The following is a 115,343-nucleotide window of genomic DNA, read 5'->3' as shown; positions in this document are numbered from 1 at the left end:
CACCACCACGTATCCGGCCTTGGGTGAGGAACAATTGAGGGCGGTGTTGGCGGCATGGCCGCCGCGCATCATGTTCGCGACGACCGGGTTGTCGAATCCACTCACACACTGACCGACCTCGACGTCGTCCCAGTGCTCGCCGTTGTCACGGGTCTTGAGCCAGTAGCCACCGCCCACGACCGCAACGATCAGGATCAACGATCCCACCAACCGGCCTCTGGCGCCCCACCGATCGCACCGTCCCGACATGACCCAGATCCTACGTGTGGGTGACTCGCGGCTCAGTCGACCGGATGAGTGAAATAACCTGCGGCGCACGGCCGGTAGACCCCCCCTGGAATCGCTGCCCGACTGTCCGCTTCGAGGCAGCCCGGGCGGTCACCACCCGGCGCAGGTCAGGTAGCGGGTCCGCCGACGCGCCGGCGCCGGTAGCCGTCGCGTAGGCTTGACGGGCAAATTCGGTCGGGCGGTAGCGAAGCGGGGAAAATGTCGGCCTGGAAGCGGTTGCGTCTGTGGGGCCGCCAGCGGCGTTACATCATCCGTCGCAACCCGAAACTGCACCGCGTGTATCGCCTCGCAGTGGGTGTGGTGGGCACGTTGGTGCTCGCGTGCGGCATCGTCGCCATCCCGTATCCGGGTCCCGGCTGGCTGATCGTGTTCCTCGGGCTCGGCATCCTGGCCTCGGAGTTCGCCTGGGCGCACCGCGTGCTGACCTTCGCCCGGGGTAAGTACGACGCATTCATGGACTGGATGCAGCGTCAGCACTGGTCGGTGCAGGCCGTCGCGTGGCTGGGGACCGCCGCGATCGTCGTCGTCACCTTGTGGCTGCTGGGCGCGATCGGGATGGTCGCCGGTTGGGTGAACATCGACGCCGACTGGCTCGCGAGCCCCATCCTGTCCTGACGACGCGGGTGCGCCGCGCCGAACGGGTCGGCGGATGCGGGTCGTCGAACAGGCGCAGATACGATCAGAGGCGCAACCAACCCGCCTCGACACGTCCATCGTGTTCTGACTGCTGAGGAGCGTCCTCGTGCCCGACGATCTCCAGGTGACCACCCCCGCCACCATCCGTGTGCCGGCCGGGACCACCGCGGGTACGGCGCTTCGCGATCACGACCTGCCCAACAAGGGGCCGGACGCGATCGTCGTGGTCCGCGACGCGGCCGGGCAACTGCGCGACCTCTCGTGGACCCCGGATCTCGACACCGACGTCGAGCCCGTCGCCGCGAACACCGAGGCCGGGCGCAGCGTGATCCGGCATTCGTGCGCGCACGTCCTGGCACAGGCCGTGCAGGAACTGTTCCCGAACGCAAAGCTGGGGATCGGGCCGCCGATCAAAGACGGCTTCTACTACGACTTCGACGTCGCTGAGCCGTTCACCCCCGAGGACATCACCGCCCTCGAGAAGAAGATGAAGCAGATCATCAAGGCGGGACAGCGGTTCTCGCGGCGGGTCTACTCGTCGAAGGACCAGGCGCGGATGGAGCTGTCCGCCGAGCCGTACAAGCTCGAACTGATCGACGACAAGGGCGCCGCCGCCGACAGCGAGGTCATGGAGGTCGGCGGGGCGGAACTGACCGCCTACGACAACCTGAATCCGCGCACCGGCGAACTCATCTGGTGCGACCTGTGTCGGGGTCCGCATGTGCCGACGACCAAGTACATCTCCGCTTTCAAGCTGACCCGTAGCTCCGCGGCCTATTGGCGAGGTGATCAGGACAACGCCGATCTGCAGCGGATCTACGGCACGGCCTGGGAGTCCGCGGAAGCCCAGGACGCCTATCTCGAACTGCTCGCCGAAGCCGAACGACGGGACCACCGCAGACTCGGCGCGGAGCTCGACCTGTTCAGCTTCCCGGACGAACTGGGTTCCGGTCTGCCCGTCTTCCATCCCAAGGGCGGCATCATCCGCACCGAGATGGAGGACTACTCGCGTCGGCGCCACATCGATGCCGGTTACGAGTTCGTCAACACCCCACACATCACCAAGGGTCATCTCTACGAGGTCTCCGGCCACCTGGATTGGTACGCCGACGGCATGTTCCCGCCGATGCAGCTCGACGCCGAGCTCAACGACGACGGCACCGTGCGCAAACCGGCGCAGGACTACTACCTCAAGCCGATGAACTGCCCGATGCACAACCTGATCTTCCGGTCGCGCGGTCGGTCGTATCGGGAACTGCCGTTGCGGCTCTTCGAGTTCGGGTCGGTCTACCGATACGAGAAGTCGGGCGTCATCCACGGTCTGACCCGGGTGCGCGGCATGACCCAGGACGACGCGCACATCTACTGCACCCGCGACCAGATGCGCGACGAGTTGCGGTCACTGCTGACGTTCGTGCTCGATGTGCTCAAGGACTACGGCCTCGACGACTACTACCTCGAGCTGTCCACCAAGGACCCGAAGAAGTTCGTCGGCGACGACGAGTCGTGGGAGATCGCCACCGAGACGCTCGCCGAGGTGGCCCGCGAATCGGGCCTCGACCTGGTGCCGGATCCCGGCGGCGCGGCGTTCTACGGCCCGAAGATCTCGGTTCAGGTGAAAGATGCGCTCGGGCGCAACTGGCAGATGTCGACCATCCAGCTCGACTTCAACCAGCCCGAACGATTCGAACTCGAGTACACCGGTTCCGACGGCGCCAAGCATCGGCCGGTGATGATCCACCGCGCACTGTTCGGCTCCATCGAGCGCTTCTTCGGAGTCCTCACCGAGCACTACGCGGGCGCCTTCCCGGCGTGGCTGGCGCCTGTCCAGGTGGTCGGTATCCCGGTCGCCGAGGCCTTCGCGGATCACCTGCAGGCCGTCGTCGACGAGCTCAAGAAGCGGGGCATCCGCGCCGAGGTCGACCATTCCGACGACCGGATGCAGAAGAAGATCCGCAACCACACCACGGGCAAGGTGCCGTTCATGCTCCTCGCGGGCGAACGCGACGTGAACGCCGACGCGGTGAGTTTCCGGTTCCGCGACGGCTCCCAGGTCAACGGGGTGCCGGTGGCCAGTGCCGTCGAACTCATCGCGGGCTGGGTGACCGAGCGCCGCAACGACTCACCCACGTCGGACAGCCTCGACCACGGGGTCGACGGATCGAATGCCGCCGATGGCTGAGCAGGCCGACGCCGCCGGCGATCGGGAGATCCGTGACTGCGGAACTGGGGACCCGGATCGGCTGCAGCGTCTCTGGAGCCCGCACCGGATGACCTACATCACGTCCGATCCGCCGCCCTCGGCGAAATCGACGGGACATCCGTTCCTCGACATCCCGCTGATGTCCGACGAGGACGGGCTGGTGGTGGCACGGGGGGCCGCGGTCTACGCGGTGCTCAATCTCTACCCGTACAACCCGGGCCACACCATGATCGTCCCGTATCGCCAGGTGGCCGACCTCGAAAACCTGACGGCCGAAGAGTCCGACGAACTGATGTCGTTCACGCAGCGGATGATCCGCACTATCAAGTCGGTGTCGAATCCCAACGCGTTCAACGTCGGTCTGAACCTCGGTTACGCCGCAGGCGGCTCACTCGCCGAACACCTCCATCAGCACATCGTGCCGCGCTGGATCGGCGACGCGAACTTCATCACGGTTGTCGGGGAGACGAAAGTCATGCCACAGTTGCTGCGCGACACCCGTTCGTTGCTCGCCGACGCGTGGCTGGACCAGCCGTGACACCGACAGCGTCGATTCCGGCCGGGCGGGGGAGGAAAGGAGCGGTCAGATGCTGAGCATCCGGGGCCGGTCCTCGGTATCCAAGGTGACATTGCCCCTCGGACGCGCACTGCTTCGTACCGGCCTCAGTCCGGACATCATGACCCTGATCGGCACCGCGGCCACCATCGCGGCGGCGCTGACATTGTTCCCGATGGGGTATCTCTTCGCCGGCACCCTGGTGATCTGGCTCTTCGTGATGTTCGACATGCTCGACGGCGCGATGGCCCGTGCCCGCGGTGGCGGCACCAGGTTCGGTGCGGTGCTGGACAGCACCTGTGATCGTGTCGCCGACGGAGCGATCTTCGCCGGACTGGCATGGTGGTGCGCGGTGACCGAGCCGCATCGACTGCTGCTGATCGCCACCCTGATCTGTCTGGTCACCTCCCAGGTCATCTCGTACGCGAAGGCGCGGGCGGAGGCGAGCGGGCTCAACGGCGACGGTGGGTGGATCGAGCGTCCCGACCGGCTGATCATCGTCCTGGTCGGCACCGGCCTCACCGGGCTGGGGCTGGATTGGGCTGTGCACGTGGCGGTCTGGGCGCTCGCCGGGTTGTCGGTCATCACCGTCGGCCAGCGGATGTGGTCGATCTACTCCTCGCCGGGCGCGCGGGATCTGATCCCGCTCGCCACCCAGAACGCCGACGACGACGAACCGCCGACGACGGGCACTCAGCCGCAGGCCGGAGCACACTGACACACATGGTGACGGGGGAGAGGGCCCGATGAGCTCGGTCACGGGCACGATGGCAGGCCTGGGGTACGCGGCCGGCTGGGCAGCGGTGCGCTATGCGCCGGAATCGGTGGCACGGGGGCTGTTCGACCGCTTCGGCGATCTCGCCGGACGTCGCAAGGGCGGGCCCGCGCAACTGCGCCGGAATCTCGCCCGGGTGGTGGGCACCACGCCGGAGGAAGTGCCCGACGACCTCGTCGCCGCCGCGGTGCGTTCCTATGCCCGGTACTGGTGCGAGGCATTCCGGCTGCCGGTCCAGGATCTCGCCGCGACAGCGGCGACGGTGACGGTCCCCGGACCCGACCAGGTCGTCCTCGATGCCGCCATCTCGGCCGGGCAGGGGGTGATCCTGGCCCTCCCGCACACTGGGAACTGGGACATGGCCGGGGTCTGGCTCGTGCAGAACCGCGGAGACTTCGCGACGGTCGCCGAGCGCCTCGAACCGGAGTCGCTGTTCAGACGGTTCGTCGAATACCGGGAATCCCTGGGATTCGAGATCTTCCCGCTCAGCGGCGGCGAGGAGCCACCGTTCGCGCGCCTCGCCGAGAGGTTGCGGGCGGGTGGCGTCATCTGCCTGCTGGGCGAACGGGATCTCGCGCGGCACGGGGTGCCGGTGACCTTCTTCGGTGAGAAGACTCGGATGCCCGCGGGGTCGGCGAAGCTGGCCATCGAGACGGGCGCGGCGCTGTTACCGGTGCACCACTGGTTCACCGACGCACCGAACTCGATGATCTCCGTCGGGACCCCGATCGACGTGTCGGGCGGTGTGGGACCGGCGACGCAGGCGTTGGCGAACGTGTTCGAGAAGAACATCGCCGCACATCCGCAGGACTGGCACATGCTCCAGCCGCTGTGGGAGGCCGACTGGTCGTCGGAACGACGGGCGCGTATCGAGGGCGACTCCGCGACCGAGGAGTCGGGCCGGTGAGAATAGGGATGGTCTGCCCGTACTCCTTCGACGTCCCCGGTGGCGTGCAGGCGCATGTCGTCGAACTCGCGCAGGTGTTCATCGGACGCGGACACGAGGTCAGCGTGCTGGCGCCGTCAGCGGACGAGGGGCGCCTGCCCGACTACGTGGTCTCGGCGGGTCCCGCGCTCGCGATCCCGTACAACGGGTCCGTCTCCCGGGTGAGCTTCAGCCCGACGGGCTATCTGCGCCTGCGTAAGTGGGTCGACGAGAGCGGCTTCGACGTTTTGCACGTGCACGAACCGAACGCACCGAGCATCTCGATGTTGTCGTTGATGGTCGCGTCCGGCCCGATCGTGACGACCTTCCACACATCGACGACGCGTTCGATGTGGCTGACCGTCTTCCAGGGCATCCTTCGGCCGTACCACGAGCGGATCTCGGGAAAGATCGCCGTTTCCGAACTCGCGCGCCGCTGGCAGATGGAGTCGCTGGGGTCCGACGCGGTGGAGATCCCCAACGGCATCGACGTGGGCGGGTTCGCCGATGCCGAACCGCTGGACGGCTATCCGTGGCCAGGGCACACGATCCTGTTCCTCGGGCGCTACGACGAGCCGCGCAAGGGGATCGACATCCTGATGCGCGCGCTGCCGTCGATCGTGGTGGAGTTCCCCGACGTGCGGGTGCTGATTGTCGGTGGCGGCAGCGAGCGCGCACTGCGGCGCCGTGCCGGATCACTGGCGTCACATCTCGTCTTCCTCGGCCAGGTCGACGATGCGACCAAGGCGCGTGCGCTGCGTTCGGCGGATGTCTACTGCGCCCCCAACCTCGGCGGGGAGAGCTTCGGCATTGTGCTCGTGGAAGCCATGGCCGCGGGGGCGGCCGTGGTGGCCAGCGACCTGAATGCGTTCCGGCGCGTCCTCGACGACGGTCGGGCCGGACGACTGGTGTCGACCGGATCACCGGATGCACTGGGCGCCGCGGTCATCGAACTGCTCGGCGACGACGAGGCCCGGGAAGAGTTGGTGAGAGCCGGCCGACGACGTGCCGACCGGTACGACTGGTCGCGGGTGGCCGACCAGATCCTACGTGTCTACGACACGGTGACGGTCGGCACCGGGCCGGTCGTCGTGTCCGATTGAAGGAGGTGGGCAGATGACGATATCGGGCCTCACGATCCTCGTGATCGGGGTGATCATCTTGCTTGCCGTCCTGGCCGGCGGGTGGGCGTTCCAGACCGCGAATCGTCTCGACCGGCTCAACGTCCGGGTGGATCTCGCACGTCAGGCGCTCGATGCGGCGCTGGCGAGGCGGGCGGTGGTGGCGCGGGCGATCGCGTCGGGAATGGTCGTCAGCTACGACGAGGAGACACGGTCGGCAGGACAAGCGCTGGCCGCGGCGGCCGACCATGCCGAGCATGCGCCGGCGCACGCCCGTGAACAGTCGGAGAACCGGGTGTCGGCGCTCCTCGCGCAGACCGACACACAGACCAGGCCGCAGGGCCTGGTCGTGGAGCTGGCCGATTCCGAGACCCGCGTGATGATGGCTCGACGGTTCTACAACGACGCCGTGCGTGACACCCGCAACCTGGCCGAACGTCGGCTGGTCCGGTGGTTGCGCCTCGGTGGTACCGCCGAGCTGCCGCAGTACTTCGAGATCATCGAACGCGTCACCCCCAGCGGCCACGGCTGAGAGGCGGCGCAGGAGGTGTGCGGCCGTACCAGGTCGGATGGGTGACCGACGATGACCGCTGTCCTGTGGCTCGCCTAGACTTGTGGGGCAACCGCGTCATGCGGACCCGGCACCCGGTGCCGGAATGACGACATCAGGAGACATCACAGTGAGTCAATTCCAGTCAGGGAACACTCCCGGACCGGACGCCCCGAACACCCTCAACGGCACGGACGGGAACGGACATCGCGATCCGGCACCGACCGTTGGGCAGGGAACGGCCCGGGTGAAGCGCGGCATGGCGGAGATGCTCAAGGGTGGCGTCATCATGGACGTCGTCACCCCGGAGCAGGCGAAGATCGCCGAGGACGCCGGAGCGGTCGCGGTCATGGCCCTCGAGCGCGTGCCCGCCGACATCCGGGCGCAGGGCGGCGTGTCGCGGATGAGCGACCCGGACATGATCGACGGGATCATCTCGAAGGTCTCCATCCCGGTGATGGCCAAGGCCCGGATCGGTCACTTCGTGGAGGCGCAGATCCTGCAGAGTCTCGGCGTGGACTACGTCGACGAGTCCGAGGTGCTGACTCCCGCCGACTACGCGAACCACATCGACAAGTGGCAGTTCACGGTGCCTTTCGTGTGTGGTGCCACCAATCTCGGTGAGGCGTTGCGACGGATCACCGAGGGCGCGGCGATGATCCGCAGCAAGGGCGAGGCCGGTACCGGCGACGTATCGAATGCGACGACGCACATGCGCAAGATCCGCGACGAGATCCGGCGGCTCACGTCGCTGCCGAAGGACGAATTGTTCGTCGCGGCAAAGGAACTGCAAGCGCCCTACGATCTCGTCGTCGAGGTCGCCGAGGCAGGCAAGCTGCCGGTCACGCTGTTCACCGCGGGCGGTATCGCCACCCCGGCCGACGCCGCGATGATGATGCAGCTCGGCGCCGAGGGCGTGTTCGTCGGTTCGGGCATCTTCAAGTCGGGCAATCCGGAGCAGCGGGCGGCCGCGATCGTGCAGGCGACCACGTTCCACGACGATCCGGATGTGCTGGCCAAGGTCTCGCGCGGCCTGGGAGAGGCGATGGTCGGGATCAACGTCGACGACATCCCGCAGCCACACCGACTCGCAGAGCGGGGCTGGTAAGTCCGATCTGCCGTAGGATCTGCTGATCATGGACGCGGCGACGATCGTTCGGGACGCATCCCGTTGCGGCACCGACACACTGGCGGGCCTGCAGCTCGAGTGGGCGGCGGTGTGCAACGTCGGCCGAGTACGCGAGGCCAACGAGGATGCCGCGCTGGTGGAACCGGGGCGCTACCTGCTGGCCGACGGCATGGGCGGTCACGACAGCGGTGAACTCGCCAGCGAGGCCGCCCTCGAGACGCTGGCCGCGGTCGAGGCACTGGGAGACCAGACCGAGACCCAGCTGGCACTCATCGAGTTGCTGTCGGACGCCCAGATCCGGATAGGGGAGATCGACACCGAGTCCGAGCGCCGCGCCGGTACCACCGCGACCGGAGCCGTGCTGGTGACCCACGACGGTGAGCCACACTGGCTGGTCCTCAACATCGGCGACTCACGGACCTATCGCCTCCAGAGCGGCGAGTTCGAGCAACTCACGGTCGATCACTCGCAGGTCCAGGAGTTCGTGGACGCGGGCTTCCTCACCCCCGAACAGGCCCGGGTCGACCCGCGGCGCAACGTGATCACACGTGCGCTCGGGGCCGGCATGGCAGAGCCGGAGGCGGACTTCTTCTCGCTACGCGCGTTGCCCGGCGACACGCTCCTGATCTGTTCGGACGGCCTCACCGGCGAATTGCCCGACGAGGAGATCGCAGACCTCCTCCGGAGTGCGGCAACCGCGCAGGACGGTGCCGAGGCGCTGGTGGAGGCGACCCTCGCGCTCGGTGCACACGACAATGTCACGGTCATCGTCATCGTCGTCCACGAGGCGGCGACCGACGCCGGTGACGTCGACGGGACCGGTCGGGACGGCGCAGCGGTCGACGGGAGCCGAGTCGATGGCGGTCTTGTCGATGGCCGTGACGTCGAGGACAGCGAGGTCGGCGACACCGACACCGACGCCGACGTCACCGACTGACCCGCCGCCTCGACGCGTCGATATTTCCCTGTCAGAATCGCGGAACCTTGCGGCGACTCGTCGCGTCTAACTCACGACAGCAGGGCACACACCGGATGCCCCTCGAATGAGTGAGGACAACCATGACGGTCACCGCACAGCACGCTTCGCAGCGTCACTCGTCTGTCGCTGCCGACGATCGGCCCGTGCACGATGCGGGCCGACACACCGAGGCGACACGTCGTCGGCAGGAGGCGCTCGCGCGCCTCGCACAACGACGGATGCCGCTCCCCGGTCAGCCGCTCGATGGAACCGTGGTCACTCCGCGCCGCACCCGGCCCGCCCGTGCGCACATGACGCTGGTGACGTCGGAGGTACGCGCGGATTCGAATCGTCCGCACTGCTCGTGCGGCACCGACTCCGCGGACACCGAACATCCGGCGCTCACCATCCGCGAGATCGAGGTGCTGCGCACCTGGTTGATGCTCGACTCCAAAACCGCAGTGGCAGAAGCGCTGTTCATCTCGCTCGGCACGGTGAACACGCACCTGACAAGAATTCGGGCGAAGTACTCGGAGGCCGGGCGGACCGCGTCCACCAAGGCCGCGCTGGTGGCACGCGCCGTTCAGGACGGGCTGATCTTGCTCGACGAACTCTGACGAATCACCTGCGCCGCGGGACGTGAGGTCGGCAACACGGCCGATCAGACCGCGCGGGCAGCACGCTCGCAGACCGCCTGGTGCGCGATACTGGGGCCGTGGCAACCATCGAAGAGATCCTCCAGGTCGAGCCCATCGAGACCGACATCTATCGAGGGCTGGCGTTTCCCACGCTCATGCAGCGGACCTTCGGTGGTCAGGTGGCCGGGCAGGCACTGATGTCGGCCACCCGCACGGTGGCTGCCGAGTACGCGGTGCATTCGTTGCACGGCTACTTCGTGCGGCCGGGGAACCCGGAGAAGCCGACGCTGTTCCTCGTCGACCGGATCCGGGACGGCCGGTCGTTCGTCACGCGGCGCGTGACCGGGGTCCAGAACGGCGTCGCGATCTTCACGATGTCGGCGTCGTTCCACGTGCGCACCGATCACGGCATCGAACATCAGGACCGGATGCCACCCGCGCCGGCTCCCGAGGAGTTGCCCGATGAGGCGAACGAACTCCCGGAGGATGCCAAGGCGATCTTCCGAGAGTGGAAGAACTTCGACATCCGGCTGGTGCCACCGGACCGCCTCGCCACCTCCGATTACTTCGCGGCGCAGCAGCGGGTGTGGTTCCGCTACCGTCACCGGCTCCCGGACGACCAGGTCTTCCACGTGGGCACCCTCGCGTACATGAGCGACATGACCCTGCTCGGCTCCTCGAAGGTGCCGCATCCCGATGCCGATCTGCAGGCGGCCTCCCTGGACCATGCGATGTGGTTCATGCGTCCCTTCCGGGCGGATCAGTGGCTCCTCTATGACCAGACCTCACCGTCGGCCTTCGGTGGGCGAGCGCTCACCCAGGGCCGGATCTTCGACCACGCCGGGCGGATGGTCGCCGCGGTCACCCAGGAGGGACTGACCCGCGTCGGGCGGGAAGCGCCCGCGGATCGGTACGACGGGCAGGCGCGGTGAGCGGCGTCGACACTCCGCGGATCGGGGTCCTGGCACTCCAGGGTGACGTCCGGGAGCATCTCGCCGCCCTGACCGAGGCGGGCGCGCAGGCCGAGGCCGTTCGCCGCCCGGCCGAACTCGCGGCCGTCGACGCGGTGGTCATCCCAGGAGGGGAGTCGACCACGATGAGTCATCTGCTGAACGTGTTCGATCTGTTCGACCCACTGCGGGAGCGGCTGGCCGCGGGCATGCCCGCCTACGGTTCCTGCGCCGGCATGATCATGCTGGCGAGCACGATCCTGGACACGCGCGCCGACGCCCGCCACCTCGACGCCCTCGACATCACGGTGCGGCGCAATGCCTTCGGTCGGCAGGTGGAGAGCTTCGAGACAGACCTGGAGTTCACCGGTATCACCGACCGGCCGGGGGATGCCCCGATGCGGGCGGTGTTCATCCGGGCGCCGTGGGTGGAGTCCATAGCCCCGGAGGTCGAGGTACTTGCACAGGTGCCGGACGGTCCCGCCGAGGGACGGATCGTCGCGGTGCGGCAAGGTGACGTCCTCGCGACGTCGTTCCATCCGGAGGTGACCGGCGACCGGCGGGTGCACCAGTACTTCGTCGACATGGTGCGGGCCTGATCATCACGGCGCCGGGAGCGTAGCGGCAGTTGAGTCGGCACGCACCGGTAAGATCTTGACGTTGGGCCGATCGTCATCGGATGGTCGCGCCACGTGGTACTGACGTCGAGAAGGATGTGGGAGTCTCATGAGCGGCCATTCCAAATGGGCCACCACCAAGCACAAGAAGGCGGTCGTCGACGCCAAGCGCGGCAAGATGTTCGCCAAGCTGATCAAGAACATCGAGGTGGCGGCGCGCACCGGAGGTGGTGATCCGGCCGGCAATCCCACTCTCTATGACGCCATCCAGAAGGCCAAGAAGTCGTCGGTGCCCAACGACAACATCGAGCGGGCCCGCAAGCGTGGTGGCGGTGAAGAGGCGGGCGGCGCCGACTGGCAGACCATCATGTACGAGGGGTACGGCCCGAACGGCGTCGCGATCCTCATCGAATGCCTCACCGACAACCGGAACCGCGCCGCAGGCGAGGTGCGGACCGCGATGACCCGCAACGGCGGCAACATGGCCGATCCCGGTTCGGTGGCATACCTTTTCACCCGTCGGGGTGTGGTCACGCTGGAGAAGAACGGCCAGTCCGAGGATGACCTGCTGATGGCCGTCCTCGATGCCGGTGCCGAGGAGGTCAACGACCTCGGAGAGTCCTTCGAGGTGGTGAGCGAACCGACGGATCTGGTCGCGGTCCGGACGGCGTTGCAAGAGGCCGGCATCGATTACGACTCCGCCGAGGCGGACTTTCGGGCGTCGGTCGAGGTGCCGGTGGACGCCGACGGCGCGCGCAAGGTGTTCAAGCTCATCGATGCGCTCGAGGACTCCGACGACGTGCAGAACGTGTTCAGCAACGTCGACGTGAGTGACGAGGTGCTCGCCGAACTCGACGAGTAGGACAGTCGCGAATCGTTCGGCGGACGTCAGGACATCCGGTCCCGGTGGCGTGTCGTGCGTGGATGGTCGACGGCGACGGCCGGGCGGTCCGGGTGGTCGTAACGGACCTCGATGTCGGCGTCGCCCGATGCCTCCGCGTATCGCAGGATCGGCTCGACGGTCCACTGCGCGTCCGGCGACGAGATCCGGCGGAGGGTGGCCCCGCTCATCCGGAGCCGGATCGCCAGATCCACGTCGAGATCCCTGCCGACGAGCATCGGCCCGGCCAGGATCAGCACCTGGTCGGACGCCGCGTCCTGTCGTCGGTCGCGGAAGGAACGATCCTGTTCGGCATCCCACAGACGCGGCAGCCATCGGCCTGCGACGCGGAGCGCGGAGACGACCTCCCGATCGAGCGCCGGGTAGTCGAACCACGTGGATCGAAAGCTCTCCGGGTCGGTATGCCCGTACTCGAACCGCAGCGACGCCGCCCGCAGATAGTCGGCCATCCGGACGACGGCCGCGGCACGTCCGACGACCCGGAGCCGGGCAGCGAGACGGTCGGCGAGGTCGTCGGGCCGGGCGGCGGCGGCACCGTCGATCACCACCACCACACGGCCGTCGCGGGCGGCGACGTGGGAGAGGCAGAGTTCGACGAGCCCGTCGGGCGTGGTCGGCGTGTACGTGGGCATGGCACCTTCGATTGTCGCGTGTTGTTGTCCGTCGTCGTCGGCGCCTGCCGATAGAATCTCGAACAACTGTTCGGAAATGCTTGCACGGTGGAGGTGTACGTGCGTGTGATGGGAGTCGATCCCGGCCTGACGCGCTGTGGGATCGCCCTGGTCGAGTCGGGTCGGGGACGGAACGTGACCGCGCTCGACGTCGACGTGGTCAGGACGCCCACCGACATGGAACTCGCGAACCGGTTGCTGGCCATCTACACGGCTGCGAGTCACTGGCTCGATGTGCACCAGCCGGACGTGGTCGCGATCGAGCGGGTGTTCGCACAGAATCAGGTGTCCACGGCGATGGGGACCGCACAGGCGGGCGGGGTCATCGCGTTGGCTGCCGGTCAACGCGATGTGCCCGTGCGATTCCATACCCCGTCCGAGGTCAAGGCGGCCGTCACGGGGAGTGGCCGGGCCGACAAGGCGCAGGTCACGATGATGGTCACCCGCATCCTCGGGATGCAGACGAAGCCGAAACCGGCAGACGCCGCCGATGCCCTGGCGCTGGCGATCTGCCACTGCTGGCGAGGAGCCACCACGGAGAAGATGATCGAGGCACAACGCAAGGCCGAGGAACTGGCACGGCGCCATCGTGAGCGCGTGGCGCAGGCGTCCGCCGATCGTGCGTCGTCGTCGCAACGACGGTCGCGGGCCGGGGGAGCGGCATGATCGCCTCGGTGCGGGGTCCCGTCGTCGACGTCGCCCTCGACCACGTGGTGATCGATTGCGCGGGCGTCGGCTACCGCGTCCTCGTGACGCCCGGAACCGTCGGGTCGCTGCGGCGCGGCGAGGAGGCGACGTTGCTCACCTCGATGATCGTGCGCGAGGACTCGATGACGCTCTACGGTTTCACCGATGCCGATGCGCGGTCGTTGTTCACCCTTCTGCAGACGGTGACCGGGGTCGGCCCGCGCCTGGCGATGGCGACCCTGGCGGTCCTGGAGCCAGACGCGCTTCGCCGCGCATTGGCCGAGTCCGATGTGAAGGCGCTGACCACCGTTCCGGGGATCGGGAAACGCGTGGCCGAACGACTTGTCGTGGAACTTCGGGACAAGGTCGAGGCGCCTGCGGCACGAGACGGTGTGGCGTCGACCACCGCGATCGGCGGCACGGTGCGGGACCAGGTGGCCGAAGCGTTGCTGGGTCTCGGGTTCACGGCCGCACCCGCCGACCGGGCCCTGGCCGCGGTACTCGCCGACGCGCCCGATGTGGATGCCTCCACCCTTCTCCGGAAGTCGTTGGCGCTCTTGGGGAAGACCGCATGACCGACGATCAGGCGCCCGGGCCCGAGGAGCGCGACATGAGCGCCGCGGAGTTGCACTCGGACGGCGAATTCGATGCCGGGCTGCGTCCACGGTCATTGGCCGACTTCATCGGCCAGCCCAGGGTCCGCGAGCAACTCGAGCTCGTGCTGCGCGGTGCCAAGGGGCGCGGCGGCACCCCGGATCACATCCTGCTGTCCGGACCACCAGGGCTCGGCAAGACGTCACTGGCGATGATCATCGCCGGCGAGATGGGCGCCGCGATCCGCGTGACGTCCGGTCCGGCGCTCGAGCGTGCCGGCGATCTCGCGGCGATGCTGTCAAACCTGGTCGACGGCGATGTGCTCTTCATCGACGAGATCCACCGGATCGCCCGCCCGGCCGAGGAGATGCTCTACCTCGCGATGGAGGATTTCCGGGTCGACGTGGTGGTGGGGAAGGGGCCCGGTGCCACCTCCATCCCGCTCGACGTGGCACCGTTCACCCTCGTTGGCGCCACCACCCGATCCGGGTCGCTGACGGGTCCGTTGCGTGACCGGTTCGGGTTCACCGCGCACATGGAGTTCTACGAGAACGACGAGCTGGTGCATGTGCTGCGCAGGTCGGCGGGGATTCTGGGTATCCGGCTGCTCGAGGACGCCGGGGTCGAGATCGCCGGTCGGTCACGCGGCACCCCCCGCATCGCCAACCGGCTGCTGCGCCGGGTCCGCGACTACGCCGAGGTGCGCAGCGATGGTGTCATCACCCTGGACATCGCACGGGCAGCGCTCACCGTCTATGACGTCGATCAGCTGGGTTTCGACCGCCTCGACCGCGCCGTCCTCAACGCTCTCGTCCGAGGGTTCGGTGGCGGACCGGTCGGGGTGTCCACACTGGCGGTCGCGGTGGGTGAGGAGCCCACCACCGTCGAGGAGGTGTGTGAACCGTTCCTGGTGCGCGCCGGGATGATGGCGCGGACCCCGCGTGGCCGCGTCGCGACGGCCGCGGCCTGGCATCACCTCGGTCTCACACCGCCGGCCGGCGCGATGAACGCAAGCTTCGGCGTCCGCACCCGCGACACCCTGACCGAGAGCCTGTTCGACGATCTCTAGACCTGCCGCGAACCCGAGGATCGCGGCGACTTTCCCGGGCATGGCACACTGGGGAGAGCCCGCCGGAGGACTTGGTGCGATCACGCGCGCCTGCGAGCGGCACTCGGCTGACCGGCCGAACCCGACATAACGCCCACAACACGACCGAACCGACAAGGATTGTTGCTGTAATCATGGAGTCCCTCTTCTTCCCCCTTCTGCTGGCCCTGCTGGCCGGTTTCATGTTCCTGAGCATCCGCAAGCAGAAGAAGCGCGTGTCCGAGATGCAGGACATGCAGAACTCCGTGGCCACCGGTGCACGTGTGCAGCTGACCTCGGGAATGTTCGCCACCGTCGTCGAGGCAGGAACCGGCGATTTCGTCGACCTCGAGATCGCGACCGGTGTCGTGGCCCGCTTCAATCGCGCCGCTGTGGTGCGGGTGGTGCCGACCGAGGACGCCGCCGAGACCTATCCGGGCGCTCTGATCGGGCGGCCCGAGGAGATCGTCGACGATCCGTCGCCGTCGCTCGGTGCAGATTCCAGCACCGACGACAGCGTGTGGACCGAACGTCCGGGCGACACCCCCTCCGACGAGAAGTGATCAACCTGCGGGCGCGTGAACGCGCCCGCAGGCCACCGAGCGCGGTGGCACCGGAGGACGGTTGCTACCGCGCAGTCAGTAGAGTGGGCGACCGACCGCCACGACCGCGCGGCGGGGCCGCATGGTGCCCGGCGCGCATTCCCTAGGAGACCAGAACAGCAGTGACCACACCTCGCCGGGCGTCGACGAAGCGGTCGGGACCTCCACGTGAGATTCCGCCGTGGAGACCCCTGACCGCTTTCTTCGTGTTGTTGGCCGTCGTCTGGGGGCTGGTTTTCTTCACCGGAGGCGGATCGCCGACACCCAAGCTGGGTATCGATCTGCAGGGCGGCACCCGCGTGACGCTGACCGCCCGTACCCCGGACGGTCAACCGCCGTCGCGTGACCAGCTCAATCAGGCGAAGCAGATCATCGAGCAGCGCGTGAACGGGCTCGGTGTGTCCGGCTCGGAGGTCGTGGTCAACGGCAACAACCTGGTCATCACGGTGCCGGGCGACGACGGCAAGCAGGCGCGCTCGCTGGGCCAGACCGCCCGACTGTTCGTGCGGCCGGTCGAGAAGGTGCAACCCGCGACCCCGCAGCCGAAGACCGATGAGCAGAAGCAGCAGGAAGACAAGCAGTCCGGCGACACCTCGGCCGCCGCGATCGCCGAGCAGCGCAAGCTTCGGCAGGCGCCCGCCGGGGCCAATCTCGACGCGCTGACGGCGCAGATGACCAAGATGGACTGCTCGCCGGGCGCCAACGATCCGTTGCTGGGCAACGATCTGCCCGACCAGAACCTGGTGGCGTGCTCCCAGGACGGCAAGGAGGTCTACCTCCTCGGGCCGGAGATCATCGACGGCCGGGACATCAAGAACGCGACGGCGGGCACCACGCAGCAGGCCGGATCGTGGATCGTGCAGGTCGAGTTCAAGGGCGCGGCGCAGAAATTCTGGCCGACCTACACCGCCCAGAACACCGGCAAACAGACCGCGTTCACCCTCGACACCAAGGTGGTCTCCGCACCTCAGATCCAGGGCGCGATCACCACTCCGTCCACCGAGATCAGCGGCAACTTCAGCCAGCAGGAATCGAAGGATCTCGCCAACGTCCTCAAGTACGGTTCGTTGCCGCTTTCCTTCGAGGCCTCCGACGCCGAGACGGTCTCGGCCACACTGGGTCTCGCGTCACTGCAGGCCGGACTCATCGCCGGCCTCGTCGGACTGATCGCAGTCCTTCTGTACGCACTGTTCTACTACCGGATGCTCGGCATCCTGACGATGTTGTCGCTGGTGCTGTCGGGACTGATGGTGTACGGCATCATCATCCTGCTGGGCCGGTGGATCGGCTTCACCCTGGATCTCTCCGGCATCGCGGGTCTGATCATCGGTATCGGCATGACGGCCGACTCCTTCGTCGTCTACTTCGAGCGAATAAAGGACGAGATGCGGGAGGGCCGAAGTTTCCGGTCCGCGGTGCCGCGCGGCTGGGCGAGCGCGCGGCGCACCATCTGGTCGGGTAACGCGGTCAGCTTCATCGCCGCGGTCGTCATCTATGTCCTGGCCATCGGTGAGGTACGCGGATTCGCATTCACGCTGGGTCTCACCACGATCCTCGACGTCGTGGTGGTCTTCCTGGTGACCCATCCCTTGGTCGTCCTCGCGAGCCGGTCCGAGTTCCTGTCCAGACCGAAGGTCAACGGGCTCGGCGCCGTGAGTGAGGTGGCGCGGCAGCGGAGACTGTCGGCCCGTACGGCCAAGGTCGAGGCGTCGGAAGGAACGGCGAAATGAGCAGTACGCAACGCCCCAATTCCGGTCGATCGGACGGCTCCCGCGGCGCGGCGCAGCCCGACGTGGCGGTCGACGACACCGATGTGACGAGAGAGATGAGCCCGACGTCGGAGGCGAATTTCGTCGCGGAATCCGACCGGTCGTTCCTGTCCCGGCTCTACACGGGTACGGGCGCATTCGAGTTCGCCGGTCACCGTCGCGCGTGGTACATCGTCACCGCCGTGATCCTGGCCATCTGCATCGCCTCGATCGCCATCCGCGGTTTCACCCTGGGCATCGACTTCGAGGGCGGCACGCAGGTCTCCATCCCGGTCTCGGCCGGTGTGACGAGCGATTCCGTGGAGGAGGTCTTCGCAGACACATTGGGCAGCGAGCCCGAGTCCGTCCAGACCGCGGGCTCCGGCAGCTCCGAGACCGTCCAGGTGCGCACCGAGACCCTCACCATTCAGCAGACCCAGCAGGTGACGAGTGCCCTCGCGGACAAATTCGCACCCGAGCTGACCGCGGCCGAGGTGAGCTCATCCGATGTCAGTTCCACCTGGGGCGGCGAGATCACCAAGAAGATGCTGATCGCGCTGGCGGTGTTCCTGATCATCGTGTTCGTCTACATCGCGGTGCGCTTCGACCGGGAGATGTCGCTGGCCGCATTGGCGTCGCTGTTCTTCGACATCATCGTGACGGCAGGCATCTATTCGCTGGTCGGATGGGAAGTGACCCCGGCCACCGTCATCGGCCTCCTGACCATCCTCGGCTTCTCGGTGTACGACACAGTCGTCGTGTTCGACAAGGTGGCCGAGAACACCAGATCGGTGCTGCAGACGACGCGACGAACCTACGCCGAGCAGACCAACCTGGCGATCAACCAGACCCTCATGCGCTCGATCAACACCACGATCATCTCGGTGCTGCCGATCATCGCGCTGATGGTGATCGCCGTGTGGTTGCTGGGCGTCGGCACGCTCAAGGACCTGGCGCTCATCCAGCTCGTGGGCGTGGTCGTCGGCGCCTACTCGTCGATCTTCTTGGCGGCGCCGCTACTCGTCACACTCAAGGAGCGCCGTTCCGAGATCGCGCGCCACACCAAGCGGGTCCTCGACCGGCGTGCGCGGGTGGCGGCCGGGCAGGATGTCTCGGAGGATCGACCGGTCCGCGGCCGCTCGGCGGGGAGCCGGTCGGCGAAACGGTCCGACGAGGACGCACCGACGAGCCCGACCGGAAAACGTCGACGGTCGCGCTAGTCTACGGGTCGTGACTGTGCGCACCGGGTCGGATGCCCGGCGACGAATCGGCCTGCCCCTGACAACGATCGCCCTGGTGGGCGTGGTGGTGGTCCTCGCCGGACTGCTCGCCGGCTGCGGTGAGGACGGCCCGCCCACGATCGACTACGCGGTCGACGCGCGGATAGACAGCTACAACGCCAACACCGTCGAGGGCAACGCCAACGGCGTGCTGATGGCCACCACCCGGATGTTGCCCGGCTTCAGTTACCTGGGGGCACACGGCCAGGTCACCCCGGACCGCGACATCGGAACCGTCACACCGGTTCCCGGGTCGTCGCTGACCCTGCGTTACGACTTCAACCGGGCAGCCCGCTACTCGGACGGCCAGGCCGTCGACTGTGACGATCTGGTTCTCGCGTGGGCGGCGATGAGTGGTCGGTTCCCCGGGTTCCGTCCGGCGACGACCGCGGGCTACCGCGACATCGAACGGGTGGATTGCGCTCCGGGGGAGGCAACCGCGACCGTTGCATTCGCCCGCGGGCGCGACTACCGGGACTGGCTGTCGTTGTTCGGCGCGGGCACGATGCTGCCTGCGCATGTGGTGGCGCGCATGGCCGGCGTCGCAGACATCGTCGATCCGATCCGCACCGGCGATCAGGCCGTCGTGGGAAAGCTCGCCCGGGCTTGGAACACCGGGTTCGCGCTGACCCCCGGATCGGTCGATGAACAGCGTTTTCCGTCGTCGGGACCGTATCGGATAGACCGATATTCGCAATCCGGTGGGCTCGTGCTGGTGGCCAACGACAAGTGGTGGGGCGACGCGCCGAAGACCTCTCGGATCGCGATCTGGGGTCGCGGAACCGACGCTGAGAAGCGCATCTCCGACGGATCCTTCGATGTCGCCGATCTGACCGGGGGGATGACGACCGACGAGGTGGCGCCGTCGGGATCGACAGACGAGACGATCCAGCCGCTGCCGCAACCGAATCGGGCGCTGGCCGTCGAGGAACTGGTGCTTGCTCAACGCGGGGTGTTCGGCGATGTCCGGACCCGGCAGGCCTTTGCCTCCTGTGTGCCCCGAGATGTGTTGGCACGCCAGTTCGGTCAGGGTGCGCAACTGTGGAATCTGCGTGTCCTCGCCCCGGCCGACAACCTCGCAGGCCAACTCAACGGTGCATTCGGCCGTGCCTACGCGAGGCCGGATGTGGGCCGCGCCCGCGCGCTGGCCGAGACCACCGCATCGACCCGTTCGGGTCCGTTGCGCGTGCGGGTCGGATATCTCGCGCCGGCGGCGCGGCGGCAGCAGATGGTCGCGACGATCGCCGAGTCGTGTCGTCGGGCCGGCGTCGACGTGGTGGACGCTGGTTCGCCCGATCTCGCTCCGTCCGCGCTGGGCAAGGATGTCGATGCGCTGCTGGTCGCCGCCGGCGCCTCGTTCGCCGCGGCCGGAGCGGCCAATCCGTCCCGGGACGCGTATCAGCTGCACGGCGGGGACCCGTTGAACCTCGGTGGATTTCAGGATCCGGATGTGAGTGCCGCGATCGACCGGCTGGCGGCGGCGGACCTGGCCGCCGACCGGCTCGAATTCGTCCGCACCATCGAGAACGCTGCCTGGGCGGCGGTGCCGTCGATCCCGCTGTTCGCGGCCCCGCGCGTGCAGCGGTGGGGCGGCCGGGTCGATAATGTGGTGGCCGGGCTGGGCCGTAACGGAACCGGCTGGAACATGGATCGGTGGACAGTACGTGACTGACGACGCGCAGCAGCCGGGGTCCGCTCCCGACGACGACATCACCACGCGGGCGCTCGACCGGGCCCGTCGGGCCATCGACGAACACGCCCGGATGGTGGCCGACTTCCCCGCGCCCGGTATCGACTTCAAAGATCTGACGCCGGTGCTGGCGGACCCGGTGGGACTGTCGTCCGTCGTCACCGCGCTCACCCACGGCTGCCGCGGCATCGATCTGGTGGCCGGCATCGATGCACGGGGTTTCCTCCTCGGCGGCGCGGTCGCCCGTGAACTCGAGGTAGGGGTGCTGGCTGTCCGCAAGGGTGGCAAGCTGCCGCCGCCGGTGCACAGCACCAGCTACACGCTCGAATACGGGACCGCGGTCCTCGAGATCCCGGCGAGCGGCATCGACATCAGCGGTATGCGGGTGTTGCTGGTCGACGATGTGCTCGCGACCGGTGGCACCGCCGTGGCGGCCGCGCAGTTGCTGGATCGGGCCGGCGCCGAGGTGGTCGGCGTCGCGGTGATCATGGAGCTCGACGGTCTGGGCGGACGGGCGACCATCGCCGAGGGCCTCGGCGCGGATCTGCCGGTCCATGCCGTCGTCAGCGGCTGAGCGAACCGCGGTCCGTATCGGGCGGACTAGACTCGCCCTCATCCGGCGTTGTCCAGAGTGGTCGAGGACACCGATGGTTGACAACCCGCCGCTGAGATGCGGCGACGCCCGGACGAGGAGAGGAGGTCACGATGCACGACGAGGTCGATACCGATGCCCGGCGGGAATCCGCTGAGACGACGGGACCGGCTGTGCCCGATGTACGGAACGCGTCGGACCAGCCGCTCCCCGGCGCCGATGCGGTCGGGACCCCGTCGTCGTCGGCGTCCCGACGTGTGCGCGCGCGGCTGGCGCGCCGGATGACCGCCACCCGCAGCACGGTCCGTCCGGTCCTGGAACCCCTGGTGACGCTGCACCGGGAGATCTACCCGAAGGCCGACGTGGCGTTGCTGCAACACGCCTATGACGTCGCCGATGAAAAGCACGAGGGGCAGCAGCGCAAGTCCGGCGACCCCTACATCACACATCCACTGGCGGTGGCGACGATCCTCGCCGACCTCGGTATGGACACCACGACCCTGGTGGCGGCGCTGCTGCACGACACGGTCGAGGACACCGGGTACACCCTCGAACAACTCGAGAAGGATTTCGGCGCCGAGGTGGCGCACCTCGTCGACGGCGTCACGAAGCTGGACAAGGTGGCACTCGGCAGCGCCGCCGAGGCCGAGACGATCCGCAAGATGATCATCGCCATGGCCCGGGATCCGCGGGTGCTGGTGATCAAGGTGGCCGACCGGCTGCACAACATGCGGACCATGCGCTTCCTCCCGCCCGAGAAGCAGGCCCGAAAAGCCCGGGAAACCCTGGAAGTCATTGCGCCACTGGCACATCGACTCGGCATGGCGACGGTCAAGTGGGAACTCGAGGATCTCTCGTTCGCGATCCTGCACCCCAAACGGTACGAGGAGATCGTCCGGCTGGTGGCCGACCGCGCGCCCTCGCGTGACACCTATCTCGCCCGCGTGCGCGCCGATGTGAACAATGCGCTGGGGGGCTCGCGGATCGCGGCGACCGTCGAGGGCAGGCCCAAGCACTACTGGTCGATCTACCAGAAGATGATCGTCAAGGGTCGCGACTTCGACGACATCCATGACCTGGTCGGCATCCGGATTCTGTGCGACGAGGTCCGCGACTGCTATGCCGCTGTCGGCGTGGTGCATTCGTTGTGGCAGCCGATGGCCGGTCGGTTCAAGGACTACATCGCCCAGCCCCGGTTCGGGGTCTACCAGTCCCTGCACACCACGGTGATCGGCCCGGAGGGTAAGCCGCTCGAGGTGCAGATCCGCACGCACGAGATGCACCGGACCGCGGAGTTCGGCATCGCCGCGCACTGGCGCTACAAGGAACGCAAGGGCAAGAATCCACGCAGGTCCACCGACGCCGCCGAGATCGACGACATGGCCTGGATGCGCCAGCTGCTCGACTGGCAACGTGAGGCGGCCGATCCGGGCGAGTTCCTCGAGTCGCTGCGCTACGACCTGGCGGTCCAGGAGATCTTCGTGTTCACCCCCAAGGGGGACGTGATCACCCTGCCCGCCGGGTCGACCCCGGTCGACTTCGCCTATGCGGTGCACACCGAGGTCGGACACCGCTGTATCGGTGCCCGGGTGAACGGCCGGCTGGTGGCGCTGGAACGAAAGCTGGAGAACGGCGAGGTCATCGAGGTCTTCACCTCCAAGGCGCCGAACGCCGGACCGTCGAAGGACTGGCAGAACTTCGTCGTGTCGCCTCGAGCCAAGGCGAAGATTCGCCAGTGGTTCGCCAAAGAACGCCGGGAAGAAGCGCTCGAGACGGGCAAGGACGCCATCGCCAAGGAGGTGCGGCGGGGCGGACTACCGTTGCAGCGCTTGATGAGTGCCGAATCCATGGCGGCCGTCGCCAAGGAGTTGCGGTACACCGATCTGACCGCCCTGTACACCGCGGTCGGGGAGAGCCACGTCTCGGCCCGGCATGTGGTGAACCGCCTCGTCGCATCGCTCGGTGGCATCGACGATGCGGTCGACGAGATCGCCGAGCGGTCGACGCCGTCGACCCTGCCCACCCGCAGCCGACAAGGCGGCGACGCCGGCGTCGTCGTCGAGGGTCTCGACAACGTGATGGCGAAGCTCGCCAAGTGCTGCACACCGGTGCCTGGCGACGAGATCCTGGGATTCGTGACGCGTGGCGGCGGGATCAGCGTGCACCGCACCGACTGCACGAACGCCACGTCCCTGCAGGAACAGTCCGAACGCATCATCGAGGTGTCGTGGGCACCCTCACCGTCATCGGTCTTCCTCGTCGCCATCCAGGTGGAGGCGCTCGACCGTCACCGGTTGCTCTCCGACGTCACCAAGGTGCTCGCCGACGAGCGGGTGAACATCCTGTCCGCGTCGGTGACCACCAGCCGTGATCGGGTGGCGGTCAGCAAGTTCACCTTCGAGATGGGTGACCCGAAGCATCTCGGGCACGTGCTGAACGTGGTGCGCAACGTCGAGGGGGTCTACGACGTGTACCGGGTGACCTCGGCCGCCTGACCCCCTCGCGTCCACGTCAGGCGGCGGAGCCGCTGTCGACGGTGGCGGTGGTGATGTCCACCGGCTGCTTCGGCTTGCCGTCCTCTGCGCTGCCATTGGGGCCGGGGGTAAGGCCGTTCTTGGCGATCTTGTCCAGCACCGTCAGGCCGTCCGGGTCGACCTTGCCGACGACCGAGTAGTTCGCTGCCAGCTGGCTGTCCTGCATGACCAGGAAGAACTGACTGGAGCCGGTGTTCGACTGACCCGTCTGGGGATTGTTGCTGTTGGCGATGGCCACGGTCCCGCGCGGATAGATCACCGGTGCCTCACCGGAACTCGGATCCGGCTGCCCGGCGGGCTTGAGGTCGGTGGGCAGTTCGTCGGGGCTCGACCACCCCGGGCCGCCGGCTCCGGTCCCGGTCGGGTCGCCGCATTGCAGAACCTTCAGGGTCTGGCTGTTGGTGAGTCGGTGGCACGGCGTGGCGTCGTAGAACTTCTTCTCGGCCAACGAGATCACTGCGCCGGCGTTGCATGGTGCCCCGGTGCGCTGCAACGTGATCGGGATGGCGCCCTGACTCGTGTCGAGCACCATGTCGGCGGTGCCCTCCTTCAGCTGCTTCGAGTCGGGTTTGGGGGAGGTCCGTTGTTTCGCCTCGCCCGCCTTCATCTCGTCGAGGTAGGCCTGCGCCTGTGCGCGCTGATTCGCCGGGACCTCGGCCGGAACCTCCTTGGGGAGCTGCTCGAAACGACTCGGCTGGTCTTGGTACGAACATGCCGTCCAGCGAGCGGCCTCACGGTCGTCGAGGACCTTCTTCACGATGAGGGTCGTCGCGGTCGCCACGATGGCCACGACCACCACGGTCGAGACCGAGGCGATGATGATCTTGCGACGGCGTGTTTGCTGCCGTTCCCGTTCGAGGCGTTCTTCGAGCTTGCGCTTGGCGGCTTCGCGGCGTTCCTCGTTGGTGGACACGCGGTTAGACCCTCCTGAACTCGTGTGCCGTGACTCCCCCCGGGAGATGGCACGCCGGACGTGGTGTCGAGGCATGCGGTCGTCGCTGATGCTACGTCGACAGGCCAGTGTGCCAGCCGAACCTGAGAGATCCATGGCCGGGGCGCGCGACCGTACGGGCGGGCCGCACACCCTGGACGGGCCGTTTGTCACAATGGACGGATGCTGATCACCGGATTCGCAGCGGGGATGTTCCAGACCAACTGCTACCTGCTCGCCACCGAGGCGGGCTCGGAGGCAGTGATCGTCGACCCCGGGCAGGACGCCGCCGTGCGGGTACGTGAACTGCTGGCCGAACACGACCTGACGCCCGTTGCCGTGCTGCTCACCCACGGCCACCTCGACCACACCTGGAATGCGGCCGAGCTGTGCGACGAGTACTCCATCCCGGCCTACATCCATCCGGCCGACCGCCCGATGCTGGCCGACCCGGGCCGCGGCCTGGGACGGGCCCTCGAATCGGTGATCGGCACCCTCGAATTCCGTGAACCGGAGAAGGTCGTCGATTTCGTCGATGGTGAGGATGTCGATCTGGCCGGAATCCGGATCTCGGTCGACCTCGCACCCGGACACACGCAGGGGTCGGTGCTGCTCGGCATCGAGGTCCCCGTCGACGCGGAGCCCGACCATCAGGGCGAGGCGTTGCCGGAGGTGGTGCCGGTGTGCTTCTCGGGTGACGTACTGTTTGCCGGGTCCATCGGGCGGACCGATCTGCCCGGTGGTGATCATCAGCAGTTGCTCGACTCGATTGCGGCCAGACTCCTCCCGTTGCCCGACCAGACCCAGGTGCTGCCGGGCCACGGACCGCAGACCTCGATCGGTGCGGAGCGGGCGGGCAATCCGTTCCTGGCCGACATCTCGGGCACAGTGAAGAAGGGACGATACGGACTGTGAGCGCCGACTTCGCCGCGCCGCGGGGCATCCCCGACTATTTCCCGCCGAACTCGGCGGATTTCCGGCTGGTCCGGGACACCCTGACCGATGCGGCGCGCCGCGCGGGTTACGGCCACATCGAGCTGCCCGTCTTCGAGGACACCGCGCTCTTCGCCCGCGGCGTCGGTGAATCCACCGACGTCGTCAGCAAGGAGATGTACACCTTCGCCGATCGTGGCGACCGTTCGGTGACCCTGCGACCCGAGGGGACCGCGGGGGTGGTCCGGGCGGTCATCCAGCACGGACTGGACCGGGGTCAGCTGCCGGTCAAGCTCTGCTATGCCGGTCCGTTCTTCCGGTACGAGAAGCCGCAGGCCGGCCGCTACCGGCAGTTGCAACAGGTGGGCATCGAGGCCATCGGCGTCGACGACCCGGCTCTCGACGCCGAGGTCATCGCCGTCGCCGACGAGGGGTACCGGCGTCTCGGTCTCTCCGGCTTCCGCCTCGAGGTCACCTCACTCGGCGACGACGCGAGCCGAGGGCCGTATCGGGAAGCCTTGCAGCAGTTCCTGTTCGGGCTCGATCTCGACGAGGCGACGCGCAAACGCGCCGAACTCAACCCACTGCGGGTGCTCGACGACAAGCGCCCCGAGATCAAGGCGGCCACCGCGGACGCACCGCTGCTCATCGACCATCTCTCCGATGATGCGCGCGCACATTTCGATGCCGTGCTGACACACCTCAAACGGCTCGGCGTCCAGTACGAACCGAATCCGCGGCTGGTGCGCGGACTCGACTACTACACCAAGACCACCTTCGAGTTCGTCCACGACGGACTCGGCGCGCAGTCGGGGATCGGCGGCGGTGGTCGGTACGACGGGCTGATGTCACTGCTCGGCGCCAAGCAGGACCTGTCCGGTATCGGATTCGGTCTCGGCGTCGACCGCACCATGCTGGCGATGGAAGCGGAGGGTGTCGCCCATGCCGACACCGCCCGCTGTCAGGTGTACGGCGTACCGCTCGGTGGTGACGCCAAAGCCGAACTGGTCGGTGTCGCCGGGCAACTGCGCGCCGCCGGGATCAGTGTCGACCTGGCCTATGGCGATCGCGGTCTGAAGGGCGCGATGAAGGCCGCGGACCGTTCCGGCGCCCGTCTCGCGCTCGTGCTGGGCGACCGTGAGCTCGCCGAACGCCGGATCGAGGTCAAGGATCTGAGCAATGGCGAGCAGCACCAGGTCTCACTCGACGACATCACCGGCGAGGTGCTGCGCCTCCTGCGCTGATCGCATCCGGCGAGCGAACCGGCGGCGCGGCAGAGGGCGGGTCAGATGCGGGTGAGTTCGTCGGCCAGCACATCGAGCGACACACCGCCCAGCGCGAGGGCAGCCCCGTGGAAGTCTCTCAGGGTCCAGTCCGGGTGGGCGGATCGCGCCGCGGCGCGGGTCTGCTCCCACACCCGTTGTCCGAGTGCGTACGACGGCGCCTGACCGGGCCAGCCGAGGTAGCGGTTGAGTTCGAACCGCAACACCGCACGGTCCATCGCGACCGAGTCGGTGAGGAACCGCCACGCCTTGTCGGCGTCCCAGGTGCCGCCGCCGAGGCCGGCGGGCGCGGGTAGCCCGCAGTGCACACCGATGTCGACGATGACGCGGGCGGCCCGCAGTCGTTGCGAGTCGAGCATGCCCATCCGATCGCCGGGGTCGTCGAGCCAGCCGAGTTCGCCCATCAGGCGCTCGGCGTAGAGCGCCCACCCCTCACCGTGACCCGACGTGAATGAGGCCAGTTTGCGCCACGTATTGAGATCGCCGACGACGGCCGAACCGAGCTGCAGGTGATGGCCGGGCACGCCCTCGTGGAAGACCGTCGTCGTCTCCTGCCAGGTGTGAAAGACGGTCTGCTCCGGCGGTACCGACCACCACATCCGGCCCGGGCGTGACAGATCCGCGCTCGGCTGGGTGTAGTAGATGATCCCCGTCGACGACGGGGCGAGACGGCACTCGAGGCGGGTGAGCCGGGCGGGGATGTTGAAATGCGTGCCGGCCAGTCCCTCGACGGCCCGGTCCGAGAGGTCCTGCATCCACCGGACGAACGCGTGACGGTCGTGGATGGCGTACTGCGGGAAGGTGTCCAGATGTGCCAGCGCCTCGCGTACGTCACCACTCGGAACGAGACCGCGGGCGATGGCGGATTGCTCGTCGACGATGGCGGCGAGATGGTCCAGTCCCCACGCGTAGGCCTCGTCGGGGTCGACGTCGGCACCGAGATGGGCGGGCAGGAACCGCAGATACCGTTCGCGCCCGACGGCATCGGCGGATGTCGCGGCGGCCATCACCTCGCTGCGGAGAACCGCTGCCAGGGTCGCAAACGCCGCGGCGGCGTCGTCGAGAGCCGTTCGGAGCGGACCGGCGAGAGCCGGGTCGTCGGCGAGGGCCGCGGTGTCGGCTCCGATGGCGGCGGCCGCGCCCTGGGCCTGGTCGGCGACGAGTCCCACCTGTCGTCGTGTCGCAGGCGGGCCGTGTTCGATGCGGTGGCGCATACCGTCGATCACGGTGTCGACGCATCCGGGGACCGCCTGCAATCGTGCGACGAAGATCTCCCGCGATTCCGGCGAGTCCGTCGGCATCAGGTCGAAGACGTCGCGGATCGCCTGCAGTGGCGACGCGATCACGTTGCACTCGCCGACACGTTCACCGGCGTCCGCCAGGGTGATCTCCCGGCGCAACGATGCCGTCATGGTCGCCACGGTGACCCGGTCGACGTCGTCGGTCACGGGTGCATCGGCCAACGCGTGCATCGTGCTGCGTGCCTGGGCGGCGCGGGCCGCACAGGCGTCGGGGGAGAAGTCGGTCAGGAGGTGATCGTGTCCGTCGATACCGATCTCGGTCGCGAAGAGCGGGTCGAGCCGGGCCTGGTCGGCGAGGTGGGCCTCGGCCAGACGGTCGACAGGGGTCGGGAGGCGCTCGGCGCCGGATGCCTGGGCGCTCACAGATCGTTGGTCGCGAACGTGTCGCAGTGACGGGGGTCGCCGGACCGGTAACCGATCGTGAACCAGCGCGAGCGCTGCTGGGCCGAGCCGTGGGTCCAGCCCTCGGGGTTCGAGTTCGCGCCCTGGATGGTGTCGTCGCCGATCGCCTTCGCGGTCTGGATGACGCCGGCGATCTGTTGCTGGGTGAGCGGTTCGAGCATCGCGTCCGGTCCCTTGTCGGCGTGATAGGCCCACACGCCGGCGAGGCAGTCGGCCTGCAGTTCGACGCGCACGGAACCCGACAACGGGCCCTGCGAGCCCATCCGATTGCCCTTCTGCAGCGCGCCGGTCAGGTTCTGGACGTGATGGCCGTACTCGTGGGCGACCACGTACTCCTGTGCGAGAGGTCCGTCGCTGCCGCCCATCTGCTCGAGCTGGGCGAAGAACGACGGGTCGATGTACACCGTCTGGTCGGCGGGGCAGTAGAACGGGCCGGTTGCCGACGTGGCCGCGCCGCACCCGGTGCTCGTCGAACCGGTGAAGATCCTGGTCTTGGGTGGGGTATAGCCGCGCATTTCTGCCGACCACACCGTGTTGAGGCTGTTGGTGGTCGCCACGATGCGGCAGATGGCGTCGGTGTTGGCCTTCTCGATGGTGCAGGACTGGATGTGGTCGTCGAGCTCGGAGGCGTTCTGGCTGCTGACGGTTTCATTGCCGAGGCCGGAGCCCCCGGTGATCGAGCCGGGGTCGATGCCGAAGAACAACGCGACCAGCGTGATGATCAGCCCGGCGCCTCCGCCGAGAGCGATACGACCGACCCCGCCACCTCCGCCGCCGGAGACGCCGCTCGTGTCGAGTGGACCGTCGCCCTGAAAAACCATGTCGCTCCTTGCCCGCCTCCGCACCGTCCCACGCCCACAGCCGGTGTGAGTCGGAGATCGGCACGGTCGAGCTTATTCGCCGACGCGCCGGTGGTGACCTGATCGGACCCGATGCCGGGTTCGTGTCGACGGTGCCGATCCCCCGTGGGAGGCCGGGATGGCCGGGTGCAGGTCGGCCGAGGTCACGAAAGTAGGATTGGCGCAGATTCACCACGTATCCGCTTGGGAAGGACACTGAGTGCTCCGCACGCATCTCGCCGGTTCGCTTCGCCGCGCCGACGCCTCGCAGACCGTCACCGTCGCCGGTTGGGTCGCCCGTCGTCGCGATCACGGAGGCGTGGTCTTCATCGATCTGCGCGACAGCTCCGGACTGGTCCAGGTCGTCTTCCGTGACGAGGCCGTCGCCGAGGCGGCCCACCGACTCCGCGCCGAGTTCTGCGTGGCCGTCACCGGCGTCGTCGAGGAACGGCCCGCCGGTAGCGAGAACCCGAACCTGTCGTCGGGCGAGATCGAGATCAACGCGGTCGGCCTCGAGGTGCTGAACGCGTCGGCACCGCTGCCATTCCAGCTCGACGAGGCCCCCGGCGAAGAGGCCCGTCTGCACTACCGGTACCTCGACCTGCGTCGCGAGGGGCCTGCCCGCGCGCTGCGATTGCGTTCGCAGGTGAACGCGGCGGCCCGCGGCGTGCTCGCCGACCATGACTTCGTCGAGATCGAGACGCCGACGCTGACGCGCTCGACCCCGGAGGGCGCCCGCGACTTCCTGGTCCCGGCGCGCCTGCAGCCGGGCACCTTCTATGCCCTGCCGCAGAGCCCCCAGCTGTTCAAACAGCTGCTGATGGTCGCCGGGATGGAGCGCTACTACCAGATCGCGCGCTGTTACCGCGACGAGGATTTCCGTGCCGACCGGCAGCCGGAGTTCACTCAGCTCGACCTCGAGATGAGCTTTGTCGATCAGGACGACGTGATCGCGCTCGCCGAGGAGGTGCTGACGGCTCTGTGGAAATTGATCGGTGTGGAGATCACCACCCCGATCCCGCGAATCACCTACGCCGACTCGATGCGGCGGTACGGGACCGACAAGCCGGATCTCCGGTTCGGGCTCGAACTGGTCGAATGCACCGACTATTTCGCCGACACCCCGTTCCGGGTGTTCCAGGCGCCCTATGTGGGTGCGGTCGTGATGCCGGGTGGGGCGTCGCAGCCCCGACGCCAGCTCGACGCGTGGCAGGAGTGGGCCAAGCAGCGTGGGGCGAAGGGGCTGGCCTACGTGCTCGTGGGTGAGGACGGGGAACTCGGCGGACCGGTCGCCAAGAATCTCTCCGACGCCGAGCGCGCCGGACTCGTCGCCCACGTCGGTGCGAATCCGGGTGACTGTGTCTTCTTCGCCGCCGGTCCGGCCAAGGCGCAGCGCGCGCTGCTGGGTGCCGCCCGCGGTGAGATCGCCGATCGTCTGGGCTTGATCAAGCAGGGGGACTGGGCGTTCACCTGGGTCGTCGACGCGCCGCTGTTCGAGCCGGCCGACGACGCGACCGCGAGTGGTGACGTCGCCGTCGGTTCGGGCGCCTGGACCGCGGTGCACCACGCGTTCACCGCGCCCAAGCCGGAGTCGCTGGACGTGCTGGAGACCGATCCGGGGTCGGCGCTGGCCTACGCATACGACATCGTCTGCAACGGCAACGAGATCGGCGGCGGGTCGATCCGTATCCACCGGCGCGACGTGCAGGAGCGCGTGTTCGAGATCATGGGCATCGGCCACGACGAGGCTCAGGAGAAGTTCGGCTTCCTGCTCGACGCCTTCGCCTACGGTGCGCCACCGCACGGCGGGATCGCCTTCGGCTGGGATCGGATCACCGCGCTGCTGGCGGGGGAGAACTCGATCCGAGAGGTGATCGCGTTCCCGAAGTCGGGTGGCGGAGTCGATCCGCTCACCGACGCACCGGCTGCGATCACACCTCAGCAGCGCAAGGAATCGGGGATCGACGCCAAGCCGGTGATCCGGAAGCAGGCGGAGGCCGACGGAGACGGTGCGGCGGCGGAAGCAGGCGTCGGCGGCGCCTGATCCCAGCGGCGCCTGATCCCAGCGGCGCCTGAACCCGGGCGGCGGCTCGCCCGGAATCCATGGGCGGCATGGCCGTCCGGGCGTGACGCTGCCCGCATATCCGGCAGCGGGTCGGCATGTGTGATGTGATTTCACACCATGACGATTAAGGTGGCCCTCGAGCATCGCACGAGTTACGCATTCGATCGCCCGGTCAAGATCTTCCCGCATGTGGTCCGTCTGCGACCGGCTCCGCACTCACGTACGCCGATCGAGGCGTACTCACTGAAAGTCGAACCGGCCGAACACTTCCTGAACTGGCAGCAGGATGCCTTCAGCAACTACATGGCGCGGCTGGTGTTCTCGGAGCCGGCCAAGATGCTCTCGATCTCGGTGAGCCTGGTCGCGGACCTGACCGCGGTCAACCCGTTCGACTTCTTCATCGAGGACTGGGCGGAGGACTTCGGTTTCTCCTATCCCGACGATCTCCGCACCGACCTGGAGATCTTCCTCCGTTCGGTCGGGGTGACCGCGGGTGAGTTCGCCGGCGCGTCGGTCCATCCGTCCGTGGTGGAGTTCGCCGCCGACCATCGCCCCGCCGGCAAGGTCCGGATCATCGACTTCCTGGTCGGATTGAACCAGGCGGTGCGCGACGCGGTCGGCTACACCGTCCGTCTGGAGTCGGGCGTGCAGACTCCCGAGTACACGTTGTCCAGTGGGATCGGGTCCTGCCGCGACTCCGCCTGGCTGCTCGTCGCGTTGTTGCGGGAACTGGGGCTGGCCGCGCGGTTCGTCTCCGGGTATCTGGTGCAGTTGACGTCGGACGTGAAGTCGATCGACGGACCCTCCGGGCCGGACGCCGACTTCACGGATCTGCATGCCTGGACCGAGGTCTATCTGCCCGGCGCCGGGTGGGTGGGCATGGACCCGACATCCGGTCTGTTCGCCGGCGAGGGACACATCCCGCTCGCCGCGACGCCGAGCCCCGGTGGCGCCGCACCGATCACCGGCGCGACCGGACCCTGCCACGCCACGCTGGACTTCGCGAACACGGTGACCCGATACCACGAGGACCCGCGGGTGACGTTGCCGTACACCCCCGAACAATGGGATCGGGTGGTCGATCTCGGCGCTGCCGTCGACGCCAGGATGGCCCACAACGACGTCCGACTCACGATGGGTGGTGAACCGACCTTCGTCTCGATCGACAACCAGACCGACCCGGAGTGGACCACCGCCGCCGATGGTCCGCATAAACGCCTGCTGGCGTCGCGGCTCGCCGAGCGGCTGCGCGGGACCTACGCGCCTGCCGGCCTGGTGCAGCGCAGCCAGGGTAAGTGGTACCCGGGTGAACCGTTGCCGCGCTGGCAGATCGCACTGATGTGGCGGACCGACGGCCTGCCGATCTGGCGTCGCCCGGAACTCCTCGCCGATCCGTGGGCGACGCAGGAACAGGCCACGGCGAGCATCGAGGTGGAGAGCACCGGTGCGAGCGAACGTGCGACGAACGGCGCCACCGACTCGTCGAAGGCCGAGACGCTGTTGACCGCGGTGGCCAAGGCGATCGGGCTGCCGACCACACAGGTGATGCCCGCCTACGAGGATCCCCTGGTCCGGATGGGCGAGCTGGCGGCGTTACCACCCGGTGATCCCGGTGCGGACCCGACCGTGCTGACGGCGCGCGGTGCCGTGCTGGCGGCCGCGGCAGCCGAGGCCGACAACGAGACCGATCTCACGCCGCCGGCGGATTCGAGTGACACCCGCCGGGCCCTGCTGGAGCGTCTGGACGGCGCGATCACCGACCCGACCGCTTTCGTCCTGCCGCTCAGTCGTTCCGAGGACGAGACGGCGTGGCAGAGCGCCCGGTGGACCACGCGCCGTGGCCGTCTGGTGCTGACCCCGGGTACGTCGCCCGCGGGCCTGCGGCTGCCGCTGAACTCCCTGTCGTGGGGGCCGGCCCCGACCATGTTCGAGGTCGATCCGTCCGTCCGGGCGGGCGTGTTGCCCGCGGACCCGGCCGACACCCTCGGGCTCATCGTCCGTGACGTCGATCCGGCGGCCTTCGTGCCGCGATCCGCTGTGGTCGCCGAGGTCCGTGGCGGCGTGCTCGCCGTCTTCATGCCACCACTGGCCGCGCTGGAGGAGTTCCTGGCGATCATCGAGTTCGTCGAGGACGCGGCGACGGCCATTTCGACCCCGGTGGTGATCGAAGGCTATGGGCCGCCCTCGGATGCCCGGCTCACCACGCTCACCGTCACACCAGATCCCGGTGTGATCGAGGTGAACATCCAGCCGACCGCCGGTTTCGTCGAACAATCCGAGTTGCTCGACGACCTCTACGATCACGCGCGGCACACCCGGCTCGGTACCGAGACCTTCGACCTCGACGGCAGTCACGGGGGTACCGGCGGCGGCAACCACATCACGCTCGGCGGTACGACCCCGGCCGACTCACCGATGCTGCGCCGTCCGGATCTGCTGGTGTCGATGCTGACCTACTGGCAGCGGCACCCGTCGCTGTCGTATCTCTTCTCCGGGCGGTTCATCGGGACCACGTCGCAGGCACCGCGCGTGGACGAAGGCCGCGAGTCGGCTCTGTACGAACTGGAGATCGCGTTCTCCGAGATCGACCGGCTGGGTGTGAAGGGAGACGGTGCCGGTGGTGTCGACGCCCCACCGAATCCGTGGGTCACCGACCGTGCTCTGCGGCACCTGCTGACCGACATCACCGGCAACACCCATCGCTCCGAGTTCTGCATCGACAAGCTCTACAGTCCCGACTCGGCTCGGGGACGTCTCGGTCTGCTCGAACTCCGGGCGTTCGAGATGCCGCCGCACCACCGGATGGCGATGGTGCAGTCACTGCTGGTGCGGTCGCTGGTGTCGTGGTTCTGGGAGCACCCGCATCGCGGAAGGCTCATCCGGCACGGTGCGGATCTGCACGGCAAATATCTTCTGCCGCACTACATCATCGGTGACATCGCAGCCGTCGCCAAGGACCTCCGGGAGGCAGGCTATCCGTTCGACACGGCATGGCTCGACCCGTTCACCGAGTTCCGGTTCCCCCGGCTCGGTACGGTCTCGATCCGCGACCACGAGGTCGAGCTCCGCGGCGCGATCGAGCCGTGGAACACCCTCGGCGAGGAGTCGACCGGCACCGGGACAGCGCGGTACGTCGACTCGTCGATCGAACGTGTGCAGGTGCGGGTCCAGGGCGGTGAGGATGACCGTTTCCTGTTGACGTGCAACGGTTTCCCCATTCCGTTGAGTCCCACCGGCCGCACCGGTGAGCGGGTCGCGGGGATCCGGTTCCGGGCCTGGCAGCCGCCGAGCGCGCTGCATCCGTCGATCACCATCGACACCCCGCTCACGTTCGACCTGATCGACACGGTCGCCGGCCGGTCGGTGGGCGGTGCGACCTACCACGTCGTCCATCCGGGCGGCCGGTCATATGACCGGCCCCCGGTGAACGCGGTCGAGGCGGAATCGCGGCGCAACGGACGCTTCGAGGCCAGCGGTCACACCAGCGGCTCGGTCGACATCGGGCTCCTCCGGGAGCGGCAGGCCCGGCAGGCCACCGATACCGGGGTGCCGGCGATCCTGGATCTGCGCCGGGCACGTACAGTTCTTCGGTGATCGTTTCGTCGGGCAGCCCGGGCGGGAACCGACTGCCCGGGGTCTTCGACGGGTACCGGCCCGAGGGCTCTGCACTGTTCGATGTCGAGGGGTTGTCCCACGGCACAGCAGCGCCGGCGCCGTACGACGAGATGCTCGACAGCAGCGGCGGGACCAGGCAGGCCTGGACGGAACTGGTGTCCGGGTACGCGGCGCGTGGCGATGAACGCCTGCGGGGTGCCGCGGCGCGCCTGGCCACCGCGGTCAGCGACGAAGGCGTCATCTACAACGAGTTCGACGGCGCCGATACCGTCGCACGGGACTGGCAGGTCGACCCCGTTCCGCTCGTCGTCGACGGGGTGGAGTGGGCGGAACTGGAGAAGGCCGTCATCCAGCGGTCGATGCTGCTCGATCAGCTCCTGCGGGACATCTACCGCGATCAGAAGACGATCCGCCGTGGCCTCGTCCCGCCGGAGATGGTGTTCGGGCATCCCGGCTACATCCGGAAGGCGGCACGGCTGGAGGTCGCCGGACCGCACGCGTTGTTCCTGCATGCCCTGGATCTCGGTCGGACCTCCGACGGCAGGTTCGAGGTGTACGCCGACCGCACGCAGGCGCCGTCGGGCATCGGTTTCGCGATGGTCGACCGCAGACTGCTCTCGCGGACCTTTCCGCAGCTGTTCCAAACCATCGCGCCGAGATCCATCGCGACCTTCGCCGGCACTCTGCGGCTGGCCCTCTTCGACTACGCCCCACCGGGCGTCGACGATCCGACGGTCGCGGTGCTGAGTCCCGGGAGCATGTCGGAAACAGCTTTCGACCAGGCGTATCTGGCGTCGGTGCTGGGGTTCCCCCTGGTCGAGGGAGACGACCTGACGGTGCGCGACGGCGCCGTCTACATGCGGTCGCTGGGCAAGTACAAGCGGGTCGACGTCCTGCTGCGGCGGATCGACGCCGGTTATGCGGACCCGCTCGACCTGCGCACCGACTCCCGGCTCGGGGTCGCCGGCCTGGTGGAGGCCATCTCGCGCGGCACCGTCACGGTCGTGAACACCCTCGGCAGCGGCGTGCTCGAGAACCCCGCGCTGCACACGGTGTTGGACAAGCTCGCACCGGTCCTGCTCGACGAGGATCTCGCGCTGCCGTCGGTGTCGACGTTGTGGGCGGGCGACGATCTGCAGCGCACCAAGATCCGCGCCGATCTCGGCGAACTGGTGCTGTCGAACTTCGCCACCGACGAAGAGGTGATCGGCCCGATGCTCGATACCGCGCGGCGTGCCGATCTCGTCGCCCGGATCGAGGCACACCCGTGGCAGTGGGTGGCCCGGACGCTGCGACCCGTCTCGATCGCGCCGACGATGACGCCCGGGCGGACCACCTCGGATCGTCGGGGGGTGCTCCGCGCCGCCCAGGTCGGGGTCCGTGCGTTCAGCGTGGCGCAGGGGCCGACCTACGCGGTGATGCCGGGCGGACTGGGGATGGTGCTCGCCGACGGTGTTGCCGGTGCGGCCCAGCGGACCGTGTCGGCCAAGGACGTCTGGGTGACCAGCGCCGACGTCGGCGGTCACGTCTCGCGGAAATCGGGTACCCGGTCGGCGGCCACCGAGGAGCTGGTGGCGACGCCGCGTCCCGGCCGGACTCCGCGCACCGCGGCCTACTACGACGTCGCCGCGGCCGCGAGTCCCCGCGTCCTTGCCGACCTCTTCTGGTTCGGGCGCTACGGCGAACGTACGGAGTCGACGACGCGCCTGGCGAAGGTGGCTCGGGAGCGGTATCAGGAGGTGCAGTACCGCCCGTGGATGAGTGGATCGGCTGCGGTGCCGTTGGTGCTTCATGCGGTCGCGCGGGTGACCGGCACCGCCCTCTACCTCGGTACCGCCGACCTCGCCGCGGAACACGACGACCGGCCGATCGAGCCTCAGCGGGTCAATGAGGCCATCGCGAAGATCACGGATCTCACCATCGCGCGATCCGTGGCCGGGACCATCGCCCACTCCGCCGATCGACTCGCCGCGACGGCACGGGCGGTCCGTGATCAGATGTCGACGAGTACGTGGATGGTGCTGGCACCGGTCGAACGCGCGATCGACCAGCTCGGCACGCAGGTCCGCGGCGCCCGCGCCTCAGCAGGTCCCGGCTCCGCCGCCGGTGACTCGACCCTGGACCTGGGTTCCGATCTCGGCCACGCCCACGACGAGGTGCTGCACGGGGTGCTCGCGCTCGCCGGTCTGCAGGCCGACTCGATGGTGCACGATCCCGGCTGGTTGTTCATGGACATCGGCCGGCGCATCGAACGGACCATCACCCTCGCCGACCTCACCGCGGCACTGTTCGTCGTGGCGCAGGACCGCGAGGTCGAGCAGGCGTTGCTGGAGTCCTTCCTGGTCGCCAACGAGTCGTCGGTGATCTACCGCAGGCGCAATCGCGGGCTCTACCAATTCGACGCCGTCGGTGGTCTGCTGTTCTTCGACGAGACCAACCCCCGGGCGATGATCTACCAGCTGACGCGGATGCACGACGACCTGTCCGCGCTGCCCGACGAACTGCGTTCCGCGAGCTCCGAGCGGATCGTCGAGGAGCTGATCGCCGAACTGCGTCGGTCCGATCCGGAAGATCTCGCTGCCGTCGACGCGGCGGGCCGCCGCGCACAGCTCGGTGAGTTGATGACCGCGCTGGGCGCCGGAGCACGAGACCTCTCCGACGTCCTGACCAGCACCCGGTTCGCCTTGCCGCGGCAGGCGCAGCCGATCTGGGGCGGGGGAGGTGACGGCGCATGACCAGCGCACCGGAACCGGATACGGAACCGGCCGCGATGATCGCCGATCACCGGCGTCGCTACCGGGTGATGCATCGCACGTCCTACACCTACGACGACGTGGTCTCGTCGTCGTACGGCCGCTGCTACCTCACCCCTCGCGAGCTGCCGCATCAGCGGGTGTTGTCAGCGGGGGTGACCATCGAGCCCGAGCCCGACGACTGGTCCACAGGGGTGGATGTCTACGGCAACGGTGATTCGTACTTCCACGTCCGGTCCAATCACGACGAGCTGGTCGTCACCTCGACCTCGGTCGTCGAGGTCGATCCACCCGACGCGGGGCTGCTCCTCTCGCCGGCGGCACTCGGTCCGTGGGAACAGGCCCGTCCGTCGGCGGTCGGTACCGCGGGTGCCGGTGCGGTCGAGTTCGTCCTCGATCTCCGGCCCCCCGAGATCACCCCCGCGGTGGCCTACTACGCGGCGGAGGTTTTCCGGCCCGGCCGCCCGCTGATCGAGGCCGTCACCGACCTGACCTCGCGGATCTTCCGGGAGTTCACCTACAAGTCGGGATCGACGGCGATCAGCACCCGCGTGGACACCGTCCTGGAACGGCGCATGGGTGTCTGTCAGGACTTCGCCCGCGTCGCGATCGCCTGTCTGCGCTCGGTCGGGCTCGCCGCGCGCTATGAGTCGGGCTATCTGGCCACCGATCCGCCGCCTGGTCGGGAACGGATCTTCGGCGCCGACGCGAGCCACGCATGGGCGGCCGTGTGGCTGCCCGGTGACCGTTGGCTGGCCTTCGACCCGACCAACGACAAGCTCGTCGACGAACGACACGTCACGGTGGCGTGGGGTCGCGACTACGACGACGTCCCGCCGCTGCGCGGGGTCATCTACACCGAGTCGAAGAAGAGCCGGATCGATGTGTCGGTGGACGTCAGCCCGATCGGTCCCGGCGATGTGTCCGAGATCACCGAGGGGTCGTCGGGAACGAACGCGGACTAGCGTCACCGGCCCATTCGGGTCGGGTCACCCGAACGGATGACACCCACCGGCGTCGGGCTGGACCTCGACCTGACCCTTGTTGTGCGAGACGGGATCTGACATCTGCCGAGGTGGGCGTGGTTTACCAGTGGCAAATGCATTGCAGATGGATGAAGAGTCGTGACGCCGTGATCGGCGATTGGGTAGGTTGGTGGGTGACATGACGGTAATCACTGAGAGTCGCATCGCCGGTGTGGTGCGCGCGGCCGAGGCGGTTCTCTCGCATCGGGCCGGTTCCCCCGTCACCCTCGCAGACCCCGAAGACCTCGGGGGTAGTGGCCGTACCGTCGTGGTGCGGGCCAGGGTGGCGGTCAATCCTCTGTCGATGGATCGCACCCTGGTGATCAAGGCACTGCCTGCCGACGAGGACCCCCGTGCCTTCCATCGCGAACTCGCCTCGTACAAATACGCCACCGCGCTGCCCACCGAATCCCGACCGGGACCACAGCTCATCGCATCCGACCCCGACATGCGGGTACTCGTCCTCACCGACCTCGGACACGGACGCTCGCTGACCTCGCTGTTGTCCGGTACCGACGTCGTCGAGACGTCGCACGCGGTCAGTGCCTGGGGCCAGGCCCTCGGCCGGATGCACACGGCGACGGTCGGCGGTGAGATCGACTTCCTGGCCATCCTGCGACGCGGGGCGAACGGCACCGACGACGTCGACGTCCTCGGCGAGGCCGCCGCGCGGGCGGTCGAGGACGCCCCGGGGTTGACCGAGCGCCTGGGTGTCGAGCTGCCGGATGACGTCGCGAAGCGACTGACGATCGCCTGCGGGCTGTTCGCCGACGGTGAGCACCGGGCCTTCAGCCCGTCGGACGTCGGTGCGGAGAACATCGTGCTCAACGACGAGGGCGTGCAGTTCATGGACTACGAGTGGGGCGGCTTCCGCGACGCCACTCTCGACATCGCGTATGCCCTGGTCACCTTCGGTGCGCAGTTGTCGCACGTCAACGTCGATCACCGCGCCGACCTCGAGATCGCGATGGTCGACGCGTGGCGATCCGAGGTCTATCCCATCTGGCCGGGGCTCGGTCACGACGGTGAGGCGACCCGCAAGATCACCACCGCCCGGTTGTTGTGGACGTGGCTGTCGACCGTGTGGATGCTGCCCGACGACGGCGCCGCATCGGTCGCGGAGCCACGTTCGGCCCACGCAGGCCAGACCCACGACTGGGCGCTGCACACCAACGACCCCCGCGTCGTCGTCGCGCGCTGGGCGGATCTGTCGGCTGCGGCGGTTCGGGCCGGTGAAGCGGAGATCGCCGAGTTCGCGTCCCGGCTCGGTGCCGCGCTGCAGCGCACCTGGCTCACCTGACGGCGCGCCGTGGAAGGGCTGTTCGACACACCGACGGCCGCCCCGGGTCCCGGCTCGGGCGGCCTCGCGTCACCTCCCGGCGCGCACGCCCCCCTGGCGGTGCGGATGCGTCCGGAATCGCTCGACGAGATCGTCGGCCAGCAGCATCTGCTGGGTGCCGGGTCGCCGTTGCGACGCCTCATCAACGGTTCCGGCGCGGCATCGGTGATGCTCTACGGCCCGCCCGGCACCGGTAAGACGACGATGGCCGCCCTGATCTCCCGCGCCACGGGCGGGCGGTTCGAGGCGCTCTCGGCCCTGTCGGCGGGCGTCAAGGAGGTGCGCGCCGTCATCGACGTCGCCCGGCGGCGGCTGATCGAGGGACAGCAGACCGTGCTGTTCATCGACGAGGTCCATCGGTTCTCCAAGACGCAACAGGACGCGTTGCTGGACGCGGTGGAGAACCGCATCGTGCTGCTGGTGGCCGCGACCACGGAGAACCCGTCGTTCTCGGTGGTCGCGCCGTTGCTGTCCCGGTCACTGGTGCTGCAGCTGCGTTCCCTCTCCGACGACGACATCCGCGAGGTACTGCGCCGGGCCGTGGCCGACCCGCGCGGGCTGGACGGGCGCGTCGAGGTCAGCGACGAGGCGATCGACCATCTCGTGGCGGTGGCCGGTGGGGACGCGCGTCGCGCCCTCACCGGACTGGAGGCCAGCGCGGACGCGGCGCTGCGCGGCGACGACGAGGACTCGGCGGGGGGCGACGGTCACCGGCCCGTCCTCGACGTCACCGAGGTGGAGGCGGCGATCGACCGCGCCGCGGTGCGCTATGACCGCGACGGTGATCAGCACTACGACGTGACCAGCGCATTCATCAAGTCCATCCGCGGCTCCGATGTCGATGCCGCGTTGCATTACCTGGCTCGGATGATCGTCGCGGGCGAGGACCCGCGATTCATCGCCCGTCGGCTGATGATCCATGCCAGCGAGGACATCGGCATGGCCGATCCGACCGCCCTGCAGACGGCCGTGGCCGCCGCGCAGGTGGTGGCATTGGTCGGTATGCCGGAGGCGAAGCTGGCCCTCACGCAGGCCACCATCCATCTGGCGACCGCGCCGAAATCCGGGGGAGTGGTCTCCGCGATCGGTGCTGCGATCGCCGATGTGGAGGCCGGGAAGTCGGGGGCGGTGCCCGCACATCTACGGGACGGCCACTATGCCGGCGCCAAGGGCCTGGGCAGCGGCATCGGCTATCGATACCCGCACGACGACCCGGACGGGGTGGTCGCCCAGCAGTACGCGCCCGATGAGTTGGTCGGGGTCGACTACTACCAGCCGACCGATCACGGATACGAACGCGAGATCGGCGCCCGGCTGGGCAAGTTGCGGTCCATCGTGCGGGCCGCGGTCGCCCGTTCGCGTCGCCGATAGGCCTCGCGGTCGGGTCAGCCGACCTCGACGACCGCCTCGTGGCGGACCGGGAAGTTCACCGGGTTCGAGTCTGCCACCGGGCTCCGACACGATGCCGGACACGGGCTCGTTCCCACCGCGGCGGTAGTCTGGAGTGTCGCTGACCGGTCTCGACCGCCGGTCCGGACCACCAGACGTCAGACCGACCACTCACCAAGGACGAACTCAGTTGCAGACGCATGACATCCGGCAGCGCTTCCTGGATCACTTCATCAAGGCGGGCCACACCGAGGTCCCGAGCGCCTCGCTGATCCTCGATGACCCCAACCTGCTGTTCGTCAACGCGGGCATGGTGCCGTTCAAGCCCTACTTCCTGGGTGAGCAGACCCCGCCCTTCGACCGGGCGACGAGCGTGCAGAAATGCGTGCGCACCCTCGACATCGAGGAGGTCGGGATCACCACGCGTCACAACACGTTCTTCCAGATGGCCGGCAACTTCTCGTTCGGCGACTACTTCAAACGCGAGGCGATCACCTTCGCCTGGACGCTGCTGACCAACAACGTCTCCGACGGTGGCTACGGGATCGCGGGCGACAAACTGTGGCCGACGGTCTACCTCGACGACGACGAGGCCGAGGCCATCTGGCGCGACGAGATCGGTGTACCGGCCGAGCGCATCCAGCGGCGCGGTCTGAAGGACAACTACTGGTCGATGGGTGTTCCCGGACCCTGCGGCCCGTGCTCGGAGATCTTCTACGACCGCGGGCCCGCCTACGGCAAGGAAGGCGGACCCGAGGCCGACGAGGACCGCTACATCGAGATCTGGAACCTCGTGTTCATGCAGAACGTGCGCGGTCCGGGTGGTGGCAAGGAGGGCTACGAGATCCTCGGCCCGCTGCCGAAGAAGAATATCGACACCGGTATGGGAATCGAGCGCGTCGCCTGCATCCTGCAGGGCGTCGACAATGTCTACGAGACCGACCTGTGCAAGCCGATCATCGACCTCGCCGCGCGACTCACCGGCCGGGCCTACGGCGCCGGCAATCACGATGACGACGTGAAGTTCCGGGTGATCGCCGACCACGCCCGCACCGCCACCCTGCTCATCGGCGACGGCGTCCTGCCCGGCAACGACGGTCGCGGCTACGTCCTGCGCCGCCTGCTGCGACGTGTGGTTCGGTCGGTCCGCCTTCTCGGCGCCGATCAGCCGACGATGGGCGACTTCATCAACCTCGTCGTCGACACCATGTCGCCCTCGTATCCGAACCTGGCAGAGCAGCGCAGGCACATCGTCGATGTGGCGATCGGCGAGGAGGCGTCGTTCAGCAAGACGCTGGCCGCCGGTTCCAAGCTCTTCGCCGACGCGGCGCAGGCCACCAAGGCCGCCGAGAAAACCACGATCAGCGGTGACGATGCCTTCACCTTGCACGACACGTACGGCTTCCCGATCGACCTGACACTGGAGATGGCCGCCGAGGCCGGGCTGTCGGTCGACCAGCAGGGGTTCACCGCGCTGATGGCCGAACAGAAGCAGCGCGCCAAGGCCGACGCGACCGCCCGCAAGACCGGTCATGCCGACATGTCGGTGTACCGCGAGTTCCTCGACCGCGGGCCTACCACTTTCACCGGATTCGACGAACTCGTCTCGGAGGCAAAGGTTCTCGGACTTGTGTCCGACGGCGCCCGAGTGCGCAGCGCGTCGCCGGGACAGGAACTCGTCGTGGTCCTCGACCGCAGTCCGCTCTACGCCGAATCCGGCGGTCAGATGGCGGATGTCGGGACCATCACAACCGGAGACGGTGTGCGCCTGCGTATCAACGACGTCCAGAAGGCCGGCAAGTCGGTGTGGCTGCACAAGGTGACCGTCGACGAGGGTGAGATCGCCGAAGGCGACGAGGTCATCGCATCGGTCGACCAGACGTGGCGGCACGGTGCGACACAAGGACATTCGGGCACCCACATGGTGCACGCCGCACTGCGCGAGGTACTCGGACCCACCGCGACACAGGCGGGATCCCTGAACCGGCCGGGCTATCTCAGGTTCGACTTCCACTCCGGGAAGCCGTTGTCGGAGAGCCAGCGTCGTGAGATCGAGGAGATCAGCAACGCGGCGGTCGAGGCCAATTATCCGGTGCACACCTTCGAGACCGGACTGACCGAGGCGAAGCAGATGGGGGCGCTGGCGCTGTTCGGTGAGAACTACGGCGACGTGGTCCGCGTCGTCGAGATCGGCGGGCCGTTCTCCATGGAACTGTGCGGCGGAACGCATGTCGCGTCGTCGTCACAGATCGGTCCGGTCACCGTGATCGGCGAATCGTCGGTGGGATCGGGTGTCCGGCGTGTGGAGGCCTATGTCGGCATGGATTCCTTCCGGTTCCTGTCCAAGGAGCGGGCGCTGCTGGCCGGCCTGGCGTCGTCGCTCAAGGTGCCCTCAGAGGAAGTGCCGGGTCGGGTCGAGCAACTGGTGAACCGACTGCGCGATGCGGAGAAGCAGGTCGAACGGATGCGCGCGGATTCGGCTCGTGCGGCGGCCGGGGGGCTGATCGATTCCGCCGTCACGGTGGGTTCGACACTGATCGTTGGTGGGCGTCTGCCCGACGAGCTCGACGCCGACGGGCTGCGTTCGCTCGCAACCGATCTGCGCGGCAAGGTCGCCGACCGGCCCGCGGTGATCGCGCTCTTCTCATCGACCACCGACGGTGCGACCACCAAGGTGCCGTTCGTCGTGGCCACCACCGATGCCGCTCGTGGACTCGGCGTCAAGGCCGGTGACATCGTCAAGGAGGTCGCCGGACTGGTCGGCGGCCGTGGCGGCGGAAAGCCCGATCTCGCTCAGGGATCCGGTTCCGATCCCACCGGCGTCGACGCTGCGATGACCCGCCTGCGCGAACTCGTCCGGGACCGATGACGGCGTCCCGCGGACGTCGCATCGGCGTCGACGTCGGATCGGTTCGCATCGGTGTCGCGGTATGTGATCCGGACGGGATCCTCGCGACGCCCGTGGAGACCGTTCGGCGGACACCGGCCGGCAAGGCGGACATCGAACGGATCGCCACCATCGTGGCCGAGTACGACGCCGTCGGCGTGGTGGTCGGTCTGCCCAAGACATTGCGCAACGAGGACGGGACGGCGGCCGGGCTGGCACGTGAGTTCGGTGATGAGCTCGCGGACCGGATCAGCCCGATCGGTGTCGAATATCACGACGAACGCCTGACCACGGTGACTGCGACCCAGGCCCTGCGTGCGAGCGGGGTGAAAGCGAAATCCTCGCGCGCCGTGATTGATCAAGCGGCCGCGGTCGCTATTCTGCAGGGGTGGCTGGATACGCGACGATGAGTTCTAGATCCGTCCGGCCCCACAGCCCAGCGCAATTCGCGATCGCGAATCGGCGCTGCAGTGCAGCCGACTTTCGCCGGAACCGGAGAGGAACCACTCGGTGACCGACGAGCACCAGCATCGGCCGCGATCGCGGCGACATGACATCTCCGAACAGCCCACTGAGCAGCTCGATCTCGATCGACTGCGCTACTTCACCCAGCCCGCCGACGGCAAGCCGTCGACCCGTCATCGTCGCCGCCGCGAGATGGAGTCGGTCGAGCCGGAGGTCGGGCGACCTGCGCAGGCGGCGGCCCCGCCGAACCCGCCCGCGGGTTCTCAACCACCCCCTCCCAGCGGTCCGATGCCCAGTGCTCCGATGCCCAGTGCTCCGATGCCCAGTGCTCCGCCGGTGCCGAGCCCTCCGCCGCCGCCCGCCCCGCCGCGGACCGCTCCGCAGCGCGTGGCACCCGAAGCCCGCCGACGGGCGCCGAGCGCACCGCCGCCACGGAGCCGACCCGAGCGGATCCCCCCCGAGCGGATCCCCCCAGCGGACGACGCCGATCCGGACCGGCCCCTGACGCTCTCGTCGGGCGAGTACAGCGACCCGCTGCGCAGCGCGGTGCCGCACCGGGTACGTCCACAGACGATCGAGCCGCAACCGCCGCGCACGCACTTCCTCGACAACGACGAGGACGTCGCGGGCGAGACCGCCGACGACCTCCCGGATCGTGGTCGTCGTCGTCCGCGACGGGAGAGCGGCGCCGGGCGTTCCAGGGAAAAGCGTCCCCGCCGTGAGAGAGGCGGCTCGCCGAATCGCACGCGACGTCGCGTCATCCTCGCGCTGGTGATGGCCTGCATGCTGGTCCTGGTCGCCGGGGTCGGATTCGTCGGTCTGCGCTCGCTCGGGGTCTTCGAGAACCACAAGGACTACTCCGATGCGGCAGGCACGGCCGATGTGATCGTCGACATCCCGCAGAACTCGACGCTGATGGACTTCGGCCGGATCCTGGAGAAGGACGATGTGGTCGGCAGTGTCAACGCGTTCCTCGACGCCGCAGGCGGACAGGCCATGTCGGGCGGTTACTACAAGCTCCGAACCCAGATCCCCGCGTCCACCGCGGTCGCCATGATGACCGACGACAACGAACACCGCGTCGGTCGCGTGGTGGTGCCGGAAGGGCTGCAGCTCGACAACAAGAAGGGCGTCGACGGCAAGACCACTCCGGGAATTTTCCAGATGATCTCCGACGCCACGGCGGTGACCGTGAACGGTCAGCGGGTCGGTGCGGACGTCGGACAACTCGAGAAAGCGGCCGCCGAGTCGACACCGGACCAGCTCGGGGTGCCCGCGTGGGCTCGCCCCACTGTCGAGCAGCTCACGGGTGATCATCGTCGGATCGAGGGATTGATCGCGCCCGGGACCTGGGAGACGATCGATCCGAACCACTCGGCGACCCAGATCCTGCACGATCTGATCGTCGCGAGCTCGATCCGCTTCCAGCAGTGGGGACTGCTCGAAACGCAGGACTCCGGACTGACCCCGTACGAGACGCTGGTGGCGGCGTCGGTCGTCGAACGTGAGGTGACCGACCCCGAGGATTTCCCGAAGGTGGCCAGGGTGATCCTCAACCGCCTGGCCAAAGACCAACGGCTGGAGATGGATTCGACTACCAATTACACGGCGAACGTGACGAACATCGACGTCTACGGCGACGCCTACAAGGCCGACAACAAGTGGAACACCTACCGCAACACGGGACTGCCGGTGACGCCGATCGGGGCGGTTGGTGAGCGTGCGCTGAGTGCGGTCGAACATCCGAGCGCAGGTGACTGGCTCTACTTCGTCACCGTGGACCGGCAGGGCACCACGCTGTTCGCGAACACTTTTGAGGAGCATCAGCAGAACCGCGAAAAGGCTTGTGAGAACAAGCTCCTGAGCACCGGGTGCAGCTGATCGGATGGACCTGACAGCTCGCCGGGCCGCGGTACTCGGATCACCGGTCGGTCATTCGCGTTCGCCGGACCTGCACCTGGCCGCCTATCGTGCGCTGGGTCTGACCGACTGGACCTATGACCGGATCGAGTGCACTGCCGACGAGCTGCCGGAGCTGGTGGGTGGCCTGGGCCCCGACTTCGTCGGCCTGTCGGTGACCATGCCGGCCAAACTCGCGGCCCTCGCGTTCGCCGACGAGCGCACGACGCGGGCAGAACTCGTCGGGTCGGCCAACACGCTGGTACGCACCGAACATGGCTGGCGCGCCGACTGCACCGACATCGACGGCATGGCAGGCGCACTGCTCGAGGTGGGCGCCGACGCCGCGGCGAACTCGTCCGCCGTCGTCGTGGGTGCCGGAGGTACCGCGCTGCCCACGGTGGCCGCACTCTCGGACGCCGGCTTCACCGATCTGGTGGTCGTGGCGCGGGATGCGGGCCGGGCCGCACCTGTGATCGAGCTCGGACGGACCGTCGGCATGACCACCGCGGTGCTGCCCTTCGAGCCCGGCGCCGATCTCGAGGAGCGCGCCGCTGCGTCCGGCGTGGTGATCTCCACGGTCCCCGCCGGCGCGACCACACCACTCGTCGGTTCGCTGGCGTCCGCGGCGAAAGTCGTCGACGTGATCTATCACCCGTGGCCGACGCCGTTGGCGGCCGCGGTGTCGACCGCGGGCGGCCGCGTGGTCGGGGGACTGGTGATGCTGCTCAATCAGGCATTCAGCCAGGTCGAACAATTCACGGGTCGCCCGGCGCCTCGGGAGGCAATGGCCGCCGCGCTCGGCGGCGCCGGATGATCGACCCGCGGTAGCACGGTTCCGATACCGGAGCGATCGACCCTCCACAGGGGAACAGCGATCCACAGCGCCGTCGAGCGAGTGATGCCCCGGGTCCGCGCGACCGGCACTCTCGGCGGATGAGCTCATTCCTGGTGCTGATCTGGCTGGCGGTCGTGGCGGTGGGCGATCTGCGCACGGGACGGATCGCGACGGCCCTCGTCTGGCCGGGAATCGCGGCGACGATCGGCATGTCGGTCGGACACCCGGGAGTACTGGCCGCTGCCGTCGTCACGGCGACCCCCTACCTGGTGGCGGTGCTCGCCCGCGCGTGCGGGGGCGGCGATCTCAAGCTCGCCTTCGTCATCGGCGGAATGGTCGGCGACGTCGGTGCGGGGCTGGTCGTCGTCGTCCTCGCCGCGATGGTCACGCTCGGCCCACATCTGCGAGCACATGCGGGCGAGCCCGGTCGACCGCACGGTCCGGCGCTGGTCACCGCCGCGCTCTTCACTCTCGGCATCGCATGACGGGGTCTACGAGGTGGGGTCGTCGGGTGACGACGAGGTCATGGAACAATTGACCACTGTGTTGCGCTGGATAACTGCCGGAGAATCCCATGGCCCGGCCCTGGTCGCCCTCGTCGAGGGGATGGTGGCCGGAGTGGAGATCACCTCGTCCGACATCGCCGAACAATTGGCGCGTCGTCGCCTCGGCTACGGGCGAGGGGCGCGGATGAAGTTCGAGGCGGACAAGATCACCCTGGTCGGCGGGCTGCGGCACGGCGCGACGATGGGCGGCCCCGTTGCCATCGAGATCGCCAACTCCGAGTGGCCGAAATGGGAGACGGTGATGTCTGCCGACCCGGTCGACCCCGCCGAGTTGGCGGGCAGCGCGCGCAACGCGCCGCTCACTCGGCCGCGGCCCGGGCACGCCGACTACTCGGGCATGCTGAAATACGGCTTCGACGATGCGCGTCCGGTCCTCGAACGTGCCAGCGCGCGCGAGACTGCGGCACGGGTGGCCGCCGGTACCGTCGCCCGCAACTTCCTGCGCCAAGTGTTCGGGATCGACGTCCTGTCGCACGTGATCTCGATCGGCGCGAGTGAGCCCTATGACGGCCCGGCCCCCCGCATCACCGATCTGCCGGCGATCGACGAGAGCCCGGTCCGCGCGTTCGACGCGGATGCCGGGCAGCGGATGATCGACGAGATCGAGGCGGCGAAGAAGGACGGCGACACCCTCGGCGGCGTCGTCGAGGTCGTCGCGACCGGTGTGCCGGTCGGTCTGGGGTCCCACGTGAGTGGCGAGACCCGCTTGGACGCCAGGCTGGCGGGGGCCCTGATGGGCATCCAGGCGATCAAAGGTGTCGAGGTCGGCGACGGCTTCACCACGGCACGACGCCGCGGCAGCCAGGCCCACGACGAGATGGTGCCGGGCCCCGACGGTGTGCTGCGATCCACCAACCGCGCCGGCGGTCTGGAAGGCGGCATGACGAACGGCGAGGACGTGCGCGTGCGCGCGGCGATGAAGCCGATCTCGACCGTGCCGAGGGCGCTGTCCACCGTCGACATGGCAACCGGCGAAGAGGCCGTGGCGATCCATCAGCGCTCCGACGTGTGCGCCGTACCCGCGGCCGGCGTGGTCGCGGAGGCGATGGTCGCCCTGGTGCTCGCCCAGGCCGCCCTGGACAAGTTCGGTGGCGACTCGGTGACCGAGACCGCGGAGAACCTGGCCGGCTACCGCAAGCTCATCGACGCGCGGCCGCCGCAGCGATGAGTGCGCCCCGTCCCGAGCGTCGTCCGGTGGTGGTGTTGATCGGCTTCATGGGCGCGGGCAAGTCCACGGTCGGCCGCATCCTGGCCGACCGCCTCGGTGTGGACTTCCTCGACACCGACGCCGAACTCGTCCGCAGCACCGGACGGACCATCCCGGACATCTTTGCCACCGACGGTCCGGAACGATTCCGCGAGATCGAACGTGACGTCGTCCTCGAGATCCTGCGCTCACACGGCGGTGTGCTGGCGCTCGGTGGCGGTGCGGTGATGACGCCTGCGGTCGCCGCGGGACTGGCCGGCCACCGGGTCGTCTACCTGAAGATCGACGCGGAGCAGGGTTTCGCGCGGGTGCGCGACAGCGACCGCCCGCTCATCGCCGGTGACGATCCGCACCGGCGATACGGCGAACTGCTCGCCGAACGAGACGAGACATACCTCCGCACGGCCAAGTTCACCGTCGACGCGGCAGCGGGCGAGCCCGGGGACGTGGCGGATGCCATTCTCGCCGAACTCGCCCGTGCACTCGTACCAGAAAGGGCGGCCACCACATGACCGAGCCGATATCCATCACCGTCAACGCCGGTGCCCCTTACGACGTGGTCATCGGACGAGGTCTGCTCGACGATGTCGCGACCGCGGCCACCGGGGCGGACCGGATCGCGATCCTCTACCAGCCGACGCTGGCGAAGACCGCCGAGGAGATCCGGGAGTTCCTGTCGGACAAGGGTTTCGATGCCCACCGGGTCGAGATCCCGGACGCCGAGGCGGGCAAGGATCTCTCGGTCGCGGCGTTCTGCTGGGACGTATTCGGCCGGATCGGACTCAAGCGCAACGACAAGGTGATCGGTCTCGGCGGCGGTGCCGCCACTGATCTCGCGGGTTTCGTCGCCGCCACCTGGATGCGCGGCATCGGTGTCATCCACATCCCGACGACACTGTTGGCGATGGTCGATGCCGCGGTTGGCGGGAAGACCGGGATCAACACCGACGCGGGGAAGAATCTCGTCGGATCCTTCCACGAGCCCGACGCCGTCCTGATCGACACGGCGACGCTCGCGACGGTCCCGCGTAACGAGGTCGTCGCCGGTCTGGCGGAGGTGATCAAGACCGGATTCATCGCGGACCCGGTGATCCTCGACATCATCGAGGCCGACCCCGCCGCCGCGATCGACGCGGCGGGCGATGTGCTGCCCGAACTGATCAGGCGGTCCGTCCAGGTGAAAGCCGACGTGGTGTCGGCGGATCTCAAGGAATCGTCACTGCGTGAGATCCTGAACTACGGGCATACCCTCGGGCACGCCATCGAGCGGCGCGAGCGCTACCGCTGGCGCCACGGTGCGGCGGTCTCGGTGGGTCTGGTGTTCGCCGCGGAGCTGGCCAGACTGGCCGGCCGGCTCGACGATGCCACCGCTGACCGTCACCGTACGGTGCTGGAGCTGGTCGGCCTGCCGACGAGTTACGACGCCGATGCCCTGCCGGACCTCCTGGAGGCGATGTCGGGGGACAAGAAGAACCGCTCCGGCGTGCTCCGCTTCGTCGTCCTCGACGGTCTGGCCAAGCCCGGTCGGCTGGAAGGTCCAGACCCGGGTCTCGTCGCCGCCGCCTACTCGGCGATCGCGGGGGATGCCGCACCGTCGGGCGGCGTGCTTCTCTGACCCGGGCCACAGAAAACTCCCACCGGCACGAGATCTCGTGTGCTGGTGGGAGTTTTTTCGTGACCTGAGTTCAGCCGGCGACGTGTTCGCCGTCGCGGTCGGGGTGCACCGACCAGTCGTCCTCGGTCTCCTGACCCTTGCGCTGATCCCGGCGGACCAGGAATCGACCGACGGCCGCACCGACGAACGCGGGTGCGAACACCAGCAGTGCGGTGAAGGAGCCACCCGCGATCAGTTCGACGAAGAGGCTTGCCTCGCCGATGCCGGCGAACACGAACCGGCCGAGGATCCAGCAGATCAGTCCGGCGACGACGCCGGCGAGCAGACCCGCCTGCAACCAGCGGACGGTGAGGTCCCGGTAGTCGTCGGGATCCGGATTCGCACGGGCATCCGCAGTGCCGTCGATGCCGCCCCACAGGAGCGCCACGAGCACGACCGCGGCGATGGCGATCGTCTTCCAGACGGTGGAATGGAGCGGGGCGTTGACCACGGCCACACCGAGCAACACACGGGCGATGACGTGTACGGCGGTCATGACCACACCGCGCAGCAACCACGAAGACATAGGCGACAGGGTACGCAACGACGAACGTGTTCCAAAACACATCCCCCGCGGAAACGTCCGCGAGGACATGCCCGCGGACCCCAGACGTGCCGCGCGGTAGCGTGAAGAGATGTCTGCCAGTGCCATGACCAGCGACTACCGAGCCCGCCGCGATCGTGTCCGCACCGCTCTCACTCGGTTGGACGAGCCCGCCGATGCCGTGGTCGTCACCGATCTCGTCAACGTCCGTTACCTCACGGGGTTCACCGGCTCCAACGGCGCGGTGCTCATCCGCGCAAACGACGCGACGGCCGACCGCATCTGCACCGACGGTCGCTACCTCACCCAGGTCGCCGAGCAGGCCGGGGATCTCCAGGCGGTGATCGCCCGCGACTGTCTGACCGAACTCGCGACGCAGGCGCGCCGAGTGGGCGCCCGGTCGATCGGTTTCGAGGCCGACGCGGTGACGGTGGCGGCCCATCGAGCCCTCGTCGGTCGGATGGCGGAGCAGGACGGTCCGGCCGCGCAGTTGATCGGCTGCAGCGGGCTGGTCCAGGAGTTCCGGAAGATCAAGGACGCCGCCGAGGTGGAACTGCTGCGCCGGGCGTGCGCGATCGGCGATCAGGGCCTTGCGGCCATCATCGATCGCGGAGTGATCCGCGCCGGCGCGACCGAACGGGAGGTCGCCCGCGCGCTCGAATGGGAGATGTATGCCCTCGGCGCCGACGACATCGCCTTCGAGACCATCGTCGCGGCCGGCGCGAACTCCGCGGTTCCACATCACCGGCCCACGGATGCGATCCTGGCTGACGGCGATTTCGTCAAGATCGATTTCGGGGCGGTGGTCGGCGGCTATCACTCGGACATGACCCGCACCTATGTGCTGTCCCATGCCGCCGACTGGCAGCGCGAGATCTACGAACTGGTGGCCACCGCCCAGGCCGCGGGCCGCGCGGCCCTGCGCCCGGGCGCGGACCTGCGCGACATCGATGCGGCCGCTCGGACGGTGATCGCCGACGCGGGCCACGGCGATCACTACGTCCACGGTCTGGGCCACGGCGTCGGACTGGAGATACACGAAGCGCCGGGAATCGGGTCCCTGGCGACGGGTACACTGCCTTGCGGCGCAGCGGTGACCGTGGAGCCCGGCGTCTACCTCCCTGGGCGAGGTGGCGTCAGGATCGAGGACACGCTCGTCGTCACCAGTATGGGGACGGCTGGGGACACGCCGGACCTGCTGACCGCCACCGACAAGACATTCACCGTCATCTGACGGTCGTTGACCCCGAGAAGACAGGGAAGAGAACCACATGGCGACCACCGCCGATTTCAAGAACGGCCTCGTGCTGCGCATGGACGACCAGCTCTGGCAGATCCAGGAATTCCAGCATGTGAAGCCCGGCAAGGGGCCGGCCTTCGTCCGCACCAAGATCAAGAACGTGCTGTCCGGGAAGACGGTCGACAAGACCTTCAACGCCGGGGTGAAGGTGGAGACCGCGACCGTGGACCGGCGCGACATGACCTACCTCTACAACGACGGCACCGATTATGTGTTCATGGATGGCGAGACCTTCGACCAGATCTCCATCCAGCCTGGCACCGTCGGTGACGGCGCCCGCTTCCTGCTGGAGAACATGACCGTGCAGGTCGCCATGCACGAGGGCAATCCGCTCTACGTCGAGCTCCCGGTCACCGTTGAACTCGTCGTCTCCCAGACCGACCCCGGTCTGCAGGGCGACCGATCGACCGGCGGTACCAAGCCGGCGACCCTGGAGACCGGCGCGGAGATCCAGGTCCCGCTGTTCATCAACACCGGCGACAAGCTGAAGGTCGATGCCCGGGACGGCGGTTACCTCGGCCGCGTCAACGGCTGATCGAGCGATTCTCCCGTGAAACAGCCCGGTACCAGACACAAGGCCCGCCGTCGCGCGGTCGATCTGTTGTTCGAGGCGGAGGCCAAGAAGGTCAGCCCGGCCCAACTGGTCTCCGAGCGTCGGCTCTATGTCCGCGACGACGAGAGCGTCGGGACCATCCATGACTACACGGCGACCGTGATCGAGGGCCTGGCCGCCGACCTGCCGCAGGTCGACGCGGTGGTGTCCTCGCACCTGCGTGGATGGATGCTGGAGCGGTTACCCGCTGTCGACCGCGCGATCCTCCGGCTGGCGACGTGGGAGCTCTTCAACGCGACGGATGTCGACCCGGTCGTGATCGTCGACGAGGCGGTGGAGTTGGCGAAAGAGCTCTCGACCGACGACTCGCCCGCGTTCGTCAACGGCGTCCTGGCGCGGATCGCCGAGCTCGCACCCCAGGTCCGCGCCGCGGCCGCCGCCGGGAGCGGAGTCGACGATGCACCCGCCGACCGTGAGCGCAACGACGGCGTTTGATCAAGCGCACACCTCGTCGGCTCGGTTCGGCGGGGTGGTGGCGTGTAAAGTGTCGCGAGACAGACATCCTTTAACGATCCGTCCGGCGAGGCGGAGAAGGAGGTCGGCTTGACCATGCCAGCTGATGGTGCGCGGCCAACCGATGGTGCCCGGTCCATGGGACGGGTCCTGCTCGACGCGTCCGACGTCGCCCGCACGATTGCCCGGGTCGCCCACGAGGTGATCGAGAAGACCGCACTCGACTCGCCCGATGCCCCACGGGTGGTGATCATCGGAATCCCAACCCGTGGAACCTATCTGGCTTCGCGGCTGGCTGAGAAGATCAACGAGTTCGCGGACACCCAGGTGCCCGTCGGATATCTCGACATCACGCTCTACCGGGATGATCTCCGCGCGAAACCGCATCGCCCTCTCGAACGGACCGTGGTGCCCGCCGGTGGCGTGGACAACGCGGTCGTCATCCTGGTCGACGACGTCCTCTTCTCCGGCCGGACCGTGCGTGCCGCCCTCGACGCGCTGCGTGATCTGGGCCGTCCCGCGGCGGTTCAACTTGCCGTGCTGGTCGATCGCGGGCACCGGGAACTGCCGCTGCGTGCCGACTATGTCGGCAAGAACATCCCGACCGCGCGTGACGAGAACGTCTCGGTGCATCTCGTCGAGCACGACGAGGTCGACGAGGTCGTCTTGAGTCCGGCACCCGCCGCCCAGCCGTCGACGGCGGGAGGGGAGGCCTGATGCGACATCTGCTGTCCACCCAGGATCTGACGGCAGACGAGGCGACCGGACTGCTCGACGAGGCGGAACGGTTCGAGCAGGCACTCACCGGGCGCGAGGTCCGCAAGCTTCCGACACTGCGCGGTCGGACCGTGATGACGGTGTTCTACGAGAACTCCACCCGCACCCGGGTCTCCTTTGAGGTCGCCGGCAAGTGGATGAGCGCCGATGTGATCAACGTGAGCGCGTCGAGTTCCTCGGCAGGCAAGGGAGAGTCGTTGCGGGACACCGCGAAGACCTTGCACGCGTTGGGTGCCGACGCGCTGATCGTGCGTCATCCGGCGTCGGGCGCCGCTCATCAGATCGCGGCCTGGACCGCCGGCGTGACGAACGGCGAGACAACCGGGCCGGCGATCATCAACGCCGGCGACGGCACCCACGAACACCCGACCCAGGCGTTGCTGGACGCGCTGACCCTGCGTCAACGGCTCGGCTCGCTCAAGGACCGGCGGGTGGCCATCGTCGGTGATGTCCTGCACTCCCGGGTGGCCCGCTCCAACGCGCACCTGCTCGCGACGCTCGGCGCCGAGGTCGTGCTCGTGGCGCCGGAGACACTGCTGCCGGTCGGAGTGGAGGACTGGCCGGTGGTCACGTCGAACTCCCTCGATGCGGAATTGGCCGCGGCCGACGCGGTGATGATGCTGCGCGTGCAGGCCGAGCGGATGAACGGCGGGTTCTTCCCCAGCGCCCGCGAGTACTCGGTGCGGTTCGGTCTGAACGACCGACGGATGGCTCTCCTCGCCGACCATGCGGTCGTGCTGCACCCGGGTCCGATGCTGCGCGGGATGGAGATCGGCTACTCGGTCGCCGACTCGCCGCGCGCAACGGTCCTCGAACAGGTCCGAAACGGAGTGCACGTGCGGATGGCGGTCCTGTTCCGCCTACTCGTCGGCACCGACAACCCGGGGGCCCAGTGAACAAGCCAGGAGCTCAGCGAGTGGAGATGCAGAAGTGACCGCTCCGACAACCGGTTCGATCCTGATCGCCGACGTCCGGCCCTACGGGGAGGGCGATCCGGTCGATGTCCTCGTCGTCGACGGTGAGATCACCGAGATCGGCACCGACCTGACCGTGCCAGAGGACGTCGACCGGGTCGATGGCGGCGGAGCCGTCCTGCTGCCCGGCTTCGTCGACCTGCACACCCATCTGCGCGAGCCCGGACGCGAGGACACCGAGACCATCCGGTCCGGTTCGTCCGCCGCCGCGCTCGGCGGTTACACCGCCGTGTTCGCGATGGCCAACACCGACCCCGTCGCCGACAACGCGACCGTCACCGACAACGTCTGGCGGACCGGTCGCGAAGTCGGGCTGGTCGACGTCCACCCGGTCGGCGCCGTCACCGTCGGCCTCGCCGGTACGCAGCTCGCCGAGATGGGCATGATGGCCGCAGGCGCTGCGGGTGTGCGGATGTTCAGCGACGACGGGAAATGCGTCGACGACCCGCTGCTCATGCGTCGCGCACTGGAATACGCGAAGGGCCTCGACGTCCTCATCGCGCAGCATGCCGAGGAACCGCGACTCACTGTCGGGGCGGTGGCCCACGAGGGCCCGAACGCCGCCCGGCTCGGGCTCAGCGGATGGCCCCGCGCCGCCGAGGAGTCCATCGTGATCAGGGATGCGCTGCTCGCCAGGGATGCCGGCACCCGGGTCCACATCTGCCACGCCTCGACCGAGGGCACCGTCGAATTGCTGCGCTGGGCACGGGACCAGGGCATCGCGATCAGCGCCGAGGTGACGCCGCACCACCTGTTGCTCGACGACTCGCGCCTGCTCGGTGCCGGAAGCGGAGCAAGCGGGTCGAATTTCCCGGCCTATGACCCGGTGAACAAGGTCAATCCGCCGCTGCGGGAGGCGCGCGACAAGCTCGCACTCCGGCAGGCTCTCGCCGACGGCGTGATCGACTGTGTCGCCACCGATCACGCGCCGCACGCGGCCCAGGAGAAGGCCTGCGAGTTCGCCCAGGCCCGGCCCGGCATGCTGGGTCTGCAGACCGCGCTGCCGATCGTCGTCGAGACCATGGTGACGCCCGGCCTGCTCGACTGGCGTGGCGTCGCGCGCGTGATGAGTGAGCGGCCCGCGCAGATCGTCGGGCTGTCCGATCAGGGCCGTCCGATCGCCGTCGGCGAGCCCGGCAACCTCACGCTGGTCGACCCGGACACGTCCTGGATCGTCGACGGTGACGATCTGGCCAGCCTGTCGCGCAACACACCGTACGAGGCGATGACGATGCCCGCCACCGTGACCACCACCGTCCTGCGCGGTGTGCTGACCGCGCGTGACGGCGAGGTCGTGCGATGAGCGGGCTCGAGGTTGTGGTGGTGCTGGTCGTGGTGCTCGTCTGGCTCGGTCTGATCGCACTCGTGCTGCGCGGCTGGCGAAACCGGGGGCGCCGCCAGGCCGACCTGATCGGCGTCCTGCCCACCGTCCCCGCCGAACTCCCGGCGCCCACACGTGGACCCGACACCGGCCTCTACGTCGGCAGCACCATCGCACCGAGCTGGCAGGACCGGGTCGCGGTGGGAGACATCGGAGACCGGGCCGCCGCCGAGATCTCCGCCTACCCCGAGGGAATCCTGATCGAACGGCAAGGTGCGTCCGGTATCTGGATTCCGCGGCCGTCCATCACCGCGGTCCGCACCGAACGCGGTCTGGCAGGCAAGGTCATGACCGCCGACGGGGTCCTGGTGATCCGCTGGGTACTGCCCAGCGGCACCGAGATCGACTCCGGACTCCGGGCCGATGACAAGGCCATCTATCCGGGGTGGATCGCCGACCACGAGTCGGCCACGGCTGCGCCGGGTGGCGCCACCGAGCCCGATGACGACAGTGAACAGAGGAAAGATCAATGAGCACAGCAGTTCTGGTGCTGGAGAACGGACAGGTCTTTCGTGGCCGGGAGTTCGGCGCGACCGGCGAGACGCTCGGGGAAGCGGTGTTCTGCACCGCCATGACGGGCTATCAGGAGACCTTGACCGACCCGAGTTATCACCGCCAGATCGTGGTCGCCACCGCGCCGCAGATCGGTAACACCGGCTGGAACGACGAGGACGGGGAGAGCACCGGAAGCGCCGGCAGCGATTCGGCCTCCGGGGACACCGGAAAGATCTGGGTCGCGGGTTATGCGGTGCGCAATCCCACCCGCCGGGTGTCGAACTGGCGTGCCACGACCTCACTCGAGGACGAGTTGCGACGGCAGGGGATCGTGGGGATCTCCGGTATCGACACACGCACCGTCGTCCGGGTTCTCCGTGACCACGGGTCGATGCGCGCCGGGGTCTTCTCGGGTGCCGCCCTGTCGGCCGACGACGAACTCGTGGCCCGGGTGCGTGATCAGCCGGAGATGAAGGGTGCCGATCTCGCCGGCGAGGTCACCACCGATACCGGTTATGTGGTGGAACCCGCCGACGGCGAGACCCGATTCACGGTCGCGGCACTCGATCTCGGGATCAAGACCAACACGCCCAGGATGTTCGCCCAGCGTGGCGTCCGCGTCCACGTCCTGCCGTCGACCATCGGTCTCGACGCGATCACCGAACTGCGGCCGGACGGCGTGTTCCTCTCGAACGGCCCGGGTGACCCCGCGACCGCCGATGCGATGGTCGAGCTGACGCGCGGAATGCTCGGGGAGGGGTTGCCGCTCTTCGGGATCTGCTTCGGCAACCAGATCCTCGGCCGGGCGCTCGGACGGGACACGTACAAGATGAAGTTCGGCCACCGGGGCATCAACATCCCGGTTGTCGACCATGTCACCGGCAAGGTGTCGATCACCGCGCAGAACCATGGGTTCGCGCTGGAGGGCGAGGCCGGTGAGGAGTTCGACACGGACTTCGGGCGGGCGCGGGTCAGTCACGTGTGCGCGAACGACGGAACCGTCGAAGGCGTGGAACTGCTCTCCGGGCAGGCCTTCTCGGTTCAGTACCACCCCGAGGCCGCGGCCGGTCCGCATGACGCCGCGTACCTCTTCGACAAGTTCGTCACCCAACTCGAGGGTGACCCCGCAGATGGAACGAGGGCCTGATGCCGCGCCGTACAGACATCTCCCACGTCCTGGTGATCGGCTCCGGCCCGATCGTGATCGGCCAGGCATGCGAGTTCGACTACTCCGGCACCCAGGCGTGCCGGGTCCTGAAGGCCGAAGGCCTGCGGGTGAGTCTGGTCAACTCGAACCCGGCAACCATCATGACCGATCCGGAGTTCGCCGACGCCACCTACATCGAGCCGATCACGGCCGAGTATGTCGAGAAGGTGATCGAGGCCGAGCGTGACGCAGGGCATCCGATCGACGCGGTGCTCGCGACCCTCGGTGGGCAGACGGCTCTCAACACCGCTGTCGCGCTGCATGATCGTGGCGCTCTGGAGAAGTACGACATCGAGTTGATCGGCGCCGACTTCGATGCCATCCAGCGTGGCGAGGACCGGCAGATGTTCAAGGACATCGTCGCGAAGGTGGGTGGCGAGAGTGCCCGCTCACGCGTGTGTCACACGATGGACGAGGCGTACGACACGGTCGCCGAGCTCGGCTATCCCGTCGTCGTGCGGCCGTCGTTCACCATGGGCGGGCTCGGTTCCGGCATGGCCTACGACCGCGACGACCTCGAGCGCATCGCCGGTGGCGGACTGGCGGCGTCGCCGACCGCCAACGTGCTCATCGAGGAATCCATCCTCGGCTGGAAGGAATACGAGCTCGAGCTGATGCGCGACAACCGCGACAACGTGGTGGTCGTCTGCTCCATCGAGAACGTGGACCCGGTCGGTGTGCACACCGGTGACTCTGTCACGGTCGCGCCGGCGATGACCTTGACCGATCGCGAATACCAGATCATGCGCGACCTCTCCATCGACATCCTGCGCGAGGTCGGCGTGGACACCGGCGGTTGCAACATCCAGTTCGCACAGGACCCCACCGACGGCCGCCTCGTGGTCATCGAGATGAACCCGCGTGTGTCCCGCTCATCGGCGCTGGCGTCGAAGGCGACGGGCTTCCCGATCGCGAAGATCGCCGCGAAACTCGCCATCGGCTACAGCCTCGACGAGATCGTCAACGACATCACCAAGGAGACCCCGGCGTGTTTCGAGCCGACGCTCGATTATGTCGTCGTCAAGGCGCCCCGGTTCGCCTTCGAGAAGTTCCCCGGCGCCGATGACACCTTGACCACCACGATGAAGTCGGTGGGCGAGGCGATGTCACTGGGCCGTAGCTTCGCCGAGGCGCTGGGCAAGGTGATGCGGTCACTGGAGACCAAGGCCGCCGGATTCTGGACCGAGCCGAATCGCCCCGATCCCGCGACCATCGATCTCGATGGTCTGCTGGAGTCGCTGAAGACGCCCAAGGACGGGCGGCTCTACGGACTGATGCTGGCCTTCGAGGCCGGTGCCTCGGTGGAGCAGCTCTACGAGGCGACCGCAATCGACCCGTGGTTCCTGGCCGAGATCGGCGGTGTCGCTGCGCTCGGTGCCGAGCTCCGTGACGCCGACACGCTCGACGAGGCACTGTTGCGGGAGGCCAAGGGCTCCGGCTTCTCCGACCGCCAGATCGCCGCTCTGCGAGCCGATTTCGCCGACGAGGCGGCGGTGCGCGAGTTCCGGGTCAGCGCCGGCGTGCATCCGGTCTACAAGACCGTCGACACCTGCGCCGCGGAGTTCGAGGCGAAGACTCCCTACCACTACTCGACCTACGAGCTCGATCCCGCCGCGACCAGTGAGGTTGCGCCGCAGCCGGATCGCCCCAAGGTGCTGATCCTCGGGTCGGGGCCCAACCGCATCGGTCAGGGCATCGAGTTCGACTACTCGTGCGTGCATGCGGCACTCACCCTGTCAGAGGCCGGGTACGAGACCGTGATGGTCAACTGCAACCCGGAGACGGTCTCCACCGACTACGACACGGCCGATCGCCTGTACTTCGAACCGTTGACGTTCGAGGACGTCCTCGAGGTCTACCGCGCGGAGTCGGAATCCGGCACCGTGGCGGGCGTCATCGTCCAGCTCGGCGGGCAGACGCCGCTGGGCCTGGCCCACCGCCTTGCGGCCGCCGGGGTCCCGATCGTCGGGACCAGCCCGGAGGCCATCGACCTCGCCGAGGACCGGGGTGAGTTCGGCAAGGTGCTCACCGCCGCCGGACTGCCCGCCCCGGCCTTCGGCACCGCGACCAGCTTCGACGAGGCGCGCGCGACCGCGGCGCGGATCGGCTACCCGGTACTGGTGCGTCCGTCGTATGTCCTGGGCGGTCGGGGCATGGAGATCGTGTACGACGAGAAGTCCTTGGAGGACTACATCTCCCGGGCCACCGAGTTGACGTCGGATCATCCCGTGCTGGTCGACCGCTTCCTCGAGGACGCCGTCGAGATCGACGTCGATGCATTATGCGACGGCGACGAGGTCTACATCGGCGGGGTGATGGAGCACATCGAGGAGGCCGGGATCCACTCCGGTGATTCCGCGTGCGCGTTGCCCCCGGTGACGCTCGGCCGATCGGATCTCGCGATGGTCCGTGCGTCCACCGAGGCGCTGGCCAAGGGCATCGGCGTACGCGGCCTGCTGAACGTGCAGTACGCGTTGAAGGACGACACGCTGTACGTCCTCGAGGCCAACCCGCGCGCCAGTCGCACCGTGCCCTTCGTCTCGAAGGCGACCGCGGTGTCCCTGGCGAAAGCGTGCGCGCGGGTCATGCTCGGCGAGTCGATCGCCGAGTTGCGCGGCCAAGGGCTGCTCGACGCCGTCGGCGACGGCGGTGAATCCCCCACGGACGCACCGATCTCGGTGAAGGAGGCGGTACTGCCTTTCAACCGATTCCGACGTCACGACGGCAGCGGTGTCGACTCACTGCTCAGTCCGGAGATGAAGTCGACCGGCGAGGTGATGGGCATCGATGCCGACTTCGGGCGCGCGTTCGCCAAGTCGCAGACCGCCGCCTACGGCTCGCTGCCCACCTCGGGGGCGATCTTCGTGTCCGTCGCCAACAAGGACAAGCGTGCGTTGATCTTCCCGGTCAAGCACATGGCCGATCTCGGGTTCGAGATCCTGGCCACCGAGGGGACCGCGGACATGTTGCGGCGCAACGGCATCGAGTGCCGAACCGTGCGCAAGCACTTCGAGGCGCAGCCGGGGGAGCCGACCATCGTCGACATCATCCGTTCGGGTGCGGTCGCGATGGTGATCAACACCCCGTACGGCAACTCGGGTCCCCGGATCGACGGCTACGAGATCCGCAGCGCGGCCGTCTCGGTCAACATCCCGTGCATCACGACGGTTCAGGGCGCGAGCGCCGCGGTCCAGGGCATCGAGGCAGCGATGAACGGTCAGGTGAACGTCGAGTCGCTGCAGCGACGACACGCGGTGCTGGTGAACCGGCGGTGACCACGGCCCCGGCGTCGGGATTCGCGACCCGCTACCTCGATGCGGTCGGGGAGCGTGGCCGCCTCTGTGCCGGCATCGACCCACACGCCGAACTGTTGGAGCAGTGGGGTCTGCCGGTCTCGGCGGACGGGTTGAGTCGTTTCGGCGACATCTGTGTGGAGGCCCTCGGACCGGTCGTGGCGGTGATCAAGCCGCAGGTGGCGTTCTTCGAGGTGTTCGGCGCGGCCGGATTCGGTGTGCTGGAACGGGTCATCCGGGGCTGCCAGGCGGCCGGGGCATTGGTGCTCGCCGACGCCAAGCGCGGAGACATCGGCTCCACGATGGCCGCGTACGCGACCGCGTGGCTCGACGACAGGTCGGCGCTGTGCGCAGACGCGGTCACGGTTTCGCCGTACCTCGGTTTCGGATCCCTCGCCCCGGCGGTCGATGCCGCTCGGGCCGGGGAGCGGGGCCTGTTCGTCCTGGCGCGGACTTCGAATCCCGAAGGCGCCTCGGTCCAACTCGCCGACGCCGATGGACGAGCCGTCGGACAGACCGTCGTCGACGATGCCGCCGCCGAGAACGTGGACGGCACAGGCACTCTCGGGCTGGTGGTGGGCGCCACTCGTGCGCACGGTCTCGACCTGGGCGCCCTGCGCGGGCCGATCCTCGCACCCGGCCTCGGTGCGCAGGGCGCGACGGCCGGCGATCTCCCCGAGGTGTTCGACGGTGCCGACACCGCGTGGTTGCTCCCGGCAAGCAGTCGAGCCGTCCTCCGCGCCGGCCCGGACATCGGAGCGCTCCGTGCGGCGGCGGAGCAGTCGCGGGACGACGTGGAATCGGCACTGCGCTGACAGGTCACTGTTCGCCGGGCTGATCCGTCGCTGCTCGCTGTGCGGCTTCGGGGCCGTGTGTGCATGGACGAGGTGGACCCGGGGTCGTGGTCGGTGTGATCGTCCGACCACGGCTGCCTGAGACGTACTTCTCCTGGGGTCGTCGACTGGTGGTCCCACCTGTCGGCGACTTCTCCCGGCGGATCGCGAGCTCGGCGTCGGGGTTGTCCCGGCGACACGCGCGACGAGCGATCGATTCCAGAGAAATTCCTGATCATCACTCCCGTCACACCCGTATCAGTGCAGGCAGACGCGAAATTGGGCACCGATCGGCGGCGCCGAGGCGCTCGGGTCTACGGGCATCGGCGATGACCTGCGGTTTCGCGGCAAATTGCGTAGTCAGAGCGCTGTCGTGGTCGTTGTCGGGCCGATGGTTTACGTTCGAGGGGCGAGGGACGTTACAACACAGGAATCCGGTGGATTTCCCGGGGGTGGCACTCGCAAATGCCTGCTCACGTGAGTACGGTCGCTTTCGCCGCACCATTCGGCGGCGGTGGCATTGTCGCTGATCGCGACCGCACCGGTCGCGCCGGCGACCAACCGCCATCAGGCGCCTTCGGGCACCTGGTGACAGTCCAATCGAAGACACGAAAGACGGAGGAACCCCGTGGCCCTTCCCCAGTTGACAGACGAGCAGCGCGCTGCAGCGTTGGAGAAGGCAGCTGCCGCTCGGCGGGCCCGCGCCGAGCTCAAGGAGCGCCTGAAGCGCGGCGGCACCGATCTCAAGCAGGTGCTGAAAGACGCGGAGAACGACGAGATCCTGGGCAAGATGAAGGTGTCGGCGTTGCTCGAAGCGCTGCCCAAGGTGGGCAAGGTCAAGGCGCAGGAGATCATGACCGAACTGGAGATCGCTCCGACGCGCCGCCTGCGCGGTCTCGGCGATCGCCAGCGCAAGGCGCTGCTCGAGAAGTTCAGCTCCTGATCGAGCGGAAGCAGCGCGGACGCGTGACGACGACTCAGGTTCGGCGGTGACCCGACCGCCGCAGCAGCCGCAATCCGAGCGCACGAGGGGTCGACTGGTGGTACTGGTCGGCCCCTCAGCCGTCGGTAAGTCCACCGTGGTGGCGAAGGTGCGCGAGCTGCTGCCGACCATGCACTTCAGCGTGTCGGCGACGACACGTGCACCGCGGCCCGGAGAGGTCGACGGACGCGACTACCACTTCGTGTCCGGCGTCGAGTTCGACCGCATGATCGCCGACGACGAGCTTCTCGAGTGGGCCGAGATCCACGGAGGTCTCCAGCGGTCGGGAACCCCGATCGCACCCGTGGTCGAGGCGCTCGAGCAGGGCGTTCCCGTGCTGGTGGAGGTCGATCTGGCCGGCGCGCGCAACGTGGTCCGACGACTGCCGGAGGCGGTCAGCGTCTTCCTGGCGCCACCGAGCTGGGACGAATTGGTGTCGCGGCTCACGGGTCGGGGCACCGAGACGCCCGATGCGATCGCCCGCCGTCTGGAGACGGCACGCACCGAGATGGACGCTCAAGGCGAGTTCGCGCACGTGCTGGTGAACCACCAAGTCGACCAGGTGGCCTCCGAGTTGGTATCCTTGCTGGTCGGGTCCGAAGATTCGGCGTCTCGCCCGGCTCCGACCGGACAATCGACCTCAGACGTTTGAGTAAGGCGGACGGCCGTCGCCACCCGGTGGCCGCCGCACAGAGCACAGTGATGCAGGAGAATGCGTGAGCACCCAGACGAATTTCGACGTGACCGAGATCGCCGACGCCCCGGCTTATGACACCCCACTGGGTATCACCAACCCGCCGATCGACGAGCTGCTCGAGCGCGCGTCGTCGAAGTATGCGCTGGTGATCTACGCGGCCAAGCGCGCCCGGCAGATCAACGACTATTACAACCAGCTCGGCGACGGCATCCTCGAATATGTCGGCCCCTTGGTGGAGCCCGGTCTGCAGGAGAAGCCGCTGTCGATCGCCATGCGGGAGATCCACTCCGACCTCCTCGAGCACACCGAAGGCGAATAGAACCTCGGGCGCGGGGATGACCACAGCGCACACAGGTACGCCGGGCGCCCCACGACGCCGGGTTCTGATCGGTGTCGGCGGCGGCATCGCCGCATACAAGGTCTGCTCGGTGATCCGGCACTTCACCGAGGCCGGCCACGAAGTCCGCGTGGTGCCCACCCGATCGGCCCTCAAGTTCGTCGGCGCCGCGACGTTCGAGGCGCTCTCCGGCAACCCCATCACCACCGACGTCTTCGACGACGTCGACCAGGTCGCCCACGTGCGCCTCGGTCAGGGGGCCGACCTCGTCATCATCGCGCCCGCGACCGCGGACCTGATGGCACGGGCGGCATCCGGACGAGCCGACGACCTGCTCACCGCGTCGCTGCTCACCGTGCGATGTCCGGTGCTGGTCGTTCCGGCGATGCACACCGAGATGTGGGAGCACGCTGCTACGCAGGCCAACGTCGCGACCTTGCGTGAGCGCGGGGTCACGGTCATGACGCCGGCATCCGGCCGTCTCACCGGCACCGACAGCGGCCGTGGCCGTCTGCCGGATCCGCAGGAGATCGCGATGATCGGCGAGCTGCTGCTCGAACGTCCGGACGCGCTGCCCCACGACCTCGCCGGAGTGCGAGTGGTGATCAGCGCAGGCGGCACCCGCGAACCGCTCGATCCCGTGCGCTTCCTCGGCAACCGGAGTTCCGGCAAGCAGGGTTTCGCGCTCGCGCGCGCGGCGGCCCAACGTGGCGCGATCGTCACCGTCGTCGCAGGCTCGACCGCCGATCCGGGGGATCCGGCCGGAGTCGAGATCGTCCCGGTGGCGAGCGCGCAGGAACTGGCCGACGAGATGACGAAACGTGCCGCGGAGGCCGATGTCGTGATCATGGCCGCCGCCGTCGCCGACTTCCGGCCGGTGTCGGTCTCCGAGGCGAAGATCAAGAAGGGGAAGTCGGGGCCCGCGCCGATCGAGCTGACCACCAATCCCGACATCCTGCGGGGGTTGGTCGAGAGCCGCGAGGCGGGCCGCGTCCCCGCGCCGACCGTCATCGTGGGGTTCGCCGCCGAGACCGGCGACGAGACCGGCGGCGTGCTCGACCACGGGCGGGCCAAGTTGCTTCGTAAGGGTTGCGACCTGCTGGTGGTGAACGCGGTGGGCGACGGCAAGGCGTTCGGAACCGAAGACAACACCGGCTGGCTGTTGTCGTCGAGCGGCACCGAGACGGCTCTGCCACTCGGCTCGAAAACGCTCATGTCGAGCAGAATTCTCGACGAGGTCCGTGCTCTGGTGTCCGATGGTGGCGGCACGGCCTGACCCGCCGGGCCGCGTCCGACGGGTCGGAGCCGGTGTGTAGTTTGGAACGCGTTCACATGGGGTTCGACCCGGAGTGCGAGAACCCCTGTTCAGAAGTCACAATTGCTGAGTAGCCATAATTGCCCAGTAGAGACAACCAACGGCAGCGACGACTGCCGGCGCGCCCGTCCGGGCCCGGAGAGCCTGAGAGGACCAGATGACCACCTCTGCGTCACGCCTGTTCACCAGTGAATCCGTCACCGAGGGTCACCCCGACAAGATCTGCGACGCGATCAGCGACTCGATCCTCGACGCCATGCTCGCCCAGGATCCCAAGGCACGTGTCGCCGTGGAGACCCTGGTCACCACCGGCCAGGTGCATGTGGCCGGTGAGGTCACCACCACCGCGTACGTCGACATCCCCGGCATCGTCCGCGAGAAGATCCTCGACATCGGCTACGACTCGTCGACCAAGGGCTTCGACGGTGCGTCGTGTGGTGTCAATGTCGCGATCGGCGCGCAGTCGCCCGACATCGCCGGTGGTGTGTTCACCTCGCACGAGAGCCGCAGTGGCATCTCCGAGGACGAGATCGACAGCCAGGGTGCGGGTGACCAAGGGCTCATGTTCGGGTACGCCACCGACGAGACCCCGGAGTTGATGCCGGTCCCGATCGCCCTCGCCCACCGGTTGTCGCGTCGCCTCACCGAGGTCCGCAAGAGCGGCGTGCTCCCGTACCTGCGTCCCGACGGCAAGACCCAGGTCACCATCGAGTACGACGGCGACAAGCCGGTCCGGCTCGACACCGTGGTGATCTCGACCCAGCACGCTGCCGACATCGACCTCGACAACATGCTCACCCCCGACATCCGCGCCAAGGTGCTCGAGCCGGTGCTCGCCGACCTGTCGCTGCCGGGCCTGGACACCTCGGTGGTCCGGTTGCTGGTCAATCCCACCGGAAAGTTCGTCCTCGGTGGTCCGATGGGTGATGCCGGACTCACCGGGCGGAAGATCATCGTCGACACCTATGGCGGGATGGCCCGCCACGGCGGTGGTGCATTCTCGGGCAAGGACCCCTCGAAGGTCGACCGCAGTGCTGCGTACGCCATGCGCTGGGTCGCCAAGAACGCGGTTGCCGCGGGTCTGGCCGGGCGCATCGAGGTCCAGGTCGCGTATGCGATCGGCAAGGCCGCACCGGTCGGGCTCTTCGTCGAGACCTTCGGTACCGAGCGCGTCGACCCCACCGTCATCGAGAAGGTGATCGCCGAGGAGTTCGATCTCCGCCCGCTGGCGATCATCCGCGACCTCGATCTGCTGCGCCCGATCTACGCACCGACCGCCGCCTATGGTCACTTCGGCCGCACCGACGTCGACCTCCCGTGGGAGCGCACCGACCGTGCCGAGAAGCTGCGGGCGGCCGCAGGCCTCTGAGCACACGTGAGCGGGCCACCGAGCGGCCGATCGGCAAGGTCTTGCCGATGCTCGGGCTGGCCCATCTCGATCGGCCGTTCGACTATCTGATCGACACCGATCAGGACGTGTCGGCCGTTCCCGGCGTCCGGGTGCGCGTGCGGTTCGCCGGACGGCTCGTCGACGGGTACCTCCTCGATCGCGTGACCGAGAGCGACCACACCGGCAAACTCGGCTGGCTCGAACGGGTGGTGTCCCCGGAGCCGGTTCTCGGTGCTGATCTCGCAACGCTGTGCCGTGCCGTCGCCGACCGCTACGCGGGCACGATGTCGGATGTGGTCCGGCTGGCCATCCCGCCGAGGCACGCCCGGACCGAGAAGGAGGACACCCCGGTGCCGGGGTCGTCCGGACCCGTCGCGATGCCCGACACCTCGGCCTGGACGATGACCTATCCGACCGCGGATTCCTTTCTTGCATCGATGCATTCGGGTCATCCTCGGGCGATCTGGCAGGCGACGCCGGGAGAGGACTGGCCGTCCCGCCTCGCCGAACTGGCCGCTACGGCGGCAGCGGCCGGTCGCGGCGCGATCCTGGTGGTGCCGGATCAGCGCGACCTCGATCGTCTCGAGGCCGCATGCGGCCCGATCTTCGGGGAACGCTGTGTCACGCTGGCGGCCGGGCTCGGCCCGACTGCCCGTTACCGGCGGTGGCTGGCCATCCGCCGGGGAGCGGTCGACGTCGTCCTCGGTACCCGGAGCGCGGTGTTCGCGCCGGTGCACGATCTCGGTCTGGTCGTGGTGTGGGACGACGGCGACGACAGTCTCAACGAGCCGCGGGCGCCGTATCCGCATCCTCGGGAGGTTGCCGTGCTGCGGTCTCATCAGCAGCGGTGTGCCCTGGTGATCGGCGGGTTCGCACGGACCACCGAGGCACAGTCACTGGTGACCGCGGGTTGGGCACATGACCTCGTCGCCGATCGTGCGACAGTTCGGTCGCGCACCGCCCGGGTCGTCGCGCTCAGTGCCGAGGATCGACGGGTCGCGGGCGACCCGCTGGCCCGCTCTGCCCGTATCCCCGGAGTGGCATTCGAGGCGGCGCGGTCCGCGGTGGCGGCCGATGCGCCGGTGCTGTTCAGCGTTCCCCGCCGCGGTTACATGCCCTCGCTGGCCTGCGCGCGGTGCCGGGCGCACGCTCGCTGCCGGGCGTGTCACGGGCCGGTGCAGCTCGATGCGGGCAACGTGTTGTCGTGCCGCTGGTGTGGACGGGTGGAGAGGTCCTTCCGCTGCGCCGAGTGCGGGGGGAGCGAGGTACGTGCACTCACCACCGGCGCACGCCGGACCGCGGAAGAACTGGGTCGTGCCTTCGCCGGAGTCCCGGTCGCGACTTCCGGGGGTGCGTCGGTCCTCGACGAGGTGGAGACGGGCGCCCGGATCGTGGTGGCAACACCCGGGGCCGAACCCGTCGTCGCCGGCGGCTACGGAGCAGCTGTGGTGCTCGACACGTGGGCACAACTGGATCGGGCTGATCTGCGTGCCGCGGAGGACGCGGTACGGCGCTGGATGGCGGTCGGGGCACTGGTGCGTCCGCACGCCGAGGGCGGCACCATGGTCGTCGTCGCGGATGCCGGACTCGCACCGGTCCAGGCCATGATCCGTTGGGACCCGGTGGGTTTCGCGCAACTAGAGCTGGCCGAACGTGCCGAACTCGGCTTTCCGCCCGCGGTCACCATGGCCTCGGTCGACGGTCCGCCGGAGACGATCGGCGCCTTTGTCGACGGGGTCGGATTACCCGACGGTGGAGAGCGACTCGGCCCGGTTCCGCTACCGGCGGGTGTGCGGGCACCGGCGGGCTCGGGCGATCCGTTCGACGGCGATGTCGAGCGCATCCTGCTGCGCGTCGACCGTCGCGACGGCAAGGACCTCGCCGCGGCGCTGGTGGCCGCTCAGATGCGGCGCAACGCGAATCATGACACCGGACCGATCCGCGTCCAGCTCGATCCCCCTACGATCGGATGAGCACGGACATCACCGTCGTCCGGGACGAAAGGGTCGTATGAGGGTCGTATTCGCCGGAACCCCGGAGGTGGCGGTGCCGTCTCTGCAGCTACTGCTGCAGTCCCCGCAGCACGAGGTGGTCGGGGTGATCTCGCGTCCCGATGCCGCGTCGGGGCGCGGTCGTTCGGTGGTCCGGTCGCCGGTGGCGTCCCTCGCCGACGAACACGGCCTCGACGTGATCACCCCGCGACGGCTCAGCGATCCGGGGGTGCTCGACCGGCTGCGATCCTGGCGACCCGATGGCGGAGCGGTCGTCGCCTACGGTGGGCTGGTTCCCGCCGGCCTGCTGGACCTGCCGACCCATGGTTGGATCAACCTGCACTTCTCGGTGCTGCCCGCCTGGCGGGGCGCGGCACCTGTCCAGCACGCGATCGCCGCGGGCGACGAGATCACCGGCGCGAGTACGTTCCGGTTGGAGGAAGGCCTGGACACGGGGCCGGTCTACGGTCTGATCACCGAGAACATCGCGCCTGCCGACACCAGCGGGGATCTGCTCGGACGGCTGTCGAAGGCGGGCGCGCACCTGTTGCTGTCGACGCTCGACGGCGTCGAGTCGGGCACGCTGACCCCGGTGGCCCAATCCGCCGCAGGCGTCAGTCACGCACCGAAGGTCGACGTGGACGACGCGCGGATCCGATGGGATCTGCCCGCCCACATCGTCGACCGACGAATCCGGGCACACACCCCGGCACCCGGCGCCTGGACCACCCTCGACGGTGCCCGTATCAAGGTCGGTCCGGTGTCGCCGCTCGAGGTTTCCGACGGCCCGGCCCGGCCCGCGCCCGGCGCGCTGGTGGTGGCGAAACGTTCGGTGGACATCGGTACGGCCACCGGACCCGTGCGACTCTCCTGGGTGCAGCCGCCCGGGAAAAAGGCCATGCCGGCAGCGGATTGGGCGCGCGGTGCACATCTGGGAGACGGGACGGTGGTGGAATGAAGCGCTCGCCGATGATCCGCGACAAGTCGGTGGACCCCGCTCGGGCGGCGGCTCGGGACACCCTCCGGGCAGTTCGCGAACGGGATGCGTATGCCAACCTCATCCTGCCGAAGATGCTGCGGGAGAGGGGGATCACCGGTCGCGACGCGGCCCTGGCCACCGAGCTCACCTACGGTTCGGCCCGCGCTCAGGGATTGCTCGACGCGGTCATCGCCTCGGCCGCCGATCGTCCGGTCGACCAGATCGACGGTGGGGTGCTCGATGTACTGCGGCTCGGTGTCTACCAGTTGTTGCGCACCCGGATCGGCGCACATGCGGCGGTCTCGACCTCCGTCGACCTGATCCGATCAGAGGCGGGGATGGGCCCGGCGGGCTTCGTGAACGCGGTGCTGCGCAAGGTGTCCCAGCGTGACGAGGACCTCTGGATCGACGACCTCGCGCCCTCGATCGCCGACGATCTGATCGGGAACCTGGCCTTTCGTTACGCCCACCCACGGTGGATCGCGCAGGTGTTCCATGACGCTCTGGGTGGTTCCGCCGGTCAACTCCAGGCGGCGCTGGCCGCCGACGACGAACGCCCGCCCGTGCACCTGGTGGCCCGCCCGGGTCTGATCACGGCCGAGGAACTGGCTCTGGTCAGCGACGGCGAGGTGGGGCACTACTCGCCGTACTGCGTTTATCTCCCGGGTGGTGACCCGGGAGACCTCGAGGCCGTCCGCGACGGCTACGCCGGCGTGCAGGACGAAGGCAGTCAGCTCGTCGGTCGTGCGATGACGGTGGCCGAGGTGGCCGACGACTCCGGTCGTTGGCTGGACATGTGCGCAGGCCCCGGGGGAAAGGCGGCGCTGGTGGCGGCGATCGCCGACATCGACGGTGCGCGCCTGGACGCGGTCGAGGTGTCGGATCATCGTGCCGAACTCATCCGCAAGGTCGTCCGTGACCTGCCGGTCGATGTGCACGTGGCCGACGCGCGCTCGAGCGGATTGGCACCGGGGTACGACCGGATTCTGCTGGACGCGCCGTGCAGCGGGCTCGGTTCGCTGCGCCGTCGGCCGGAGGCCCGGTGGCGGCGCACGCCCGACGACGTGGCCGAACTCGTCGTGCTGCAGCGCGAACTCCTCGCCGAGGCGCTGCGGTTGCTCCGGCCCGGGGGCGTGGTCGTCTATTCGACCTGCTCACCGCACCCGGCCGAGACGACCGGGGTGATCGCCGACATCCTGGCCGCCCATCCGGAGGTCGAGCAGATCGACGCCCGTCCGTTGGTGTCCGCCGACGCATTGGGCGACGGGCCGCATGTCCAGCTGTGGCCGCATATCCACGGCACCGACGCGATGTTCCTGGCGGCCCTGCGGCGCTGAGCGCCGCTGCCCGCCGACGACACCCGAGACCGACGCTGCCGGACGGACCGTGCGCCCTACAATCTGAGGCCATGTGTGATTCCGGATCTGCCCCGATGATCGCCCCGTCCATCCTTTCCGCGGATTTCGCGAATCTCGCCGCCGAAGCCGAGGCCGTCGCCGGGTCGGGAACCAATCGCGCCGACTGGCTGCACGTGGACGTCATGGATGCCCACTTCGTGCCCAACCTGACGCTGGGACTCCCGGTGGTGGAGAGCCTGCTGAAGGCGACCGACATCCCGTTGGACTGTCATCTGATGATCGAGGACCCGGGCCACTGGGCTCCGCCGTACGCCGAGGCGGGCGCCTACAACGTCACCTTCCATGCCGAGGCCACCGACGATCCGGTCGCCGTCGCCCGTGATGTCCGGGCAGCAGGCGCCAAGGCTGGTCTGAGCATCAAGCCGGGCACCCCGCTCGAGCCCTACCTGGAGATCGTGCGCGACTTCGACACGCTGCTCATCATGAGTGTGGAGCCCGGGTTCGGCGGACAGAAATTCATGCCCGAGGTCCTGGCCAAGGCCCGCGCGATCCGGAAGATCGTCGACTCGGAGGGTCTGCGGCTGCTCGTCGAGATCGACGGCGGCATCAACGCCGACACCATCGAACAGGCCGCCGAGGCGGGGATCGACTGCTTCGTGGCGGGGTCGGCCGTCTACGGGGCCGCTGATCCCGGCGCCGCCGTCGGTGCACTGCGCGCGCAGGCCGCGGCCGCGCGCGCGAGTGCGGGCTGACCGCGACATGGTCGACGATCCGGTGCCGGCAAGAACGGACATGGCGCGTGCGATGGATCTGGCCATCGACGAGTCGCGCCACGCGCAGGGTGCCAGCTCGCCCAATCCGCCGGTGGGTGCGGTGATCCTGTCTGCCGACGGCGCGATACTCGGCCGCGGCTTCACCCAACCGGTCGGCGGCCCGCATGCCGAGGTGATGGCCCTGCGCGAGGCCGGCGCGGCGGCCGCCGGGGCGACGGCGGTGGTCACGCTCGAGCCCTGCAATCACACCGGGCGCACCGGCCCCTGCACACGAGCACTCATCGATGCCGGCGTCACCGCCGTCTACTACGCCCTCGACGATCCGAATCCGGCCGCGGCCGGGGGAGCGCAGACGATGCGCGACGCCGGGCTGACCGTGGTCGGCGGTATCCGAGCCGGCCAGGCCGAGGTCGGCCCACTGCGGGGATGGCTGTGCCGGCAACGGCATGGTCGCCCGTTCGTGACTGCGAAGATCGCCGCGAGCATCGACGGACGAGTCGCCGCACCGGACGGCACCAGCCAGTGGATCACCGGTGCGCTCGCCCGCCGCCGAGCGCACCGACAACGCGCCACGCTCGACGCGATCGTGGTGGGTACCGGGACCGTGCTGCGCGACGACCCTGCCCTGACGGCCCGACATGCCAACGGCGACTTGCGTACTCATCAGCCGATCCGGGTGGTGATGGGGCAGCGGGATCTCCCCGCGACCGCGCAGGTCGCCGACGGCGCCGCGCCGCTGAGACACGTCCGCACCCACGATCCGGCAGCGGTGCTGGCCGACCTCCCGGACGCGTTGTGGGTCCTCGTGGAGGGCGGGCCGTCCATCATCGGGGCATTCCTCGCCGCGGATCTCGTCGACGAGATCGAGGCGTATGTGGCACCGATGGTCCTCGGCGGTGGCCCGGCGTCGGTGGCCGTCCCCGACGTGGCGACACTGGCCGACGCGAGGCGCTTTTCCCTCAGCTCGGTCGAAACGCTCGGTTCCGATGTGCTGCTGCGTCTGTCCCGCTGAGCTGTACTGCGCTGAGCTGCACTGCATTGAGCTGCACTGCGCCGGGCGGGTCTGTGCTCGTGATCTCACCTGTGACGGACGCGAAATGTCACGGTGAGTTGGGGCGTGCTAATTTCGATAACAGAGTTCTCGGGGCGGGGTGTGATTCCCCACCGGCGGTGATGGTGTCCTCCCACACGAGGGGATGTCGAGCCCGCGAGCGCCTGCCGGCCGGCAGGGACAGCAGATCCGGTGTGAATCCGGAGCCGACGGTCATAGTCCGGATGTGAGAGAACGGGCACCACCGACGGCCGCCCTCGTCTCACCTCGCTGCATGCTCCGAGCGAGTACTGAGGAGCGCCACGTGTTTACCGGGATCGTCGAGGAACTCGGCACCATCGTCCGTCGAGACGATCTGACCGATGCCGCCCGACTGACCGTCCGCGGACCCCTTGTGACCAGCGACGCCGAGTTCGGTGACTCGATAGCGGTCAACGGCGTGTGTCTGACCGTCGTCGAGCAGGGACCGGACGAGTTCACCGTCGATGTGATGGCCGAGACCCTGCGACGCAGTTCGCTCGCCGCACTCGGTACCGGCAGTCCCGTGAATCTCGAACGAGCGATGGCCGCCGGCGGACGTTTCGGGGGTCACATCGTGCAGGGGCACGTCGACGGCGTGGGCGAGGTCGTCTCCGTCACTCCGTCGGACCATTGGACGATCGTGCGGATCGCCGTCCCGGACGACCTGAGCCGCTACATCGTGGAGAAGGGTTCGATCACCGTCGACGGGGTCTCACTGACCGTCGCGGCACTCGGCACCTCCCCCGGGACGGGGTCGTGGTTCGAGATCTCCCTCATCCCCACCACGCTGAAACAGACCAACCTCGGGGTCGCCACCACGGGCAATCCGGTGAACCTCGAGGTCGACGTGATCGCCAAGTACGTCGAGCGCCTGCATCCCGCTCTGCGGGACCAGGTCGACTCGCGGGTGCCGGTCGCAGGCGACGATGGCGTGCGTGACGCGTCAGGAGTGGAGTGAATGATGACGAGTGAAGCAGCAGTGGGCAGCGGCGACCTTGCCGATCCGCCGGGCCGGGTGGCGCAGGCCGACGTCCGGCTCGACTCGGTCGAGCGGGCGATCGCCGACATCGCGGCCGGAAAGGCCGTCGTGGTGGTCGACGACGAGGACCGCGAGAACGAGGGCGACCTGATCTTCGCCGCCGAGAAGGCGACGCCGGAGCTCGTCGCGTTCATGGTGCGCTACACCTCGGGCTATCTGTGTGTGCCGTTGGCCGGCGAGGACTGCGACCGTCTCGGCCTTCCGCCGATGTACTCCATGAACCAGGACAAGCACGGGACGGCGTACACGGTCACCGTCGACGCGCGCGAGGGCATCGGCACCGGGATCAGCGCGTCCGACCGGGCCACCACGATGCGACTCCTGGCCGATCCGGACAGCAGTGCGGTCGACTTCACCCGGCCCGGCCATGTGGTGCCGCTGCGTGCCAAGGAGGGCGGCGTGTTGCGCCGTCCCGGACACACCGAGGCAGCGGTCGACCTCTCCCGACTCGCCGGGCTGTCGACCGCCGGGGTGATCTGCGAGATCGTCAGCCAGAAGGATGAGGGCTCGATGGCGCAGACCGATGAGCTCCGGGTGTTCGCCGACGATCACGACCTGGCCCTCATCTCGATCGCCGATCTCATCGCATGGCGCCGTCGCCACGAGAAGCATGTCGTGCGGGTCGCCGAGGCACGCATCCCCACCCGGCACGGTGACTTCCGTGCGGTCGGGTACTCGAGCATCTACGACGACGTCGAGCATGTGGCGCTGGTCAAGGGCGACATCTCGGGGCCGGACGGACACGGCCACGACGTTCTGGTGCGCGTGCATTCGGAGTGCCTGACCGGCGACGTCTTCGGGTCCCTGCGCTGTGACTGCGGACCCCAACTCGATGCCGCGATGGAGATGGTGGCGGCGGAGGGACGTGGCGTCGTGCTGTACATGCGGGGTCACGAGGGACGCGGCATCGGCCTGCTCCACAAACTGCAGGCGTATCAGCTGCAGGACTCCGGATCGGACACCGTCGATGCGAACCTTCAGCTCGGCCTGCCCGCCGACTCGCGCGATTACGGGCTCGGCGCGCAGATCCTCGTGGACCTCGGCGTCAGCTCGATGCGCCTGCTCACGAACAACCCTGCCAAGCGAGTCGGCCTCGACGGGTACGGCCTGCAGATCGTCGATCGCGTGCCGATGCCCGTCCGGGCGAACTCGGAGAACCTGCGGTACCTGCGGACCAAGCGTGACCGGATGGGCCACGACCTGGTGGGTCTGGACGAGTGGGTGGAGAGCGACGGGGAGGCGGGGCCGGCGTGAGCGGACACGGTGAACCCACCTTGGATCTGGCCGACGCGAGCGCGGTTCGACTGGCGATCGTCTCGTCCCAATGGCACGCCACGATCTGCACCGCGCTGCTCGACGGCGCCGTGCGCGCCGCGGCCGAACACGGCGTGACCGATCCCACGGTCGTGAATGTGGCCGGGGCCATCGAGCTGCCGGTGATCGTGCAGGCGCTGGCTCGCAACCATGATGCGGTGGTGGCTCTCGGTGTGGTGATCAAGGGCGAGACACCACATTTCGATTACGTCTGCGATGCGGTGACCGCAGGCCTGACACGGGTGTCGCTGGACGAGTCGACGCCGGTCGGCAACGGGGTGCTGACGACGCTGACCGAGGAGCAGGCGCTGGCCCGGGCGGGTCTGCCCGACTCCAAGGAGGACAAGGGTGCCCAGGCGACGACAGCGGCGCTCGCCTCCGCGCTGACCTTGCGAGCGCTGGCACCGGGTGAGCTCAGGTGAGCGCCGGTACGACCGTGGCGTGGGACCTCGACTACCGGCCGCACCGGATGCCGCGTGTGGCGATCGTGGCGGCCGTGGTGGTCCTCGCGATCCACATCACCTTCGCCGCACTGCTGACCATCTCGGACACCGGTGTGCATGTCGGCGGCGCCGACCAGTTCGGGCTCGCCCTGATCGGGCTGGTGGAAGCCGGCGTGATCCTGCTGTTCACACAGCCGAGGCTTCGGGTGGGACCGGCCGGCGTGGCGATCCGCAACCTGTTCGGTGAGCGGGTGTTCGGGTGGGACCGGGTGCGCGGGATGACCTACCCGGACAAGGGCTTCTCCGCGCGCCTGTTGCTCCCCTCCGACGAGCACGTACCGGTCCTCGCAGTGCAGGCCTGGGACTCCGATCGTGCCGTCGACGCGATGACGCGATTCCGGGAGCTGGCAGAGCAGTACCGCGCCGGCGGCTGATCGGGTAGTCGACGAGCGCAGCTGGGAGGCCGATCCGCCGGATCGAGCCCGTCGAGTTCGAGATCTCACCTCCGAAGACCGCGGGGCCGGCCCCCGACCGGTCGCCCTGCCGATTCCCGTCGCAGGCCTCGACTAGCCTGGGATCCGTGGCCGACCCGACAACGTACCGTCCAGCCGCGGGCACGATTCCCACCGAACCCGGGGTCTACAAGTTCCGCGACGCGCACGGTCGGGTCATCTATGTCGGCAAGGCCAAGAACCTGCGCTCGCGACTCACCTCGTACTTCGCGGACCTGGCTTCGCTGCACCCCCGTACCCGGCAGATGGTCACCACGGCGTCGTCGGTGGAATGGACGGTGGTCGGCACCGAGGTCGAGGCGCTGCAACTCGAGTACAACTGGATCAAGGAATTCGATCCGAGATTCAACGTCCGGTATCGCGACGACAAGAGTTACCCGGTCCTCGCCGTCACGCTGAACGAGGAGTATCCACGGCTGTTCGTCTACCGCGGTCCCCGACGTCGCGGGGTGCGTTATTTCGGCCCGTATTCCCACGCCTGGGCGATTCGCGAGACCGTGGATCTGCTCACGCGGGTGTTCCCGGCGCGTACCTGTTCGACCGGGGTCTTCAAGCGACACAGGCAGATCGACCGTCCCTGTCTGCTCGGCTACATCGACAAGTGCTCGGCGCCGTGCGTGGGACGGGTCACCGCCGACGAACACCGCGCGATCGTGGACGACTTCTGCGACTTCCTGGCCGGTCGCACGGATCAGATGATCCGCCGGCTCGAACGTGAAATGGGCTCGGCTGCAGAAGATCTCGATTTCGAAAAGGCGGCAAGGCTGCGCGACGACGTGGCGGCGATGCGGCGTGCGATGGAGAAGCAGGCGGTGGTCCTCGGCGACGGGACCGATGCGGACGTCGTCGCCATGGTCGGCGACGATCTGGAGGTGTCCGTCCAGGTGTTCCATGTCCGCGACGGTCGCGTGCGTGGTCAGCGCGGCTGGGTGGTGGAACGTGCGGACGACGACTCGATGGGGGAGCAGGTGGCGCAGTTCGTCACCCAGTTCTATGGCACGCAGGCCGATCTCGACGCCTCGGTCCAGATCGACGACGACCGACTGCGTGGCGAGTCGATCCCGCGGGAGGTCCTCGTCCCCGAATTGCCCGACGAGCACGAGGATCTGCAGCAATGGCTGTCGGATCTGCGTGGCAGCAGGGTCGCGCTGCGCGTGCCGCAACGCGGCGACAAGAAGGCACTGTTCGAGACGGTCGGGCGCAACGCCTCGGAGGCGTTGGCACAGCACAAGTTACGACGCGCAGGCGACTTGACGACACGTTCGGCGGCGCTCACCGAGTTGCAGGAGGGACTCGGTCTGGACCAGGCCCCCCTGCGTATCGAGTGCATCGACATCTCGCATGTGCAGGGCACCGACGTGGTGGCGTCGCTGGTGGTGTTCGAGGACGGTCTACCGCGCAAATCGGACTACCGCCACTACTCGATCCGGGCCGCCGCCGGAGATGGCCGCTCGGATGACGTCGCGTCGATCGCCGAGGTCACCCGTCGCCGCTTTCTCCGGCACCGTCAGGACCAGGAGGCCCCGGCACAGCCGGCCGTCGACCCGGAATCGGGGCGCCCCCGAAAATTCGCCTACCCACCAAACCTTTTCGTGGTGGACGGCGGTGCGCCGCAGGTCCACGCCGCGGCGTCGGTGCTCGACGAGCTCGGTGTGAACGACGTGGCAGTCATCGGGTTGGCCAAACGGCTGGAAGAGGTATGGGTTCCGGGTGATGATGAACCGGTGATCCTGCCACGGACCAGTGAGGCCCTGTTCCTGCTGCAGCGTGTCCGGGACGAGGCGCACCGATTCGCGATCACCTTCCATCGCAGCAAGCGCAGCAAGCGGATGACGGAGTCGGTGCTCGACGGGGTGCCCGGCCTGGGACGGACCCGACGCACCGCGCTGGTGACCCATTTCGGTTCGGTCGCCCGCCTGCGGGAGGCGACCCTGGAGGACATCTCGGGTGTGCCCGGTATCGGGATGGCCACCGCCCGCGCGGTCCGTACCGCGCTCGCGGACGACGTGGCCCCGGCCGGCGCCACGACGACGGATGCCACCGACACCTACGCCACAACCACCGATGCCACGACAGTCGATGCGAAACCAGCCGACGCGCACACAGCCGATCGAGTGGAGGAGACGACGGGTGACTGACCCAACCGATGCGACCGGCGACGGCACCGCCACAGACGCCCGGTCCGAGTTGACGGTGTTGTTCGTGGCCGGGATGTCCGGGGCCGGGCGATCGACGGCGGCGAACGTGCTGGAGGACGACGGCTGGTACGTCGCCGACAACGTCCCCCCGACGTTGATCTCCACGATGATCGAGATGGTCCGGGCGAGCGATCCGGACATCACTCGGCTGGCGATGGTGATCCGCGCATCCGACGACGAGATCGGCGGGCAACTGGACCGACTGCGAAAGACGTTGGAGGCGTCCGGCGCACATACGAAGGTTCTCTTCCTCGATGCGAGCGACCAGATCCTGGTCCGCCGGTTCGAGCAGGTCCGACGTCGACATCCATTGCAGGGACGGGAGACGCTGATCGACGGGATCGCCCGCGAGCGGGTCATCCTTGCGCCCATCAAGAGTTCCGCCGACCTGGTGGTGGAGACGTCGGCGCTGACCGCCGCGAAACTGCGTGAGGTCATCGAAGGCGTGTACCCGGACGAGGCCGACAACCTGCTGAGCGTCGCTGTGCAGTCCTTCGGGTTCAAGTACGGGCTGCCGATCGACTCCGACCTCGTCGCAGATGCCCGGTTTCTGCCGAATCCGTACTGGGTGCCCGAACTGCGAGAGCAGAACGGACGAGGCGACGCCGTACGCGACTACGTGCTCGGGCAGGACGGCGCCGGACACTTCGTCGATCTCTACCTGGAGATCCTCGATATCGTGTCGACCGGCTACCTGCGAGAAGGCAAGCGGTACATGACCATCAGTATCGGATGCACAGGTGGCAAACACCGGAGCGTCGCGATCGCCGAGGAGATCGGCCGCCGTCTGCGGGCGATGACGGATCGGACCGGCGCGCCCAACTACGACGTGCGCGTCATCCACCGTGATCTGGGGCGCGAATGAGTCGCGGGGGCGGCGCCGAGCCGGGCCGGATGCGGATCGTCGCGCTCGGTGGCGGTCACGGTCTGTACGCGACCCTGACCGCGATGCGGTACCTCAGTCCCGACGTCACCGCCGTGGTGACCGTCGCCGACGACGGCGGGTCGTCGGGCCGGTTGCGGGCCGAGCTGGGCGTCATCCCGCCGGGTGACCTGCGGATGGCGCTGTCGGCCTTGATGTCTGCGCCGGCCGCCCTGGCCGCCCGGGAGGGGCAGCCGGGCCGGCTCGATCCGGCCGGACACGAGTTGTGGACCAACACCTTCCAGCATCGGTTCGGGGGTTACGGCGCTCTCGCCGGTCACCCGATCGGCAATCTGCTGTTGGCCGGCCTGACCGAGGTGACCGGCAGTCCGGTGGCGGCGCTCGACGAGCTGATCGACGTGTTCGACATCGACGGCCGCGTGCTGCCGATGTCGACGGTCCCGCTGGAGATCGAGGCCGACGTCTCGGGTCTGGAGAGCGACCCGCGGATCAGCCGATGCATCCGTGGGCAGGTGGCGGTGGCGACCACACCGGGAAAGGTGCGGCGGGTCCGACTGCTCCCGGCCGAGCCGCCGGCGTGTGCGGAGGCGGTCGAGGCGATCCGGAACGCCGACGTGGTCGTGCTCGGGCCCGGGTCGTGGTTTTCCAGCGTGATCCCGCACGTCCTCGTACCCGACCAACTGAATGCGTTGCGGGAGACCGCCGCCCGCAAGATACTGTTCGTCAACCTCGCACCGGAACCGGGGGAGACGACCGGTTTCTCCGTCGAACGGCATCTGCATGTGCTGCATGCGCACGCCGATGTGTTCCGGGTCGACGACGTGATCGTCGACGCCGCGTCGGTGCCGGCCGGCCGTGAGCGGGATCACCTGGTGCGGGCCGCTGCGTCGTTCGGCGCACAACTCCATGTCGGCGACCTCGCGGTTCCCGGTCGGCACGTCCATGACCCGGAGAAAGTTGCCACCCTGGTGAACGAACTGTGCGAAGGTGAATTGGGTCGATAAGCTGTCCGGGCGCAAGAATCTTCAGTCGTGACCACCGATGACGGCGACATGTCGGTGAGACGTCAGGAGTACGAGGTCGACCACCGTGCGGCCGGGATTCGGGGGCGAGCACCCCGGCGATCCGCACGCAGTGGCGCGGACGCGACCGGAGCACGGCTCCCGGCGGGACCACGGCGCGACCCGGGACAGGAGGACCGTGACAGGAGGGCAGGGACCGGTGGCGATGACCGCGGCGGTGAAGGATGAGCTTTCGCGACTGACCGTGACCCAGATGAGTGCACGCAAGGCCGAGGTGTCGGCCTTGTTGCGATTCGCGGGCGGCCTGCACATCGTGGCGGGCCGGGTGGTGGTGGAGGCCGAAGTGGATCTCGGCAATGTCGCCCGTCGCCTTCGCCGAGAGATCTTCGACCTCTACGGCTACGGCTCCGACGTCCACGTCCTGCGCAGTGGCGGCATCCGCAAGGGTGCGCGCTACATCGTTCGTGTCACCAAGGACGGCGAAGGTCTCGCGCGGCAGACCGGCCTGCTGGATCTGCGCGGACGCCCGGTCCGGGGGTTACCCGCCCAGGTCGTCGGCGGAAGTGTCGCGGATTCGGAAGCCGCCTGGCGCGGTGCGTTTCTCGCCCATGGTTCGCTCACCGAGCCTGGACGGTCATCGGCGCTCGAGGTCAGCTGCCCCGGCCCGGAGGCCGCGCTGGCGCTCGTCGGGGCGGCCCGGCGACTCGGGGTGTCGGCCAAGGCCCGAGAGGTGCGTGGGGCCGACCGTGTGGTCATCCGCGACGGAGAGGCCATCGGTGCGCTGCTCACCCGGATGGGTGCCCACGACACCCGGCTGGTGTGGGAGGAGCGTCGGATGCGGCGCGAGGTCCGTGCCACCGCAAACAGATTGGCCAACTTCGATGACGCCAACCTGCGGCGTTCGGCGCGCGCCGCCGTCGCGGCGGCGGCCCGGGTGGAACGTGCGCTCGACATCCTCGGGGACGAGGTCCCCGATCATCTGATCGCGGCCGGGCAATTGCGCGTCACCCATCGTCAGGCCTCACTGGAAGAACTCGGTCAGCTCGCGGATCCGCCGATGACCAAAGACGCGGTGGCCGGACGGATCCGTCGGCTGCTGTCGATGGCGGACAAGAAGGCGCGCACCGACGGGATCCCGGACACCGAATCGGCGGTGACGTCCGACCTCCTCGACGAAGCGTGAGGCGGGCGGGTCAATCAACCCCTTAGATCACTCATCGTGTGGTGGCCTACTAGGCTGAGGTGTGCCGTGGGTACGTTCACCTTCGCCAAACACCGACCGCGACCCCGGCCGCAGCGCTCGATGATGAACACGCTAAGGAGCACAACAGTGACTGTACGGGTAGGCGTCAACGGATTCGGCCGGATCGGCCGCAACTTCTTCCGCGCCATAGAAGCACAGAAGGCATTGGGGACCACCGATATCGAGATCGTCGCGGTCAATGACCTGACCGACAACGCGACTCTCGCGCACCTGCTCAAGTTCGACTCGATCCTCGGGCGTTTCCCCGAGGACGTCAGCGTCGACGGCGACTACATCGTCGTCGGAGACAAGCGCATCAAGGCGCTCGAGGTCAAAGAAGGACCTGCCGCCCTCCCCTGGGGTGACCTGGGCGTCGACGTCGTCGTCGAATCCACCGGTATCTTCACCGCCCGTGCGAAGGCGCAGGGCCACCTGGACGCGGGTGCCAAGAAGGTCATCATCTCGGCGCCCGCCAGCGACGAGGACATCACCATCGTCATGGGCGTCAACGACGACAAGTACGACGGCAGCCAGAACATCATCTCGAACGCGTCCTGCACCACGAACTGCCTCGGGCCGTTCGCGAAGGTCCTCAATGACGAGTTCGGCATCGTCTCCGGTCTGATGACCACCGTGCATGCCTACACCCAGGATCAGAATCTGCAGGACGGTCCCCACAAGGACCTGCGTCGTGCGCGCGCCGCTGCGATCAACGTGGTCCCCACGTCGACGGGCGCGGCCAAGGCGATCTCGTTGGTCATCCCGGAACTGAAGGGCAAACTCGACGGCTACGCGCTGCGTGTCCCGATCCCCACCGGCTCGGTCACCGACCTCACCGCGGTCCTCGAGAAGTCCCCGAGTGCCGACGAGGTCAACGCGGCCATGAAGGCTGCCGCCGAGGGGCCGCTCAAGGGCATCCTCAAGTACTACGACGCACCGATCGTGTCGAGTGACATCGTCACCGACCCGCACTCGTCGCTGTTCGACGCCGGACTCACCAAGGTCATCGGCAACCAGGTCAAGGCCGTCTCCTGGTACGACAACGAGTGGGGCTACTCGAACCGTCTCGTCGACCTCGCCGGCCTGGTCGGCAAGTCGCTCTAGTACCTCACCCTCGAAGACTCTGGAGCAACCCTGCCATGGGCGTACCCACGCTGAAAGACCTTCTGGAAGAAGGCGTTTCGGGTCGGGGAGTGCTGGTCCGGTCGGATTTCAACGTCCCTCTCGACGGGACGACGATCACCGATCCGGGCCGCATCCTGGCCTCACTGCCGACCCTGTCGGCGCTGGTCGACGCAGGTGCCAAGGTGATCATCACCGCGCATCTGGGCCGGCCGAAGGGCGAACCCGACCCCAAGTACTCGCTCGCGCCGGTGGCCGAGCGACTCGGTGCCGAACTCGGACGTAATGTCCAGCTCGCGGGCGATGTGGTCGGTACCGACGCGCTGGCCCGCGCCGAAGGGCTGACCGACGGTGACGTCCTGTTGCTGGAGAATGTGCGGTTCGACCCGCGCGAGACCTCCAAGGACGAGGCGGAACGGGACTCGCTGGCCAAGGCGCTCGTGGAGCTGGTCGGCGACGACGGTGCCTTCGTCTCGGACGGCTTCGGTGTGGTGCATCGCAAACAGGCCTCGGTGTACGACGTCGCCAAGCTGCTCCCGCACTATGCCGGGAAGCTCGTCGAGGCCGAGGTCGAAGTGTTGTCGAAACTGACCCACGAGGTTTCCCGGCCCTACGCGGTCGTCCTCGGTGGATCGAAGGTCTCGGACAAGCTCGGCGTGATCGAGGCGCTCGCTCCCAAGGTCGACACCTTGGTCATCGGCGGCGGCATGGCGTTCACCTTCCTTGCCGCGCAAGGGCATCCGGTGGGCACATCGCTGCTCCAAGAAGATCAGATCGGTGTGTGCAAGGACCTCCTGGACCGGTTCGGTGACGTGATCCGACTGCCGGTCGACGTGGTGGTGGCCGACAAGTTCGCCGCCGACGCAGAGTCGAAGACGGTGTCGGTCGAGGAGATTCCCGACGGGTGGATGGGTCTGGACATCGGGCCGGAATCCGTCAAGCGGTTCGCCGCGGTGCTCTCGGGCGCCGAGACGGTGTTCTGGAACGGGCCGTCGGGCGTCTTCGAATTCGAGAAGTTCGCGGCGGGTACGCGGGGCGTCGCGGAGGCCATCGCCGCCACCACCAAGGGCGGGGCATTCACCGTCGTCGGAGGTGGCGACTCGGCTGCCGCGGTACGAACCCTCGGATTGCCGGACAGCGATTTCTCGCACATCTCGACCGGCGGCGGAGCGTCGTTGGAATACCTGGAGGGCAAAGAACTGCCCGGCCTGAAGGTCTTGGAGAATTGATGGCGGCCAAACGCAAACCGCTGATCGCGGGCAACTGGAAGATGAACCTGAATCATCTCGAAGCTATCGCGCTGGTCCAGAAGATCGCCTTCGCTCTGCCCGCAAAGTATTTCGACAAGGTCGACGTGACGGTCATGCCGCCGTTCACCGACATCCGCAGTGTGCAGACCGTGGTGGATGGCGACAAGCTCCTGATCACCTACGGGGCGCAGGATCTGTCGGAGCACGATTCGGGTGCGTACACCGGCGAGATCAGCGGTTCCTTCCTGGCCAAGCTGGGGTGCACGTTCGTGGTCGTCGGACATTCCGAGCGCCGCACCCTGCATGCCGAGACCGATGAGGTGGTGCTCGGCAAGACCAAGGCAGCACTGCGGCACGGACTCACGCCGATCGTGTGCATCGGAGAGGGACTCGAGATCCGGGAGTCGGGCGAACACGTCGCGTACAACGTGACCCAGCTGAAGGGCTCGCTCGCCGGTCTGAGCGCCGACGAGATCGCGAAGGTCGTCATCGCCTACGAGCCGGTGTGGGCCATCGGAACGGGTCGCGTGGCGAGCGCCGCCGATGCGCAGGAGGTGTGCGGCGCGATCCGCGGTGCGCTCGGTGAGATCGCCGACGGCGCCACCGCGGATTCGGTCCGCGTGCTCTACGGCGGGTCGGTGAACGCGAAGAACGTCGGCGACATCGTCGGCCAGCAGGATGTCGACGGTGCACTCGTCGGTGGCGCCTCGTTGAAATCTGACGAGTTCGCGACCCTGTCGGCGATCGCCGCAGGCGGCCCACTGCCCTGACCCACACCCCAACCCCCTAACCCACCCACCCACTCACTCACCAACACCCGGAACGTACCCCGCAGCCGCGACCCTTTCCGTCATCCGCGACGGCAAATCCGGGTCGCGGATGACGGGAACCGTCGCGGCTGCAGAATGGGCTGCGCGGTGGGGACGGGGTGGGGAGGGTCGGGGTCGGTGAGGCGTGACGCGTAGACTGTGGCAGGTTGTGCCCGTCCAGCGGGCGTGACCTGCCACAGTTGCCTTTTGTCGACCGCAAAGGTCGAAGTACCCGACCGAACAGGACTGACTACACGTGAAGCTCGCACTCGACATCGGATTGGTCATCACCAGCGTGCTGATGGTGGTACTGGTGTTGCTGCACCGCGGCAAGGGCGGCGGTCTGTCGTCGCTGTTCGGTGGCGGTGTGCAGTCCAGCCTGTCGGGGTCGAGCGTGGTCGAGCGCAACCTCGACCGCCTGACCGTTTTCGTCGGGCTCATCTGGTTCATCTTCATCATCGGCATCGGCGTCGACATCAAGCTCTCCTGAGCGACCCGCCGACATCACCTCGATCAGTCCGGCCCGCGGCCGGACTGACCCCGTCTGAGGGGTGTTCGGCATCTGACGGCGAATCCTTCCGCGGTGACAGCGGTCTCTCGGACCGGATCCCGGCCCGAGATGCCCCCGCCCGCGAATGACGGGATACTGGACGTCATGAGCGAAGCGATCTCGTCTGCCTCGAACACGTCCCGTGGTGCGCCTGCCTGGCGGCCGTCGATCTCCATCGTCGACCACATCTCCGTCGACGACGAGGGTCGAGCCCTCACCGAACCGTTGCGTGAGGACATCCGGCTGCTCGGCGGGATCCTCGGCGACATGGTTCGCGAGCATTCCGGCACCGAGGTCTTCGATCTCGTCGAGAACGCCCGGGTCGCGGCCTTCCGGATCCGACGTTCGGAGATCGATCGCGACGTGTTGGCCGACATGTTCACCGATCTGGACATCCGGGTCGCATTGCCGGTGATCCGCGCGTTCACCAACTTCGCGTTGCTGGCAAATCTCGCCGAGGACATCCACCGAGAGCGTCGCCGGACGATTCATGTGCGTGCCGGGGACCCTCCCCAGGACAGCAGTCTGGCCGCCACCTATGCCAAGCTCGCTGCTGCCGGATTGACCGACGAGCAAGTGGGTCGTGCGCTCGCCGACGCCACCGTGGTCCCCGTCATCACCGCCCACCCGACCGAGACACGCCGCCGAACGATCTTCGAGGCCCAGAATCGCATCACCGAACTGATGCGTTTCCGTGGCCGCACCGAGCTGACCGCGGACGAGGATGCGGAGGTCACCGAAGGGATTCGGCGACAGATACTGACGCTGTGGCAGACCGCACTGATCCGCCTCGAACGCCTGACCATCCAGGACGAGATCCGTTCCGGCCTGCGCTACTACGACGCCTCGTTCTTCGACGTCGTGCCGAAGATCAACACCAAGGTGCGCGCGGCGTTGCGATCTGCCTACCCCGATGCGGGTCTCGCCGACGACCCGATGATCCGGATGGGTTCGTGGATCGGTGGTGACCGTGACGGCAATCCGTACGTCACCGATGAGATCGTGACGATGGCGACGACACGCGCCGCGGAGACCGCGGTGGCGCACCATCTCGCCGAGCTCGAACGGCTCGCGGAGGAACTGAGCATGTCCGCGCGGCTGATCACCTCCACCGATGCACTGCTGGAACTCGCCGATGTATCCGCCGACGACCCGGCAGCCGACGAACCGTTTCGTGCGGCGCTGCGCCACATCCGGTCCCGTCTGGCGGCGACCGCGAACACAATGTTCGACACCGAGTTCCTGTCGTCGGGCGAACTGTTCCTGGTCGACGGCCGCAGCCCCTACGGCTCGGCCGACGATCTGCTCGGCGATCTCGACATCATCGACGTCGCCCTGCGGGACAACCACGACGACACCATCGCCGACGACCGTCTGTCGCGGTTGCGGGAGAGCGTTCGGACCTTCGGTTTCAACCTCTCCGGCCTGGACATGCGGCAGAACTCCGACATGCACGAGGAGATCATCGCCGAACTGCTGGCCTGGGCAGGCGTGCATTCCGACTACCTGTCGCTGGGTGAGGCAGACCGCGTCGAGATCCTGACAAAGGAACTGGCGGCGCGGCGCCCGTTGACGAGGCCGGATGCCACGCTCAGCGAACTCGCGACCAAGGAACTGAACATCGTCCGCGCGGCGGCGCGAGCGGTCGACAAATTCGGCCCGCAGGCCGTGCCGAACTACGTCATCAGCATGTGCACCTCGGTCAGCGACATGCTGGAGCCGATGATCCTCCTCAAGGAGGCGGGGCTGATCGACATCGATGCGGAGAGCGGAAAGCTGACGTCGACCGTGCGGGTGGTGCCGCTGTTCGAGACCATCGAGGACCTCCAGCAGGGCGCGGAGACGCTGTTGGCGGCGTTGGACATCCCGCTCTATCGCGAACTCGTCGAGGAACAGTCGGGTATGCAGGAGGTGATGCTCGGTTATTCCGACTCGAACAAGGACGGCGGCTACATGGCCGCGAACTGGGCGCTGTACCGCGGCGAACTCGACCTGGTCGAGGCGGCCAAGAAGGCCGGTATCCGGTTGCGCCTGTTCCATGGTCGTGGCGGCACCGTGGGTCGCGGCGGCGGACCGAGCTATGACGCCATCCTGGCGCAACCGCCCGGTGCGGTGCAGGGTTCGCTGCGGATCACCGAGCAGGGCGAGATCATCGCCGCCAAGTATGCGGAACCGGTGCTGGCGCAACGTAATCTGGAGACCCTGCTGGCCGCGACGATCGAGTCGTCGCTGCTCGATGTCGAGGGGCTGGGCGACGATTCCGAAGGCGCCTACCGCGATATGGACGAGATCGCCGCACTGGCGCGCTCGGCCTACAGCGAACTCGTCCACGAGACACCGGGTTTCGTCGAATACTTCACCACCTCGACCCCGCTGTCGGAGATCGGTGCACTCAACATCGGCAGCCGTCCGGCGTCCCGTAAACAGACCGAGAAGATCTCGGATCTGCGAGCCATCCCGTGGGTTCTGTCATGGACCCAGTCGCGGGTCATGCTGCCCGGTTGGTACGGCACGGGCTCGGCCTTCCGAGAGTGGGTCGCCGACGACGACAAGCGGCTGGCGACTCTGCGGCGCTACTACGAGGAATGGCCGTTCTTCCGGACCGTCATGTCGAACATGGCGCAGGTGCTCGCGAAGTCGGACATGGGACTGGCCCACCGCTACGCGCAACTGGTTCCCGACGAGACGTTGCGTGACACCGTGTTCGGCATGATCGTCGACGAACATGAGCGCACCATCGAGATGTACGCGAAGATCACCGGCACCGACGACCTGCTGATCGACAACGCCGCCCTCAAGCGTTCGGTCTACAACCGGTTCCCATACCTCGAGCCCCTCAACATGCTCCAGGTGGAACTCCTGCGCCGGTTCCGCGCCGGCGAGGACTCACCTGCGGTACGCCGCGGCATCCAGCTCACCATGAACGGGCTCGCGACGGCGTTGCGCAACAGCGGCTAGCCACGATGCGCGCTTTTGTCCGTGACGCCGGGTGCGACATGGGGCAACAGCCGGATCGCGTGATCGTAGAAGCGTTCGTCGAGCGGCAGATAGGGGATGGGCGGTTCATCGCCGATCCCGGTCAGCCGCGACCGCAGATCCGCTTCGACGCCCGCGATGGTCGACTCGTCGACATCGCGTGCCCGCGTGACGAGATGCGGTGCCAGCGCCTCCATGCCGGTGTACCAGAACGTGCCGTGCAGGGTGGTCCACAACACATCCTCGATACTGCCGCTGATGCCGCGTTGCTCCAGGCTGCCGGGGCGGTCGCCGGCGGTGACCACGGCAAGGGCGCGCCGCCCGACGAGGCCGCCGTTGCCGTACTTGCGTGCACGTCCGGTCTCCGGATCGATCACGTCGTAGGCGAACCCGCGCTCGAAGACCCGATCAACACAACCTTTCATGATGGCCGGCATGCCGTACCACCAGAGCGGGAACTGCAGCACCACCAGATCGGCCGCACAGAGCTTTGCCTGTTCGGCCTCGACGTCGGCACCGCCCTCGGCCTCCAGGATCGGATTCCACTTCATCGCGTAGAGGTCGGATTCGTCGACCTCCCAACCGTTCTCACGTAAGGTCTGCACGCCGACGTGTCGCAGTCGGCTGCTGAGCGAATCGGGGTCGGGATGAGCCAGTGTCCACAGCGCTCTCATGTCACCCACAACCCCGCCGGCGGTGTCGGTGATTCCCGGCACCGGCCGTTGCCGACGCTAGGAGATCCGCGACGCGGCGGGACCGTCCAGGAACCAGACGGTCTCATCGGTGCCATGGGCTCCCGCGCACGGCCAGTCGGCGGCGCTCGCACCGGTGTGGGCAGCGGCGACGGCCTCGGCCTTGTCGTCGCCGGCCACCAGGAACCAGACCGCACGGCTGCGGTTGACCACCGGAAGGGTCAGGGTGATCCGGCGGGGCGGCGGCTTGGGTGAATCCTCCACGGCGACCACGGGGCGCTCCGACTCCGCGGTGGCGGGGGTGTGCGGGAACAGCGAGTTGATGTGTCCTTCGCCCCCCATCCCCAACAGGTGCAGGTCGAAATGGGGTACCTGACCGGCGCCGACATCGCCGAGCATCCGCGCATAGTCGGCGGCCGCCGCATCGATGTCGTCGCCGAACTCGCCATCGGACGGAGCCATCGGGTGAATCCGGTCCGGATCGACCGGTACGTGATCGAGCAGGGCGTCGCGGGCCTGTCCGTGGTTGCGTTCCGGATCGTCGGCGGGAACGAAACGGTCGTCGCCCCAGAACAATTCCACCCGCGACCAGTCGATGTCGCCGCTGTCGGCCGCCAGGGCACGCAGGATCGCGATACCGTTGCTGCCGCCGGTCAGCACGACCGTGGCGACGCCGCGCTCGGCCTGGGCACGCACCACCAGGTCCACGAATCGGTTCGCAGCCGTCGTGACGAGGTCGTTCTTGTCGTCGAACACCAGGGATTCCGGGATCATCGCGCCACCACTTCGCTGAAATCGACATCTGCCACGCCGCGCAGTGCCTCCTCGTACACCTCGTCGACATCGAGACGACGGAGTTCCTCGACGAGGAGTTGGGGGAGATCGCGCCGCGTCATCGCGACCCGGCCGTCCGGCTTGCCTGGCTGGGAGAGCACCGCGTTGCGGTTCTCGTCGATCGACAGCACCGTCGGTCCGTCGTCGCGGACCAGGCGCACCTCGAAGCTGCCGACGTGGCGCCGGGTCGGCACGTGCAGAGCCGACTGCAGCCAGCCTGCGAGCAGGTCGACGCCCGGGGAGTCGGACGGGCCGGTGACCTCGGCGGAGATGACCGGCGTGTGCGGCGGTCGGCCGAGCGCGGAGGCGAGCAGTCCACGCCAGTGCGTGATCTGTGTCCAGGCGAGATCGGAGTCGCCCGGCGCGTAGGTCGCGAGGCGGCGGGCCAGCACCGATTCCGGGTGTTCGGACTTGGATGCGTCCAGGATGCGCCGGCGGCCGAGGGTGCCCATCGGGTCTGCGATGGGATCCTCGGGCGCACTGCCCGGCCACCACGTGACGACCGGCGTGTCGGGAAGCAGGAATGGGGTGACGACCGAACGCGGGTGATCGGCGAGATCCCCCTCGAGGGTCAACACCACGACCTCCGAGGCACCCGCATCCCCACCCACGCGGATCTCCGCGTCGAGTCGGGACTCGGCGTCGCGGTCGCCGCGGGAGACCACGATCACGCGGCTGGGATGCTCGCGGCTGGCCCCGATGGCCGCCTCGATCGCACCTTCGGTCGGTTCGTTGTGTTCGGCGCAGACCACCAGGGTCAGGACGCGTCCGAGACTGATCGCCCCACCGGATTCACGCAGCGTGACGATCTTCTTCGCCACCTCGTTGGTGGAGGTGTCCGGTAACTCGACAATCATCGTGCGCCATCCAATCCGACGATCACGGGCGTCGCCATGCGCGCCCGACCCTGGTCATCATGTCGTCCGCCGACGCCGGACCCCACGTGCCCGACTCGTAGGTGTCGGGCTTGCCGCTCGACACCCAGGCCTCGATCACCGGATCGAGGATCTTCCACGCCAATTCGACCTCTTCGTTGACCGGGAAGAGCGACGGTTCGCCCAGCAGCACGTCGAGGATCAGCCGCTCGTAGGCCTCCGGCGACGCCTCGGTGAATGCGGTGCCGTAGCTGAAGTCCATGTTGACGTCTCGGACCTCCATGCTGGAGCCGGGGACCTTGGAGCCGAACCGCAATGTGATGCCCTCGTCCGGTTGAACCCGAATGACCAGCACGTTCTGACTGAGTTCCTCGGTCATCGTCTTGTCGAACGGGAGGTGCGGGGCACGCCGGAAGACCAGCGCGATCTCGGTCACCCTGCGGCCCAACCGCTTTCCGGTGCGCAGGTAGAAGGGGACCCCTGCCCATCGGCGGGAGTCGACCTCGAGTGCGATCGCCGCATAGGTCTCGGTGATCGAGTTCTTGGAGAATCCCTCCTCCTCGAGCAGCCCGGGCACCTTCTGGCTGCCCTGCCAGCCAGGTCCGTACTGACCGCGCGCGGTGTTCTCGTCGTGCGGAAGGATATTCCGTGTGGCGGCCAGCACCTTGATCTTCTCGGCCTGGAGTTGCTTGGGCTCGAACGAGATCGGCTCCTCCATGGCGATGAGTGCCATCAGCTGGAGGAGATGGTTCTGGATGACGTCACGTGCGGCGCCGATCCCGTCGTAGTATCCGGCCCGGCCGCCGAGGCCGATGTCCTCGGCCATGGTGATCTGCACGTGGTCGACGTAGTGGGAGCTCCACAGGGGATCGAACAGCTGGTTGGCGAACCGCAGCGCCAGGATGTTCTGGACCGTCTCCTTGCCCAGATAGTGGTCGATGCGGAACACCGACGACTCGGGGAACACGCTGTTCACGATCGCGTTGAGTTCCTTGGCCGACTCCAGGTCATGCCCGAACGGCTTCTCGATGACGACTCGTCGCCAGCTGTCGCCCTCCTCGGTGGCGAGCCCGCTCTGCTGCAGCTGCTCACACACGGTCGGGAACGCCTTGGGCGGGACCGACAGGTAGAAGGCGTAATTGCCGTCGGTGCCGCGCTCCTTGTCGAGGCGGTGGAGCGTGTCCCGGAGCCGGGCGAACGCGTCGTCGTCGTCGAAGGAGCCGGACACGAAGCGGAACCCCTCGGCGAGGCGTTCCCAGACTTCCTCGCGGAAGCCGGTCCGCGCGTGATCGCGAACCGCGTCATGCACCACCTTCGCGAAATCCTCGTCGTCCCAATCTCGCCGGGCGAACCCGACCAACGCGAACGACGGCGGCAACAGCCCCCGGTTGGCGAGGTCATAGACCGCGGGCATCAGCTTCTTGCGTGCGAGATCACCGGTGACACCGAAGATGACCAGGCTGCTGGGGCCCGCGATCCGCGGGAGCCGTTTGTCCCGGGGTTCGCGGAGGGGATTGCTCCAGGCCGAGCCGCTGGCGGACAACAGGTCAGCCCTTCGCCGCAGCCAGTTGTTCGGCGGTCGCGGTGAGCAATTCGTTCCACGCGTCCTCGAACTTGCTGACACCCTCGTCTTCGAGCAGTGCGAACACATCGGCCAGATCCACTCCGAGAGCTGCGATCTTGTCGAAGACCTCCTGCGACTCCTGCGACAGACCGATGATCGATCCGGTGTTCACCCAGCCGTGGTCGGCGAAGGCGTCCATCGTCTTGCCGGGCATGGTGTTGACCGTGTTGGGAGCGACGAGCTCGCTGACGTAGAGGGTGTCGGGGTAGTCGGGGTTCTTCACCCCAGTCGAGGCCCACAGCGGACGCTGCGGCCGGGCGCCCTGGGCGAGCAGGTCGGGGAAGCGTGACTCGACCTCGAAGACCTCCTGGTACGCCTGATACGCCAGGCGCGCATTCGCCAGCGCGGCTTTGCCTTTCAGCTCGTCGGCCGCCGGGGTCCCGATTGCGTCGAGACGCTTGTCGATCTCGGTGTCGACGCGGGAGACGAAGAACGACGCGACCGAATGGATCGTCGACAGGTCGTGACCGCCCTGTGCGGCGGCGTCGAGCCCGTCGAGGTAGGCGTCCATCACGCCCTTGTAGCGCTCCACCGAGAAGATCAGGGTCACGTTGACACTGATGCCCTCCGCGAGGGTCCGGGTGATGGCCGGCAGGCCCGCCTTGGTGGCCGGGATCTTGATCAGCAGGTTCGGCCGGTCGACGATCTTCCACAGCTCGATGGCCTGGGCGACGGTGGCGTCGGTGTCGTGGGCCAGGCGCGGATCGACCTCGATGGACACGCGACCGTCCACTCCGTCTGATTGTTCGTAGACCGGGTGCAGCACGTCGCAGGCGTTGCGGACATCGTCGGTGGTGACCGTGCGGATGGTGGCGTCCACGTCGGCTCCGCGCGCGGCGAGCTCGGTCACCTGACTGTCGTAGCTGGTGCCCTTCGACAGCGCGGCCTGGAAGATCGACGGGTTGGTGGTCACACCGACCACCGACTTGGTGGCGGTCAGTTCGGCGAGGTCGCCGGAGCTGATCAGGTCACGGGACAGGTCGTCGAGCCACACCGATACCCCGGCGGCGGACAGTTCGGCGAGCTTTTCGTTCTGGGTCACGATTCTCTCCTCTGACTCATGGCCGGGTCGCGGCCAATTGTGTTGGGCCCTCGGCTATGTGGTGACGGCCCGCTGCGCAGCGGCGATGACCGCCTCGGTGGTGATGCCGAACTGCTCGTAGAGCACCTTGTAGTCGGCGGATGCCCCGAAGTGGTCCAGCGACACGATCTCGCCGCCTGCGCCGACGATCCGGTACCACGGCATCGCGATGCCGGCCTCGACCGAGACGCGTGGGACCGTGGGCGGCAGCACCGCGTCGCGGTATCCCTGCGGCTGTTCGTCGAACCACTCGACGCACGGCATGGAGACGACACGCGCCGCGATACCTTTGTCCTTCAACGCCTTCTGGGCTTCGACCGCGAACTGAACCTCGGAGCCGGTCCCGATGATGGCCACCTCGGGATCGCCGTCGGAATCACTGAGCACGTATCCGCCCTGTGCGACGCCCGCGGCGCTGGTGCCCTCGAGGATCGGCACGTTCTGCCGGGTCAGGGCGAGCCCGACCGGGTGGTTACGCCGGCCCAGCAGGGTCTGCCAGGCATAGGCGGTCTCGTTGGCGTCGGCCGGACGGACCACGTCGAGGTGCGGGATCGCGCGGAGCGCGGCGAGATGTTCGACCGGCTGATGGGTCGGGCCGTCCTCGCCGAGGCCGATCGAGTCGTGGGTCCAGACGTAGATCGGATCGATCTCCATCAGCGACGCCAGGCGCACCGCGGGGCGCATGTAATCGGCGAACTGGAGGAAGGTGCCACCGTAGGCGCGGGTCGGACCGTGCAGCGCGATGCCCGACAGGATCGCGCCCATCGCATGCTCGCGGATGCCGAAGTGCAGGGTGCGGCCGTAGGGGTTCGCGGACCATTTCTTCGTGCTGATCGACGTCGGCCCGAACGACGCCGCACCGTCCATGGTGGTGTTGTTGCTGCCGGCGAGGTCGGCCGAGCCGCCCCACAGTTCGGGCAGCACGGGACTCAATGCGGAGAGCACCTTGCCCGACGCGGCGCGGGTGGCGACATCTTTGTCGCCGGGCGTCCAGGACGGCATCGCGTCGGTCCAGCCGTCGGGCAGTTCATGCGCGTGCAGACGGTCGAACAGGGCCTTGGTGTCCGGATTGGCGCTCGCCCAGGTGTCGAAGCCCTTCGACCACTCGGCCTTCGCGGCGGCGCCCCGTTCGAGGAGGGCGCGGGTGTGGTTGATCACCTCGTCGGAGACGTCGAAGTTCTTGTCCGGGTCGAAACCGAGGATCTTCTTGGTCTCGGCCACCTCGTCGTCGCCGAGTGCCGATCCGTGGGCGGCGCCGGTGTTCATCTTGGTCGGTGCCGGGTAGCCGATGATGGTGCGCAGACAGATGATCGACGGTTTGTCGGTCACCCCCTTGGCGGCCTCGATCGCCGCCTCGATGGCCACCACGTCCTCGCCGCCCTCGACGGTCTGCACATGCCAGCCGTAGGCCTCGTAACGCTTCGCCACATCCTCGGACAGCGCGATGTCGGTGTCGTCCTCGATCGAGATCTGGTTCTGGTCGTAGAACACGATCAGGTTGCCGAGCTGCTGGGTGCCGGCGAGCGACGACGCCTCGGAGGTGACGCCCTCCTCGATGTCGCCGTCGGAGGCGATCGCGTAGATGAAATGGTCGAACGGGCTGGCGCCGGGCGCAGCGTCCGGGTCGAACAGTCCGCGCTCGTACCGCGAGGCCATGCTCATGCCGACGGCGGAAGCGAGACCCTGACCGAGTGGTCCGGTGGTGATCTCCACACCCTTGGTGTGGCGGAACTCGGGGTGACCGGGGGTCAGAGAGCCCCAGGTGCGCAGCGCCTCGAGGTCGGACAGTTCGAGTCCGAATCCACCGAGATAGAGCTGGATGTAGAGGGTGAGGCTGGAGTGCCCGCAGGAGAGGACGAATCGGTCGCGTCCGACCCATCCGGTGTCCGCGGGATCGTGGCGCATCACGCGCTGGAACAGGGTGTAGGCGAGTGGGGCGAGGCTCATCGCCGTGCCCGGATGGCCGCTGCCGCATTTCTGCACGGCGTCGGCGGCCAGCACTCGGGCGGTGTCGACCGCGCGGGTGTCCACCTCGGTCCAGTCGTCGGGGTGGGCCGTCTGGGTCAATACGCGGATGTCGTCTGTGAGCGCCACGGTCGTGCTGTCTCCTGTGCAGGTCGGTGCGAATACGGTCGCAAGTCCTCGGTTGTACAAGTTCACGGTGTGTGCGTGCGGGCCGCCCGGGAGTTCGGCAGCTACCCGTCCAGACTAATCTGCTGGACCGTCGCTTGCTTCGGCGAGTGACGCGAAACCCACGACTGTGGGTTCCCGTCGAGGTCGCCCGGCCGCGACGGACTCGATTATTCGATCGTCGATACCACCGTCTACCATGCTCTGTAGTAGCCCTGGTCGTGGAGCAACACCCTCGGGGCAGACGAGGAGAGGCCATGAGGATTGGGGAGCGCGTGAGCGGAGATCTGTCCGCCGCATCCCGCGGTACCCAGGAGGCCTCCATCGCGCACGACGCGTCGTCGGAGCGTTCCGGTGGGTCGATTCTCTCGCGGACCAAGGCGGCTGTCCTCGCCTACGTCGCACTGACCAAACCGCGTGTGATCGAGCTGCTGCTGGTGGCGACGATCCCGGTGATGCTCCAGGCCGATCGCGGCCACGTCGACATAGCGTTGATCGCGTTCACCCTGCTCGGCGGCTGGCTCGGGGCCGGCAGCGCAAACACACTCAACATGGTCGCCGATGCCGACATCGATCAGAAGATGAAGCGCACGGCACGCAGGCCGCTGGCACGCCACGCCGTCTCCACCCGAAGCGCGCTGATCTTCGGCATCGTCCTGTGGATCGGGTCATTCGCGGTTCTCTGGTGGGCCGCCAACCTGCTTAGCGCCCTCCTGGTGACCGCGACGATCGCGTTCTATGTGGGCGTCTACACGCTGATCCTGAAGCGCCGCACGTGGCAGAACGTGGTGTGGGGCGGCGCGGCCGGATGCATGCCGACCCTCGTCGGCTGGGCCGCCGTGACCGGAAGTATCAGTTGGCAGCCGATCGTGCTGTTCCTGGTGATCTTCTTCTGGACGCCACCACATACGTGGGCGCTGGCGATGCGCTACAAGGAGGACTACCGGGCGGCCGGAGTGCCGATGCTGCCGGTGATCGCCACCGAGGAGCGGGTGACCCGCCAGATGCTCTGGTACACCTGGGCCACCGTGCTCTCGTCCCTGGTACTCATCATCGGGACCAGCTGGATCTACGCGGGCGTCGCCGTTCTCGCCGGTGCCTGGTTCACCAGCCGCGTGCAGCGGCTGTACCGGGAGACTCGCGCCGGTGCCGAGGTGACGCCCCTGAAGGTATTCCTGCAGTCGAACGAATACCTCGCCATCCTGTTCTGCGGCCTGGCCATCGATGCTGTGGTCAATCTGCCGCTCATCACCAGCTACTTCTGACGCTCGCTCAGCCGCCGACGGCAACCGGTTTCGCGCCGACAGCAACACGAAACTCGCCGAAAGAACCGGTAGATGGGTTCCCTCGGCGAGAATTCGGTTGCTGTCGGATCTCAGCCGGGAACGAGGACCGTGGTGCCGGTCGTCGCGCGCGCCCCGAGGGCGCGTTGGGCGTCGGCGGCATCCGCGAGTCGATGGTGCTGGCCCACCCGGACATCGATGTCGCCGTCGGCGATCGCGCCCAGGAACTCGCCCGCCCGCCAGGCCAGTTCGTCAGCGTCGGCGATGAAGTGCGCGAGTGTCGGCCGGGTCACCGACAACGAGCCGGCCGCGTTCAGACGCTGGAGGTCGAAGGGCGGCACCGGTCCAGACGCAGCGCCGAACAGGACAACGATGCCGCGCACCGCAGTCGACGCCAGCGACTGTTCGAAGGTGTCCGCGCCGACACCGTCGAAGACCACCCGGACGCCGTTCCCGTCGGTCAGTGAGCGCACCTCCTCCGCGAGGGCGTCGCTGTACCGCAGGACGTGATCGGCGCCGGCTGCGGTCGAGAGAGCGGCCTTCTCGTCATCGGACACCGTGGTGATGACACGGAGTCCGCGGAGCTTGGCGAGCTGTGTGAGGATGAGTCCGACACCACCCGCACCGGCATGGATGAGCACGGCGTCACCCGATCGGGGATGTGCGCTGCCGTCCAGGAGATAGTGGGCGGTCAGACCACGCAGCATGGCCGAACCCGCGACGTCGTCGGCGACGTGGTCGGGCACCGGGATCGCACGGACCGCGCGGACGGCGACCAGTTCCGCATAGCTCGCAGGAGCATCCACCCAACACACACGTTGTCCGACGACGACGGTGTCCACTTCGGAACCGACCGACACCACCTCGCCGGCGCCTTCGGTACCCGGGATGTACGGCGGTACCGACGGGTAGAGGCCGCGCCGCAGGTAGGTGTCGATGAAGTTGACCCCGATCGCCGCGGTGCGGACCAGGATCTCGTCGGGTGCCGGGATCGGGTCGTCGACGGTGGCGAACTCGAGAACCTCCGGGCCACCATGGCGAACCACCTGAATTGCACGCATGGCTCAGTTCTACCGCAGCGAGCGGGCCGATCGGCCCCCGGTATGCTCGGGAACCATGAGCGAGCAGCCTGAATCCGACACCGCCGACGTGACGACCACGCCCGTCGAGGCTCCGCAGAGCGTGGTCGCCTCGATCAAGGGATTCATCGGCCGTGAAGGCGGTTCCGCCAAGGCGGTGCTGCAGCCGATCGGTGCGGCCGGCGTACGGATCACCCTGGTGGGGGAGCAGGGCGGGATTCTCGGTGACCGGGTCGTCGACGATGTCGCGACCGCGGAGGCCGTCGTCGAGGCCGTCGACGGTCTGGAGACCGCGGAGTGGGACCGCGACCTGACGTCGGCGGCCACCGTGTCGCCATCGCACTATCGCAAGATGGCGGGCTGGGTGGCCCGTCAGAGCCGCTTCCCCAAGGCCCGCAACCGCGCGATTCTCTGAGCGCACGGGCCAGTCTCTCGGGGAGGCGGTCCCGTGGCGGGACTCCGTGGTCGGCGCTGGACGTGATCGGCGGACGGCGCTAGACGTCCGTGGTCGTGGTCTCCGTGGTCGTGGCGTTCTCGTCGGTCACCGTGCGGGTGCCGAACTGCAGGATCATCCAGGTCGCGACGATCAGCAGCATGGCACTGACGGTCATGTGCGCGATCACCAGGGCGATCGGCAGCCCGGTGTTGTATTGGACCACTCCCAGGATGCCCTGCACGGCGATCAGACCGAGGAACGTGTAGGCCGTCCGCTGTTCGGGGAGTCTGAGCGCCCGGGTGAAGACCGCGGCCGCGACGGCGAGCCCGATCAGCACGAAGACCGCGTCGGCGTGCAACTGGGTGGCGTGATCGGGGGCGAGCCCGTTGCGTCGCGCCTCGGTGTCGCCGGCATGCGGACCGGACCCGGTGACGACGGTGCCCAGGTAGATGGTTGCCCAGGTCACCAGGTACTGCAGTACGGCGAGACTGCGACCCAGTCGGGTTCCGGGACCGACCGGCGGGGGCGGCGGAGCATCGGGGCGCAGCCGGTACACGAGGACGGTCGCGCCGGACACCAGGACCATCGAGAGCACGAAGTGCAGCGAGACGACCCACGGGTTGAGCTTGGTCAACACGGTGATCCCGCCGATCACCCCCTGGAACGGGATGCCGAGGGCGAGCAGGGTGACCAGCCATTTGTCCCGCCGGGCGGAACGCGCGTAGCGCAACACCGCCACCCACGCCGCGATCGCGACGATCGTGAGGACCCAGGTCAGCATGCGGTTGCCGAACTCGATGACGCCGTGCACACCGAGTGCCTCATGGGGCACGAAGGAGTCGTCGGTGCACCGCGGCCAGGTGGGGCATCCGAGCCCGGATCCGGTCAGGCGGACCGCGCCTCCGGTGGAGACGATGCCGACGTTGGCGACCAGGAGGGCGACGGCCCACCAGTAGACGAAGCGGGCGGTCGGGCGGCCGAATCCGGGCAGCCGCGCGAAACGGCCCGTGCCGGCCTTCGGAGGCCGCGCATCGGCTTCCACCACAGGTGGATTCGCCGCCCCGGTCGTCTCGGGAACTGACGTCTTGGGAACTGTCATTGGAACCGGAACCACCTCACCGCGAGCACGGCGGCACCGACCGCCCATGCCAGCAACACACCTATGCCGAAGAAATCCACCGAGCCGTGGGTCGCCTGATCGAGCGCCTCGGTCAGCGCTCCCGACGGAACACAACGGGCTATCCAATGCGCAGCGGCCGGCACCCGGTCGCCCATCACGACGAGACTGCCGATGCCGACCAGCGCGAACCACAGCAGGTTGGCCAGCGCCAGCACGACCTCCGCCTTCAACGTCCCACCGAGGAGCAGGCCGAGTGCAGAGAAGGTGGCGGTGCCCACCGCGATGACCACCACGCCCAGCGCCAGTCCGAGCGGGGAGGGTCGCCAGCCGAACGCCACACCGATGCCACCGATGATCAGGGCCTGCAAGGCGACCACGATCACCACCGCGATCGATTTTCCGGCGATGATGCCCCAGCGCGGGATCGGTGTCGCGCCAAGACGTTTGAGTGCGCCGTAGCGACGGTCGAAACCGAGGGCGATGGCCTGTCCGGTGAACGCGGTGGACATCACCGCGACGGTCATGATGGCCGGCACGAAGGTGGCGGCACGTTCCGCCGGCGTCGAACCGAGACCTGTGTCGACCGGGAGAAGGCACAGCCCGATCAGCAGTGTGATCGGGATGAACATGGTGAGCAGGAGCTGCTCGCCGTTGCGCAGCAACAACGTCAGCTCCATCCTCGACTGCGCGGTGAGGATCGCGGGCAGCGATGCGGGGCGCGGCCGCGGGGCGAACGTCCCGGCGGCGAACCGGTTGGTCGTCGTGGTCATGATCGCAGCGCCCGTCCGGTGAGGTCGAGGAAGACATCCGAGAGGCTGCGCGTCTCGACCCGAAGGTCGGTGGCAAGCACGTCGATCTTCGCGCACCACGCGGTGACGGTGGCGAGTATCTGTGGGGTCACGGGACCACGCACGAGGTAGACGCCGGGGGTGGTCTCCGAACAGCGGTACTCCTCGGGCAGCGCGAGCCCGAGCATCGTCATGTCCAGCCCACGGGGAGCGGAGAACCGGAGCTCGTTCTCGGCACCCCGGTGCGTGAGGTCCTTCGGTGTGCCGGACGCGACGACGCGCCCGTTGTCGATGATCACCACCTGATCGGCGAGTTCTTCGGCCTCGTCCATGAGATGGGTGGTCAGCAGTACCGACACGCCGTCATCGCGGAGTCGATCGATCAACTCCCACACCATGATCCGCGCGTGTGCGTCGAGGCCGGCAGTGGGCTCGTCGAGGAACACCAGATCGGGCCGCCCGACGATCGCACAGGCCAGCGAGAGGCGCTGCTGCTGGCCGCCGGACAGTCGCCGGAACGACGTGCGCGCACAATCGGTCAGCCCCATCGCCTCGAGTAACCACGCAGGGTCGATCGGGTCCGCGCTGTAGGCCGCGCAGAGCCTGAGCATCTCCTCGGCACGGGCACCCGGATAGGCGCCACCGCCCTGCAACATCACGCCGATCCGGCGGCGCAGGGCGTCGTTGTCTGCGACCGGATCGAGTCCGAGAACCTCGACTCGTCCCGCGTCGGGCGCGAGGAAGCCCTCGCAGATCTCGACGGTCGTGGTCTTGCCCGCGCCGTTCGGGCCGAGCAGCGCAAGGATGGTGCCGGCTTCGAGCCGGAGGTCCAGCCCGTCGACAGCGGTACGGTCGCCGTAACGCTTCACCATGCCCGTGGCGCAGAGGGCCGGGGCCCCGGAGCGCCCCGTACTCACCGTGCGGCCATCGTCCGGTCGATGATCAGGTCGTCGATCATCACCGTCGTACCGCTGTCGGATCGTCGTGCCGCGCACATGGGCCAGACTATTCGTTCGGCGTCGTCGTCCCAAAAACGCGGATTCGCCGCGCCGGGTCCGTCCTCAGTCCGCGTCGGTGCCCTCACGGACCGATTCACGTCCCCGACGACCCCGCCACCATCGGTGCACCGGCAGGTCCTCGAAGAACAGCGCGGTCATCACCGCGACCATGATCACGCCCGCCAGGAGCCCTTGGGCCAGTACGACTCCGCTGGTGTTGGAGCTCGTCGGCATCACCACGATCGCGATGATCGCAGAGACCGCGATGGTGGTCAGGCGGAACCACGGGCGGGTCGCCCAGGCCGCGAGCGGGATCACCGCCCACAGCAGATACCAGGCCTGGACGAAGGGGAAGAAGACGACGACTGTGGCCATTGACACACCGAGAGCACCGAGCGGATGCAATCGGCCGCCGAGGCAGGCGAGCATCCAACGCACGATGAAGACCGCCGCCACGAGCTCGCCGAGCGGACGGCCGACCTCGAGGATCGCCTGGGTCTGGTCGCCGAGGCCCAGTGCGAGCCCGAGACGGCCCGTGGTCACCGACAACAACGTCGGCATGGACATCCAGGACCGCACCACTGCGCCGGTGGACCCGGTGCTAGTCCATCCGAAGCCGAGTCCGGTACCGACCGAGATCCCGACCATGACGACGGCCAGGACGGCCGCGTAGAACGCCGCCGACGAGCCGAGTGCCGCGATGCTCCGGCGTGATCGTTCCCACCATTGGTCGATCGGTGCGTTGCGAAGTGCCGGCAGGATGGCACCCCATCGTTGGGCGAGCGCGATACCGACGAATCCGAGTGCCAGCAGCGACGTCACCTTGACCATCGCCGATGCCGAGATGACCGCGGCGCCGGCGATCAGCGTCCACCCGGCGGCACTGGGCCACCACGACGAGGACCTGCGTAGTCGATCCGCACCGTAGATCGCGCGGAAGGACAGTTCCAGGCCGACCAGCATCATGCCGAGCATCAGGGCCTCGTTGTGGATGCCACCCACCAGATGCAGGATCAGCAGCGGGTTCATCGCGCCGAGCCAGAGGGCCGCCACCGATGACACCCCGCAGCGCCGGGCCAGCCGCGGCAGCGCCCACACGATCAGAGCGATTCCGAACAGTGCCACCAGGCGATGCAGGAAGATCGCCGCGGTGATGTTGTCGCCGGTGACGGCCGTGATGCCCTTGCCGATCCACAGGAACAAGGGGCCGTAGGGGGCCGGGGTGTCCCGCCACAGATTGGGCACCGACCGGGTCAGCACGTGATCGACACCGAGTCCGCGGACCGGACTGACCACATACGGATCCATCCCGCGGAACGCGATCGCGCTCTGCGCGAGATAGGAGTAGATGTCCTTGGACAGCAGCGGTGGCGCGACGATGATCGGCGCGATCCAGAGCATGAGGGTGCGGTCGGCCTGCTGACGCGTCATCCGGCGTTCCGGGCTGCGTCCCCGGCGTACCTCGACGCTGAAGCGTCCGACGGCAAATCGGCCGATCAGCAACCAGGCGACGACCAGCATGATGGTGCCGCCGATCGAGAGCGTGAGGGCCGTACTCCACATCCGCGACGGGAGGGACAGCACGCGCATTCCGGCCACGGGGTTCTGCAGCACCGGGACCTGCCCCGTACCCAGTGACCCGATCAGCAGGAGGATCGCTCCGGTCGCCCCGAACAGCTTGATGCGCAGGAGGCGCCGGTTCTCGGCCGCGTTGAGCGGGCCGACCTCGCGCTCGTCGTCGTGCAGACGCGCGACGGTCTTGCCATAATCGCCTCGACGGTCGATGGTGTCGTCGACGTGGGCGGGGTCGGTACGGGATCGGTTCCGGCTCAGCCCGAGGTAGTCGACGCTCCGGCGCAGGGCCTGGTGAGGCGAGCGAGCCCATTGCGGCAGCGCGCGGCCCCGACTCCGCGGCACTGTGGTTTCTGGCACGCCGACGACTCTAGTGCCCCGACTCTAGTGCCCCGTCCGCGCTGCGAGGATTCGCCACACGTGCGGCACTGACCAGGTTCGGTAAGGGCAGCCTTGCTGGCATGCGGGAAGCAATTACGACACACTTGTGTTGTGAAAACCATGAGGAGCGATACAGCGCTGCCCAAGGGCGCGCCCAGCGGCCCCTCTGATGGGGCCACCGCGAATGCCGGTCATCACGACGGGCAGACACGTGCTGCCGTGATCTCCCTGCTGGTCGAGGACGGTCCGCTGACCGCGAGTGAGATCGCCGATCGCCTCGGTATCAGCGCTGCGGGTGTCCGACGGCACCTCGACGCACTCGTCGAGGTGGGCGACGTGGAGACCTCATCCTCGGGATTCGGACGCCGTGGTCGCGGCCGTCCGGCCAAGTGGTTCCAGCTCACCGCGACCGGCCGGGGCAAGTTGCGCCACGCATACGACGACCTCGCGGGCGCGGCGATGCGCAGACTGCGGACCGTCGGCGGCGAGTCCGCGGTCGAGGCGTTCGCCCGCGACCGCGTCGAGGAGATCGTCGCGACCGTGGTGCCCGCCGACGAGTCCGGATCGGTCGCCACCACGGTGAACGACATCGCCGATGCATTGACCAGTGCGGGTTTCGCGGCCAACACCCGTGAGGTCGGTACCGGGATGCAGATCTGCCAGCATCATTGTCCGGTCGCCCATGTGGCCACCGAGTTCCCGGAGCTGTGCGAGGCGGAGACCGCGGTGTTCACCGAACTGCTCGGCACCCACGTGCAGCGGCTGGCGACCATCGCGAACGGCGATTGTGCCTGTACCACCCATGTTCCGCTCCACCCCCCGCCGGAAGGGGTCACGGTCCCGTCCGGCACCACCATCCAGACGACAGCGAGCGATGCACAGCCCGCATCCGCTCACCCGATGAAGACGAGTCGAAAGGCTTCGCGATGACAGTCACCGAACCAACCGCGACCGACACCGCCACCCCCGTCAAGCCCTCGCCCCTCACCCAGGAGCAGACCATCGCGTCGCTGGGCAACTACGGGTACGGCTGGGCGGATTCCGACGTCGCCGGTGCCAGCGCAAAGCGCGGTTTGTCCGACGCGATCGTCGCCGACATCTCGGCGAAGAAGAGCGAGCCGGAATGGATGCTCGAGCAGCGTCTCAAGGCCTTGCGCATCTTCGATCGCAAGCCGATGCCGCACTGGGGTGCCGAACTCGACGGCATCGACTTCGACAACATCAAGTACTTCGTGCGGTCGACCGAGAAGCAGGCGGCAACCTGGGATGATCTGCCTGCGGACATCAAGAACACCTACGACAAGCTCGGCATCCCCGAGGCCGAGAAGCAACGTCTGGTCTCCGGGGTCGCGGCGCAGTACGAGTCCGAGGTGGTCTATCACCAGATCCGTGAAGACCTCGAGGAGCAGGGTGTCATCTTCCTCGACACCGACACCGCGCTCAAGGAGCACCCGGAGATCTTCCAGGAGTACTTCGGATCGGTGATCCCGGCCGGCGACAACAAGTTCTCCGCTCTCAACACCGCGGTGTGGTCGGGAGGATCGTTCATCTACGTGCCGCCGGGGGTCCACGTCGACATCCCGCTGCAGGCCTACTTCCGGATCAACACCGAGAACATGGGTCAGTTCGAGCGGACGCTGATCATCGTCGACGAGGGCGCGTACGTGCACTACGTCGAGGGTTGCACCGCGCCGATCTACAAGACCGACTCGCTGCACTCGGCCGTCGTCGAGATCATCGTCAAGAAGGGCGGCCGCTGCCGGTACACGACCATTCAGAACTGGTCGAACAACGTCTACAACCTGGTCACCAAGCGTGCCAAGGCCGAGGCCGGCGCCACCATGGAGTGGATCGACGGCAACATCGGTTCCAAGGTCACGATGAAGTACCCGGCCGTCTGGCTGACCGGTGAGCACGCCAAGGGCGAGGTGCTCTCGGTCGCGTTCGCCGGCGAGGGACAGCACCAGGACACCGGCTCCAAGATGGTGCACCTGGCGCCCAACACGTCGAGCAACATCGTGTCCAAGTCGGTTGCCCGCGGCGGCGGCCGCGCCTCGTATCGCGGCCTGATCAAGATCAACAACGGTGCACACGGCAGCCGCTCGACGGTGAAATGTGATGCCCTGCTCGTCGACACGATCTCCCGCAGCGACACCTATCCGTATGTCGACATCCGTGAGGACGACGTGACCATGGGTCACGAGGCCACGGTGTCGAAGGTCAGCGACGACCAGCTCTTCTATCTCATGAGTCGCGGTCTGACCGAAGACGAGGCGATGGCCATGGTGGTGCGCGGATTCGTCGAGCCGATCGCCAAGGAACTCCCGATGGAGTACGCGCTCGAACTCAACCGCCTCATCGAACTGCAGATGGAAGGAGCCGTCGGCTGATGGCAGATCCCACATTGCCCGTGTCGGCGACCCCGGGCGCGCCGGTCGCCCCCGTCAACCGCGGCGAAGCTGCCCCCGTCAACCGCGGCGAAGCCGCCCCCGTCAACCGCGGCGAAGCCGCCCCCGTCAACCGCGGCGAAGCCGCCCCCGTCAACAAGGGGGAGATGTTCACCTCCTTCGATGTCGAGGCGTTCGAGGTGCCCAGTCCCCGCGAAGAGGTGTGGCGGTTCACCCCGTTCCGCCGGCTGCGCGGACTACACAACGGCTCGGCTCAGCGCACGGCTGATCCGACGTTCGAGATCTCCGGCCCCGACGAGGGCGTGAGCGTGGAGACCGTCGGCCGCGACGACAAGCGCCTCGGCCAGGGTGGCATCCCGTTCGACCGAGTGTCCGCCCAGGCGTTCTCGTCGTTCACCGACGCCACCGTGGTGACCATCGGCCGTGAGGTCGAATTGTCCGAGCCCGTCGTCGTCGACATGACCGGTCCGGGAGAGGGCGAAGTCGCCTTCGGCCACCTGCAGATACGCCTCGAGGCCTTCGCCCGCGCCGTGGTCGTCCTCGACCAGAAGGGCAGCGGCACCTACGCCGAGAACGTCGAGTTCGTGGTCGGCGACAGTGCGGCGCTGACCGTGGTGAACGTGCACGACTGGGCAGACGACATGGTGCATGTGGCAGCGCACCATGTCCGGGTCGGACGTGACGCCGTCGTGCGGCACTTCGCGATCAGCCTCGGCGGCAACCTCGTCCGGCTCTCTCCGGTCGTCCACTACGACGCGCCCGGCGGGGACGTCGAGTTGTGGGGCCTCTACTTCGCCGATGCCGGCCAGCACCTCGAACAGCGTCTGCTGGTCGATCACAGCCAGCCGAACTGCCGGTCGAACGTGGTCTACAAGGGTGCCCTGCAAGGCGACCTCAGCGGTGACCGCACCCGAGAGGCCCACACGGTCTGGATCGGCGACGTGCTGATCCGTCCGGCAGCCGAGGGGACCGACACGTTCGAGCTCAACCGCAACCTCGTCCTGACCGACAACGCCCGCGCCGACTCGGTGCCCAACCTGGAGATCGAGACCGGCGAGATCGTCGGTGCCGGACATGCCAGCGCAACCGGTCGATTCGACGACGAACAGCTGTTCTACCTGCAGGCCCGAGGCATCCCCGAGGATCAGGCCCGTCGCCTGGTGATCCGTGGGTTCTTCCGCGAGATCATCGCCAAGATCTCCGTGCCCGACATCCGTGAACGGCTAGAGGCCGCCGTCGAATACGAGCTCGAGATCGCCGGCGCCTGAGCCGGTTCACGAGCACAGCCCCACCCACGAGCATCAAGGAACACAACTACCGTGACCACACTGGAAATCCATGACCTGCACGTCGACGTCGCGCAGAGCGACACCGACGCCGACCCCATCCACATCCTGAAGGGTGTGAACCTGGCCGTGTCGTCGGGTGAGACGCACGCCATCATGGGCCCCAACGGCTCGGGCAAGTCCACCCTCTCGTACGCGATCGCCGGCCACCCGAAATATCAGGTGACCCAGGGCTCCATCACCCTCGACGGCGAGGATGTCCTCGAGATGAGTGTCGACGAGCGCGCCCGCGCAGGGCTGTTCCTCGCCATGCAGTACCCGGTCGAGGTGCCCGGGGTGTCGATGTCGAACTTCCTGCGGACCGCCGCGACCTCGGTGCGCGGCGAAGCGCCCAAGCTGCGTCACTGGGTCAAGGAGACCAAGGAGGCGATGACGGCGCTGGAGATCGATCCGTCCTTCGGAGAGCGCAGCGTCAACGAAGGGTTCTCCGGCGGTGAGAAGAAGCGTCACGAGATCCTGCAGCTCGGCCTGCTCAAGCCCCGGATCGCCATCCTCGACGAGACCGACTCGGGCCTCGACGTCGACGCGCTGCGCGTCGTCAGTGAGGGTGTGAACCGGTACAAGGACCATGAGCACGGTGGTGTCCTGCTGATCACGCACTACACGCGCATCCTGCGCTACATCCAGCCGGACTTCGTCCATGTGTTCGTGAACGGACGCATCGTCGAGTCCGCCGGACCGGAGCTCGCCGACGAACTCGAAGAGAACGGTTACGTCCGCTTCACGTCGGCGGCCGCTGCCGGCTGAACCCACCCGGTGAAGGAGGTACCGTCATGACGCTCTCTCCCGAAACCGTCGCGCCCACCTTGGATGTCGAACGACTGCGCGCGGACTTCCCGATCTTGTCGCGCACGGTCCGTGACGACAAGCCGTTGGTCTACCTGGATTCGGGTGCGACGTCGCAGCGGCCGGTACAGGTGCTCGACGCCGAGCGTGAGTTCCTGACGACGCACAACGCGGCCGTGCACCGGGGGGCTCACCAGCTCGCCGAGGAGGCGACCGACGCCTACGAGGGCGCGCGGGCGACCATCGCCGCCTTCGTCGGTGCGACGCCCGAGACGATCGTGTTCACCAAGAACGCGACCGAGGCGCTCAACCTCGTGACCTACACGCTCGGCGACGACCGGTCGGCCGAGGTGCTGGGTGGTCGTCCCCTCGGTCCGGGTGACACCGTGGTGATCACCGAGCTCGAGCACCACGCGAATCTGGTCCCATGGCAGGAACTCTGCCGTCGGACCGGTGCCACGTTGAAGTGGTACGGGGTCACCGAGGACGGCCGGATCGACCTCGATTCGCTGACGCTCGACGAGACGGTCAAGGTCGTCTCGTTCACCCACCAGTCCAACGTCACCGGCGCGGTCGCCGATGTGGACGAGATCGTCCGCCGGGCCCGCGAGGTGGGTGCGGTCGTCGTCCTCGACGCCTGCCAGTCGGTGCCACACACAGCCGTCGACTTCGCCGCGCTCGGCGTCGACTTCGCCGCGTTCTCGGGGCACAAGATGTTCGGGCCGTCCGGCGTCGGTGTGCTCTACGGCCGGGCAGGGCTGCTCGATGCGTTGCCGCCCTTCATCACCGGTGGTTCGATGATCGAGACCGTGTCGATGGAGGTGTCCACGTATGCGCCGTCGCCACAACGATTCGAGGCGGGCGTGCCGATGACGTCGCAGGTCGTCGGGCTCGGCGCAGCCGTCGACTATCTGACCGCGATCGGTATGGATACCGTTGCGGCACATGAGCATCAACTGACCGCGTACGCACTCGAACGCCTGGCGGCGATCGACGGTCTGCGGATCGTCGGCCCGACCGCTGCCGAGCAGCGGGGCGGCGCCGTCTCGTTTCTCGTCGACGGTCTGCACGCGCACGATCTCGGTCAGATCCTCGACGACGAGGGCGTCGCGATCCGTGTCGGCCACCACTGCGCGTGGCCCCTGCACAAGCGCTTCGGGGTGGCCGCCACGGCTCGTGCCTCGTTCGCCGCGTACAACACCCTGTCCGAGGTCGACGCGTTGGCCGATGCGATCGTCAAGGCGCAGAACTTCTTCGGGGTGATCGGGGCGAGCGAGAGGGGGGACCGCTAGCGATGCGGATGGAACAGATGTACCAGGAGGTGATCCTGGACCATTACAAGCACCCGCATGGCCGTGGCCTGCGTGAGCCGTTCGGTGCCGAGGTACACCACGTGAACCCGACGTGCGGTGACGAGATCACGCTGCGGGTCGCGCTCTCCGCCGACGGGTCGACCGTCGAGGACATCTCCTATGACGGACAGGGCTGTTCGATCTCGCAGGCATCGACCTCAGTGCTCCACGATCAGCTCGTCGGGCAGCCGGTCGACGAGGCCCTCACCACCTTGGACTCCTTCAACGCGATGATGACCTCGCGCGGCGCGGACGAGGGCGACGAGGACGTCATCGGCGACGGCGTCGCGTTCTCCGGTGTCAGCAAGTACCCGGCCCGCGTCAAGTGTGCTCTGCTTGGATGGATGGCCTTCAAGGACGCGTTGGCCCAGACAGTCGACAGTGATGAACCTTCAGAAGTGGAGTCGGTATGAGTGACGAAACAACCACAGCACCGGAGGCCCCGACGACGTCGTTGCCCCAGCTCGAGGACGTCGAGGAGGCGATGCGAGACGTCGTCGATCCCGAACTCGGTATCAACGTCGTGGACCTGGGTCTCGTCTACGGCATCGAGGTCACCGAGGAGGCGGTCGCCAAGATCGACATGACCCTCACCTCGGCAGCCTGTCCGCTCACCGACGTGATCGAGGATCAGTCGCGGGCCGCGTTGGTGAACAGCGGGTTGTGCACCGATATGGAGATCAACTGGGTCTGGATCCCGCCGTGGGGACCGGACAAGATCACCGACGACGGGCGCGAACAGCTACGCGCCCTGGGCTTCACCGTCTAAATCGGGCGGCGCGGTCTGATGCCGGAGGCCAACGACGACCGGGCCTCGACCAAGGGCAGGTTCCGGCGCGTCCGACGATGGCAGCCGCCGCGTTACGAGTCGCGGGTGGAGAGGGTGATCCGCGAGGCCACCGAGCGCGGTGAGTTCGACAACCTCCCCGGCATGGGCAGCCCTCTCGACCTGAGCGACGCCGACGATCCCGATTGGTGGGTCAAGCGGAAGATCCGTGACGAGAATCTCGATTCGTCGGCGTTGCTGCCGATGCCGTTGCAACTGCGCAAGGAGGCCCAGGGCTTCCCCGAATCGCTGCGCAGCATCGCCGACGAGAGCGCGGTGCGCGAGATCCTCACCGACTTCAACCGTCGGGTACGCGAAGCCCACCTGGGATCGCGTGCCGGCCTTCCCACGCTGATCACGGCCCACACTGTCGTCGTCGACGACCTCGTCCGTCAGTGGCGAGATCTGCGGGCCAGGTAGATGGGGCCGGATAGGCCGGGTGTGAGGCAGTTCGACAGACCCGGAGACGTTGTTAGGCTGGATGACGTACGGACCTACGCGAGTTTCGAAAGAGGTGCGCGATGACCGTCAATGATGCGATCCCGTCTGCCGACGACGCCGACCTGATCGAACAGTCCATCGACGTCGAACGCGATGGAGCAGAGGACGATTCCGACGTGTATCCGGTCACCAGCCGCGACACCGTCGAGGATGAGGCCGACGCGTTCGCGCCCGTCACCCGCGAGCAGCGTCGCTGACGGGCGCGCGACCCGTCACCGCGCGGACGAGCGAACGTCGTGTCGTCTGGTCGGTGTGCGCGAACATCGTCGCCATCGCCGACAGCGTTCCGGTCAGGTCCTCCCGACCCGTCAGGTAGGCACGCTGTCGCTCGACCGGCAGACGTGCGAATGTCGCGAAGAAGCGACGTGTCTGCTCGGCATCGAGAGCCAGCACAGCGCGCAGGCCTGCGGATCTGAGCCGATACACCGCGCGGGCCGGAATCGGCCAGAGGGCCGACCGTGGATCCTCACCGGTGGCCACCGCATCCGCGACAACGTCGGCGGTTCTCAGCGAGGCACCGATGCTGTAGCCCGTGGCCGGGTGCAGTAGGCCGCCCCGGGCGCCGAACTGCAGTGATCGGCTTCGCCATGGCGTCCGTGGTCCACTCAGGGCGAAGGACACCGATTCCGTTTGCGTTGCCGACGCCACGGCCGCAGCGCCCAATCGCCGCTCGAGTCGGGAGCGCAGTTGTCCCATCGACAGCGGTGGGTCTCCCGCGAGACACGTTTCCTCCAGTAGGAATCGCTTGTCGTCGAGCGGCACGGCATAGAGAAACGATGCGATACCGAGTGCGTCGTCCGGTGTGACAGGGGTCCAGTCCATCAGGACGGCATCGGCGTCCCGCAGGATCGGTCGTGCCCGCTCGCGTGGCACCACCACGCCCCAGGCCGTCTGGCGCGGTCCGCGGCCGGTCGTGCCGCGGGCGTCGACGACCCGTGCGGTTCGGATTGGTCCCGACTCGGTGATCACCTGATCATCCGCCACCACTTGTGCTGTCCCGGCGACAATCCGCGCGCCGTCGACGTCGAGGGTCCGGCGCAGGCCTGGGTTGTCGAAGATGGCGTAACCACGCTCGATGCGTACGGCGTCAGGGGCCCGGACCTCCACCGAATCAGTCTGTGCGGACAGGGCATCGACGGGGATCCAGGCGGGAATCTCGTCGGCCCAGCATGCATAGGTCGGCCGCCACGGCCGGGACGGATGCGGATCGACGAGCGTGACCTCGACGCCGCGTCGCAGCAGACGGTGGGTCAGCGCGCGACCTGCCGGTCCCGCGCCGACCACCACGACGTCGGTCATCGCATCTGTCACAAGCTCGTCTCTGTCACGAGTGCGTTTCTGTCACAGCGTGCGGGTCACGCCGGCGGGTCATCGCTGCCCGGTCACATCGATCCCGTGGACAGCATGCCACCGTCCACGTTGAGCGTTTCCCCGGTGATCCACGCCGCCTCATCGGAGGCCAGGAAGGCGGCCGCGCGGGCAATGTCCTCCGGCTCGCCGAGACGGCCGAGGGGGTAGCCCTTGACCGCGCGGGCCTCGTTGTCGCCCGCGATCAGATCGGTCGCGAACCGGGTCTTCACGATTGCGGGGGCGATCGCGTTGACCCGGATGTTGTTTGATCCGAGTTCCCAGGCGAGTTCCGAGGTCAGCCGGATCAATGCGGCCTTGGATGCCCCGTACGCGGCGATCACACCGGTCGAGCGGATACCTGCGACCGACGAGATGTTCACCACCGCGCCGCCGTTGTCGCGCATCCCGGCCCGAAATGCCTCCTGGATGAAGCCGAGGGCAGCAACCACGTTGGTGTCGAAGATCTTGCGGAACGCCGCCAGGTCGGCGTCCATCAGGGGACCGAAGATCGGATTGATCCCGGTATTGTTGACCAGGATGTCGATCCCGCCCTGTGCGACCGCCGCGGCCACCGCTTCGGTGCGGTGAGTTTCGTCACCGGTGTTGCCGGGTGTGGCGATGACTTTTGCGCCGGCCACCGCGGTGCGGATCTGCTCGGCCGCCTCCTCCAGCGGCTCGGGCTTGCGGCCCGTGATGACCACCGCTGCGCCGCGTCGCGCCAGTTCGGTGGCGATGGCGAGGCCGATTCCGCGGCTCGCGCCGGTCACCAGTGCGGACTTGCCGGTCAGGTCTGAGGACATGTGTGTCGGTGTGGTTTCGCTCACGGTCCTCACGGTAATGGTCGCCTCGGGGGACGGTGGAGCGGTCGGGCGGAAAAAGAGATGGCCCCGCGCAGGTAGACTGGACCGCCGTGATCACCGCAACCGACCTCGAAGTCCGAGCGGGCGCTCGGACGTTGTTGTCGGCGCCCGGGCCTGCACTGCGTATTCAGCCCGGCGACCGGATCGGCCTCGTCGGCCGGAACGGCGCGGGCAAGACGACGACCCTGCGAATCCTCTCCGGCGAGACGGAACCATATGCCGGGACGGTAGTACGCAGCGGCGAACTCGGTTATCTTCCGCAGGACCCCAAAGAAGGCGATCTCGACGTCCTCGCCAAGGATCGGGTGCTGTCCGCCCGCGGCCTCGACGCGATCATGCATCAGATGGAGAAGCAGCAGGCCGTGATGGCCGAGGCGGCCGACGATAGGGTCCGTGACCGGGCAGTGGCCAAGTACGGGCAACTCGAGGAGCGGTTCTCCGCACTCGGCGGCTACGTGGCCGAATCGGAAGCCGCTCGCATATGTCACAGCCTCGGTTTGCCGGATCGGGTTCTCGGCCAGGCGCTGCGGACGTTGTCCGGAGGGCAGCGGCGTCGAATCGAGCTGGCGCGCATCCTCTTTGCGGCCTCCGACGGTGCCGGCAAGTCCGACACAACGCTTCTCCTCGATGAGCCCACGAACCACCTCGACGCCGACTCCATCACCTGGCTGCGCGGATTCCTGCAGAACCATGAGGGCGGTCTCGTGGTGATCAGCCACGACGTGGAACTGCTGGCCGACGTGGTGAATCGGGTGTGGTTCCTCGATGCCGTCCGCGGCGAGGCCGACATCTACAACATGGGCTGGCAGCGTTACCTCGATGCCCGCGCGACCGACGAGCAGCGGCGCAAGCGCGAACGCGCAAACGCCGAGAAGAAGGCGGGTGCACTCCGGGCGCAGGCCGCCAAACTGGGCGCCAAGGCGACCAAGGCCACAGCCGCACAGAACATGCTGAAGCGGGCGGACCGGATGATCGACGCTCTCGACGAGGAGCGGGTGGCCGATCGGACCGCGCGAATCCGGTTCCCGGAGCCGGCGACCTGCGGCAAGACTCCCTTGATGGCGAGCGGCCTCACCAAGATGTACGGGTCCCTGGAGATCTTCACGGGAGTCGATCTGGCGATCGACAAGGGCAGCCGAGTCGTCGTGCTCGGACTCAACGGCGCCGGCAAGACCACCCTCCTGAAGCTGCTCGCAGGTGTCGAGTCACCCGACCGCGGTTCGCTCGATCCCGGCTACGGCCTGAAGATCGGGTATTTCGCTCAGGAACACGACACTCTCGACGACATGGCTTCGGTGTGGGAGAACATCCGCCACGCCGCGCCAGACGCGGGGGAGCAGGAGCTGCGCGGTCTGCTGGGTGCGTTCATGTTCAGCGGTGCTCAACTGGACCAGCCTGCGGGCACGTTGTCGGGCGGCGAGAAGACCCGCCTGACGCTGGCGGGGCTGGTCTCGTCCGCGGCCAATGTCCTCCTGCTCGACGAGCCCACCAACAACCTGGACCCGATCTCGCGGGAGCAGGTCCTCGACGCGCTGCGCAGCTACACCGGCGCCGTGGTCCTCGTGACCCACGACCCCGGTGCCGCCGCCGCCCTCGACCCGCAGCGCGTGATCCTGCTGCCTGACGGCACCGAGGACCACTGGTCCGACGAGTATCAGGAACTCATCGAACTCGCCTGAGGCCCCGGGGCCGGTTCATCGCGGGTAGGTGACGATTTCCTGTCCGGTTGTGGGGTTGTGCCAGGTGATGGTGCGGTCGGTGTGCATGGTGGGG

At 67.9% G+C, this 115,343-nt stretch carries 102 protein-coding genes and 1 riboswitch (1 of these 103 running past the window's edge); of the genes, 83 read left to right on the top strand and 19 right to left on the bottom strand.

Translation table 11 applies throughout. From position 1 onward, the window contains the following. Nucleotides 1–249, bottom strand: partial view of a hypothetical protein gene (locus ACLQ3I_RS19840; protein WP_425793866.1) — the 5' end (the start) only. 393 nt of this gene lie to the left of the window's left edge; only the first 249 of its 642 coding nucleotides appear in the window; its start codon is at nt 247–249; its stop codon lies beyond the left edge, outside the window. A gap of 237 nt (nt 250–486) precedes the next feature. Here ACLQ3I_RS19840 and ACLQ3I_RS19835 point away from each other — a divergent pair, with 237 nt between their 5' ends. From ACLQ3I_RS19835 to ACLQ3I_RS19775, 13 genes are all read left to right on the top strand, one after another. Continuing rightward, nucleotides 487–903, top strand: coding sequence for a TIGR02611 family protein (locus tag ACLQ3I_RS19835; RefSeq protein ID WP_425793867.1), 417 nt, complete (start codon nt 487–489; stop codon nt 901–903). 127 nt (nt 904–1,030) lie between these two features. Next, entirely contained in the window at nt 1,031–3,106 is a 2,076-nt protein-coding gene (thrS, locus tag ACLQ3I_RS19830; protein WP_425804169.1) for a threonine--tRNA ligase, read from the top strand. After that, nucleotides 3,090–3,665, top strand: coding sequence for an HIT family protein (locus ACLQ3I_RS19825; RefSeq protein WP_425793870.1), 576 nt, complete (start codon nt 3,090–3,092; stop codon nt 3,663–3,665). Before thrS ends, ACLQ3I_RS19825 begins: the two co-directional genes overlap by 17 nt. A gap of 49 nt (nt 3,666–3,714) precedes the next feature. Further along, a complete protein-coding gene (gene pgsA / locus ACLQ3I_RS19820; protein WP_425793871.1) occupies nt 3,715–4,401 on the top strand; it encodes a phosphatidylinositol phosphate synthase in 687 nt (228 codons plus the stop codon). 28 nt (nt 4,402–4,429) lie between these two features. After that, nucleotides 4,430–5,365, top strand: a complete 936-nt coding sequence (locus ACLQ3I_RS19815) for a phosphatidylinositol mannoside acyltransferase (RefSeq protein ID WP_425793873.1) — start codon at nt 4,430–4,432, stop codon at nt 5,363–5,365. After that, entirely contained in the window at nt 5,362–6,486 is a 1,125-nt protein-coding gene (locus tag ACLQ3I_RS19810) for a glycosyltransferase family 4 protein (protein WP_425793874.1), read from the top strand. Before ACLQ3I_RS19815 ends, ACLQ3I_RS19810 begins: the two co-directional genes overlap by 4 nt. A 13-nt stretch (nt 6,487–6,499) precedes the next feature. Continuing rightward, nucleotides 6,500–7,036, top strand: coding sequence for an NUDIX hydrolase (locus tag ACLQ3I_RS19805; RefSeq protein ID WP_425804167.1), 537 nt, complete (start codon nt 6,500–6,502; stop codon nt 7,034–7,036). A gap of 148 nt (nt 7,037–7,184) precedes the next feature. Next, the gene (gene pdxS, locus ACLQ3I_RS19800; protein ID WP_425804165.1) at nt 7,185–8,162 is read left to right on the top strand and encodes a pyridoxal 5'-phosphate synthase lyase subunit PdxS; all 978 of its coding nucleotides are present in this window, start codon (nt 7,185–7,187) and stop codon (nt 8,160–8,162) included. A gap of 28 nt (nt 8,163–8,190) precedes the next feature. Beyond that, the gene (locus tag ACLQ3I_RS19795) at nt 8,191–9,120 is read left to right on the top strand and encodes a PP2C family protein-serine/threonine phosphatase (protein WP_425804163.1); all 930 of its coding nucleotides are present in this window, start codon (nt 8,191–8,193) and stop codon (nt 9,118–9,120) included. A gap of 122 nt (nt 9,121–9,242) precedes the next feature. Next, complete coding sequence (locus ACLQ3I_RS19790; RefSeq protein WP_425804161.1) at nt 9,243–9,758, top strand: response regulator transcription factor; 516 nt, start codon at nt 9,243–9,245, stop codon at nt 9,756–9,758. A 98-nt stretch (nt 9,759–9,856) separates the two neighbouring features. Continuing rightward, nucleotides 9,857–10,711, top strand: a complete 855-nt coding sequence (locus ACLQ3I_RS19785) for an acyl-CoA thioesterase (RefSeq protein WP_425804159.1) — start codon at nt 9,857–9,859, stop codon at nt 10,709–10,711. Further along, the gene (pdxT, locus tag ACLQ3I_RS19780; RefSeq protein WP_425793881.1) at nt 10,708–11,328 is read left to right on the top strand and encodes a pyridoxal 5'-phosphate synthase glutaminase subunit PdxT; all 621 of its coding nucleotides are present in this window, start codon (nt 10,708–10,710) and stop codon (nt 11,326–11,328) included. The genes ACLQ3I_RS19785 and pdxT overlap by 4 nt, the downstream gene beginning before the upstream one ends. A gap of 127 nt (nt 11,329–11,455) precedes the next feature. After that, complete coding sequence (locus ACLQ3I_RS19775) at nt 11,456–12,208, top strand: YebC/PmpR family DNA-binding transcriptional regulator (protein WP_425793882.1); 753 nt, start codon at nt 11,456–11,458, stop codon at nt 12,206–12,208. 26 nt (nt 12,209–12,234) lie between these two features. Here ACLQ3I_RS19775 and ACLQ3I_RS19770 read toward each other — a convergent pair whose 3' ends face one another. Then, nucleotides 12,235–12,879: a hypothetical protein gene (locus ACLQ3I_RS19770; protein WP_425804156.1), complete on the bottom strand. Its 645-nt coding sequence runs from the start codon at nt 12,877–12,879 to the stop codon at nt 12,235–12,237. 99 nt (nt 12,880–12,978) lie between these two features. Between ACLQ3I_RS19770 and ruvC the strand changes: the two genes are divergently transcribed. From ruvC to ACLQ3I_RS19725, 9 genes are all read left to right on the top strand, one after another. Further along, nucleotides 12,979–13,584: a crossover junction endodeoxyribonuclease RuvC gene (gene ruvC / locus ACLQ3I_RS19765; RefSeq protein ID WP_425804154.1), complete on the top strand. Its 606-nt coding sequence runs from the start codon at nt 12,979–12,981 to the stop codon at nt 13,582–13,584. Further along, the gene (ruvA, locus tag ACLQ3I_RS19760; RefSeq protein WP_425793885.1) at nt 13,581–14,180 is read left to right on the top strand and encodes a Holliday junction branch migration protein RuvA; all 600 of its coding nucleotides are present in this window, start codon (nt 13,581–13,583) and stop codon (nt 14,178–14,180) included. Before ruvC ends, ruvA begins: the two co-directional genes overlap by 4 nt. Beyond that, nucleotides 14,177–15,268, top strand: a complete 1,092-nt coding sequence (gene ruvB, locus ACLQ3I_RS19755) for a Holliday junction branch migration DNA helicase RuvB (RefSeq protein ID WP_425804152.1) — start codon at nt 14,177–14,179, stop codon at nt 15,266–15,268. Before ruvA ends, ruvB begins: the two co-directional genes overlap by 4 nt. A gap of 173 nt (nt 15,269–15,441) precedes the next feature. After that, a complete protein-coding gene (yajC, locus tag ACLQ3I_RS19750) occupies nt 15,442–15,849 on the top strand; it encodes a preprotein translocase subunit YajC (RefSeq protein WP_425793887.1) in 408 nt (135 codons plus the stop codon). Between the two features lie 161 nt (nt 15,850–16,010). Continuing rightward, nucleotides 16,011–17,618: a protein translocase subunit SecD gene (gene secD / locus ACLQ3I_RS19745; RefSeq protein WP_425804149.1), complete on the top strand. Its 1,608-nt coding sequence runs from the start codon at nt 16,011–16,013 to the stop codon at nt 17,616–17,618. Beyond that, entirely contained in the window at nt 17,615–18,856 is a 1,242-nt protein-coding gene (gene secF, locus ACLQ3I_RS19740) for a protein translocase subunit SecF (protein WP_425804147.1), read from the top strand. Before secD ends, secF begins: the two co-directional genes overlap by 4 nt. A 16-nt stretch (nt 18,857–18,872) precedes the next feature. Then, complete coding sequence (locus tag ACLQ3I_RS19735) at nt 18,873–20,588, top strand: ABC transporter substrate-binding protein (protein ID WP_425804433.1); 1,716 nt, start codon at nt 18,873–18,875, stop codon at nt 20,586–20,588. Further along, on the top strand, nt 20,581–21,180 hold the full coding sequence (locus ACLQ3I_RS19730) for an adenine phosphoribosyltransferase (RefSeq protein WP_425793890.1): 600 nt from the start codon (nt 20,581–20,583) through the stop codon (nt 21,178–21,180). The genes ACLQ3I_RS19735 and ACLQ3I_RS19730 overlap by 8 nt, the downstream gene beginning before the upstream one ends. 131 nt (nt 21,181–21,311) lie before the next feature. Beyond that, nucleotides 21,312–23,693, top strand: a complete 2,382-nt coding sequence (locus tag ACLQ3I_RS19725; RefSeq protein WP_425804145.1) for a RelA/SpoT family protein — start codon at nt 21,312–21,314, stop codon at nt 23,691–23,693. A 16-nt stretch (nt 23,694–23,709) separates the two neighbouring features. Here the strand turns inward: ACLQ3I_RS19725 and ACLQ3I_RS19720 are convergent, their stop codons facing one another. Next, on the bottom strand, nt 23,710–24,645 hold the full coding sequence (locus ACLQ3I_RS19720) for a peptidylprolyl isomerase (protein ID WP_425793893.1): 936 nt from the start codon (nt 24,643–24,645) through the stop codon (nt 23,710–23,712). Between the two features lie 201 nt (nt 24,646–24,846). Here ACLQ3I_RS19720 and ACLQ3I_RS19715 point away from each other — a divergent pair, with 201 nt between their 5' ends. Continuing rightward, nucleotides 24,847–25,578 carry an MBL fold metallo-hydrolase gene (locus ACLQ3I_RS19715; RefSeq protein ID WP_425793895.1) on the top strand — a complete coding sequence of 244 codons (732 nt, stop codon included), beginning with the start codon at nt 24,847–24,849 and terminating at the stop codon, nt 25,576–25,578. After that, nucleotides 25,575–26,840 (top strand): histidine--tRNA ligase, encoded by a 1,266-nt coding sequence (gene hisS, locus ACLQ3I_RS19710; RefSeq protein WP_425804143.1) that lies wholly within the window; start codon nt 25,575–25,577, stop codon nt 26,838–26,840. The genes ACLQ3I_RS19715 and hisS overlap by 4 nt, the downstream gene beginning before the upstream one ends. A gap of 41 nt (nt 26,841–26,881) precedes the next feature. Here the strand turns inward: hisS and ACLQ3I_RS19705 are convergent, their stop codons facing one another. Next, on the bottom strand, nt 26,882–28,543 hold the full coding sequence (locus ACLQ3I_RS19705; RefSeq protein ID WP_425804141.1) for a DUF885 domain-containing protein: 1,662 nt from the start codon (nt 28,541–28,543) through the stop codon (nt 26,882–26,884). After that, nucleotides 28,540–29,403: a KPN_02809 family neutral zinc metallopeptidase gene (gene ypfJ, locus ACLQ3I_RS19700; RefSeq protein ID WP_425804139.1), complete on the bottom strand. Its 864-nt coding sequence runs from the start codon at nt 29,401–29,403 to the stop codon at nt 28,540–28,542. The genes ACLQ3I_RS19705 and ypfJ overlap by 4 nt, the downstream gene beginning before the upstream one ends. A gap of 238 nt (nt 29,404–29,641) precedes the next feature. Between ypfJ and aspS the strand changes: the two genes are divergently transcribed. The 14 genes from aspS to aroB all read left to right on the top strand — a co-directional run bounded on the left by aspS (nt 29,642) and on the right by aroB (nt 51,084). Then, nucleotides 29,642–31,465: an aspartate--tRNA ligase gene (gene aspS / locus ACLQ3I_RS19695; RefSeq protein ID WP_425793901.1), complete on the top strand. Its 1,824-nt coding sequence runs from the start codon at nt 29,642–29,644 to the stop codon at nt 31,463–31,465. 138 nt (nt 31,466–31,603) lie between these two features. Next, nucleotides 31,604–35,080 (top strand): DUF2126 domain-containing protein, encoded by a 3,477-nt coding sequence (locus ACLQ3I_RS19690; RefSeq protein WP_425804137.1) that lies wholly within the window; start codon nt 31,604–31,606, stop codon nt 35,078–35,080. Next, on the top strand, nt 35,077–37,836 hold the full coding sequence (locus tag ACLQ3I_RS19685; RefSeq protein ID WP_425804134.1) for a circularly permuted type 2 ATP-grasp protein: 2,760 nt from the start codon (nt 35,077–35,079) through the stop codon (nt 37,834–37,836). Before ACLQ3I_RS19690 ends, ACLQ3I_RS19685 begins: the two co-directional genes overlap by 4 nt. Then, the gene (locus ACLQ3I_RS19680) at nt 37,833–38,819 is read left to right on the top strand and encodes a transglutaminase family protein (protein WP_425793906.1); all 987 of its coding nucleotides are present in this window, start codon (nt 37,833–37,835) and stop codon (nt 38,817–38,819) included. The genes ACLQ3I_RS19685 and ACLQ3I_RS19680 overlap by 4 nt, the downstream gene beginning before the upstream one ends. Nucleotides 38,820–39,018: 199 nt before the next feature. Next, nucleotides 39,019–40,179 (top strand): hypothetical protein, encoded by a 1,161-nt coding sequence (locus tag ACLQ3I_RS19675; RefSeq protein ID WP_425804132.1) that lies wholly within the window; start codon nt 39,019–39,021, stop codon nt 40,177–40,179. Between the two features lie 9 nt (nt 40,180–40,188). After that, the gene (locus ACLQ3I_RS19670; protein ID WP_425793908.1) at nt 40,189–41,589 is read left to right on the top strand and encodes a replication-associated recombination protein A; all 1,401 of its coding nucleotides are present in this window, start codon (nt 40,189–40,191) and stop codon (nt 41,587–41,589) included. A gap of 208 nt (nt 41,590–41,797) precedes the next feature. After that, entirely contained in the window at nt 41,798–44,476 is a 2,679-nt protein-coding gene (gene alaS, locus ACLQ3I_RS19665; protein ID WP_425804130.1) for an alanine--tRNA ligase, read from the top strand. After that, nucleotides 44,473–44,904, top strand: a complete 432-nt coding sequence (gene ruvX, locus ACLQ3I_RS19660) for a Holliday junction resolvase RuvX (protein WP_425793911.1) — start codon at nt 44,473–44,475, stop codon at nt 44,902–44,904. Before alaS ends, ruvX begins: the two co-directional genes overlap by 4 nt. Nucleotides 44,905–45,004: 100 nt before the next feature. Then, nucleotides 45,005–46,840 carry an endolytic transglycosylase MltG gene (locus ACLQ3I_RS19655; RefSeq protein WP_425804128.1) on the top strand — a complete coding sequence of 612 codons (1,836 nt, stop codon included), beginning with the start codon at nt 45,005–45,007 and terminating at the stop codon, nt 46,838–46,840. 4 nt (nt 46,841–46,844) lie between these two features. After that, nucleotides 46,845–47,675: a shikimate dehydrogenase gene (locus ACLQ3I_RS19650; RefSeq protein ID WP_425793913.1), complete on the top strand. Its 831-nt coding sequence runs from the start codon at nt 46,845–46,847 to the stop codon at nt 47,673–47,675. A 119-nt stretch (nt 47,676–47,794) separates the two neighbouring features. After that, the gene (locus ACLQ3I_RS19645; RefSeq protein WP_425793914.1) at nt 47,795–48,181 is read left to right on the top strand and encodes a prepilin peptidase; all 387 of its coding nucleotides are present in this window, start codon (nt 47,795–47,797) and stop codon (nt 48,179–48,181) included. 40 nt (nt 48,182–48,221) lie between these two features. Further along, nucleotides 48,222–49,430, top strand: a complete 1,209-nt coding sequence (gene aroC, locus ACLQ3I_RS19640; RefSeq protein ID WP_425793915.1) for a chorismate synthase — start codon at nt 48,222–48,224, stop codon at nt 49,428–49,430. Then, nucleotides 49,427–49,981, top strand: a complete 555-nt coding sequence (locus ACLQ3I_RS19635) for a shikimate kinase (RefSeq protein WP_425793916.1) — start codon at nt 49,427–49,429, stop codon at nt 49,979–49,981. Before aroC ends, ACLQ3I_RS19635 begins: the two co-directional genes overlap by 4 nt. Further along, nucleotides 49,978–51,084: a 3-dehydroquinate synthase gene (gene aroB, locus ACLQ3I_RS19630; RefSeq protein WP_425804126.1), complete on the top strand. Its 1,107-nt coding sequence runs from the start codon at nt 49,978–49,980 to the stop codon at nt 51,082–51,084. The genes ACLQ3I_RS19635 and aroB overlap by 4 nt, the downstream gene beginning before the upstream one ends. Before the next feature lie 70 nt (nt 51,085–51,154). On the opposite strand, the gene ACLQ3I_RS19625 is transcribed toward aroB, so the two are convergent. After that, nucleotides 51,155–51,649 (bottom strand): B-4DMT family transporter, encoded by a 495-nt coding sequence (locus tag ACLQ3I_RS19625; protein WP_425804124.1) that lies wholly within the window; start codon nt 51,647–51,649, stop codon nt 51,155–51,157. Nucleotides 51,650–51,758: 109 nt separating this feature from the next. Between ACLQ3I_RS19625 and ACLQ3I_RS19620 the strand changes: the two genes are divergently transcribed. The 33 genes from ACLQ3I_RS19620 to ppc all read left to right on the top strand — a co-directional run bounded on the left by ACLQ3I_RS19620 (nt 51,759) and on the right by ppc (nt 89,230). Beyond that, nucleotides 51,759–52,901 (top strand): aminopeptidase P family protein, encoded by a 1,143-nt coding sequence (locus ACLQ3I_RS19620; RefSeq protein ID WP_425804122.1) that lies wholly within the window; start codon nt 51,759–51,761, stop codon nt 52,899–52,901. 37 nt (nt 52,902–52,938) lie between these two features. Next, complete coding sequence (gene efp / locus ACLQ3I_RS19615) at nt 52,939–53,502, top strand: elongation factor P (protein WP_425793923.1); 564 nt, start codon at nt 52,939–52,941, stop codon at nt 53,500–53,502. Between the two features lie 15 nt (nt 53,503–53,517). Then, complete coding sequence (gene nusB, locus ACLQ3I_RS19610; RefSeq protein ID WP_425793924.1) at nt 53,518–54,015, top strand: transcription antitermination factor NusB; 498 nt, start codon at nt 53,518–53,520, stop codon at nt 54,013–54,015. 114 nt (nt 54,016–54,129) lie between these two features. Further along, nucleotides 54,130–54,750, top strand: a complete 621-nt coding sequence (pyrR, locus tag ACLQ3I_RS19605) for a bifunctional pyr operon transcriptional regulator/uracil phosphoribosyltransferase PyrR (protein ID WP_425804430.1) — start codon at nt 54,130–54,132, stop codon at nt 54,748–54,750. Further along, the gene (locus ACLQ3I_RS19600) at nt 54,750–55,706 is read left to right on the top strand and encodes an aspartate carbamoyltransferase catalytic subunit (protein WP_425793926.1); all 957 of its coding nucleotides are present in this window, start codon (nt 54,750–54,752) and stop codon (nt 55,704–55,706) included. Before pyrR ends, ACLQ3I_RS19600 begins: the two co-directional genes overlap by 1 nt. Before the next feature lie 34 nt (nt 55,707–55,740). After that, nucleotides 55,741–57,087, top strand: a complete 1,347-nt coding sequence (locus ACLQ3I_RS19595; RefSeq protein WP_425804120.1) for a dihydroorotase — start codon at nt 55,741–55,743, stop codon at nt 57,085–57,087. After that, nucleotides 57,084–57,638, top strand: a complete 555-nt coding sequence (locus ACLQ3I_RS19590) for a transporter (protein ID WP_425793928.1) — start codon at nt 57,084–57,086, stop codon at nt 57,636–57,638. Before ACLQ3I_RS19595 ends, ACLQ3I_RS19590 begins: the two co-directional genes overlap by 4 nt. Beyond that, nucleotides 57,635–58,807 (top strand): glutamine-hydrolyzing carbamoyl-phosphate synthase small subunit, encoded by a 1,173-nt coding sequence (gene carA / locus ACLQ3I_RS19585; RefSeq protein WP_425793929.1) that lies wholly within the window; start codon nt 57,635–57,637, stop codon nt 58,805–58,807. The genes ACLQ3I_RS19590 and carA overlap by 4 nt, the downstream gene beginning before the upstream one ends. Then, nucleotides 58,807–62,142 carry a carbamoyl-phosphate synthase large subunit gene (gene carB / locus ACLQ3I_RS19580; protein ID WP_425804118.1) on the top strand — a complete coding sequence of 1,112 codons (3,336 nt, stop codon included), beginning with the start codon at nt 58,807–58,809 and terminating at the stop codon, nt 62,140–62,142. Before carA ends, carB begins: the two co-directional genes overlap by 1 nt. Next, nucleotides 62,139–62,975 (top strand): orotidine-5'-phosphate decarboxylase, encoded by an 837-nt coding sequence (pyrF, locus tag ACLQ3I_RS19575; protein WP_425804116.1) that lies wholly within the window; start codon nt 62,139–62,141, stop codon nt 62,973–62,975. Before carB ends, pyrF begins: the two co-directional genes overlap by 4 nt. 646 nt (nt 62,976–63,621) lie before the next feature. Beyond that, nucleotides 63,622–63,936, top strand: a complete 315-nt coding sequence (mihF, locus tag ACLQ3I_RS19570; protein WP_012834141.1) for an integration host factor, actinobacterial type — start codon at nt 63,622–63,624, stop codon at nt 63,934–63,936. Between the two features lie 46 nt (nt 63,937–63,982). Beyond that, nucleotides 63,983–64,627 carry a guanylate kinase gene (gene gmk, locus ACLQ3I_RS19565; protein ID WP_425804113.1) on the top strand — a complete coding sequence of 215 codons (645 nt, stop codon included), beginning with the start codon at nt 63,983–63,985 and terminating at the stop codon, nt 64,625–64,627. Nucleotides 64,628–64,691: 64 nt separating this feature from the next. Further along, on the top strand, nt 64,692–64,991 hold the full coding sequence (gene rpoZ / locus ACLQ3I_RS19560) for a DNA-directed RNA polymerase subunit omega (protein ID WP_425793934.1): 300 nt from the start codon (nt 64,692–64,694) through the stop codon (nt 64,989–64,991). A gap of 16 nt (nt 64,992–65,007) precedes the next feature. Beyond that, nucleotides 65,008–66,285: a bifunctional phosphopantothenoylcysteine decarboxylase/phosphopantothenate--cysteine ligase CoaBC gene (gene coaBC / locus ACLQ3I_RS19555; protein WP_425793935.1), complete on the top strand. Its 1,278-nt coding sequence runs from the start codon at nt 65,008–65,010 to the stop codon at nt 66,283–66,285. 196 nt (nt 66,286–66,481) lie between these two features. Continuing rightward, a complete protein-coding gene (metK, locus tag ACLQ3I_RS19550) occupies nt 66,482–67,693 on the top strand; it encodes a methionine adenosyltransferase (RefSeq protein WP_425793936.1) in 1,212 nt (403 codons plus the stop codon). Nucleotides 67,694–67,740: 47 nt separating this feature from the next. Further along, nucleotides 67,741–69,687 carry a primosomal protein N' gene (locus ACLQ3I_RS19545; RefSeq protein ID WP_425804110.1) on the top strand — a complete coding sequence of 649 codons (1,947 nt, stop codon included), beginning with the start codon at nt 67,741–67,743 and terminating at the stop codon, nt 69,685–69,687. Between the two features lie 37 nt (nt 69,688–69,724). Beyond that, nucleotides 69,725–70,663: a methionyl-tRNA formyltransferase gene (gene fmt, locus ACLQ3I_RS19540; protein WP_425804108.1), complete on the top strand. Its 939-nt coding sequence runs from the start codon at nt 69,725–69,727 to the stop codon at nt 70,661–70,663. Next, nucleotides 70,660–72,021, top strand: coding sequence for an RsmB/NOP family class I SAM-dependent RNA methyltransferase (locus ACLQ3I_RS19535; protein ID WP_425804105.1), 1,362 nt, complete (start codon nt 70,660–70,662; stop codon nt 72,019–72,021). The genes fmt and ACLQ3I_RS19535 overlap by 4 nt, the downstream gene beginning before the upstream one ends. Before the next feature lie 71 nt (nt 72,022–72,092). Further along, a complete protein-coding gene (rpe, locus tag ACLQ3I_RS19530; protein WP_425793940.1) occupies nt 72,093–72,794 on the top strand; it encodes a ribulose-phosphate 3-epimerase in 702 nt (233 codons plus the stop codon). A 7-nt stretch (nt 72,795–72,801) separates the two neighbouring features. Beyond that, nucleotides 72,802–73,827, top strand: coding sequence for a bifunctional diaminohydroxyphosphoribosylaminopyrimidine deaminase/5-amino-6-(5-phosphoribosylamino)uracil reductase RibD (gene ribD / locus ACLQ3I_RS19525; protein ID WP_425804102.1), 1,026 nt, complete (start codon nt 72,802–72,804; stop codon nt 73,825–73,827). Between the two features lie 121 nt (nt 73,828–73,948). After that, nucleotides 73,949–74,106, top strand: a riboswitch (FMN riboswitch). 64 nt (nt 74,107–74,170) lie between these two features. Beyond that, nucleotides 74,171–74,845, top strand: coding sequence for a riboflavin synthase (locus ACLQ3I_RS19520; protein WP_425793943.1), 675 nt, complete (start codon nt 74,171–74,173; stop codon nt 74,843–74,845). Between the two features lie 3 nt (nt 74,846–74,848). After that, a complete protein-coding gene (locus ACLQ3I_RS19515; RefSeq protein ID WP_425793945.1) occupies nt 74,849–76,180 on the top strand; it encodes a bifunctional 3,4-dihydroxy-2-butanone-4-phosphate synthase/GTP cyclohydrolase II in 1,332 nt (443 codons plus the stop codon). Next, entirely contained in the window at nt 76,177–76,662 is a 486-nt protein-coding gene (gene ribH, locus ACLQ3I_RS19510) for a 6,7-dimethyl-8-ribityllumazine synthase (protein ID WP_425793947.1), read from the top strand. Before ACLQ3I_RS19515 ends, ribH begins: the two co-directional genes overlap by 4 nt. Nucleotides 76,663–76,709: 47 nt before the next feature. Further along, nucleotides 76,710–77,117, top strand: a complete 408-nt coding sequence (locus ACLQ3I_RS19505) for a PH domain-containing protein (protein WP_425794021.1) — start codon at nt 76,710–76,712, stop codon at nt 77,115–77,117. Between the two features lie 146 nt (nt 77,118–77,263). Continuing rightward, nucleotides 77,264–79,333, top strand: a complete 2,070-nt coding sequence (uvrC, locus tag ACLQ3I_RS19500) for an excinuclease ABC subunit UvrC (protein WP_425804099.1) — start codon at nt 77,264–77,266, stop codon at nt 79,331–79,333. Continuing rightward, entirely contained in the window at nt 79,326–80,258 is a 933-nt protein-coding gene (gene rapZ, locus ACLQ3I_RS19495; RefSeq protein ID WP_425793951.1) for an RNase adapter RapZ, read from the top strand. The genes uvrC and rapZ overlap by 8 nt, the downstream gene beginning before the upstream one ends. Then, nucleotides 80,255–81,280, top strand: coding sequence for a gluconeogenesis factor YvcK family protein (locus ACLQ3I_RS19490; protein WP_425793953.1), 1,026 nt, complete (start codon nt 80,255–80,257; stop codon nt 81,278–81,280). The genes rapZ and ACLQ3I_RS19490 overlap by 4 nt, the downstream gene beginning before the upstream one ends. Before the next feature lie 223 nt (nt 81,281–81,503). After that, nucleotides 81,504–82,481 (top strand): DNA-binding protein WhiA, encoded by a 978-nt coding sequence (whiA, locus tag ACLQ3I_RS19485; protein WP_425794023.1) that lies wholly within the window; start codon nt 81,504–81,506, stop codon nt 82,479–82,481. Between the two features lie 147 nt (nt 82,482–82,628). After that, entirely contained in the window at nt 82,629–83,645 is a 1,017-nt protein-coding gene (gene gap, locus ACLQ3I_RS19480) for a type I glyceraldehyde-3-phosphate dehydrogenase (protein WP_425793955.1), read from the top strand. Between the two features lie 35 nt (nt 83,646–83,680). Next, nucleotides 83,681–84,892, top strand: a complete 1,212-nt coding sequence (locus ACLQ3I_RS19475) for a phosphoglycerate kinase (RefSeq protein ID WP_425793957.1) — start codon at nt 83,681–83,683, stop codon at nt 84,890–84,892. Next, entirely contained in the window at nt 84,892–85,683 is a 792-nt protein-coding gene (tpiA, locus tag ACLQ3I_RS19470; RefSeq protein WP_425793958.1) for a triose-phosphate isomerase, read from the top strand. The genes ACLQ3I_RS19475 and tpiA overlap by 1 nt, the downstream gene beginning before the upstream one ends. A gap of 295 nt (nt 85,684–85,978) precedes the next feature. Further along, entirely contained in the window at nt 85,979–86,212 is a 234-nt protein-coding gene (secG, locus tag ACLQ3I_RS19465) for a preprotein translocase subunit SecG (RefSeq protein ID WP_164307914.1), read from the top strand. A 165-nt stretch (nt 86,213–86,377) separates the two neighbouring features. Then, complete coding sequence (ppc, locus tag ACLQ3I_RS19460) at nt 86,378–89,230, top strand: phosphoenolpyruvate carboxylase (protein ID WP_425793959.1); 2,853 nt, start codon at nt 86,378–86,380, stop codon at nt 89,228–89,230. Here the strand turns inward: ppc and ACLQ3I_RS19455 are convergent. The 6 genes from ACLQ3I_RS19455 to tkt are packed head-to-tail and all read right to left on the bottom strand — an operon-like array spanning nt 89,227 to nt 96,448. Next, nucleotides 89,227–89,922, bottom strand: a complete 696-nt coding sequence (locus tag ACLQ3I_RS19455) for an NAD(P)H-dependent oxidoreductase (RefSeq protein WP_425804096.1) — start codon at nt 89,920–89,922, stop codon at nt 89,227–89,229. The genes ppc and ACLQ3I_RS19455 overlap by 4 nt on opposite strands. A gap of 57 nt (nt 89,923–89,979) precedes the next feature. Then, nucleotides 89,980–90,714 carry a 6-phosphogluconolactonase gene (gene pgl / locus ACLQ3I_RS19450; RefSeq protein WP_425804093.1) on the bottom strand — a complete coding sequence of 245 codons (735 nt, stop codon included), beginning with the start codon at nt 90,712–90,714 and terminating at the stop codon, nt 89,980–89,982. After that, a complete protein-coding gene (locus ACLQ3I_RS19445; protein ID WP_425793969.1) occupies nt 90,711–91,631 on the bottom strand; it encodes a glucose-6-phosphate dehydrogenase assembly protein OpcA in 921 nt (306 codons plus the stop codon). The genes pgl and ACLQ3I_RS19445 overlap by 4 nt, the downstream gene beginning before the upstream one ends. A 22-nt stretch (nt 91,632–91,653) precedes the next feature. Continuing rightward, on the bottom strand, nt 91,654–93,192 hold the full coding sequence (zwf, locus tag ACLQ3I_RS19440; protein ID WP_425793970.1) for a glucose-6-phosphate dehydrogenase: 1,539 nt from the start codon (nt 93,190–93,192) through the stop codon (nt 91,654–91,656). 4 nt (nt 93,193–93,196) lie between these two features. Next, on the bottom strand, nt 93,197–94,315 hold the full coding sequence (gene tal / locus ACLQ3I_RS19435) for a transaldolase (protein ID WP_425793971.1): 1,119 nt from the start codon (nt 94,313–94,315) through the stop codon (nt 93,197–93,199). Between the two features lie 54 nt (nt 94,316–94,369). Next, nucleotides 94,370–96,448, bottom strand: a complete 2,079-nt coding sequence (tkt, locus tag ACLQ3I_RS19430; RefSeq protein WP_425804091.1) for a transketolase — start codon at nt 96,446–96,448, stop codon at nt 94,370–94,372. Nucleotides 96,449–96,759: 311 nt separating this feature from the next. On the opposite strand from tkt, the gene ACLQ3I_RS19425 reads away from it, so the two are divergent. Beyond that, a complete protein-coding gene (locus ACLQ3I_RS19425) occupies nt 96,760–97,749 on the top strand; it encodes a heme o synthase (protein ID WP_425794024.1) in 990 nt (329 codons plus the stop codon). 110 nt (nt 97,750–97,859) lie between these two features. On the opposite strand, the gene ACLQ3I_RS19420 is transcribed toward ACLQ3I_RS19425, so the two are convergent. Then, nucleotides 97,860–98,828 (bottom strand): quinone oxidoreductase family protein, encoded by a 969-nt coding sequence (locus tag ACLQ3I_RS19420; RefSeq protein ID WP_425804088.1) that lies wholly within the window; start codon nt 98,826–98,828, stop codon nt 97,860–97,862. Nucleotides 98,829–98,883: 55 nt separating this feature from the next. On the opposite strand from ACLQ3I_RS19420, the gene ACLQ3I_RS19415 reads away from it, so the two are divergent. Further along, nucleotides 98,884–99,261 (top strand): hypothetical protein, encoded by a 378-nt coding sequence (locus ACLQ3I_RS19415; protein ID WP_425804086.1) that lies wholly within the window; start codon nt 98,884–98,886, stop codon nt 99,259–99,261. Between the two features lie 79 nt (nt 99,262–99,340). Here ACLQ3I_RS19415 and ACLQ3I_RS19410 read toward each other — a convergent pair whose 3' ends face one another. The 4 genes from ACLQ3I_RS19410 to mptB all read right to left on the bottom strand — a co-directional run bounded on the left by ACLQ3I_RS19410 (nt 99,341) and on the right by mptB (nt 104,081). After that, nucleotides 99,341–100,381: a COX15/CtaA family protein gene (locus ACLQ3I_RS19410; protein WP_425793975.1), complete on the bottom strand. Its 1,041-nt coding sequence runs from the start codon at nt 100,379–100,381 to the stop codon at nt 99,341–99,343. After that, the gene (locus tag ACLQ3I_RS19405) at nt 100,378–101,172 is read right to left on the bottom strand and encodes an ABC transporter permease (protein ID WP_425804084.1); all 795 of its coding nucleotides are present in this window, start codon (nt 101,170–101,172) and stop codon (nt 100,378–100,380) included. The genes ACLQ3I_RS19410 and ACLQ3I_RS19405 overlap by 4 nt, the downstream gene beginning before the upstream one ends. Beyond that, a complete protein-coding gene (locus ACLQ3I_RS19400) occupies nt 101,169–102,062 on the bottom strand; it encodes an ABC transporter ATP-binding protein (protein ID WP_425794025.1) in 894 nt (297 codons plus the stop codon). The genes ACLQ3I_RS19405 and ACLQ3I_RS19400 overlap by 4 nt, the downstream gene beginning before the upstream one ends. 189 nt (nt 102,063–102,251) lie before the next feature. Continuing rightward, nucleotides 102,252–104,081, bottom strand: coding sequence for a polyprenol phosphomannose-dependent alpha 1,6 mannosyltransferase MptB (gene mptB / locus ACLQ3I_RS19395; RefSeq protein ID WP_425804427.1), 1,830 nt, complete (start codon nt 104,079–104,081; stop codon nt 102,252–102,254). A 180-nt stretch (nt 104,082–104,261) separates the two neighbouring features. On the opposite strand from mptB, the gene ACLQ3I_RS19390 reads away from it, so the two are divergent. The 9 genes from ACLQ3I_RS19390 to ACLQ3I_RS19350 all read left to right on the top strand — a co-directional run bounded on the left by ACLQ3I_RS19390 (nt 104,262) and on the right by ACLQ3I_RS19350 (nt 111,557). After that, complete coding sequence (locus ACLQ3I_RS19390) at nt 104,262–105,071, top strand: helix-turn-helix transcriptional regulator (RefSeq protein WP_425793977.1); 810 nt, start codon at nt 104,262–104,264, stop codon at nt 105,069–105,071. After that, nucleotides 105,068–106,531: a Fe-S cluster assembly protein SufB gene (gene sufB / locus ACLQ3I_RS19385; protein ID WP_425793978.1), complete on the top strand. Its 1,464-nt coding sequence runs from the start codon at nt 105,068–105,070 to the stop codon at nt 106,529–106,531. Before ACLQ3I_RS19390 ends, sufB begins: the two co-directional genes overlap by 4 nt. Continuing rightward, nucleotides 106,531–107,817, top strand: a complete 1,287-nt coding sequence (sufD, locus tag ACLQ3I_RS19380) for a Fe-S cluster assembly protein SufD (protein ID WP_425804082.1) — start codon at nt 106,531–106,533, stop codon at nt 107,815–107,817. The genes sufB and sufD overlap by 1 nt, the downstream gene beginning before the upstream one ends. A 51-nt stretch (nt 107,818–107,868) precedes the next feature. Further along, complete coding sequence (gene sufC / locus ACLQ3I_RS19375) at nt 107,869–108,642, top strand: Fe-S cluster assembly ATPase SufC (protein ID WP_425804080.1); 774 nt, start codon at nt 107,869–107,871, stop codon at nt 108,640–108,642. A 26-nt stretch (nt 108,643–108,668) separates the two neighbouring features. Further along, nucleotides 108,669–109,973: a cysteine desulfurase gene (locus ACLQ3I_RS19370; protein ID WP_425804078.1), complete on the top strand. Its 1,305-nt coding sequence runs from the start codon at nt 108,669–108,671 to the stop codon at nt 109,971–109,973. 2 nt (nt 109,974–109,975) lie between these two features. Further along, nucleotides 109,976–110,446, top strand: a complete 471-nt coding sequence (sufU, locus tag ACLQ3I_RS19365; protein ID WP_425793982.1) for a Fe-S cluster assembly sulfur transfer protein SufU — start codon at nt 109,976–109,978, stop codon at nt 110,444–110,446. After that, the gene (locus ACLQ3I_RS19360; RefSeq protein WP_164307889.1) at nt 110,443–110,802 is read left to right on the top strand and encodes a metal-sulfur cluster assembly factor; all 360 of its coding nucleotides are present in this window, start codon (nt 110,443–110,445) and stop codon (nt 110,800–110,802) included. The genes sufU and ACLQ3I_RS19360 overlap by 4 nt, the downstream gene beginning before the upstream one ends. Before the next feature lie 18 nt (nt 110,803–110,820). Further along, a complete protein-coding gene (locus ACLQ3I_RS19355; protein ID WP_425793983.1) occupies nt 110,821–111,279 on the top strand; it encodes a DUF1992 domain-containing protein in 459 nt (152 codons plus the stop codon). A 101-nt stretch (nt 111,280–111,380) separates the two neighbouring features. Beyond that, entirely contained in the window at nt 111,381–111,557 is a 177-nt protein-coding gene (locus tag ACLQ3I_RS19350) for a hypothetical protein (RefSeq protein ID WP_425804076.1), read from the top strand. On the opposite strand, the gene ACLQ3I_RS19345 is transcribed toward ACLQ3I_RS19350, so the two are convergent. After that, the gene (locus ACLQ3I_RS19345) at nt 111,535–112,671 is read right to left on the bottom strand and encodes a lycopene cyclase family protein (RefSeq protein WP_425804074.1); all 1,137 of its coding nucleotides are present in this window, start codon (nt 112,669–112,671) and stop codon (nt 111,535–111,537) included. The two genes, ACLQ3I_RS19350 and ACLQ3I_RS19345, sit on opposite strands and share 23 nt — an antisense overlap. A 71-nt stretch (nt 112,672–112,742) precedes the next feature. Continuing rightward, nucleotides 112,743–113,510: an SDR family oxidoreductase gene (locus ACLQ3I_RS19340; RefSeq protein ID WP_425794028.1), complete on the bottom strand. Its 768-nt coding sequence runs from the start codon at nt 113,508–113,510 to the stop codon at nt 112,743–112,745. Nucleotides 113,511–113,620: 110 nt separating this feature from the next. On the opposite strand from ACLQ3I_RS19340, the gene ACLQ3I_RS19335 reads away from it, so the two are divergent. After that, complete coding sequence (locus tag ACLQ3I_RS19335) at nt 113,621–115,249, top strand: ABC-F family ATP-binding cassette domain-containing protein (RefSeq protein WP_425793986.1); 1,629 nt, start codon at nt 113,621–113,623, stop codon at nt 115,247–115,249. Nucleotides 115,250–115,343 lie beyond the last annotated feature (94 nt).

This window comes from Gordonia sp. DT101 (assembly GCF_049844895.1).
In the GTDB taxonomy this organism is placed as follows: Bacteria; Actinomycetota; Actinomycetes; order Mycobacteriales; family Mycobacteriaceae; genus Gordonia.
Note: the sequence above shows the minus strand (reverse complement) of the source record. Positions and strands in the feature narration are given on the sequence as shown.

Bases quoted from the DNA above. Each gene is read 5' to 3' on its own strand.
- whiA (WP_425794023.1), top strand. From the start codon at position 81,504: ATGACCGCGGCGGTGAAGGATGAGCTTTCGCGACTGACCGTGACCCAG.
- ppc (WP_425793959.1), top strand. From the start codon at position 86,378: ATGAGCGAAGCGATCTCGTCTGCCTCGAACACGTCCCGTGGTGCGCCT.
- ribD (WP_425804102.1), top strand. From the start codon at position 72,802: ATGGTCGACGATCCGGTGCCGGCAAGAACGGACATGGCGCGTGCGATG.
- fmt (WP_425804108.1), top strand. From the start codon at position 69,725: ATGAGGGTCGTATTCGCCGGAACCCCGGAGGTGGCGGTGCCGTCTCTG.
- ruvB (WP_425804152.1), top strand. From the start codon at position 14,177: ATGACCGACGATCAGGCGCCCGGGCCCGAGGAGCGCGACATGAGCGCC.
- sufD (WP_425804082.1), top strand. From the start codon at position 106,531: ATGGCAGATCCCACATTGCCCGTGTCGGCGACCCCGGGCGCGCCGGTC.
- efp (WP_425793923.1), top strand. From the start codon at position 52,939: ATGGCGACCACCGCCGATTTCAAGAACGGCCTCGTGCTGCGCATGGAC.
- carA (WP_425793929.1), top strand. From the start codon at position 57,635: ATGAGCACAGCAGTTCTGGTGCTGGAGAACGGACAGGTCTTTCGTGGC.
- ACLQ3I_RS19625 (WP_425804124.1), bottom strand. From the start codon at position 51,649: ATGTCTTCGTGGTTGCTGCGCGGTGTGGTCATGACCGCCGTACACGTC.
- metK (WP_425793936.1), top strand. From the start codon at position 66,482: ATGACCACCTCTGCGTCACGCCTGTTCACCAGTGAATCCGTCACCGAG.
- ACLQ3I_RS19475 (WP_425793957.1), top strand. From the start codon at position 83,681: ATGGGCGTACCCACGCTGAAAGACCTTCTGGAAGAAGGCGTTTCGGGT.
- ACLQ3I_RS19635 (WP_425793916.1), top strand. From the start codon at position 49,427: ATGAGTGCGCCCCGTCCCGAGCGTCGTCCGGTGGTGGTGTTGATCGGC.
- ACLQ3I_RS19370 (WP_425804078.1), top strand. From the start codon at position 108,669: ATGACGCTCTCTCCCGAAACCGTCGCGCCCACCTTGGATGTCGAACGA.
- ACLQ3I_RS19410 (WP_425793975.1), bottom strand. From the start codon at position 100,381: ATGACAGTTCCCAAGACGTCAGTTCCCGAGACGACCGGGGCGGCGAAT.
- ACLQ3I_RS19420 (WP_425804088.1), bottom strand. From the start codon at position 98,828: ATGCGTGCAATTCAGGTGGTTCGCCATGGTGGCCCGGAGGTTCTCGAG.
- ypfJ (WP_425804139.1), bottom strand. From the start codon at position 29,403: ATGGTTTTTCAGGGCGACGGTCCACTCGACACGAGCGGCGTCTCCGGC.
- ACLQ3I_RS19340 (WP_425794028.1), bottom strand. From the start codon at position 113,510: ATGTCCTCAGACCTGACCGGCAAGTCCGCACTGGTGACCGGCGCGAGC.
- ruvX (WP_425793911.1), top strand. From the start codon at position 44,473: ATGACGGCGTCCCGCGGACGTCGCATCGGCGTCGACGTCGGATCGGTT.
- ACLQ3I_RS19805 (WP_425804167.1), top strand. From the start codon at position 6,500: ATGACGATATCGGGCCTCACGATCCTCGTGATCGGGGTGATCATCTTG.
- ACLQ3I_RS19590 (WP_425793928.1), top strand. From the start codon at position 57,084: ATGAGCGGGCTCGAGGTTGTGGTGGTGCTGGTCGTGGTGCTCGTCTGG.
- ACLQ3I_RS19835 (WP_425793867.1), top strand. From the start codon at position 487: ATGTCGGCCTGGAAGCGGTTGCGTCTGTGGGGCCGCCAGCGGCGTTAC.
- ACLQ3I_RS19360 (WP_164307889.1), top strand. From the start codon at position 110,443: ATGAGTGACGAAACAACCACAGCACCGGAGGCCCCGACGACGTCGTTG.
- ACLQ3I_RS19795 (WP_425804163.1), top strand. From the start codon at position 8,191: ATGGACGCGGCGACGATCGTTCGGGACGCATCCCGTTGCGGCACCGAC.
- ruvA (WP_425793885.1), top strand. From the start codon at position 13,581: ATGATCGCCTCGGTGCGGGGTCCCGTCGTCGACGTCGCCCTCGACCAC.
- ACLQ3I_RS19490 (WP_425793953.1), top strand. From the start codon at position 80,255: ATGAGTCGCGGGGGCGGCGCCGAGCCGGGCCGGATGCGGATCGTCGCG.
- rpe (WP_425793940.1), top strand. From the start codon at position 72,093: ATGTGTGATTCCGGATCTGCCCCGATGATCGCCCCGTCCATCCTTTCC.
- ACLQ3I_RS19815 (WP_425793873.1), top strand. From the start codon at position 4,430: ATGAGCTCGGTCACGGGCACGATGGCAGGCCTGGGGTACGCGGCCGGC.
- aroC (WP_425793915.1), top strand. From the start codon at position 48,222: ATGGAACAATTGACCACTGTGTTGCGCTGGATAACTGCCGGAGAATCC.
- ACLQ3I_RS19515 (WP_425793945.1), top strand. From the start codon at position 74,849: ATGACGAGTGAAGCAGCAGTGGGCAGCGGCGACCTTGCCGATCCGCCG.
- ACLQ3I_RS19350 (WP_425804076.1), top strand. From the start codon at position 111,381: ATGACCGTCAATGATGCGATCCCGTCTGCCGACGACGCCGACCTGATC.
- yajC (WP_425793887.1), top strand. From the start codon at position 15,442: ATGGAGTCCCTCTTCTTCCCCCTTCTGCTGGCCCTGCTGGCCGGTTTC.
- ACLQ3I_RS19400 (WP_425794025.1), bottom strand. From the start codon at position 102,062: ATGGTGAAGCGTTACGGCGACCGTACCGCTGTCGACGGGCTGGACCTC.
- ACLQ3I_RS19680 (WP_425793906.1), top strand. From the start codon at position 37,833: ATGACCAGCGCACCGGAACCGGATACGGAACCGGCCGCGATGATCGCC.
- sufU (WP_425793982.1), top strand. From the start codon at position 109,976: ATGCGGATGGAACAGATGTACCAGGAGGTGATCCTGGACCATTACAAG.
- ACLQ3I_RS19415 (WP_425804086.1), top strand. From the start codon at position 98,884: ATGAGCGAGCAGCCTGAATCCGACACCGCCGACGTGACGACCACGCCC.
- ACLQ3I_RS19405 (WP_425804084.1), bottom strand. From the start codon at position 101,172: ATGACCACGACGACCAACCGGTTCGCCGCCGGGACGTTCGCCCCGCGG.
- ACLQ3I_RS19535 (WP_425804105.1), top strand. From the start codon at position 70,660: ATGAAGCGCTCGCCGATGATCCGCGACAAGTCGGTGGACCCCGCTCGG.
- ACLQ3I_RS19445 (WP_425793969.1), bottom strand. From the start codon at position 91,631: ATGATTGTCGAGTTACCGGACACCTCCACCAACGAGGTGGCGAAGAAG.
- ACLQ3I_RS19725 (WP_425804145.1), top strand. From the start codon at position 21,312: ATGCACGACGAGGTCGATACCGATGCCCGGCGGGAATCCGCTGAGACG.
- ACLQ3I_RS19770 (WP_425804156.1), bottom strand. From the start codon at position 12,879: ATGCCCACGTACACGCCGACCACGCCCGACGGGCTCGTCGAACTCTGC.
- tpiA (WP_425793958.1), top strand. From the start codon at position 84,892: ATGGCGGCCAAACGCAAACCGCTGATCGCGGGCAACTGGAAGATGAAC.
- ACLQ3I_RS19775 (WP_425793882.1), top strand. From the start codon at position 11,456: ATGAGCGGCCATTCCAAATGGGCCACCACCAAGCACAAGAAGGCGGTC.
- secF (WP_425804147.1), top strand. From the start codon at position 17,615: ATGAGCAGTACGCAACGCCCCAATTCCGGTCGATCGGACGGCTCCCGC.
- ACLQ3I_RS19355 (WP_425793983.1), top strand. From the start codon at position 110,821: ATGCCGGAGGCCAACGACGACCGGGCCTCGACCAAGGGCAGGTTCCGG.
- ACLQ3I_RS19715 (WP_425793895.1), top strand. From the start codon at position 24,847: ATGCTGATCACCGGATTCGCAGCGGGGATGTTCCAGACCAACTGCTAC.
- ACLQ3I_RS19600 (WP_425793926.1), top strand. From the start codon at position 54,750: ATGCGACATCTGCTGTCCACCCAGGATCTGACGGCAGACGAGGCGACC.
- ACLQ3I_RS19455 (WP_425804096.1), bottom strand. From the start codon at position 89,922: ATGAGAGCGCTGTGGACACTGGCTCATCCCGACCCCGATTCGCTCAGC.
- pgsA (WP_425793871.1), top strand. From the start codon at position 3,715: ATGCTGAGCATCCGGGGCCGGTCCTCGGTATCCAAGGTGACATTGCCC.
- ACLQ3I_RS19825 (WP_425793870.1), top strand. From the start codon at position 3,090: ATGCCGCCGATGGCTGAGCAGGCCGACGCCGCCGGCGATCGGGAGATC.
- aroB (WP_425804126.1), top strand. From the start codon at position 49,978: ATGACCGAGCCGATATCCATCACCGTCAACGCCGGTGCCCCTTACGAC.
- ACLQ3I_RS19650 (WP_425793913.1), top strand. From the start codon at position 46,845: ATGGACCTGACAGCTCGCCGGGCCGCGGTACTCGGATCACCGGTCGGT.
- pgl (WP_425804093.1), bottom strand. From the start codon at position 90,714: ATGATCCCGGAATCCCTGGTGTTCGACGACAAGAACGACCTCGTCACG.
- ACLQ3I_RS19620 (WP_425804122.1), top strand. From the start codon at position 51,759: ATGTCTGCCAGTGCCATGACCAGCGACTACCGAGCCCGCCGCGATCGT.
- ACLQ3I_RS19690 (WP_425804137.1), top strand. From the start codon at position 31,604: ATGACGATTAAGGTGGCCCTCGAGCATCGCACGAGTTACGCATTCGAT.
- sufB (WP_425793978.1), top strand. From the start codon at position 105,068: ATGACAGTCACCGAACCAACCGCGACCGACACCGCCACCCCCGTCAAG.
- ACLQ3I_RS19505 (WP_425794021.1), top strand. From the start codon at position 76,710: ATGCCGCGTGTGGCGATCGTGGCGGCCGTGGTGGTCCTCGCGATCCAC.
- ACLQ3I_RS19675 (WP_425804132.1), top strand. From the start codon at position 39,019: ATGACGGTAATCACTGAGAGTCGCATCGCCGGTGTGGTGCGCGCGGCC.
- pyrR (WP_425804430.1), top strand. From the start codon at position 54,130: ATGCCAGCTGATGGTGCGCGGCCAACCGATGGTGCCCGGTCCATGGGA.
- carB (WP_425804118.1), top strand. From the start codon at position 58,807: ATGCCGCGCCGTACAGACATCTCCCACGTCCTGGTGATCGGCTCCGGC.
- ACLQ3I_RS19390 (WP_425793977.1), top strand. From the start codon at position 104,262: ATGAGGAGCGATACAGCGCTGCCCAAGGGCGCGCCCAGCGGCCCCTCT.
- ACLQ3I_RS19790 (WP_425804161.1), top strand. From the start codon at position 9,243: ATGACGGTCACCGCACAGCACGCTTCGCAGCGTCACTCGTCTGTCGCT.
- ACLQ3I_RS19645 (WP_425793914.1), top strand. From the start codon at position 47,795: ATGAGCTCATTCCTGGTGCTGATCTGGCTGGCGGTCGTGGCGGTGGGC.
- ACLQ3I_RS19545 (WP_425804110.1), top strand. From the start codon at position 67,741: ATGCTCGGGCTGGCCCATCTCGATCGGCCGTTCGACTATCTGATCGAC.
- coaBC (WP_425793935.1), top strand. From the start codon at position 65,008: ATGACCACAGCGCACACAGGTACGCCGGGCGCCCCACGACGCCGGGTT.